This window comes from Micromonospora sp. CPCC 205558, from assembly GCF_036902955.1.
Lineage (GTDB): Bacteria > Actinomycetota > Actinomycetes > Mycobacteriales > Micromonosporaceae > Micromonospora.
In genome coordinates this window covers 1-115,343 of sequence record NZ_JBAKHR010000019.1, presented here as the reverse complement: position 1 = coordinate 115,343, position 115,343 = coordinate 1, and the positions used below count along the sequence as shown (strand labels likewise).

The following is a 115,343-nucleotide window of genomic DNA, read 5'->3' as shown; positions in this document are numbered from 1 at the left end:
CTCCTGCTGGCGGCGCTCGACGACGCGACGGCGGCCGGTTGCTACAAGGTGCAGCTGGTGTCGAACGCGGCGCGTACCGAAGCCCACCGGTTCTACGCCTCCGTCGGGTTCGCGCAGTCGGCTGTCGGTTACCGCAGGTACCTCACCAGCACGACGTGACATGCGCCGGCTCGCCCTCCACAACGCCATGGTGTCGATCGACCGGTCGCGCGACCACCCACCATCATTGATCTTGGCTAGGCTGTGGACATGCCCGCACCCCACCCACACCGTCACATGATCGAGCCGGCCGACTGGTGAGTGACGCACCCGTGCCCGCCCCTCGGGGTGGGCCGTCCACACCACCACGGCACCGCTCAACTTGGATCGACCGTTGCAACCGCCTCGCCCGGTCGCGGCCCTTCGAGATCGCCATCGTGGTGGTCATCCTCGCCAACGGCATCGTGCTCGGCCTGGAGACGTACGACGACCTGAGCCCGGCGGGCACCGCGCTGCACGTGCTGGAGCTGCTCTTCCGGGCCATCTTCGTCGTCGAGATCGCCATCCGGCTGACGGCGTACGGCAAGCGCCCACAGGACTTCTTCCGGCACGGCTGGAACGTCTTCGACTTCGTGGTGATCGCGGCGATCTTCATCCCGGGCCTGCACGGCGACCCGGCGCTGCTGCGGGTCGTACGGGTCGCCCGCATGGTCCGCCTGGTGCGGTTCTCGCCGGGTCTGCGGACCATCGTCTCCGCGCTGTGGCGCAGCCTGCCGGGCGTCACCGGGTTCCTCGCCCTGGCCGTGGTCACGCTCTACGTGTACGGCATGGCCGGCTGGCTGATCTTCGGCAACCGGTATCCCGAGGAGTACGGCGACATCGGCCGATCGCTGCTGACGTTGTTCGTGCTGTTGTCGCTGGAGACGCTGCCCGACCTCATCGAGCAGGGCTTGGCGATCTCACCGTGGACGCTGCTCTACTACGTCAGCTATGTGGTCATCACCGTCAACCTGCTGCTCAACATCCTCATCGCGGTCATCGTGAACTCGATGGAGGAGGCCCGCCGTTTGGAGATGACCGAGCGGCTGGCTCCCGGGTACGACGAGGACGGCGACGGCGTACCGGACGAGGTGGACCGGATCGCGCTGACCCAACGGCTGGACGACCTGCGGGCGGTCATCACCGAACTGGAACGGGAGTTGCGCATCGACCGGGACGACGGGTCCGGTCGACCTCAGCGGGACGACGCCCGCGCCAGACGGTAATCCGACGCTCGCGCTGCGTTCTCCCGTTCGGCTAGTGTCGACGGCGGTCCCATCGGCCCTTCTGAAGGGGTACCGGCATGACGGCCACTGTCGACAATGCCCAGACCACCACCGATTTCACCACCATGCTCGGCTCGGTGATCGACGACGTGATTCGCCCGCAGGCGGCAATCGTCGACCGGGACGGGGCCTTCCCCCGCCCGGGTGTCGACGCCCTCGCGGCAGCGGGCCTGCTCGGCCTGGCCTCCTCGACCGAGGTCGGTGGCGGCGGCCACGGCATGCGGACGGTCGCCGGGGTCATCGAGCGGCTGGCCGCCGAGTGCGGGTCCACCGCGATGGTGGTGCTCATGCACTACGCGGCGACCGCCGTCATCGAGGCGCACGGCCCGCGCGACGTCCGTGCGGCCATCGCCTCCGGCGATCACCTCACCACGTTGGCGTTCTCCGAGTACGGCTCGCGCAGCCACTTCTGGTCGCCGACCGGCACCGCGAGCGCCGACGACGACGACACGGTCCGTCTGGACGCCCGCAAGAGTTGGGTCACCTCGGCCGGCGAGGCCAACAGCTATGTCTGGTCGAGCCTTCCGCTGACCCGCGACGCCGGCCCGATGACACTGTGGCTGGTGCCGGCCGGCAGCCTCGGCCTGAGCGTGGCCGGCGACTTCGACGGCCTGGGCCTGCGCGGCAACGGCTCCCGACCGATGACCGCCGACGGGCTCCGGGTTCCGGCGGCAGCGAGGATGGCCGCCGACGGCGCCGGGCTCGACACCGCACTCGGCGCGGTCCTGCCCTGGTTCCTGGTGCTCAACGCCGCCTTCTGCCTCGGTCTGGCCGACAGTGCGGTGGCCGAGGCCGGTCGACATCTCACCAGCACCACGCTCACACACACCGGTGCGGCCCTGCGCGACGCGCCGGTCACCCGACGCGACCTCGCCCGACTGATGATCCGCACCGACGCGCTGCGCGCCTTCCTGGGCGACACCCTCACCGCGCTGGAGACCGGCCGCGACGACGCAATGCTGCGGGTGCTCCAGGTCAAGGCGCTCGCCGGCGAGACCGTCGCCGAGGTGACCGATGGCGCGATGCAGCTCTGCGGCGGCAGCGCCTTCCGCAAGGAGTTGGGCCTTGAGCGCCGTTTCCGGGACGCACGCGCGGCTCGGGTGATGGCACCCACCACCGACGCGCTGCACGACTTCGTCGGTCGGGTCGCCACCGGGCTGCCGCTGCTCGACGAGGCCAACCGCTGATGCCCGCGCCAACCGTTCTGATGGGCGCGGTTGCGTACGACCCGAAGGTGGTGACCATCTGGGAGGGCTTCCGCGCCTGGTTACGCGGAAGGGGCCTCGATTTCGACTTCGTCCTCTACTCGCACTACGAGCGACAGGTCGAGGACCTCGTCGCCGGGCGGATCGACGCGGCCTGGAACTCTCCCCTGGCCTGGCTGCGGGCCGAGCGCCTGGCGGCGGCCAGTGGCACGGCCGTGCGCGCGCTCACCATGCGCGACACCGACCAGGACCTCACCTCGGTCGTGGTGGTTCGCGCGGACTCGCCGGTGCACCAGATCGCGGACCTCGCCGGACGGGTGGTCGCCGTCGGGGCGATCGACAGTCCACAGGCCACGCTGATTCCGCTGGGCCACCTCGCGGCGACCGGGGTGACTGTCGACGTCCGCCGCTTCGACGTGGGCGTCGGCCTGCACGGCGACCACATCGGCGGCGAGCGTGACGCGGCCCGCGCCCTGGTGGCAGGGGAGGTCGACGCGGCCTGCATGATCGACGCCAACCATCTGGCGTTCGTTCGGGAGGGCACGCTACCGCCAGAGGGCACCCGGATCGTGGCGCAGACCGCACGCTACGACCACTGCAACATGACGGTCCGCGCATCGGAGTCCGACGGGGTGCGGCTCTTCGGCACGCTGCTGCTCGGCATGTCGTACGCCGATCCGCAGGTGCGTCCGCTGCTCGACCTGGAGGGGTTGACGGCCTGGCGGGAGGGTCGCACCACGGGTTATGCCGCCCTCGCCGAGGCGGTCGACGCGGGTGGTTTCTACTCCCCCGACGGGCGGGTGACGGCCACGGACTACCGGCCGTGAGCACGGCACCGGTCGCCGAGGTCCACCTCGGCGACCTGGGTTTCGGCCGGGGCGCGCACCTGCTCGTGCAACGCGCCCTGGCCGGGCTGCCGCCCGGCGGTCGGTTGGCGGTCTCCGGCCGCGATCCGGCGCTGCGCGTACACCTGCCCGCCTGGTGTCGTGGCCGGGGTCATCGGGTCGAATGGCCGGATCGGGGCGAGCGGGGCGACCTGGTGGCGGTGGTGGTCCGGGGGTCCGCGGATGACGACCGCTGGTACGGCGCGGAGCGGGCCGGGTCGGCTCTGCCGTCGGCGCTCAGCAGCCGCCCGCCGGCGCGGTGGGGGCTCGGTGCCCGGGGCGCCCTCCTCGAAGCCGGTGGTCCGGAGGCCCGGTTCGACCTGGACGACCGCGACCTGGTCTGGGCCGACATCGCCCCCCACCTGTACGCCCAGGCGGCCGCCCGACAGTGGGACCCGCAGACCGCGGTGCCGTGGGACGACCCGTTCGCGCTGCCGGCCGACGTCGAAGCCGCGGTGGTGCAGGTGATGACCTACCTGGTCGAGAACGAGCAGGCCGCACTCGTCGTGCCGGCCCGGTTCGTGGGGCGCATCCACCCGCACTTTCGGGAGGTGGTGCAGCTCCTCGCCGTGCAGATGGCCGACGAGGCCCGGCACATGGAGGTCTTCAGCCGGCGGGCACTGCTGCGGGGCGCCGAGTTGGGCACGTCGTCGGCGGGCGGTCGGCAGTCGCTGTTCACGCTCGTCGCGGAGTCGGATTTCGCGTTGGCGTCGTTCCTGCTGTCCGTGCTCGGCGAGGGCAGCTTCGTCGATCTGCTCTCGTTCCTGCATCAGTTCGCCCCGGACCCGGTGACGCGGCGGATTTGTTGGCTCGCCATGCAGGACGAGCGCCGGCACGTGGTGTTCGGCATGGCGCACCTGGAGCATCAGGCGCAGTTGGATCCGCTGCTGCGCGACCGGCTGCGGGGGGCCATCCACCGTCGCCACGACGCGCTGATCGACACCGCAGGCCTCAACGCGGACGTCTTCGACGCCCTGGTGGTGCTCGCGGCGGGTGGTTGGCGGCCGGACGACGTGTCCGCCGGCTTCGACCGGGTGCGGGCTCTGCAGGACGCGATGGATCAGGGCCGTCAGCGCCGCCTCGTCCGCCTGGGCTTCCGGCCCGACGAGGCGGCGGCGCTCTCCGCCCTGCACACCCGCAACTTCATGTAGGGGACCCCCGCGCACGACAGATCGTGCGCGGGGGTCGAGGTCCCGCAGGTCAGTGACAGGTGGTCACTGGCCGAGCAGGGTCCTGATCTTCTGCGCGTAGCCGGCCACCGTGAAGTCCGCGCCGACGGAGTCCACCAGGATCAGGTCGTTGATGGTGTGTGCGGTACGCAGCGACAGGATCGCCTGGTACTCGGGCGAGTTGTACCAGGTCTTCGCCGTCGCCGCGTCCGGGAACTCGATCAGCACGACCGAACCGGGCCAGCTGCCCTCCAGGACCTCCACCTCGGCGTCAATGACGAGCCACTTGGCGCCGTACGCCTCGGTGGTGGCCTGCACCTGCTCCAGGTAGCGCAGGGACTCCTCGGTCGGGACTCCGCCCGGGATGCGCAGGTGATTGATCAGGTACGTGCTCATGGCTTTTCTCCTCGGTGCGGGTCTTGGTGGTCCGATCGCAGGCGTACGACCGGTCGTCTTGGAATGAATACGCGTCGGTACAGCGGGATTGACGCGCATTGTCAGTAACGGATCAGGTGAGGATGCGGGTCGTGGTGATCGCGAAGAACTCCTGGAGAGCGGCCGGGTCACCGGATGCCTTCGCCCGCGCTGCCGCCCCCTCGTAGCTGGAGACGATGAAGCCGGCGAGACTCCTGGCGGGTTCGTTGCCATGCAGCTCACCGGCAGCACGCGCCTGCTCGATGGCGTCGCCGAGCGCGGCGACCCACCGGCCGAAGCCGGCGTCCACGGCGGTTCGCAGGACGTCGCTGTGCGCCGGGATCTCGCTGGCGAAGTTGCCGAGCAGGCAACCACGGTCACCCATGGTGTCTGCGAGGCCGGTGATGTAGCGGAGGTGACCGACGATCCGTTCGCGCGCTGTGCCGCCCTGCTTGTCGTCGAGCATCTCCAACCCCATCGCCTCGGAGTATCTCGCCACCGAGTCGAGGGCGAGATCCTCCTTGCTGGCGAAGTGGTTGTAGAAGGTGCCCTTGGGCGCCCCGGCAGCGGCGACGATGTCCTGCACGCTCGTCCCGTTGTAGCCGCGCAGGTGAAACAGGTCCAACGCGGCGTCGGACAACCGCTGCCTGGTCCCGGCGGAGGCCGGCGACTTCGGTCGTGGCATGTCGTGGCGTTCCTTCCGGTCGGGGTTCGGCTGGCTGACCTCCCAAACAATATGACCAGTCGTCTCGGAATGCCAGGGCATGTGACCGCGGTCATCCCGCAGTACCGTGGAACGGTCATGGACAGCAACGCAAGCCCGACCCGCCATGAGCTGCTGCGGCTGCGCGAGCAGACCGAGGCGCAGGCCACCACGCTGGAGAGCGACCTACGCAGCCTCTTCGAGGCGTCCCGGTCGTCGAACGCCGACGACGAACACGACCCCGAGGGCAGCACCATCGCCTTCGAACGGGCACAGCTCACCGCCGTCCTCGACGCCACCCGCCGACGCCTGGCCGAGCTGGACGTTGCGCTGCAACGGGTGGACGACGGCAGCTACGGCGTGTGCGAAGGGTGCCGTCGCCCCATCCCCGCCGAGCGTCTTGTCGCCCGCCCGTCAGCGCGTACCTGTGTGGCCTGCGCCAGCCGACGGTAGCGGGAGCCGGCTGGTCACCGCCGACGCGTGCCCGCCGAGGCCGCCGCGGTGCCGGCCTCAGCGACGTCCGGCGTAGGTGGCGCGGTCGCCGAGCTCCTCCTCGATGCGAATGAGCTGGTTGTACTTGGCCGTGCGGTCGGAGCGCGACAGCGAGCCGGTCTTGATCTGCCCGCATCCGACGGCCACCGCCAGGTCAGCGATTGTGGTGTCCTCGGTCTCTCCGGACCGGTGCGACATCACCACCCGGTACCCCGCCTTGTGGGCGGCGTCCACAGTCGCCAGGGTCTCGGTGAGCGTGCCGATCTGGTTGACCTTGACCAGGATCGCGTTGGCGTAGCCGCCGTCGATCCCGTCGCGCAGCCGGTCGACGTCGGTGCAGAAGACGTCGTCGCCGACCAGCTGCACGCGCTCCCCCGCCGCCGCCGTCAGCCGCTTCCAGCCGGCGATGTCGTCCTCGGCCATCGGGTCCTCGATCGAGCTGATCGGGTACCGGGAGACAAGGCCGAGCAGGTAGTCGATGTGCTCCTCGACGGCGCGCTGGCGTCCCTCGCCGACGTAGTCGTAGACGCCCCCGCGGAAGAACTCCGAACTGGCCGGGTCGAGGCAGATCAGGACGTCCGACCCGGGCTCGTAGCCGGTGTCCTCGATGGCGCGCAGCACGAACCGCAGTGCCTCGTCCGCGTCGGTGAAGTGCGGCGCGAAGCCGCCCTCGTCGCCGACACCGGTGTGGTGACCGGCCGCGGCCAGGGACGCCTTGAGGGTGTGGAAGACCTCAGCGCCCATCCGGACCGCCTCGGCGAAGGTCTGCGCCCCGACCGGCGCGATCATGAACTCCTGGAAGTCGAGCGGATTGTCAGCGTGCGCGCCGCCGTTGATGATGTTCATCATCGGCACCGGCAGGAGGCGGGCGCCGACGCCACCGACGTAGCGGTAGAGCGGTTGCCGGTGGGCCAGCGCCGCCGCCTTCGCCGCCGCCAGGGAGACCGCCAGGATCGCGTTCGCACCCAGTCGGCCCTTGTTCTTCGAACCGTCGAGAGCGATCATCGTCTCGTCGATCAGGGCCTGGTCCTCCGCATCGAGCCCGAGCACCGCGTCGGCGATCTCGCCGTTGACCGCGGCGACGGCCCTGCTGACCCCCTTGCCGTGAAAACGCGCCCGGTCCCCGTCACGCAGCTCGACCGCCTCGTTCGCCCCCGTCGACGCGCCGGACGGCACGGCCGCCCGGCCGGTCGACCCGTCGGCGAGGACCACGTCGGCCTCCACGGTCGGGTTGCCCCTGCTGTCGAGGATCTGCCGAGCCCGCACCAGACTGATTGCCGTCATCACACACTCCCTGCTCAAGCTGCCTGTTCGCAGCCAGACTGGCAGGAAACGGCAGCCCTGACACCGCGACGATGGACACGTTGACCCGTACCCCGGGGTGCGGGTTTAGGGTCGCGGGATGCGGGTGGGTGAGTTGGCACGCCGGACCGGAACCACGGTCCGGGCACTGCGGTACTACGAGTCGGCCGGGCTGGTCGTACCCCGGCGGCTGAGCAACGGCTACCGCGAGTACGACCCGATCGCGGTGCGGCTGGTGGCTCAGATCCGCGAGCTGATGGCACTCGGCCTCACCGTCGAGGAGACCCGCCCGTTCGTGGAGTCGATCGCCGGTGGTTCCGACGACACCGACGTGTGCGCGGCGGCGGTGGCCACGTACCGCAGCACGATCACCAACCTGCAGGAACGCATCGGCAAACTGACCGCCCAGCGGGACGCGCTGGACGCTCGCCTCGACACGGCCGCGACCCAGGTCGTGCCCGGCGGTCAGCCGGTCGACGCCGACCCCACCGCCCTGGTCGGCACCAGATTGCCGCCCCTGTCCTTCTACGGCACCGACGGCCGCCCGGTCGATCTCGACGCGCTCGGCGCCGGGCGGAGCGTCATCTTCGTCTACCCCCTGACCGGGCGGCCCGGCGTTGACCTGCCCAACGGGCTGCTGGAGGTCCACGGCGCCCGCGGCAGCACCGAGCAGGCCGCCTGGTTCCGCGACCACCACGCGGAGCTGCGCGCGGCCGGCGCCGCACGGGTGTACGGCCTGTCCGCGCAGTCGACCGGCTACCAGCGTGAACTCGCCCACCGGCTACGGCTGCCCTACCCGCTGATCCCCGACCCGAGACTGACCCTGGCCGACGCGCTGAGGCTGCCGACCCGCACCGCGGGCGACATGACGCTCTACGAGCGGTTGACCCTGATCGTCGCCGACGGCGCTGTCGAACACGTCTTCCACCCGATCCCGGACCCGGCGTCGCACCCACTGCACGTGATGCGGTGGCTCACCAAGCGACGCCAGGCCCCCGGATCGGTCGCCGCTTAGAAGTCGTCGTCGAACGCACCGCACTGCTCACCGTCCATCGTTACTTCTGCAACATGATCGATGCGGCGTCCGGCACAACAGCCAACGACCAATCGAGCCGACGGCATTCGCTCTGACTCGTGCACTCGAGGCAGCCGCCTGAACGCCACGGCTGGTCAAGTGCCCGAGTCCAGTGAGCATCAAGCGTCCGCATCGCGGCGAACAGTTCGTCTGCCCGACTTACCGGTTCATCGATCGGCACGGCGGCGCCCTCCCGCGTTCACGACGTTGGCCCCACCTGGGGGCAGCGACCATCTGCCGTGCTCCCCCAGGCCGAGATCCCAGGAGTTTGCCGAAACCGACGAGCCCGAAACGACCCTTCCCCGCGATCTTGCACTTCCTGTCGCGACATAAATGAGCATTGCGCGCATATCGGCGACCGAAGCTGCAAGATCGGCGCGGACGGGGTGTTGCAACGCGTCGGCTGCGGTCGCCGCTGCCTAGAAGTCGTCGTCGAAGGCGACGGTGCCGCTCACCCCGACCTGGTACGCCGACACCCGCCGCTCGAAGAAGTTGGACAGCTCCTGCACGTCCTGCAACTCCATGAAACCGAACGGGTTGCTCGACCCGTAGAGCGGCGCGATGCCGAGCTGGGCGAGGCGGCGGTCGGCGACGTGCTGGAGATACTCCCGCATGTCGGCCAGGGTCAGACCGGGTACGCCCTGGCCCAACAGGTCCTCGGCGAACTGCACCTCACACTCGACGGCCTCGGTGAGCATCCGGCGGACCTGGTCGGCGAGGTCGTCGTCGAACAGGTCCGGCTCCTCGGCGCGAACGGTGTCGACGACGTCGAACGCGAACGCCATGTGCATGGACTCGTCGCGGAACACCCAGTTGGTACCGGAGGCGAGGCCGTGCAGCAGACCACGGGAACGCAGGAAGTAGACGTAGGCGAACGCGCCGTAGAAGAACAACCCCTCGATGCAGGCGGCGAAGCAGATCAGGTTGAGCAGGAACGTCCGCCGGTCCTCCCGGGACCGAAGCTCCCGCAGGTCGTTGAGGGAGTCGATCCAGCGGAAGCAGAACTCGGCCTTACGGCGGATCGAGGGGATGTTCTCGATGGCGGCGAAGGCCTCGAAGCGTTCGGTCTCGTCCGGCACGTACGTGTCGAGCAGGTTGAGATAGAACTGGACGTGCACGGCCTCCTCGAACAGCTGCCGGGACAGGTAGAGGCGGCCCTCGGGGCTGTTGACGTGCTGGTACAGGTTGAGCACCAGGTTGTTGGCGACGATCGTGTCGCCGGTGGCGAAGAACGCCACCAGGCGGCTGACCAGGTGCCGTTCGGCCGGCGACAGTTTGTCCAGGTCGGCGAGGTCGGCGTGCAGGTCGACCTCCTCGACGGTCCAGGTGTTGCGGATCGCGTCGCGGAAGCGGTCGAAGAAGTGCGGGTAACGCATCGGGCGGAGCGTGAGGTCCATCCCGGGGTCGAGCAGCATGTGCGTGGTCCTCGTGTCGTTGGTGGCGGCGTCGGTGGTGTCGGCGGCGGTCACTGGCAGGCCTCGCACGACTCGGGGTTCTCCAGCGAGCAGGCCAGCGCCTCCGCGTCGACGGCGACGGGCGCGAGGGCGATGGGTGCGGCGGCGGCGGGTGCGACGGCACTGACGGTGGCCTGCTGGATCCGCGTGGCGGGGCGTGAGCGCAGGTAGTAGGTGGTCTTCAGCCCGGCCTTCCAGGCGTACAGGTACATCGAGGAGAGCTTGCCGATTGTCGGCGCGGCCAGGAACAGGTTCAGCGACTGGGACTGGTCGATGAACGGGGCGCGGGCGGCGGCCAGGTCGATCAGCGCCCGCTGCGGCAGCTCCCACGCGGTGCGGAACAACTCCCGTACGCCGGCCGGCAGCTCCGCGATGTCCTGCACCGATCCCTCCGCCCGCTTGATCGCCGAGCGGATCCGGTCGGTCCACAGACCGCGGGCCTTCAACTCGCGTACCAGAGCGGTGTTGACCTGGAGGAACTCCCCCGACAGGGTCTCGCGCTTGAACAGGTTGGACACCTGCGGCTCGATGCACTCGTAGCACCCGGCGATCGAGGCGATGGTCGCGGTCGGCGCGACCGCCACCAGCAGCGAGTTGCGCAGCCCGTACGCCTCGACCCACTCCCGCAGCGCGTCCCACCGCGCGGTCTGCGTACCCTCGACGCCCCACAGGTCGGGCTGGAGCTGACCCCGCGCGGCCCGGGTCTGCGGGTACGCCGGGTGCGCGCCGAAGTCGCGAGCCAGGTCGGCGGAGGTCTCCAGCGCGGTCAGGTACAGCTCCTCGCTGATCCGGGTGGACAGCTCCCGCGCGGCCGGCGAGTCGAACGGCAGCCGCAGGGCGAAGAAGACGTCCTGCAGCCCCATCAGCCCGAGCCCGACCGGCCGCCAGCGGGGGTTGCTCGCCGCCGCCTGCGCGGTCGGGTAGTAGTTGATGTCGATGACCCGGTCGAGGAAGGTCACCGCGGTCCGCACGGTGGCGCGCAGCCGCTCCCAGTCGATGCCGCCGTCGGTGAGGTGGGCGGCCAGGTTCACCGAGCCGAGGTTGCACACGGCGGTCTCGGCGTCACTGGACACCTCGACGATCTCGGTGCAGAGGTTGGACAGGTGCACCACGAAGCCCGGCTCGGCGGTCTGGTTGCAGAGTCGGTTGGCGGCGTCCTTGAAGGTCATCCACCCGTTGCCGGTCTGGGCGAGGGTCCGCATCATCTTCCCGTACAGCTCCCGCGCCGGGACCTGCCGCACGTAGCGACCCTGGGCCTCGGCCTGCCGGTACGCGGCGTCGAACCGCTCCCCCCACAGGTCGGGCAGCTCGGGAACCTCGTGCGGGTCGAACAGCGACCACAACTCGTCGGCCTCGACCCGGCGCATGAACTCGTCCGGAATCCAGTTGGCCAGGTTGAGGTTGTGGGTGCGCCGGGCGTCCTCGCCGGTGTTGTCCCGCAGTTGCAGGAACTCCTCGATGTCCGGGTGCCACGGCTCCAGGTAGACGCAGGCCGCGCCCTTGCGCCGGCCGCCCTGGTTGACCGCGGCGACGCTCGCGTCCAGTGTGCGCAGCCACGGCACGATCCCGTTGGACTGCCCGTTCGTGCCCCGGATCAGCGCGCCCCGGGAGCGGACCCGGGAGTACGCGATGCCGATGCCACCGGCGAACTTGGACAGGTTGGCGACCTGGGCGTACCGCTGGTAGATCGAGTCCAGCTCGTCGAGCGGGGAGTCGACCAGGTAGCAGGAGGACATCTGGGTGTGCCGGGTGCCGGAGTTGAACAAGGTCGGTGAGCTGGGCAGGTAGGCGAGGCTGGACATCAACCGGTAGAAGCCGACCGCCTCGTCCGCCGTCCGGGACAGGCCGCAGGCCACCCGCAGCAGCCAGTACTGCGGGGTCTCCAGCACCAGCCGGCTGGTGGGGTGACGCAGCAGGTAGCGGTCGTACACCGTGCGCAGCCCGAAGTACTCGAACCTGCGATCGCCGCCCGGGTCGATGGCGGCATCGAGCGTCGTGGCGTGCGCGGTGACGAATGCGGCGGTGTCGTCACCGATCAGGCCCTCGGCGTGGCCGACCCGAATCGCCGCACTGAACGAGGTGATGCCCTGCCGGCGCACCTCCTTGTCGACGTAGCCGGCCAGCAGCCGGGCGGCGAGGCGGGAGTACTGCGGCTCCTCACCGATCATCTCGGCCGCGGTCTGGATGGACAGCCGGTCCAGTTCGGCAGTGGTCGCGCCGTCGTAGAGGCCACTGATGGTGCGGGTGGCCACCCGCATCGGGTCGACGTCGGTCAGGTCGTCGGCCCACCGCTCGACCGCCCGGACGATCTTGTTCACGTCCACCGGTTCGGTGCCACCGTCGCGCTTGCGGACCTGCATCGGCGTGCGGCGCACTGTCGCGTCGCCGCTGGCCGGGACTATCTCGGTGACTGTCACCACTCGCTCCTCGGAGTTCGAGACCTGGTGGCCCGGAGACGCGAGGAGACAGACACCGACGGACGCCACGCCAGCCCGGCGTGGGTCAGGTGGCGTCAGCCGTCCCACGCGGCCTCGGACCGCCGCCCACCCGGGTGCGGGTACGCGGCGCGCTGGCAGGTCTTCGGACTCGTGGGCACGACCGGCTCGCCGGTCTCCTACTGGCCGTCGCTTCCCAGGCCGTGTGGTGGCCCAGTGCTGATGACGGCGGTCGTTCCCACTCACCGCTGCGGGACAGTCCCGGATTTCCACCGGGTTCCCTGTTGCCTCGACCGCGCCGGATGAGCGGCCGAACCAGCTGCGCTCGACACCATATATAGGGACACAGTCGTTGTCACACCCCACATGTCGTTCTCGGGCGTGTCGGCGGCCGCCGGTGATCATCGTCACCAGCATGGCGGGCGGACGCCGGGCAGCGCGAGAGGCGTCCCCAAAGGTGTCGACAATCGACAAGGATCCGATGCGTCGAGGTGACGTGCGTCTGCCGTCGTCCATCCCGACCGGGTCCGGTGCGCGCAAACATCATATGTCTGGATGCCGGCGGTGATCGACAACGTTGACGTTCCGAGGAAACTCTCCGTATACTCCGAATGATCATCTGATCTTTAGCCTAGTCGGGCGAGGAGCGCATGCCGCAGATCACCGCCGTCACCGTCGAAGACGTCCGCTTCCCCACCTCCCTGACCGCTGACGGGTCAGACGCCATGAACAAGGACGGCGACTACTCGGCGGCCTACGTCGTCCTGCACACCGACGGCGTCGACGGCGCGGGCGCGCCGCTCGCGGGGCACGGCCTGACCTTCACCATCGGTCGTGGCAACGACATCGTGGCGGCGGCGGCAGTCCATCAGGCCCAGCTCCTCGTGGGCATGGACGTGGCGACGATGGCAGCGGACATGGGCGCGGTCTACCGCCTCCTGACCTCCGACTCACAGCTGCGGTGGCTCGGCCCGGAAAAAGGTGTCGTCCACCTGTCCCTCGCCGCCGTGTTGAACGCGTCGTGGGACCTGGTCGCCCGGATCGCCGACAAGCCGCTGTGGCGGCTGCTCGTCGACATGTCCCCCGAGCAGCTCGTCGACATCGCGGACCTGCGCTACCTCTCCGACGCGCTGACCCGGGACGAGGCACTGGCCATCCTGCGCGCCAAGGAGGGCACCAAGGCCGCCCGCCTCGCCGAGCTCGACCGGACCGGCTACCCCGCCTACACCACCTCGGCGGGCTGGCTCGGTTACGGCGACGACAAGCTGCGCCGGCTGTGCCAGGAGGCGGTGGACACCGGCTACGGCTACGTCAAGCTCAAGGTCGGCGCCAACCTCGATGACGACATCCGCCGCTGCGCGATCGCGCGGGAGATCCTCGGGCCGGATCGCAACCTGATGATCGACGCCAACCAGGTGTGGGACGTCGGTCAGGCCATCGAGTGGGTCACGGCCCTCGCCCAGTTCAAGCCCCTCTGGATCGAGGAGCCGACCAGCCCCGACGACATCCTGGGCCACGCTGCCGTCCGCCGTGCCGTCGCACCGATCGGCGTCGCCACCGGCGAACACTGCCACAACCGGGTGATGTTCAAGCAGCTGTTCCAAGCCGAGGCCATCGACTTCTGCCAGCTGGACACCGGCAGGTTGGCCAGCATCAACGAGATCGTCGCCGTGCTGCTGCTCGCCGCGAAGTTCGACATCCCGGTGTGCCCACACGCCGGCGGCGTCGGGCTGTGCGAGATGGTCCAACACGTGTCGGTGCTCGACTACGTCGCGATCTCGGGGGATCTCACCAACCGGGTCACCGAGTTCGTCGACCACCTGCACGAGCACTTCACCGATCCGTGCATCATCCGCGACACCGGCTCGGGCAGCGGTTACGTCCTGCCCAGCGAGCCCGGCTACTCCACCCGGATGCGTCCCGAGTCCGTCACGCTCTACCGGTTTCCCGACGGCCACTACTGGGCCGCGACAGACCCGACTACCGTGTCATCTCCGGAGGCGTACGTGATCGCGGGTGGGAAGGCCACCCCCGCCGGCCGCTAGGGGGATCATGTCTCGCACTGACGAAGTGGTCAACGGCATCAAACGGATGATCCTCGAAGGGCAGTTCAGGCCCGGAGACCGGTTGCCCATCGAGAAGGATCTCGCCGAGTCGCTCGGCGTCTCGCGGGGCTCGTTACGCGAGGGGATGTCGGCGCTGTCGATCCTCGGCATCGTCAACATCCGCCAGGGCGACGGCACCTACGTCACCAACCTCGACGCGCCACAACTGCTGGCCCCGATGGGTTTCGTGGTGGACTTCCAGGGTCAGGGCGACCCACGGCACATCCACACCGTTCGGCGACTGCTGGAGTGCGAGGCCGCCCGGCTGGCGGCGACCAGGATCACCGACGAGGCCCTGGCCCAGGCGGCGGACCTGCTCGACGAGGCGGCCCGGATGGTCGGCCAGTCGCCGCAGGACCATGAGCGGATCATGGAGATCGACATCGCGTTTCACCGGATCATCGCCGTGCACGCCGAGAATCCGGTGCTCGTCGGCCTGATCGAAGCCTTCGCCGGGCGCACCATCCGCGGCCGGCTCTGGCGGAGTCTGCACGAGGAGGGCGCGGACCTGCGTACCCATGACGAACACGTGGCGATCCTCAAGGCCCTCGTGGCGCGCGACCCGGAACGGGCCCGCACCCGGATGGCCAACCACCTGATCGGCGTGGAGGAGTCGTTGCAGGGGTTACCCGACGACGCTGACGCGAGCGTCGAGACGGCCCGATCGTGACCGCCGATCCTCACGACTGCACATCGAGCAGCCCTTCGTCGTACAGGGCCGCCCAGAGCTGATCCGGGACGTCGACGTCGGATCGGCGCAGGGTCTCGGTCACCTGGGCCTCGTCACGCATGCCAACCACCGTCGACACCACGGCCGGGTGACGGCGGACGAACGCCAACGCCGCCTGCGGCAGCGTGACGCCGTACGCCTGGCAGACCCGCGCCACCCGACGGGCGTGGTCGATCACCTCCACCGGCGCCTGCCGATAGTTGTAGACGGCGTCGGTCGGCGGCATCTCCCGGGCGAGCAGCCCGGAGTTGTAGACCCCGGCGACCACCACACCGACGCGGCGAGCCTGCGCGACGGGCAGCAGGTCGGTCAACGCCCCCTGCTCCAGCAGGGTGTACCGGCCGGCGCACATCACCACGTCCACATCGGTCTCCGCCACGAAGCGGGCCAGCATCGCGGACTGGTTCATCCCCGCCCCGACCGCACCGATCACGCCCTGCTCCCGCAGCTCCACCAACGCCGGGATCGCCTCGCGCGAGGCCTGCTCCCAATGCTCGTCCGGATCATGCAGATACACCACATCGATCCGGTCCAGGCCGGTGCGCCGGAGGCTCGCCTCCAACGAACGGCGCACGCCGTCGCGGCTGAAGTCCCAGACCCGGCGGTGATCGGCGGGAACGTCGAACCCCTCCGGATCCCGCCGGTGAGCCGTCTCCGGCGACGGCACGAGCAGCCGACCGACCTTCGTCGACACCACGTACTCGCCGCGCGGGCGGGAGCGCAGGGCGGCACCCAGCCGCCGTTCGGACAGGCCCAACCCGTAATGCGGTGCCGTGTCGAAGTATCGGATGCCACCCGCCCACGCGGTGTCCACCGCGGCCGCGAACTGCTCCTCCGACGTGGCCCGGTAGAGGTTGCCGCCCTGCGAGGCGCCGAAGCCCAGCGGGCTCAGCCGCAGCCGCAGCCGCGACTCGACGGTGTTCACGCTCGCCCGTACCGCCGTCACCGCTCGTCCCGATCCGTGCTGCCGGTCATCGCCGCGACCAGGTCGTCGGTGGTGACCTCGTCGGCGCGTAGTTGCGCGGCTCGTCGGCCGAGGCGCAGCACCTCGACCCGGTCGGCGATGTCGAGCACCTGCGGCATGTTGTGGCTCACCAACACCACCGACATGCCGGCGTTGCGCGCCCGCCGAACCACGTCGAGCACCCGCCCGGTCTGGACCACGCCCAACGCCGCGGTCGGCTCGTCGAGGATGACCACGTTTGTCGCCCAGATGATGGCTCGGGCGACCGCCACGCACTGCCGCTGCCCACCGGAGAGCATCGCGATCGGAGTGGTGACCCGGGAGATCCGTACGCCCAACTCGTCGAGGGCGGCGGCGGCGCCCTGTCGCATGGCCCGCTTGTCCAACAGCCCGAGCCGACCGAGTGGTCCGGAGCGCAGGATCTCCCGGCCGAGATACAGGTTGGCGGCCACGCTGAGGTCGTCGGCGACGGCGAGATCCTGGTAGACGGTCTCCACCCCCGCCCGCCGGGCGTCGACCGGGGTGGAGAACTGGACCGGACGGCCGCCGATCAGGATCTCGCCCTCATCCGGCGGATGCACACCGGACAGGGTCTTGATCAGGGTGCTCTTTCCGGCGCCGTTGTCACCGATCAACGCGACGACCTCACCCCGGCGAACCGTGAAGTCGGCACCACGCAACGCCTCGACGTGCCCGAACCGCTTGACGATGCCGCGGGCTTCGAGGACCGGCGGGTCGCCGTCGACGGGTTGTTGATCGCTGTCGGCGGTGGCCGTGGGGATGCCGCCCATCACTGCACCGGCGGGTTGGCGCAGCTGGGCTCGAGCACCGCCTTGATCTCCGCCGAGTCGATGTTCTCCTTGGTGACGAACGTGACGCCGGTGTCGGCCGAGGCCAGCGGTGCCTTGTCCCGAAGGTGCTTGACCATCTTGTCGACGCCGAAGTAGCCCATCTTGAACGGGTTCTGCACGACCAGCGCCGAGATCTGGCCGCTGCGTACCCCGGCGATCTCGTCCGGGGCTGCGTCCCAGCCGATGATGACCACCTTGCCGGACTTGCCGGCGGCCTGGATGGCCTGCGCGGCACCGAGCACGCTCGGCTCGTTGGCCGCGAAGACGCCAGCAAGGTTGGGGTTGGCGGTGAGGATGTTCTCGGTGACCCGGCGGGCCTCGTTGACGTCGCTCTTGCTCGGCTGCTGGCCGACCAGCTTCAGGTTGGGGTACTGGGCCAGGCCGGCCTTGAAGCCGTCGACCCGCTCAGTGTTGGTCTGCGAGCCGGGCTGGAACTCGACCAGCGCCACCTCGTGGTTGCCGGGGCCGAGTTCGGTGGCGAGCATCTTCGCCGCCTCGGTCGCCGACGCACGGTTGTCGGTGGCGAAGAGGGGCACGTTCGACGGCTGCGGGCTGGTGCCAGAGTCGATCATGGCGACGGGGATGTTGGCGCCGAGCGCCTTGTCGGTCGCCGGCGCCAACGCGCTGGAGTCGGTCGCCGCGTAGACGATGCCGTCGACCTTCTTGGTGACGAAGTTCTGGATCAGGTTGACCTGGCCCTCGACGTCGGTCTCGGTGGTCACCCCGTCCCACTGGACGGTGACGTTGCCCGCGCGCTCCGCGGCGCACTCCGCGCCCGCCTTGACCGTGTTCCAGTAGTCGGCCCCGACCGCCTTGGGTACGACGGCGAGCTTCAACGGACCGCTCGCGTCCTTTGTCGCGCCGTCGCCGCCGTCGCGGACCTCGACCCCGCCACAGGCGCTGAGCAGAGCGGTCGCCGCGACCGCGGCCAGGATCGCCTGCGCGCGCAGGAGTGGTCCTCGCGTCCGCCGGCTGGTGGTGGTGTGTGCCATGGTGTGTGTCCTTCCTCGTTCGGACTCTCGAAATGGCATGTCAACCCCGTGATTCCAGCCGCCGGCGGCGGTACTGGTCGAAGTAGACGGCGGCCCAGATGATCACGCCGACGATCACCTGCTGGTAGTGAATGCTGATGTCGAGCAGGACGGCGCCGTTGCGTACCAGGGCGATCAGGAACGCGCCGATGATGGTGCCGACGATCCGGCCCTGCCCGCCGAACAGGCTGGCTCCGCCGATGACCGCGGCGGCGATGACGTCGAGCTCCAGCGAGATGCCGTAGTTGGGCTGGCCGGAGTTGACCCGGGACGCGGCGATCATGCCGCCCAGCCCGACCAGCACACCGGCCAGCACGTACACCCCGGTCAGGTGCCGCCCCACTCGGATGCCGGAACGGCGGGCCGCCTCCAGGTTGGAGCCCATCGCATAGGTGTGCTGACCGAAACGGGTCTGGGAGAGCAGGAAGGCCACCCCGACGGCGACCAGGATGGTGATCACCACGGCGAACGGAATGCCGAGGATCTCACCGTTGCCGAGCAGTTGAAAGGATCGGGGCAGGCCGTAGACGCCGACCGCCCCGGTGATGATGAAGACGAGGCCGCGGCCCACCGACATCGTCCCCAACGTCGCGATGAACGGCGGGATCCGGGCCACCGTCACCAGCAGCCCGTTCAACAGCCCGGCCAGCGCGCCGACGCCGATCGCGACCGCCGTGGCCGCCCAGATCGAGAAGCCGAGGTCGCGCACGACCATCGCGCCCAACACGCCGGCGAGCGCGGCGACCGACCCCACGGACAGGTCGATGCCCTTCGTGATGATGACCATCGTCTGGGCGGTGGCGATGATGGCGATCACCGCTGTCTGCGCCCCGATGTTGAAGAGGTTGTCCGCTGTCAGGAAGTAGGGACTCGCGAAGGTCAGGGCGATGAACAGGACGACCAGCGCGGTCGCGGCGGTGAACTCGGAGACGGCGTGGGAGATCCGTTCCCGGACCCAGTCGCTGAACTCGCCGCGCTGCGTGCCGGCGGTTGCCTCGACGCTACTCATCGTCGGACCTGACCTTCCCCAAGCGTGGCGCCGGCACCCGACGGGGACCCGCCGACGAGCCGAACGCCTGTGAGCGACCGACCCCGCTCAGCTGTCGATGCGGCCAGGTGCCCGCACAACCTCAAAGATAGGTCGGATGTTTCCCACGATCAGGCGTTACCTTGCCACGCATTCACGTATGTTGCCAAGGTCTTGCCGGCATGTTTTGTCATCGTTACCTGCACCACCGGAGACATAGGTCTGACCACCCGACATTGACCGCCGCCGTAAGCATGTTATCGATAACATGCTATGTCCCCAGTTCGGAACCCGCTGCCGCCTCAGGACGGCGCCAGCCGGTACGCCCGGGCGGCGGTCCGCCGCCAGATCGCCGCCAGATCGTCGTCGGACAGCGGGGCCAACAGGTCGCCGAGGACGGTTACCCAGCGGGTGTACGAGGTGACGAGCAGGCACACCGGCCAGTCCGAGCCGAACATCAGCCGGTCCGGCCCGAACACGTCGAGGGCGTGCTCGACAGCGGGTCGCAGGTCGGCTGCCGTCCAGGACGCACCCTCCACCTCGGTCACCAGGCCGGAGAGCTTCGCCGTCGTGTTGGGCTCCGCCGCGAGCGCCCGTACGTCGCGGCGCCAGTCACCGAGATCGGCTCGCCCGAGTGCGGGCTTGCCGAGGTGGTCGAGGACGAACCGCACCTCGGGCAGGTCACGGACGAGCCGGGTGGCGGCCGGCAGCTGGTGCGGACGCACCAGGAGGTCGAAGGCGAGGCCGGCGGCGCCGACCGCGGCGATGCCCCGCCGCACGTCGGGACGGTCGAGATAGGTCGGTTCGGGCTCGGACTGAACCAGGTGGCGGATGCCTACCAGCCGTTCGCCGCCCCGCGCCCTGCGTAGTCGGTCGAGGCGACGACCGACATCGGCGGCGGTGAGGTCGACCCAGCCGACGACCCCGGCGACGAGGGGGTCGTCGGCCGCGATGCCGAGCAGCTCGGGCGTCTCCGAGCGGACGGCGACGGACTGCACGACCACGGTCTGGGTGACCCCGGCGGCCCGGGTCGCCGGGGCAAGCTCGACCGGCGTGAAGTCGTGGTCGATCGCGGCCATTGTGTGCGGATCGATCCAGGGCTGCGGGTGCCGCGCCCGGACCCAGAGGTGATGATGCGCGTCGATGATGCCGGGTCGTCGCGCGACGTCGCCGGTCGTCACCGGAACCGTCCTGGCGCTTTCACGTCCACCCTGCACCCCGCCCAGCCACTGATCGAACCCCTCCGGGTCGACCCGGAGCCACACAGCCGATCTGGCAGATTGACCATGTTAGCGGTAACAGACTGTTCATGAGTCGCGGACGCGCGCCGCGACCCGCCTCCGGCAGTGTCACCGTTTGGTCTGACGAATCCCCGCCGCATCTGTGGCTGGTCCGACGCCGATCACCGCGCCGCCCGGGACCGCCCGGGGCTCCGGCCCGGTCAGTCCACCCGGGTGCGGACCAGTGCTGCGGCGCGGCCCAGGGCGGACTTCTCGACGACCGACAACGCGGGGTCGACGCGGCGCAGGCCCACCGCCCGCCGCAGCTGGCTGGCCCGGGGCGGCTCGGCCCGCCGCTGAAAGGCCTCAAGGCCGTCCCGGGCACGACCGGCGAGCTGTACGTCCGGGCCGACCGCCACCTCGGCGAGGATGAGGGCGGTCATGGCCACGTCCAGGTCAGCCGGTCCTTCGGCCGCATTGCGCCAATCGATGACCACCGGTCCGCGCGAGGTCACCATGACGTTCTGTGGGTGCAGGTCGAGGTGCAGGATGCTGTCCGTCGGGTCGACGCTGAACCGGGCCGGCAGGGCGTGAAGGCGTTCGTGCAGGCCCACGAGCAGGTCGGCAGCCGCGCCGACCGCGGTACGCCCGGCGAGCATCGCCGCCAGGAGAGTCTCGCCGTCGAGTCGTTCGAGCACCAGGTCGGGCCCTTGGACGTCGTACACCAGGGGCACCGGGTAGCCGGCGGCAGCGACGTACGCCATCAACGCCGCCTCTGGCGCGCTGTCCCCGCCCTGGCGGTAGCGGCGCAGCACCCGCGACTCGTCGAGCGCGAAGACATCAGCGTCGCGCCCCGAAGCGAGCAGCGCGTGATCGGTCACGGCAGACGACGCTAACAGCGGGTGGCGCCCAGCTGGCGTGGGGCGGGCCGAATTCACGGCCCGCCCCACGCGGCACTACGTCCGGCTCGGTGCTAGCCGGTGACGGTGAACGGTCGGGACACCTTCGTCGCCGACGTGGCGCCGTTCAGCGTGACGCTGGTCGCGCCCGCCTTCGCCGCACCCGGAACGCTGACCGTCGCGCCGGAGATGACGCCGTCACCGTTCGCCCGCACGGTGCTGACCGCGAGCCCGTTCCCGAAGGTGACCGTGACCGCCTCGTTCGGAACGAACCCGGAACCGTCGAACATGATCGACGTGCCACGCGGCCCGGAGGTGGTCAGTAGCGCCACCCGTGGCCGGTAGGTCCGCGCCTGCGCCTGCTCGGTCACCTGGACGGTGGCCGTGGCCGGCGTACGCGAGGACACGCCCGTCGCGGTGACGGCGTACCGGCCTGGCTGTGCGTCACCGGAGGTCGGCACCGAGGTGCGAACCGTTCCGGTCGCGGAGGCCGTGACCTTGGTGGTCCGGCCCGGGTCGGTGCCGATGCTGACGGTCACCTGTTCGCCGGCGGCGAAGCCGCTGCCGTCGACGGTGATCGCGCCACCGGTGCTGACCGTGCCGGACGCGGACAACGCGATCGCCGGCTGCGACCGGCCCCGGGCCACAGTCACCGTGAAGGACTCGGCGCTGCTCGACAGCGTGTCCCACGCGGTGACACGCACCGTGTAGGTGCCCTCGCGTGCGTAGGTGTGCTGGCCGCTCATCGCGCCGGACGCGCCGATCGTCACGTCGTCCGGAACCGTGCCGTCACCCCACTGGACGCGGGCCCGGTAGCCCGTCGTACCGGGAACGCCGCCGGTCACCGCACCGAGGTTCGCCGCGAGGGCCTGCCCGGCGGTGGCCGTCTGGTCCTTCCCGGCGACGGTCGCCAGCGCCGGGGCGGGCGTGCCGTCGTTGGCCACGGCGAACACGTGGATCCGACCCGCCGAGCGAGGATCGCCGGTCTGCGTCGGCAGGGTCACCGACACCAGCGTCTTGCCCGCCGGAATCTGGTACGGCGCGGTGGCGAACAGGAACGGCTGCGCGCCGTCCCGGCTCATGCCCTGCAGGCGGTACGCCGTCCGGGCGACGATGACGTTGCCGTAGGACGGGGTGCCGTTGGCGTTGCCGCCCAGCGTCCAGTCGCTGAACTGGATCGGAATGCTGGCCGTGCTGCCGTCGCTGAACGTCGCCGTGCCGGTGGTGCTCTGGTTGCCCTGCGTTCCGGCACCGATGAACGAGATGCTCTTCGCGTCCGCCGGAAGGTTGAGAACGACAGTCGCCCCGTTACCGGTGGCGTTGTCCGGCTGCCCGGCCGGGATCATCGGCAGGGTGTACCGCAGCGCGGTTCCGGGAACCTGCTGCGGCTGGCCCTGGATCGCACCGCCGGCCGCCAGGGCGGCCCGCGAGTACGCCCACGACTTGGCGTCACAGTCTGCCGCGAGGACCCCTTCGTCGCCGACGCAGACGTTGTCGAACGCGGCGGTGAGACCGGAGGACGGGGCGTACGCCACCTCGACGCCGACGGTCGCGGAGCTCTGGCTCTCGCCATCGGTCACCGTGACGTTCGCCTGGTGGTAGCCCGGCGTGGCGTAGGTGTGCGACCCACCGATGCGGTAGACGGCCCGCGAGCTCAACGTCACGACACCGGCGGTGACCGGCGTGCCGTCACCCCAATCGATGGTGGCCTGGTAGCCGCTGGCGTCGCCGCCGGTCACGGTGCCCAGCGGCATCGAGATGGGTCCCCCGGCGTTCGCGTGCACGTCCTCCGCGGCGGTGACGGTGATGTCGCCGCCACCGAGGTCGAGGTCACCCCCGGTGAGCAGCTCCACCTCGGCGAGGTTGGTCTGCGCGGCACCGACGGTCTTCGTCACGGCGAGGCGGAACTGCGCGAACCGTCCCGGCTTGTCGATCGAGTACGGGCGGGTCTGGTTGCGCCACGGGAACACCTGGTCCTTGCGGGAATCCACTGTGGTCCAGGTGAGGCCGTCGTTGGAGCCCTGAAGGCGCCAGTCCGCCGGATCGCCCGCACCGGCCCCGGACGTGACCGTGTAGTACGTCGGCTTCTGCTTGCCGACACGGAGGGCCCAGGTGATCTCCGGGGTCGCCGAGGTGAAGGTCACCTGGGAGGTGGACGAGTCGTCGAAGAGCTTCGACGCGTCCTGACCGCCGGTGGTGGTCGCGGTGCCGAGACCGGGGCCGGTGAGGTCCTGCAACGGCTTCGGAGCCTCGTTGCCCTTGGTCAGCGACGGCGGCGCGTCGTTCTTGCCGCTGCCCCACGACGACGGCTTCGGGCCCATCTGGAAGTCGATGGTGCCGCCCTTGGCGAACGCCGACACATCCAGGGAGAGGCCGCGTTGCTTCTTGCCGTTGACCTTGACGTCCTGCACGTAGACGTTCGCGACGCTGTTGTTCGGCGCGTTGACGACGATGTCGCCGGTGCTGCGGTGCACGGTCATCCTGGTGAACTGCGGAGAACCGATGGTCCACTCGGACGACCCGGCCTGCAGCGGATAGATGCCCAGCGAGCTGAGGATGTACCAGGACGACATCTCGCCGTTGTCCTCGTCGCCCAGGTAGCCCTGGCCGATCTCACTGCCGACGTAGAGGCGGCGCAGGATCTCCCGGACCGCCGCCTGGGTCTTGGCCGGCGCGCCGGCGAAGTTGTACATGTACGGGATGTGGTGCGACGGCTGGTTGCTCATGCCGAGCTGCCCCATCCGCACCGCCCGCGCCTCCACCATCTCGTGGATGATGCCGCGGTACCCACCGGGACGGTCGGCGTTCTCCGGGGTGGAGAAGTAGGTGTCGAGCTTGTCGCGCAGCTCCTTCTGCCCACCGAACAGGTTGGCCAGGCCCTGACCGTCCTGCTGCGCGGTGAAGGCGAAGTTCCACCCGTTCGTCTCGGTGTAGACGCCACCCCAGTCCAGTGGGTCACCGGCGAGGAAGTTGCCGGCGGCGTCGCGGCCCTGCATGAGCTTCGTCTTCGAGTCGAACAGGTGGACGTAGTTGCGGGCGCGCTCCAGGAAGTAGCGCGACTCCTCCTTGAGCCGGGCGCGCTCCGACTTCGGCGTGGCCGGGTCCTTGGCGAGGGCCGCACCCATGTTGCCGATGCCGTAGTCGTTGATGTAGCCCTCCAGCGCCCACGACACCGACTCCTCGGTGGAGGTCGGCGTGTAGCCGAGGAACAGGGAGTTCTCGATGCCCTTGCGGCCGACCTCCGGGCGCCCGGACGCGACGGTCGCGTCCTTGACTGCTGCGTCGTACGCCGCGAGCGGGTCGGGCAGCTTGACCCCGGAGAGGTACGCCTGGGCCAGGGCCACGTTGGCGCTGGTGCCGGTCATCAGGTCCGCGTAGCCGGGCGACGACCAGCGGGCGATCCAGCCGCCGTCACGGTAGTGCTGGACGAAGCCGTCGGAGATCTTGGCGGCGATGTCCGGGTAGAGCAGTGAGTAGGCGGGCCACACGGTGCGGTAGGTGTCCCAGAACCCGTTGTTGACGTAGATCTGGCCGTCGACGATCTTCGCACCGGTGTGGGTGGGGGTCGACGTGCCGGTCGGCGCCGAGACCGGGCTCGCGTACTGCCAGCGCGGCGCGGCGGCGGTGCCGGTGTTCTCCGACTGCGAGTTCGGGTAGAGGTTCAGCCGGTACAGGTTCGAGTACATCGAGACCAGCTGCGCCTCGGTGGCGCCCCGCACCTCGACCCGGCCGAGCCGGTCCTTCCACGCAGCCGTCGCGGCGGTGTGGATCTGGTCGAAGCTCTTGCCGGTGACCTCCAGGTCGAGGTTCTTGCGCGCCTGGTCGACGGAGAGGAACGACGTCGCGAGGCGCATCGTCACCTCCCGGGTCGTGGAGAGGTCGAAGGTGGCCGAGGTCGCGGCGGATGCCGTTGGCGCCCGGTCGAAGGAGCCCGCCACGAACATGCGGCTGCGGCCGGCGGAGAAGCCGCTTCCGTTGTCGACCCAGCCGGTGAACGTGCCGTCCGTGCCGATGGTGAAGGTGCCGGTGTGGAAGACCAGGCTTCCGGTCGACTGCCCGGCCGGGAAGGTGAACCGCATGATCCCGGCGTGGTCGGTGGGCGACATCTCCGCGGTCAGGCCGTTCTGCAGCGTGACCCGGTAGAGGTCCGGCCGTGCCGTCTCGTCGTCGTGGCTGAAGGCGAGCGCGCGGCTGGCGGGGTCACCGGTGAGTGATCCGTCGCCGACGACCGGCATGACCGACATCCGGTTGCGGTCGCCCATCCACGGGCTCGGCTCGTGGGAGATCGCGAGGCCCTGCAGCATGGGCAGGTTGGCCTCGTTGTTCATCCGGTGGTACTCGTACTCCCAGGATTCGGAGTCCGCGTCGGTCACCGGGGTGAAGAAGTTGAAGCCGTTCGGCACCGCGGTGATCGGCAGATTGTTGCCGCGCGAGAAACCGATCGACGAGTTGGTGCCGCGTCGGGTGTCGACGTAGTTGGTGAGCTTCGAGCCGTCGATCGACGCCGGCGTGCCCTCCACCTCGACGTCGTCGAGCCAACCCTGGAACCGGGTGTCCCCGGTGGCCGTGGGGGCGTCGTACGCGAGCAGGATGCGGTCGATCGTCTTGCCACGCGCGATGGTGCCGAGGTCGGCCTGCACCAGGTTCCACTGGTTGGCGAAGAGCACCTTCGAGGCGCCCTGACCGGCGGCGGTGAGCAGGTTGCCGTGCTGGTCGGCCGGCGAGCGTCCACTCAGGTAGCTGCCGTCGGTGAAGTGCAGGTCGAGCGCGGCGTAGGTGGACGGGTACTGGTTGTCCCCTCCGGTGAACTCAGGGAAGATCTTGTACGACAGTCGGGTCTTCGGTCCGACCGGGATGTTGACGTCGAAGAGCTTGTTGGTCCCGTACGAGCGGCCACTGGCCAGGGCGCCGCCGGCGTACCGCAGCGCGGCCAGCCCGGTAAAACCGGCTTCCGGCTTGGTGGTGTACCCGTCGTTCGGACCGGCGGTGACCACGCTGACCATCGGCGTGGCCGGCGGGGCGACGTTCGAGCCGTCGCTGATGTTCCAGTCGCCGAGCTGGACGATCGAGTCACCGGAGTTCGCGGTGACGTTGAGCCGGTAGTAGCCGTAGGCGGTGGTGTTGGTGAAGCTGTACTTGTTGGTCGCGAAGCGACCGCTGAACTTCTCGCCGGTGCGCTTGTCCAGGTCGGTCCAGGCTTTGCCGTCGTTCGACCCCTGGATGACGAAGTCCTTGGGGTCTCGCTCGGGTGCGTCGTTGGCGGCGGTCAGCGAGTAGCGCACCACGGTCGCCGGCTTGGCGAGCTGGTAGGTCACCCATCCGGTGGTGGCGAACACGAGCCACTTGGTCGACGGATCCTCGTCAGTGAGGTTCGCGGCGATCTCTTTCGGCCGGTACTCGTCGCTCGCGGTCACGGCGGCGACCTGGCCGAGCAGGCTGCCGGGCAGCGTGGAGACCTTGCCGCTCAGGTTCGCCTGGATCGGCTTTCCGTTCGCGCCGACCTCAGCGGTGCTGGTGGCGGGCTGCGGGTCGGCGGGCTCGAACGAGGAGGTGAAGTTGCCCGGGGTTGCCGGTTGGGGGGCGGCGTTCGCCAGGGGCGCGGCGACGAGCAGGCCCAGCGGTAGCAGGGCTGCTGTCGTCGCCGCCAGCAGGCGAGGACGCGCAAGGGGGGTATGCGACATGAGGGACGGGGCCTTTCGACTCGAACCGCGTCGAGTACGTCGAACGTCTGGGCAGAGTGGAACTTCTCGGGGGTCGGGCCCTGACATCGTTGTCATTGGTGCTCGCGAGCAACGAGAGCCGGGCGGTGAACTGTCGCTGATAGTTCCGGTCGAACCAGGGCCGTGTCAACGGGTTGATCGCAACGAAACAACCACCGCCCCCACCGGGTCCGGCGGCCGATGTGCCGGGCCCCGACTCCGTCCGACGACGTACGCCGAGGCCCGGCCGCGAATCAGCAGTAGAGGTTGGCTCCGGCGGACACGCCGAGGATGCCGACGAACTGCTGGTACCTGGTGACGCGACTCTGCACCTGGGCGGGGTTTCCGTTGTTGCACTCGATCGAGCCGTTGATGCTGCGGATCGTCTGCCCGAACCCGGCGCCGTTGACCATCGCGTTGTGGGCGGTCATGGTGCCCGGCCCGTTCTGGGTCATCCAGTACCAGATACCGGTCTTCCAGGCCACCGCGGCGTCGGTCTGCACCAGCCACGGGTTGGTCAACAGCGGCAGGTTGAGGGCGTTGCCCGCGGCGTTGTAGTTGAAGTTCCAGCTGAGCTGGATCGGCCCCCGCCCGTAGTAGGCGGCCTGCCCGGCGGGGCAGCCGTACGGCTGGCCGGGGTCACAGTAGTGCGGGTAGTTGGCGGTGTTCTGCTCGACGATGTGCACGAGCCCACCGGTCTCGTGGTACACGTTTGCCAGGAAGGCCGCGGCCTCCTGCCGCTGGACGGTGGCACTGCCGGTGCGGGCGAACGCCGGGTAGGCGCTGAGCGCCGCGACGAGTCCGGAGTACGTGTAGAAGGAGTTGCGACCCGGGAACATCTGGTTGAACTGGGCCTCGGTCACCACGAAGCCGCCCGGGTTGGTGGGTGGCGGGGTGGTCGGGGGTTGGCCGCCACAGGTGTAGGGCTCCCAGTACCAGGTGCTGACGATGGGGTCGTACCCGGGATTGTCGTGCTCGGCGATGTAGTAGAGACCGTTGGTGTACCGCACGATCGCCCCGGTGGCGTACCAGGCTCCGGCAGTCCAGTTCGGGTAGGCGCAGGTCCCCCCGGTGGGCGGCGTGGTGCCTCCTCCGCACGCTCCGAGGTCCTCCCAGACGCCGGTCGTACCCGGCGGCGCTTCGTTCTGGGTCCACCACTTCGCCCGGTAGTTGCGGCCGTTGTGGGAGACCTGGGCGTCTCCCCAGTAGACGGCCGAGGCCTGCCACGATGCCGAGCAGGCCGCCGCCGACGCGGCCGTGGCCGGGATGACCGCAACCAGTCCACCGGCGACGATCAGTGCCGCCAGCGCGACCAGCGCGCGCAGTCTTGTCATGTGCTCACTCCCTCCTGGGACCTCACTGGCCGAAACCCGAGCGGATATCGACCGGGTTGACTGTAACATCTTCTGTTCAGACTCTTTACTATTCCGCGTCGGTCCAACGTGGCGACGAACGGCGGCAGACCCGGCGGTCGACGGTCGGTATTTCCAGCCACTTTCCGGATCACATCACGTTCAACCCCATCGATCGTCATGATCGAGACGGCATGGGAGCTGGGCTACCACCAGGACATGCCTGGCCAAGCCCCGACCGGATCCCTGATCTGTTCCGAGGATGTTCCGGAACTTGTTGACGCGTTGGAATTCTCGCTGTAATACTCCGATCCACTGAGGTCAATGCGATCGACTTCGCTGTGGCTCCGGCTCCACCCACCACTCATCCACACCGTCCGGACTGTGCTGCCCGCACCCAGGGGCGCGTCCGGGTCTGCGCGAAGGGGCACCAGATGAGCAGACTCTTCCCCCGCACGGCGCTGTGGTCCAGGCGGTTGCGCGCGGCGCTCGCCGTCCTCGCCACCGCTGTCGCCATGTGCGGTGTCGTCCTCGCGGCCACCTCGACCCCGTCGAGCGCCGCCACCTGCAACGGTTACGTCGGCCTCACCTTCGACGACGGTCCGACCGGCAACACCAGCGCGCTGCTGAACGTGCTGCGCGCCAACGGCGTACGGGCCACGATGTTCAACGTCGGGCAGAACGTCCAGAACAACCAATCGGCCGCACAGGCACAGGTAGCCGCCGGCATGTGGGTCGCCAACCACAGCTGGAACCACGCCCACATGACCTCGATGAGCCAGTCCCAGATGCAGTCGGACCTGTCCCAGACCAGCTCGGCGATCCAGTCCGCAACCGGCAGCCGACCGACGCTGTTCCGGCCGCCCTACGGCGAGACCAACTCCACCCTGCAGTCCGTCGCCTCGTCACTGGGCATGCGCCAGGTGATCTGGGACGTGGACTCCCAGGACTGGAACGGCGCCAGCGTCAGCCAGATCGTGGCCAACGCGAGCCGGCTCCAGGCCGGTCAGGTCATCCTGATGCACGACGGGATCCAGAACACCCGCGACGCCATCCCGCAGATCATGGCCAACCTGACCAGCCGCAACCTCTGCCCCGGCATGATCTCCCCGTCCACCGGCCGTGCGGTCGCGCCGGACGGCACGACCCCGCCGCCGACCAGCCCGCCGCCGACCACCACCCCGCCGCCCGCCGGTGGCACCTGCACCGCGACCGCCACGACCACGAACGTCTGGGGCGACCGGTACAACACCTCGGTGACGGTCAACGGCGCCAGCACGTGGACGGTGGTCGTGGCCATCACCGCACCCCAGCGGATCTCCACCATCTGGAACGGCACCGCCACCTGGGACAGCAGCGGCAACGTCATGACCATGCGGTCCAACGGCAGCGGCAACACCTTCGGCTTCACCACGATGACCAACGGCAACAGCAACGCCCGCCCACAGATCCGCTCCTGCACCTCGGGTTGACAGCGCCCGACTGAGACGTGCGCGGTGGGTGCGCCCGGCACCCACCGCGCACCTGGGCGACCCGCCGCGCCGGCCAGCCGCCACTAGCCTGCACTGATGCGACACACCCTCGTCCCTGCGGATGACAGCCTGCACGGCCACTTCTCCCCCGACCTGTCGCCGGTGCTCACCATCGACCCCGGCGACACCGTCACCTATCGCACACTGGACTGCTGGTGGTCCGCCGGCCCGTACCCCGGTGGGCCGAACCGGGACCGCCCCCGGGTCGCGCAGCACCGGCCCGACCACGGACACGCGTTGATCGGTCCGGTCGCGGTCCGCGGTGCGCGCGCCGGCCAGACCCTCGCGGTACGCATCGACGCGGTCGTGCCGGCCACCTGGGGAACCACCGTGGCCGGGGGCTGGCCGAGCGGGTTCAACCAGCGCTACGGCGTGCAGGAACAACCGGTGGTGCACGCCTGGACGCTGGACCCGGTGACGATGACCGGCCGCAACCAGCACGGCCACACGGTCGCGCTGCGGCCCTTCATGGGAGTGCTCGGCATGCCACCCGCCGAGCCGGGACGACACTCGACGATCCCGCCACGCCCCTGGGGCGGCAATCTGGACTGCCGGGACCTCACCGCCGGCAGCACCCTCCTGCTGCCGATCCCGGTGGACGGCGCGCTGTTCTCCGTCGGGGACGGGCACGCCGCACAGGGTGACGGCGAGGTCGGCGGCACCGCGATCGAGTGTCCGATGGACGAGGTGACGTTGACCTTCGACGTGCGCGACGACTTCCCGGTCACCGGCCCGGTGGCCCGCACCCCCGACGCGTGGCTGACGCTGGGCGTCGGCGCCTCCCTCGACGACGCCACCTTCACCGCCCTGGAGTCGATGCTGACCCTGATGCAGCGGCTGCACGGCCTCAGCCGCGCGGACGCGGTGGCGCTGGCCAGCATCGCGGTCGACGTTCGGGTGACGCAGATCGTCAACCAGAGCGTCGGCGCTCACGCGGTGCTCCGCGACGACGCGCTGCGCTGGCCGGACGGTGGTTCTGTCGGAGGGCGTCGTTAACGTGTGGTCACTGTCGCCGCGCCGGCCGGATCGCGCCGCTCGCTGACCCCTCGGAGGCCCCCCATGTCCCAGGAGACGACCTACCTCGAACTGTCCGAAGTGGACGGTGCGCACAAGTTCTACGAGGTCATCGTCGACGACGCCACGCTGACGGTGCGCTTCGGCCGGATCGGCGACCACGGGCAGGTCAAGGCGAGCGCCTATCCGGACAACACGCGGGCCCGGGCCGCCGCAGCGAAGAAGATCGGGGAGAAGGTCCGCAAGGGCTATGCGCCGGCGGTCCCCGGCGTCCGCCAGAAGCGCACCGTGTCGCGGCGGCAGATCGTGAGCACCCGCTCCACCGCCCGCACCGCCCCGGTGCTCTGGCGCTACGACTCCGGCGCCCCCGCCTTCGGCATCTTCGTCGACGGGCAACACTGCATGGTCGGCAACGAGCACGGTGTCATCACGACACTCGACCACGACGCCCAGGTGCGCAGCCAGGTCCGCCTTCCCGACGGGGTGAAGTGCATAGTCGCCGACGACGCCTGGATCTACGCCGGCTGCGACGACGGCAACGTCTACGACCTGTCGGGCAAGGTGCCCCGGGTGGCGTACGCGATCGCCCCGGAGATCGACATCTACTGGCTGGACATTCACGACGGCGTCCTCGGCGTCTCCGACGCCGACGGCGGGATCACCGCCGTCGACCACGAGGACGAGTTCCTGTGGCGTCGCCCTGGGCGGGGGCGATCGGCCTGGATGGTGCGCTGCGACGACGACGCCATCTACCACGGCCACTCGCAGGGCGTGACCGGCTACGAGTGGCGGACCGGCGGGGAGCTGTGGCACACCAGGACCGGCTCGGTGCTCTTCGGCTGGCAGGAACACGGCAGTGTGTTCGCCGGGACGGGCACCCGCGAGGTGGTGCGGTTGTCCAAGGCTGGTCGACACGAACGCACCTACCACTGCGACGCCCCGGTCTTCTCCTGCGCCACCGCCGAGGGCGGCCGGTACGTCTTCGCCGGTGACAGCCAGTCCTCGATCTACTGCTTCGACTTGGCGGGCACCCGGCTGTGGAAGCTCGGCACCGGCTGCGGGTCGGCGTACTCCATGCAGTACCACGACGATCGGCTCTACGTCGTCACCACCGGTGGCCATCTGGCCTGCATCGACGCGAGCGAGCCGGCGATCCGCGCGGCGCAGGCCGGAGACGTGCCACAGGTGCGCGACATCAAGGCCCCCCGCCAGGCACCCCAGCCGGTGCAACCGACGATCGTCGAGGTGACCAGCGACTCGGGCGCGGGCGTCGTCGTGCAGTGCCTGGACGACCGGGGGCGGTTGCGGGTTCAGGTGCTGTCCGACGGCTATCGGCGCGACTGGTCCGTGCAGTTCCCCAAGGGAATTCGCGAGCCGGGCGCCCGCTATCTGGTGACCGAGGTGCGCGAGTCCAGCCGGGGTGGTTACTACCGCGCGTACGGCGACATCCGCCGGCTGCGCTGAACGGCGAGCGCACCGGTGCTGCCCGGTCGCGCCCGCACCTGTCGTAGGGTGCCGGCATGGCGCACCCCGTCCGGGCCAACGGCGACGCCGACGGGGCCTGGTGGGCCGGCCCGCCGACGCGGCGGGTGAGTCACCTACCGGGCGTCGACCCGGAGCTGCTGCGGGTGGCGCTCGACCCGTTGCCACTGGCAGCGCCCGCGATCGTGCACTACCGGCCGCCGACGGCGGTGGGCCCCCTCGGTGATCTCGTAGACGCCCTGCTCGACCAACTGGACAGCGCCGCCCTCGCGATGTTCCCCCGCTGGCTGAGCGGGGCCGACCGTTTCGACAGCGCGAGCCCGCTCGGTGTGGCGGCGGTGCGCGCCCTCGCGGCCCGCGCCGCCGCCCGATCCCGGCACTTCGGCCCATTTCTGGCCGACCTCGCCGAGCGTGGGCTGCGCGGTCCGCGCCACCCCGCCGGCCGGTCCCGCTTCGCCCCGGGGGTACGCGCCGCAGGGCTCGCCAGGGTGATCGCCGAGGCGTACGACCGGGAGAGCTGCGTACTCCTGGTGGCCCTGCCCGACCTGGAGGCGGACGCCGAGCGGACGCTGGTGGCCGCCGCCGAGTGGCTCGTGCGACACGGCGGCTTCACGGTGTGGTTGGCCGGCAGGCCCCTGCGCCACGCCGACCGGGTGCGCTCGGTACCGGTGCTGCTGCCCAACCGATTCGCCGGGCTGGCCAGCACGACCGCACAAATTCCGGCCGCCGGCGCCGAGGCGGGCTCGACGGTGTTGGCCTGGCCGCCGATCGCGGGAGTGCCGCGCGGCGACAGCCCCGCCGAGCAGGCGTTGGAACGCGCGCTCGCGCCGCACGACTGGGCGCGGGGCCGGCGGTGGAACCAGACCTACGAGTGGCACGTCCTGGGTGCGGCGTACCGACTGGATCTGTTTTGGCCCACCGAGGGTCTTGCGGTCGAGGTGGACGGCCCGGAGCATCGTGGGCGAATCGCTTTCGCCAACGATCGGCGGAGAGACGTGCAGCTGCAACTCCTCGGGTTGGACGTGCTCCGCTTCACCAACGAGCAGGTGCTGACCGACGCGCCGGCGGTGGTCGACGGGATCCGTCGACTGCTGGCCCGGCGACGTTTGGACGGCACGCACCCCCACGGAGATGAGACATCATGACGAGCCCGGCGGACGTCCCGCACCTGACGCCGAACCAGATCAACGCCCTCGTGGTGCTGATGGTCGAGGCGCGCCGACTCACCAACGTCGAGCTGAAAGAGCTGGCCGGTTTCACCCTGACCGGCAAGGACAACACGAAGCTCGTCGACCTGGGCCTGGTCGACACCGATCGCACGCACCGGCCGTTCGCCCACGAGCTGACCGAGGCTGGCTGGCGGGTGGCACGTCAGCTGCACACCGCCGCGCCGCCGAAGGCGGGTGGCTCGACGACCCGGTCGCTGTTCGTCGTCCTGTCCAACCTGCACCGTTCGCTGGACCGGCTGCGGGTCAGCCACGGCGACTTCTTCAAGCAGACCGGGGCGACGGCCCCGGCGACCAGCGAACCGCGACACGAGGCACCGGCGCCCACGGCGTCAGCGACGACGGCGGCACCGGCGGCGGCACCGGTGTCCGCGGCGGAGGTGGAGGCGCTGGTGCGTTCGGCGTACCGGGAGCTGACCACCGCGCCGGGCGCCTGGGTCGGTCTCGCCGATGTCCGGGACCGACTCGCCGACACCGACCGGGCCGCCCTGGACGCGGCGTTGCGGGCGATGGTCGGTCGGGAGGACGTCCGGATCATCCCGGTGGCGAACACCAAGTCACTGACCGCACGGGACCGGGCCGCGGCCGTCCGCATCGGGAACGAGGACAACCACGCCCTGGCGATCGGCCCGGCATGATCTCGGACGACCAGCGGGCCGCGCTGGAAGCGGTGAGTTTCAACCCGGCGGTCACCCCGGACGACGTCTGGCGACCCAGCCCGCACAACGTGCCGGAGCTGCACGAGAAGGTGGCCGCGGAGATCCTGCGCGGGGTGGCGCGGGCCCGCACCGACGACACGAGCATGCCGCTCGGGGTGGCCATGCAGGGCCGCGCGGGCGCCGGCAAGACGCACCTGCTCGGGGCGGTCCGCGAACGGATCCAGCGCGAGGGCGGCTATTTCTTCCTGGTCGACATGGTCAGTGGCAAGACGTTCTGGGAGAGCGTGGCCCTGGCGCTGGTGGAGGGGATGGGCCGCGCCCACGTCGGCTGGGGCACCCAGCTGAAGACCTTTCTGCGTCGACTCACCCCCCAGCTCGGCCTGCCCGTGGAGGTCCGCGACGCGGTCGCCGGTGCCCGACCGGTGACCCGTGCCCAGCTCGACACCTTCATCTGGGCGCTGCGCGAGCGCGATCGGGAGGTCGGGCGGGACGCCCAGGACACTGCTCGGGCGCTCGTCCTGCACGGTGCCATCGACTTCGAGGCACAGGATGTCGGCTACGCCCACCTGATCTCCGAACCGGGGGACCCGGCGGCGCGGGCACAGTGGGGGTTGAGCGCCGCGATCCGCACCCCGCAGCAGGTCGTCCAGGACATCTCCCGGCTGATGGCGCTGACCCTGGACCCCACGGTCATCGCCGTGGACCAGCTCGACACGCTGTTCGCCCAGACCAGCACGTCACTGCTGAACCATCACCAGGGGCTGGAGGACGGCCAGGCCAAGGTGCTCGGCCCGATCGCCGACGGCCTGCTCAAGCTCCGCGACATCACCCGCCGCACGCTGGTCGTGGTCTCGTGCCTACCAGACACCTGGGTGCTGATGACCCGCAGCGCGCCCACCCCGGTCGGCGACCGCTTCCGTACGGCGACCCTTCCGGACCGGATCCCCACCCCGGAGATCGGGCAGGCGATCGTTGCGAAGCGTCTCGCCGCCGCGTTCGCTGGTCCGCGCTTCGTGCCACCGCACCCCACCTGGCCGATCGCATCCGCCGCCTTCGCCGACGCACCCACCCTGACACCACGCGCCCTGCTGCGCCGGGTGGACCGCCACATCGCCTGGTGCCGTGACCGCGACGAGGTGGTCGAGCTCGACCGGCTCATCGACGGCGCCGACTCGACGCCGACGGTGAGCGCCACCCGTGGCGCTCCCGGTGACCCGACGACGGACGAGCGCCGCCTGCACGAGTTGGACGCGCGGTTCGCCGAGCTGGTCGACGCCGCGGACGTGTCGGGCGCCGTCGACCCGGCGGGCGAGGACGAACACATGCCGCCGCTGCTCGCCGCCGGCCTGGCCGCCTGGATCGCCGAGCAGTCGCCGACCGGCGCCACCTACAAGTACGATCCGCCGCCCGGACGCAAGCCCGCGCTGCACGGCCGGCTGATCGAGGTGCTCGACGAGGCCACCGAGAACGAGGCGCACTGGTGCTTCCGGGCCATCGCGCACCCCAACGCCATCGCCGTCACCGCCCGGGTCAAGGCCGCGTGCACCCTGGCCGGACTGGACCGGGACCTGCCACAACGGCGGTTGATCCTGCTGCGCAACGGTCCGTGGCCGACCGGGAAGCGTACGACCGAGGTGTTGACCGGTTTCGACGCGGCCGGCGGCGTGCGGTGCACCGTGCCGGAGGCGGACCTGCGGGTCTTCGCGGCGCTGCGGGTGATGGCGGCCGAGCCGTCCACGGCCCTGCAGGAGTGGCTGGTGGCTCGTCGTCCGGCCAGCGGCACCGAACTGTTCCGCACGGTCCTTCCCGGGCCGGACGGGACGCGCGGCGGTGCCCCGCCGACGGCGCCCGACGGCGGCGAGCCACCGTCGGACGGCTCCGGTCCCGACCCGACGGACGAGCCGGTCGCCGACGTGGCCGCTGATCCGTCGAGCGGTTCGGCGGCCGTGCCCGCCGATGTGGTCGACCTCGCGGCCGGGGTTGGCGGTCGGGCCGTCGGGCTGGGGTGGACCGTCGACGGGGGTCGCCCGTTCCGGGTGCCCCTGGAGTCGTTGCGCCGGCACGCCGTCGTGTTCGCCGGGTCCGGCTCGGGCAAGACCGTGCTCATCCGTCGCCTGGTCGAGGAGTGCGCCCGCGAGGGTGTCTCCGCGATCGTGCTCGACCCCAACAACGACCTCGCCCGGCTCGGCGACGCGTGGCCCGACCCGCCGGGTGGCTGGGGTCCCGGCGACGCCGAACGGGCCGCCGACTACCTCGCGCACACCGAGGTGGTGGTCTGGACGCCCCGGGTCACCGCCGGTCGGCCGCTGAGCTTCCAGCCGCTGCCCGACTTCACGTCGCTGCGGGACTGGCCGGACGAGTTCGACCAGGCCGTCCGCTCCGCCGTGGAGGCGCTCGCGCCCCGGGCCGGCGTCGACCGTTCAAGCCGGCTCGCCCAGCAGGGCAAGGCCGTCCTCACCGAGGCCCTCCAGGCGTACGCGCGAAGCGGCATGGTGGGCCTGCCCGGCTTCACCGAGTTCCTCACCGACCTGCCCGAGGGGGTCAGTCGGCTGGCCCGCGCCGGGAAGCTCGCCGAGGAGTTGGCCGAGGCGCTCAAGGCGGCGATGGTCACCGATCCGCTCTTCGGTGGGGTCGGGGCGCCGGCCGACCCGGGGCTGTTGCTGACGCCGTCGGCGGGCCGGCGGGCCCGGGTGTCGGTGATCAGCTTCGTCGGCCTCACCTCCGACCAGGAGCGGCAGAGCTTCGTCAACCAGTTGCAGATGGCGCTCTTCGCGTGGATCAAGCGGCATCCCGCCGGTGACCGACCGCTGGGTGGGCTGTTCGTGATGGACGAGGCGCAGACGCTCGCGCCCTCGACCGGCACCACGGCCTGCACCGCCAGCTCGATCGCGCTGGCCTCGCAGGCCCGCAAGTACGGTCTCGGGCTGGTCTTTGCCACCCAGGCGCCCAAGGGTCTGCACAACCAGATCTCCGGCAACGCGACGACGCAGTTCTTCGGGCTGCTCAATTCACCGGCGCAGATCGACGCGGCCCGGCAACTCGCCGAGGCCAAGGGTGGCCGGCTTCCGGACATCGGCCTGCTCAACAGCGGTGAGTTCTACGCCGCCGGGGAGGGATTCTCGTTCGTCAAGGTCCGCACCCCACTGTGCCTGACCCACCACCCGAAGGCGCCGTTGACCCCGGAGGAGGTCGTCGCGCGCGCCCGCCCGGCTGGGTAGCCTGAGGCCATGATCTTCATTACCGCCAAGTTCCGGGTCCTGGCCGAGCACGCCGACCGGTGGCCGCAGATCGCCGCCGAGTTCACCGAGGCGACCCGGGCGGAGCCGGGCTGCCTGTGGTTCGACTGGTCCCGCAGCGTGGACGACCCGACCGAGTACGTGCTGGTCGAGGCGTTCCGCGACGACCAGGCCGGTGCGGCCCACGTGCAGTCCGCCCATTTCCGCGCGGCCCAGGAGACCCTGCCGCCGCACCTGGCCGAAACGCCGCGCATCGTGAACGTCACAGTGCCGCAGGAGGACTGGTCGCGCCTCGGCGAGATGGCCGTCCCCGAGGGCCGCTGAGCGCCGCTGACCCGTGCAGCGCGACCCGCCGTCAGCGCAGCCGGCGGGCGGTGAAACGGGCCGGCGGGTCGGCGATCACGTCCTGCGCCGCGATCAGCTGGATCTCCCGGGTGCCCGCCGCGAGGGTCGCCTCGAGCACGGCGTAGACGGAGGCGATGGTGCGTTCCAACGCGGTCGCGGGTGAGCCGGTCGTCCACAGGTGTGCGAGATACAGCGCCGCTGTGACGTCACCCCCACCGTTCGGGTTGATCGGCAGCAGCGGCGTGGTCACCGCCCAGGCGCCCTCGTCGGAGACGGCCACCACCTCCAGCGAGTCCGGCGGCAGGTCACCGTGCAGCACGCTGGTCACCAGGACGTGCCGGGGCCCGGTGGCGCGCACCACGTCGACCGCGTCGAGCACCTCGGCCAGCGAGTTCGTCGTCCGGCCGGCGAGGAAGTCCAGCTCGAAGTGGTTCGGGGTGATGATGTCCGCACGGGGCACGACGGTGTCCCGGAGGTACTCCGGAATTCCGGGCCGGACGAACATGCCCCGGCCGGCGTCGCCCATCACCGGGTCGCAGCAGTACACGGCGGCCGGGTTGGTCGCCTTCACCGTCGCCACCGCGTCCAGGATCACCGCACCCATGGCCGGGTCGCCCTGGTAGCCGGAGAGCACCGCGTCGGCGCTGCCGAGGACCCCGCGGTCCCCGATTCCGGCGATCACCTCCGCCACGTCCGCCGCAGGGAGCGTCGGACCCCGCCACGCGCCGTACCCGGTGTGGTTGGAGAAGTGCACCGTCAGGACCGGCCAGACCTCGTGCCCGAGGCGTTGCAGCGGAAAGGCCGCCGCCGAGTTGCCGACGTGACCGTAGGCGACCGACGACTGGATGGACAGGATCTTCACCGGTTCATCATCGCCGCTGCGACCGGTGCCGCAGCGACGGCCCGCCGAATCTGTCGGGTGGCCCACTCGCCGCCGCTCCGTCGGGGTCGGGTGGCCCACTCGGCGCCGCTCCCTTGGGACGGCACGAACGGGCGGCCCGGACCGTGCCGTCCGGGCCGCCCGAGTGCGGGTACGGTCAGCCGCCGAGGCTGGCCGCGGCCGAGGCGATCGACGAGGCGAAGTAGCTCACCTGGGTGTAGACGCCCGGGTAGTTGGGCCGGGCGCAGCCGTTGCCCCAGCTGACGATGCCGACCTGGATCCAGGCGTTGTTGGCGTCGCGGCGGAACATCGGGCCACCCGAGTCGCCCTGGCAGGTGTCCGTGCCACCGCTGGCGTAGCCGGCGCAGATCTCCTGGGCGGGGATGAGGTCGCCACCGTAGTTGGCGTTGCAGACGGAGTCGCTGACGAACGGCACCGTCGCCTTGAGCAGGTACCGCTGCTGGCCGCCGCCCTCCCGCGCGGCGCCCCAGCCGGCGACGGTGAAGGTGCCGCTGTCGTACGCGGTGGTGGTGGTGATCGGCAGCGTGCTCAGCCCGGTGACGGGGCTGGCCAGCCGGATCAGCGCCCAGTCGCGGCCGGCGCCGTTGTAGCCGGGAGCCCGGTAGACGTAGTTGGACCGGACGGTGATCCGGCTGGACGACTGGAGGTCGACCGCCCCGAGCGTCGCGGTGATGCTGGTGTTGGTGCCCGTCGAGCCGACGCAGTGTGCCGCGGTGAGCACCAGCCGGGGGCTGTACAGCGCCCCGCCGCAGCCCATCGAGAGACGCACCATGAACGGGAACTCGCCCTGTGCGGCGCGGGTGCCGCCGACGACGTTCGGCGTGATGGGGCTGTCGGCCGCGGCGGCCGGCGCGGTGAGGGTGAGGCTGGCCGCGGTCACCGCGACCAACGTGGTGGCCAGCAGGCCAGTGAGGGTACGCCAGCGAACCATGCATTCCTCCGCATCAGGGTGGCACGCCTCGTGAGCGCACCGCAGTCGAGATAGCGGTCATCATATTGAGGGTGATGGATCTAGCGGGTCATCCTCTCTGGGTCGTACCACCGGGGCTATGGATCTCGCCCGGCGTGCGGGCCTCCGGTCGTCAGCCGCCCGGGGTGCCGGTGCTCTCGCGGCGGACGAGCCGGAACGGGGTCTGCACGGTCAGCGACCCCGCGACCTCCGCGCCCTCGATGCGAGCGACGAGACGGCGTACCGCGAGACGGCCGATCTCCCTCTTGTCCGGGGCGATCGTGGTGAGGGTCGGGGCACTGAACCGCCCCTCCTCGATGTCGTCGATCCCGACCACCGCGACGTCCTCGGGCACCCGGTGGCCGGCCTCGGCCAGCGCCCGCAGCGCGCCGATGGCGACCAGGTCGTTGTAACCGAACACCGCGTCCGGCCGGTCACCGCGGGCGAGCAGGTCACGCATGGCCCGCTTGCCGTCGAGCCGACCGAACGCGTCAGTGCGGGCGACCAACCGCGGCCGGTACGGCAGGCCGGCGGCCGCGAGCGCCTCCCGGTACCCCTGGACCCGCAGGTGGGCCGACTGCCGGTCACCGCCCTGGGTGGCGCCGATGAACGCTATCCGGCGACGGCCGATCGCCACGAGATGCCGGATCGCCGTGTGGCTGGCGGCGACGTTGTCGATGGCGATGTGGTCGTGCGGCACGTCGTAGACGCCTTCGCCGATCAGCACGAGTGGACTGTCGACGGTGCGGGCCAGCACCTCCTCCCGGCCGATGCGCACCGGGCTGAGGATCAGGCCGTCGATGACGCGCTGCCGGGAGCCGTCGAGGAGCGCCAGCTCCGCTTCCCGGTCCGCTGCGGTGTTCTCCATGACGAGGGTGTAGCCGAGCCCGGCCGCCTCGGAGATGGCGATCTCGGCGAGCTCGGCGAAGTAGGGGTTGGTCAGCTCCGGGACGGCCAGGGCGATCAGGCCGGTACGGCCTCGGCGCAGGTGCCGGGCGCCGAGGTTGGGGCTGTAGCCGAGTTCGTCGATCGCCTGCTGCACCCGCTGTCGGGTCCGCTCCCCCACCGGCCGGTATCCGTTGACCACGTTCGAGACCGTGGCCAGCGAGACACCGGCGCGCTGGGCGATGTCCTTCAGGCTGACGCCCATCCACCAACCTTTCGCGGAGTCGACCGGCCGACCGACGGGGCATCGATGGACAAGCATTGACGGGACACCCAGCGCGCCTCTATAACGTTATAGAGGCGATGACAGATGTCAATATGCCGATCACCGTTGGCGGGGTGGAGATCCCACCCGACATCCGTCGTTGACGCCCGTCCCCCGTCAATGACCACCCGATGCCCACCACCCACGCGCTTCGGGCCTGGCTGCACCGCCCGCGGCGACTCGCCCCTCGGAGACGGCATGACACGTCACGTCCCCATCCGCCCCGCCCTGGCACTGCTGTTCGTTCTCGCCCTGCTGGCCGGCGTTCTCACCGCGCCTTCCTCATCGGCGTACGCCGCGCCGGCCAAGACGCCGCCACTGACCACCCCCTGGACCAGCCAGGCCCTCGCCGGCACACCGCTGCCCGAGTATCCGCGACCCCAGATGACGCGGCCGGACTGGCTCAACCTCAACGGCGAGTGGCAGCTACGCCAGTCGACGACCGACGACGCCCCGCAGTTCGGCACCAACCTGCCCGAGCGGGTCAACGTGCCCTTCCCGGTGGAGAGCGCCCTGTCCGGCATCCAACGGGCCGCCAACGACAACCGCAACTACCTGTTCTACCGACGCACCGTCACCATCCCCGCCACCTGGTCGGGTCGGCGGACCCTGCTGCACTTCGGCGCCGTCGACTGGCAGAGCACCGTCTGGGTCAACGGTGTCCGGGTCGGCGCGCACACCGGCGGCTACGACGCCTTCACCTTCGACGTGACTCCCCAGCTCACCGCCGGGGCGAACGAGATCGTCGTCAAGGTCTGGGATCCCACCGACACCCGGCAGAACGGCAGCCTGCCCGCCATCGGCAAGCAGACCAAGACACCCAGTGGGATCTTCTACACCCCCAGCTCCGGCATCTGGCAGACGGTGTGGATGGAGCCGGTGCCCGCCGCCTCGATCAGCAGCGTGGACGTCTACCCGAACCTGAGCAACAACACGGTGAGGGTCCGGGTCTTCACCCGGGGCAACGTGAGCGGCCACAGCGTGCTCGCCGAGGCGCTGAACGGCGCCACCGTGGTCGGCTCGGCAACCGGCGGCTTCACCGACTTCAGCGTGCCGGTGCCCAACGCGCGTCGCTGGTCACCCGACGACCCGTTCCTCTACAACCTCCGGGTGACCCTGCGCAACGCCGCCGGCGCGACGGCGGACCGGACCACGCACTACTTCGGCATGCGGGAGATCACCACCGGCCTCGTCAACGGAGTGCTGCGCCCCAAACTCAACGGCCAGTTCGTGTTCCAGGTCGGCACCCTCGACCAGGGCTTCTGGCCGGACGGGCTCTACACCGCTCCGACCGACGCCGCGCTCGCCTTCGACCTGCAGAAACACAAGGATCTGGGCTTCAACATGGTGCGCAAGCACATCAAGGTCGAACCGCAGCGCTGGTTCTACCACGCCGACCGGCTCGGCCTGCTGGTCTGGCAGGACATCCCCTCGCTGACCGCGCAGGAGATCGACCCCAGCGACGCGCAGCAGGCGCAGTTCGAGGCCGAGGCGCGCGAGATCGTCGACGAGCACCGCAGCTCACCCGCCGTGATCGCGTACACGCCCTACAACGAGGGCTGGGGCGAGCGGTCCCTCGCCGACACCCGGCGGGTCGCGCAGAACATCAAGAACCAGGACCCGACCCGTCTGGTCAACCCGCACAGCGGCCACAACTGTTGCCAGTCCCTCGGCAACCCCGGCAACGGCGACATCGACGACTGGCACGTCTACCTTGGTCCGGACTCCCCCGTACCGTCGAGCAGCCGGATCGCGGTGCTCGGTGAATTCGGCGGCCTGGGCCTGCACACGCCGGGCCACGAGTACAGCCCGAACGGCCAATTCTTCGCCTACGAATGGCAGCCCAACGCGACCGTACTCACGGACCGCTACGTGGGGCTGGTGCAGGGCACCCAGAACCTGATGATCGGCAAGGGGCTCAGTGCCTCGATCTACACCGAGATCACCGACCTGGAAGGTGAGCTGAACGGCTTCCTCACCTACGACCGCCAGGTGATCAAGATGGACCAGGCACGGGTACGCGCCGCCAACACCGCACTGATCAACGCCTCGAAGAGCATCGGCAGTTCGGCGCCCGTCGCCCTGCCGCTCAACACCCGCCGATCGCTGCAGGTGACCACGCCCGGCTACACCAACCGTTACCTACGCCACCAGGACAGCCTGGCCTACACCGAGGTGGTCGACGCCGCGAGCCCCAGCCTGCTCAAGGCCGACGCCACGTACACCATCCGGCCCGGTCTGGCCGGCACGGGTTGCTACTCGTTCGAGTCGGTCAACTTTCCCGGGCAGTACCTGCGCCACCAGAACTCCCGCGTCCGCAACTCACCCGACGACGGCTCCGCGTTGCTGCGCGCCGACGCCACCTGGTGCGCCCGTACCGGGCTGACCGGCACCGGCGTGTCGCTGGAGTCGTACAACTTCCGAGGTAAGTACCTGCGGCACTACAACGCGGAGGTCTGGCTCAGCAACGGCACCGGCGGCGACGCGTACAACACGCCGACGTTGTGGACCGCCGACAGCACCTGGGGGATCGCCGCTCCGTGGGCGCCCTGACCCGGGCGCGCTGACCGGGTCGGCACGACAGGACGCGCGGGGGGTTCCGGCCGGGGCTGGAACCCCCCACGATGTGTGGGCTCCTCGGGGGCCAACTCCTCCCGTCGGCGCCGGCCCCCCTGCGCCGGAGTCGTCGGCTCCGTCCGCCGGAGTCGATGACCGGACTGCGGCGTCACTCGTCGTCTCGGGGGTCGTTTCCCCGGTCATGAGGGAAATCGGCGAGTCGATTGCACCGTCCGGCCGGGTCGGCCTTTCAGGGGCAAGGACCGTGCCGCAACTTGCATCCGGCCAAGTTCTCTCAGCCGTTGCAACGCGCAATTACGCCTATCATTAAATAGACGAAGGCCAATCTTGACTTGTACGGCCAGCCAGCGCACCGTAAAGAGCCAGAGGCAGGTGCGCGCCATTATCGGCCCAGTCCAAGTGGATCGCCAAATGGAGGCGCTGCCAGTTTCGCGCCGCGTGCGTCAGGAGGCTTTCCATGCGGTTTAATCCGTTCAGCAGGGTCTATCTCACTGACCCGGCAAGCATGTGGCGGCGTATTCTCGACGATCCCGACGGGGTGCACTACGCCGAGGATCTGGGCCTGTGGTTGATCAGCAGGCACGCACACGTCCGACGGGCCCTCGCCGACGCCGCGACATTCGCCAACGCCCTCACCCTCGCCCCGGTCTACGAGGTGTGCCCCTCGGCGCTGAGCGTGATCATGCAGATCGACGCGCCACCCACGACGGCCGCCGCGGACCCGCCGACGCACCCGCGCACCCGCCGAGCCCTGCGGGCGACCTTCGCGAACACCGCCGAGCGGGTCGAGGCCGAGTACGGAGAGATCGTCCGGCGCCGGGTCGACCAACTGGTGTCCCGTCTCGCCGCCCGCCAGGGCGACCAGGTCGACCTGATCCCGGAATTCGCGACCGAGCTTCCCCTGCTGGTGGTCCTGGACATTCTCGGGGTGCCGGACGCGGACATCGGGCGGATCCGGAGTTGGGCGGACGGCCAGATCGCCCTCATCTGGGGGCAGCCGGACCCGGCCGAGCAGGTACGCCTGGCGCAGGGCCTGCTGGAGTTCTGGCACTACTGCGAAGAGTTGGTCCGCCAGCGGATGGAGAGCGGCCACCGGGGCGACGACTTCATCAGCCGCGCCCTGACCTACCGGGACGACGACGACAGCGTGCTGACGGTGCCCGAGGTGGCGAGCCTTGCCTTCAATCTCCTGGTCGCGGGCCACGAGACCACCGCCGGGTTGCTCGCGCACGCTCTCGACCAGGCCCTGTCCACTCCCCAGCGTTGGTCGGCGATCGCCGCGGACCCGGGGCTCGTCCCCGCCTTCGTGGGCGAGACGCTCCGGTTCGCGCCCGCCATCGACGGCTGGCTCCGGGTGACCACCCGGGAGGTCACAGTGGGAGCGGTGACGATCCCCGCCGGGGCGCGTTGCCTGCTGTTGATCGGGGCGGCGAACCGGGACCCCGGGGCATTCCACGACCCGGACCGGTTCGACCCACACCGGCCCGATGTGGGCAATCACCTGTCGTTCGGCCACGGTCCACATTTCTGCATCGGTGCGGGATTGGCGCGACTTGAGGCCGGGATCGCCCTCAGCCGACTCGCCGAAGCCATTCCCGGCCTACGGCTGTCACCGGAGCAACATCGCTCATACAAGCCCAATATCGCTTTCCGTGCGCACCACAGACTGCTCGCGACAATCGATATCCCGGCGTCTGCGGACGCGCCGACGGCACGGGGTGGCGCGACGGCCGAAGTGCACGCCGTCTGAGCGCCGGGAGCGCCAGCGGTGCTGACCTGCGCACGGGTCGAGGGGCGGGATGTGTGGCGTTGCCCGTCCCACCCGGCGCACCTCGGTGCCCGGCGCCGGGTCCGGCGCGCACCGGTCGCGCATTGCCCGACGATCCATACCGGCGAACGTCTTCACACCCATCGCATCCTGGGTTAAGAATTGCCCTCTGTGAATGTTTGGGTCATTAGACAATCTCGATCTGGTACCCGCTGCTGAACGTCCGTTCCACGAAGGTGAGCGCATGGAGCACACGTCCCCGTCGAGCTCGGCTCACTCCGCGGCCAGTCAGCGCTTCCGATGGGAGTTGCGCAACTGTCGCGTCCAACGGGGCCTGACCCAACGAGCCCTGGCGGATCTGGTGCGGTTCAGCCGGGAGACGGTCGCGGCGGTCGAGTCGGGTCGCCGGTTCGGCAGTCACGAGTTCGCGTTGCGCTGTGACGACGTGCTCGGCACCGGCGGCCGACTGGCGGCGCTGTGGCCGCAGGTCGCAGCCGAGCAGTTGGCCGCCGACGGTCGCCGGGGCCCACGCGCGCCGGAACCGGTTCGGCTGGATCGGCGGGTGCCGCGTCAGCGTGGGCGGCGTGACGCGCGCGACCCGGGCGCCGTCGTGGACGCGATCGACGAGTTGCGTGAACTGATCGGCCAGGTGCTCAACGGCCAACCCGAACCGGATGACCCGCAGCGGCGGCAGCCGCCGGCCGGGCCCCTCGACAACCAGCGCTGACCCGACCGATCCGGCACGACCGCGCGGCGTCACCGGTCGCTGACGTTGGGTACAGATGCTGGTACGGGCAGTTTGTACCACGGCCAGGTCTGGTCTACGAGCGCGGCTTCCGGCCGAATGGGACTTGCATTCGGCAACGTGCGGATAGACCGTCATCGACGAGTCGTGGGAGTCAATCTTGGCGTCGAGCACCAGGTCCCACGCGGCCAGACCCTACCCGACGCGCCGACGCGGTTGGAAGATAGCCGGTCGGATGCGCCTCATCGTCGCAGCCCCGCTCGTCGCCGTGATCGGCTTCGCCGGTCTCGCCCTGACCGAGAGCGCACGCCAGACGGCCCGTGCCAGCGACCTACGGCTCCTGGCACAGGTCGGTGCCGAGGCCGGCGACCTGGCGTACCGGCTGCAACGCGAACGCATCGCCGCCGCCGACCTGCTCACCTACGCGCAGCCGGAGCAGCAGGACGCCTTCGGCGCGGAGATGGCCGCCACCGACGCAGCCGTCGGCCGCTACCGCAGGCAGCGTGAACGACTGTCCACCGACAACGACGCCAACCCGGCGCTGATGCGGCGCATCGACGCGGCGCTGGACGGCCTCGCCCCGCTGCGCACCCAGGTACGCACCGCCACGCACGCGTCGGTGTCGGCGATGACCTTCAGCTACCGCATCGCGATCGCCGACCTCATCAACCTCCGGGAGAACGTCTCCCACGGCGTGGTGAACGCCCAACTCGCCGACGGGATCCGGGCCTCCGCGGCGCTGTCGAAGACGGCCGAAGCCATCGGTCAGCAGCAGGTGGCCGTGCTGCGCGCCGTCGCGGGCGGCGAGCTGACCCCGGCCATGCAACAGGACATCACCGCCGCCCGCACCAGCTACACCGAGTCGAGCCTGTCGTTTCTGGCCCTGGCCCCACCCGAGTGGAGCCTCTGGTGGGAGCAGGCCGGCACCGGCAAGGAAGCACTCGCCCTGCAACGGATGCAGGACGAAGTGTCCCGGGCCCAGCCGGGATCGCAGCTGAAACTGGAGACCGACGCCTGGGTGTCCACCACCCAGACGCGCGCCGCCCGCCTCGCCGACCTGCGCGCCCGGGTCGACGCCGCCGTCCGCGACGACGTTCGGGCCGCGCACGGCGACCAGCGTCGCCGGGCCGTGGCCGAGGCGGCCAGCGTCATCCTGGCCCTGATCCTGACCGCGTTGGTGACCTGGGCCGTCGCCCGGCAGATCACCCGCCGGCTGCGCCGCCTACGGGACGCGGCCAACGCCGTGGCGTTCGAACAGCTCCCCGCCGTGGTGGCCCAACTCCAACAACCCGGCAGCGCCACCGTCGACCCGCAGAAACTGGCCCACGAGCAGTCCAGCACCGCCCTCGAACCGTCCAGCGACGACGAGATCGGCGAACTGGGTCAGGCGTTCAACGCCGTGCACCAGGCCGCCGTGCGGACCGCGGCCGAACAGGCCGTCATGCGCGCCAACACCGCCGACATCTTCATCCACCTGAGTCGCCGCGAACAACGACTCGTCGACGCCGTCCTGGCCCAGGTCGACCTGGTCGAGCGAGACGAAACCGACCCCGACCGGCTCGACCAGCTGTACACGCTGGACAACCTGGCGACCCGGATGGGCCGGATCAACGCCAGCCTGCTGGTGCTCGGCGGCGTCGGCGTGGGTCGCGTACGCCAGCGGGACGTCCCTCTGCAACAGGTGCTCCAGGCGGCGCTGTCCCAGATCGAGCACTACGCGCGGGTCCGGCTCGGCATGATCGACGGGGATGTCGCCGTGGCCGCCAAGACCGTCGACGAGGTCGTTCACCTGCTCGCCGAACTCATGGACAACGCCACGACGTACTCGCCGCCGGGCAGCGAGACCTGGGTGAGCGGCCGGAGCCTGGGCGACCGCGTCATCGTCCAGATCAGCGACGAGGGCGTCGGGCTGTCGGCGCAGCGGATGCAGCAGCTGAACGAGCTGTTGGCCCGGCCACCGGCCATCGACGTGGCGGCCGTGCGCGCGATGGGTCTGGTCGTGGTGGGCCAGCTCGCGGCTCGGCTGGGCGCCACAGTGCAACTGCGACGTGGCCCCCGACGCGGCATCCTCGCCGAGGCGACACTGCCCGCGGCGATCATCCGGTCCCTGCCACCGGAGGAGTACCTGCTCGCACCCGGCCGGCTGTCGCGACGGGCGGCGCGGACGCCAAGCCCTCCGCCGCCGTACCAGCCGCGTCCCGAACCCACCGCCGGACGCCCGGCGGCGGCGCGGACCCTGCCGGCGGCGCCGGTCTTCCGGCCCGCTCCCCCACCCCCGGACCGGGGTGACGCGCCCACCGAGGAGCTCCTCATCTTCGAACAGGTCAACCACTGGTTCCAGAACGACGTCGCCGACGGCCAGAACGGCCAGCAGTGGTCCAGCCCCGCCGACGACGCCTGGCGGACGGCCGCCCAGGCGCACACCCCCGAGGTCGCCACGACGACCAACTCCGGCCTGCCCAAACGCCAGCCGCAACGGCACCTCGTGCCCGGCGGAGTGACAGTGCCCCAGCAGCAGCAACGGTCCGAGTACCGCGATCCGGCGCAGGTGGCGACCGCGATGGCCGCGTACGCGCGCGGTGTGGCGAACCGACGGCGCACCCCGATCAACCTCGGCAACAAATGATGCGACAGGAGAGCACGTGACCGACCAACAGGATCTCGGCTGGCTGCTGGACAACTTCGCCGCGCGCGCGACCGAGGTCAGCCACGCGATCGCCATCTCCAGCGACGGCCTGATGGTGGCCGCCACCCGCGACCTGCCGCCGGACCGGGCCGACCAGTTGGCCGCCACGGGAAGCGGGCTGGTCAGCCTGCTGCGGGGGGCTGCGGCCTTCTTCGACGCCGGCGCGGTGATCTCCAATGTCACGCAGCTCGAGGGCGGTTTCATGTTCTCGATGGCCTTCAACGACGGCGCCTCGCTGCTGGTGCTCGCCGCCCCCGAGTGCGACGTGGGCAAGGTTTCCTACGAGATGACCGAGCTGGCCAACCGCATCGGGGACGCGCTGACCCCCGCTGCCCGAGCGGCGCTCGCCCGCAGCCGCTGACCACCCCGGCGCCCCCACGCCGGAGACCCCTTCCCCTTCCTCTGGAGTTAGACATGCCTCTCACCAAGCCTTGGCGCAGCCGTGCCCTCACCGCCGCGCTGCTCGCGACCGTGCTGACCACCGGCACGGCCTGCGGTGACGACGCGCCGGGCACGAGCGCCGGCGGCTCGATAAAGATCGGCCTGCTCGCGTCGCTGTCCGGGACGTACCAGGCGGTCGGCACGGAGATCCGCGACGGCTTCCAGCTCTACCTGGACACCCACGACGGCAAGCTCGGCGGTCGGCAGGTCGACCTCGTCGTCGCCGACGAGGGCAACGGCGCCCAGACCGCGGTCCCGGCGGCGACCAAACTGCTCAAGCAGGACCGGGTGTCCGCGCTCACCGGCATCGTCGGAGGCGGTTCGGTCGCCGGAGTCACCCCACTGCTCAACGAGACCAAGGTGCCACTGGTCGGCTCCAACGGCCGGCCGGAGCTCAAGGACGTCTCCCGGGTCTGGCACACCTCGTACCTCTCCGACGAGCCCGGGGCGGCGATCGCGCAGCACGTCCGCGACAACGTGAAGGGCTCCGTGTACGCGATCGGCCCGGACTACCAGGGCGGTTGGGACGAGCTGCGCGGTTTCACCGACGCGTTCGGGAAGATCGGCGGGAAGCTCGCGAACGCCGACGGCAAGACGACCTTCACGCCGTTCCCGGCCACCACCAACTTCCTCCCCTACTTCGCCCGCATCAAGGCCTCGGGCGCGGCGGCCGTCTACACCTTCTACGCCGGCAGCGCCGCCGTCGACTTCGTCAAGCAGTACGCGCAGTCCGAGATCAAGGACATTCCGCTGTACGCGGCCGGGTTCCTCACCGAGGGCGGCGTGCTCAACGCGCAGGGCGAGGCCGCCCGGGACATCTACTCGGTGCTCAACTACTCCCCCGACCTCGACAACGCGGAGAACCGCGCCTTCGTGGCCGCGTGGAAGGCGAAGCACGACGGTTCACCGACGACCTACGCGCTCGCCTCGTACGACGCGGCAGCGGTGCTGGACCGGGCGATCGGCGCTGCCGGAAGCGACCCGACCCCCGAGGCCATCAACACGGCCATCGGTCAACTCGGTCAGATCGCCAGCCCGCGCGGCACCTGGCAGTTCTCCACCACCACGCACTCCCCGGTGCAGAAGTGGTACCTGCGGCAGGTCCGCCAGGACGGCCGGGCGCTGTCCAACACCGTCGTGGGTGACCTCGCGACCGTCGGCCGGTGATAGCGGTGGCGGCCGGCCCGAACCGGATCGACCCGTACCTGATCCCGGCGTTGGACGGAGTCGCCTACGGGCTGCTGGTGTTCGTCGCCGCGTCGGGTCTGGTCTTCTGTTTCGGCGTCGCCAACATCCTCAACCTGGCGCACGGCCTGCTCTACGCGATCGGCGGGTACACCGCCGCGGCGCTGCTCGACGGCGGCTGGGCGAGCCTGGCGTTGGCGCTGGGGGTCGGCGTGCTGGCCGCCGCCGCGGCTGGGGTGCTCCTGGCCGGCCTGCTCACACCGGTCGCCACCGGCAGTCACCTGAGTCAGGCGCTGCTGACGTTCGGGGTGGCGTTGGCCGGCGGCAGCCTGCTCGTCGCCGGCTTCGGGCCCGACGACCCGCAGGTCCAGGTGCCCGCCGCCCTGGAGGGGTCGGTGGTCGTCGCCGGCCACCGCTACGCCGCGTACCGGTTGGTGTTCATCGTCGTCGCCGCGGTGCTCGCCGCCGCGCTCTACCTGGTGGTACGACGCACCAGGGCCGGGATGCTGGTCCGGGCGGCTGTCGACGACCCGGAGATGGTCGCCTGCCTGGGGGTGAGCCCGGCGAGGATCCGAGCCGGTGTGCTCGCCGCCGCCGGCGCGCTGGCCGGCGCGGCCGGGGTCCTCGGCGCGCCCATCATCGGCCCGGGCACGGACACGGCCGACACCGTATTGCTGCTCTCCCTGGTGGTCGTCGTCCTCGGTGGTCTCGGGTCGATGGCGGGCACCCTGCTGGCGGCGCTCGCGATCGGCGAGATCCAGACGCTGGGGGTGGCGCTGTTGCCGTCCGCCGCGCCGTTTCTGCTGTTCGCCGCCATGGCGGCGGTGCTGGCCGTGCGGGCGCGCGGCCTGGCCGGCAGGTGGCGGGCGGCATGAGGGGCGAGGTGATCCGGCGCGCCCGGGGTGCCATCGCGGCGCTGGTTTTGGCCGGCCTGGTCGTGGCGCCCTGGGTGGTCGACGACTACACCACGGCGATCCTCGCCCGGACGCTGGCGCTGGCCCTGGTCGGGGTGAGCGTGGCCCTGCTCACCGGCGTCGCGGGCATGCCCACCCTCGGTCAGACCGCGCCGTACGCGGCGGGCGCCTACGCCTGCGCCGTGGTCGGCAGCCGAGTCTCCGACGTCGGTGTCGTGCAGCTCGTCGTCGCGGCGGGCGCCGGGGCGTTGCTGGCCGCGCTCACCGTGCCGCTCGTCGTGCACGCCCGAGGGGTGATCGTCCTGATGATCACTCTGGCCATCGGTGAACTCGTCGTCACCGTCCTCGGACGCTGGCGGTCGGTGACCGGTGGCACGGACGGGTTGGCCGGCATCCCCGCGGTCCGCCCGTTCTGGGGGCTCCCGGCCCTGGCCAACGATCAGGCCCGTTACCTGTACGCCCTGGTCGTCGTGGCCACGCTGGTCGGCGCGGTGCTGGTGCTGTTGCGTACCCGGGCCGGGCTGGTGCTGCGGGCCGGGCGCGACGACGAGACGCGGTTGCGGGCCAGCGGACACCGGGTGGCGCTGCACCTGTCCGGCGCGCACATCGCCGCCGGAGCGATCGCCGGTGCCGCCGGCTCGCTCCTGGTCGTCGCCCAGCAGTACATCTCCCCCGCCGACTTCGGCTTCGACACGTCCGCGCTGCTGCTGCTCGGTGTCGTCATCGGTGGCACCGCCTCGGTGGGCGGCGCGCTGGTGGGTGCGGCGTTGGTGATCGCCGTCCGGGACTGGTTGTTCGGGGTGCTGCCCGGCCACGCGCCGCTGGTGCTCGGCGCGCTGTTCGTGGCGACGGTCTACCTGCTGCCCACCGGCGTCACCCGGGCCCGGGGTCGGCTGCGTCCGCCGCCGGCCCCGGCACACCAGCCCGCCGCCGCTGCGCAGGCCACGGTCCCGGAGCTGCGCCGATGACCTTGCTCAACGCCCAGGAGATCACCGTGCGGTACGGCTCGCTCGCCGCCCTCGACGGCGTGGACCTGTGCATCCACGACGGCCAGCGGCACGCGTTGATCGGCCCGAACGGGGCCGGCAAGACGACCCTGCTGAACGTGCTCGGCGGGTCCACCAGGCCGCAACGCGGCACCGTGCGGTTCGACGGACGGGACGTCGGTCGGCTCGGGCCGGCGGCCCGGGCGCGGCGGGGCATCAACCGCATCCACCAACGCCCCGCTGTCTTTCCGACGCTCACCGCGACGGAGAACGTCGTGGTGGCCGCGCTGCCACGGGTCATCGCGCGCCGCCGGTGGTGGCCGGGTGGACGCCGACACGCCGCACAGGGCCTGGCCGGCCCGCTGCTGGAGCAGATGGGGCTCACCGCCGTCGCGGCGATGCCCGCCGGGCACCTCGCGCACGGGCAACGACGCCAGTTGGAGATCGCGATGGCCCTGGCCGGTCGCCCCCGCCTGCTGCTCCTCGACGAACCGGCGGCCGGGTTGTCCGCCATCGAGGTCGGCCGGCTGGTCGAGTTGCTCCAGGCGCTACCCCGGGCGGTCGCCGTGTTGCTTGTCGAACACCGACTGGACCTGGTGTACGCCCTCTCCGACACGGTCACGGTGCTGCGCGACGGTCAGACGTTGGCCGCCGGCACACCGGACGAGATCCGTACCTCGCCGCTGGTGCGGCAGGCCTACGCCGACGGGGTGGCCTGATGCTCACTGTGGATCGTCTCTGCGCCGGCTACGCCGGTGGCATCGTCCTGCACGAGGTCAGCCTGCGGGTGCGCCCGGGCAGCATCCAGGCCGTGGTGGGCCGCAACGGGGCGGGCAAGAGCACGCTCGTGCACACCATCGCCGGGCTGGTTCGCGCGTCCAGCGGTCGCATCGAGATCGGCGGCGTGCACGTCGCCGGCCGGCAACCGCACCGCGTCGCCCAGTCCGGCGTCGGTCTCGTCCCGCAGGGCCGACGGGTCTTCTCCCGATTGACAGTGGCCGAGCACCTGCACCTGGCGGCCGCCCCGTGGCGGGCCCCCACCTCCGGCAGCGAAGGCTGGACGGTCGCCCGGACCCTGGAACTGCTGCCGAGGCTGGCGGTGCGGCTGCGACACCGCGGCTGCGAACTCTCCGGCGGCGAGCAGCAGATGCTGGCGATAGCCCGGGCGCTGCTCGGCCAACCCCGGGTGCTGCTGCTCGACGAACCATGTGAGGGCCTCTCGCCCGATCTGGCGGCACGGGTCCGCGAACTCGTCAACGGTCTCGCCGCCGACGGCCTGACCGTGCTGCTGGTGGAGCAGCAACTCCAGCACGCCATCGAGATCGCCGACCGGGTGGCGGTGCTGGAGTACGGCCGGGTGGTCTACGACCGGCCGACAGCGGAAGCCCGCCGCGATCCGGCCCCATTGGCGGCGATGTTGAGCGTCTCCTCCGTTGCGCCACCCCCGGCCAATCGACCGACCCCTCGGCTCTGGGCCGACACCCCGTAGTCAACCCGACCCTTCTCGAGTCACCCGACCCTTCTCGAGTCACCCGACCCTTCTCGGAGAGGTAGACACCGATGACAACCGCTAAGAGCGACGACACGTACACGTTCGACAACGGCGCACCGGACGCCGTCCCCCAGATGCACGCGCTGGAGTCCTTCCTGGACCCGATCACGACGCGTCGGCTGGCCGGCCCGGTGCTGCGACCGGGCGCGACCTGCTGGGAGGTCGGGGCGGGTGGCGGCTCGTTGGCCCGGCGGATCGCCCGCGCGGTCGGTGACGACGGTCACGTGCTGGCCACCGACATCGACCCCACGCACCTCGTGGCCGAGGGCAACCTGCAGGTACGCCAGCACGACGTGCGCACCGAACCGCCGCCCGGTGACGCGTTCGACCTGATCCACGCCCGGCTGGTGCTGCTGCACCTCCCCGATCGACGACGGGTCCTGCGCACCCTCACCGGCGCGCTGGCGCCCGGCGGATGGCTGGTGGTCGAGGAGTTCGACTGCACCGCGCCGCAGCGGGTGCTGACCGCCCCCACCGACGACGCCGCGAAGCTCTTCGCGCAGGTCATGGACGCCATGATGGGTGTCCTGGAGGACCACGGCGCCGACCTGGGCTGGGCCCAGGACGTACACACCGAGATGGCCCTCGCCGGTCTGACCGACCTGGACACCATCACCCACTCGCAGAGCTGGGCCGGCGGGTCGACCGGAACATCGCTCTACGAGACGAACTCCCGCCAGTTGGAACCGGACCTGCTGGCGGCGGGGTTGTCGCCCAATCAACTGAACGCCTTCCGGCGGCTGCTCCGTGACCCCGGGTTCGCCGTCATGTCGTACCACTTCGTCTCCACGCGGGGCCGCCTACCGAGCTGAGCAGGTGGACCATCGCGCGGAGCGCGGTCGCGCCGTGCGAACTGTCCCGCCGCAGCACGCCCCCCGCCGCGGGCCGGACAGCTCTTCGACGGCCTCGACCGCACCGGCCGGGCTCCCGCGCCCGCGCCCTCGCCCACACCCCCGCCCCGCGCCCCGCGCCCCGCGCCCCGCGCCCCGCGCCCCGCGCCCGCCGATCTTGCAGTTTCGGTTGTCGATACGCGTGGAATGGCCCCTATGTCGGGACAGAAAGTGCAAGATCGCGGCACGAGGGCGGGTCGCCCTGGGGGATCATGGAGTTGTGGTGCCTGAGTTATTGCTATTCAGGGCTTTTGTTAAGCACCACAACTCCATGATCGACGAGGTGGGGCGGGGTTGACGCCCTTGTGTTGCTGTCAGACTGCCCGGGTGTTCGTCAGACTTGGCAAAGAGCGGGACTTCAACGGCTTCCTTGGCCTGGCGGCCCAGGTCGAGTGCTGGTTCGGCCCGATGGTCGAGGATCGTGGCTTCCATGACGCGGTGCGCAAGCACATTCGTCGGTCCACAGCGATCGTTGCTGTCTCCTCCGGGTCCGATCTCCTGGGTGGGTTGTTGTTCACGGCGAAGGCTCCGACCCACCACGTCCACTGGCTTGTCGTTACCGAGCAGTCACGGGGGAAGGGTGTTGGTCGTGCCCTGATGACAGCGGCGATGCGCAGGTTTGTGCCGGGTTCGGGCTCCGTCGAAGTGGTCACCTTTGGCGCCGATCACCCGGGCGCCTGCGTCAGCGGTGCGCGTGCCTTCTACGAACGCCTTGGTTTCACCCCTGCCGAGGTCGTCGATCCCGGTCCGGACGGCGGTTCCAGGCAGGTCTTCCGTCTGGCCGTCGCCTGATCCATCCGACGCTGGTCCAGACGACGAAGCGGTTCAGGAGGATCTGACCGGGCACGGCGGCGGGGAGAATGCGGGCGTCACCCTGCCGGGCCGCGGCTCAGCGCGGAGTGCTCTCCTGGTCGGCCAGGACAATCAGGTCGTCGGGGCGGGCCGACAGCGGCGCCGTCGCCCCGTCGAGCCACACGAGATAGCCCACCGGCGGACCTGACCGATCCCACCGGGCGCCGATGATCGTGGCCGACTTCGCCTGGTGCGGCTGCGTGAGCAGACGTACCCGGGTGCCCGGCGCGTGTCCGTCGTCGGCGACGATGAGCAGCGCGTCGAGGATCTGCCGGACACCGGCGACGGGCAACCCCGGAACCCACGGCTCGCCCGCATATCCCAGGTGCGGCGTCATCATGGTGCTCAACAGCGCGGTCTGCCGGATCGCCTCCTGGCGGACCTGCCCGTCGACGCTGCGTTCGGCAACGGTCAGCGCCTGCTGGATGCCCGACCAGAGGTGCAGTGGCTCCTGGTCGAGCAGGCGACGGGCCTCTCGGTCGACGTCGGCGCAGGCCGTGTCGAGCGCCGTCTCCTCGCCGAGTTCCGCGATCCAGGCGAGGTCCCCCACCTCGGGCAACAACCCTGGCGACTCGGCCAGGATCACCACGTACAGCATCGCGAGCAGTTCCTCGCGGCCCTCGCCGTGATAGAGCGAGCCCACCCCGCTGCCGGTACGCCCACGGCTGGGCGGGAACCGCTCGACGAGGTGCTGCGCGCGACCATGAGGCAGGAGCGCGGCCCGCCTGGTGTCCGACACGCGTTCCTCGAACGACCGCCGCTCGCGGCGTTCGACGAGCAGTTGGCGATGCGGGTCGAACCCGATCGGATAGATCGTCCGCCCGTACCTGGAAAGGGTTTCGCCGGGTCGAAGGCCGGCCGACTCGAGTTGCCGGGCTGCCTCCGAGTAGGCAACGCCAGCCCGCGCCGCATGCTCCCGGATGGCGCGCTTGCGGGCGCGTCCCGGGGCCGGGGTCCGCCGGGGGATGGAATCAGACATGACGCCTCCGGTGCAGCCCCACGCACTCCACCGAACAGGCGGCGTGGCCAGCACGCCGAGAGTCGACACGTCGGCGCGGAGTCGGAGACTCTTGGCCCCAGGCATGCGGTCGGGCGTGGGCCACCACATCGGGCGCTGGCAGGCGCTCTGCCGTGGCCAGCATATCGCGCCGTCGACCGTCGGTGTGGACGTGCGCACCCGGCCGCCCTCCCGCGTGCGGTCCCGATGTCAGCCCGTGTCAGCCGGTGTCGGCGGCGTGTCGGGGCGGTGTCAGCGGGCCTGCGCAGACTGGGCGCATGACAGCTGACCTGGTGATCGAGGCCGAGGGCCTCGTGAAGACGTTCGGGAAGACGAGGGCGCTACAGGGCGTGGACCTCGCCGTCCCCCGCGGCACGGTGCTCGGGGTGCTCGGCCCCAACGGCGCGGGCAAGACCACCGCCGTGCGGATCCTCTCCACCCTGCTCACCCCGGACAGCGGGACCGCCCGGATCGGCGGTTTCGACGTGGTACGGGACGCCGAGCGGGTTCGGCAGAGCATCGGGCTCACCGGCCAGTACGCCTCGGTCGACGAGGATCTGACCGGGCGGCAGAACCTGGAGCTGTTCGGCACGCTGCTGGAGCTGGGGCGACGTGGCGCCCGGCGACGGGCCGCCGAGCTGCTCGACTGGTTCGACCTGACCGAGGCCGCGAACCGGCCGGCCAAGACCTACTCCGGCGGCATGCGGCGACGGCTGGACCTGGCCGCCAGCCTGGTCGGCTCCCCCGAGGTGATCTTCCTGGACGAGCCGACGACCGGGCTCGACCCGGCCAAGCGCGAGGACATGTGGGACGTGGTCCGCTCGCTGGTCGACAACGGCTCGACGGTGCTGCTCACCACCCAGTACCTGGAGGAGGCCGACGCGCTCGCCGACACCATCACGGTCATCGACCACGGCCGGGTCATCGCGCACGACTCCCCCGAAGGGCTCAAGCGGGTGGTCGGCGGGCAGACCCTGGAGGTCCGGCCGTCCGACCCGGCGCAGCTGCCCCGAACCGCCGAGATCCTGACCCAGGTCGGCTCCGGCGCGCAGGCCGACGAGATCCGCAAGGGCGTCCTCGCGGTGCCGGTCGCCGACGACGCGGCCCTGACCGAGAGCGTCGCGCGGTTCGCCACGGCCGGCATCGCGGTCACCGAACTCTCCCTGCACCTGCCGAGCCTCGACGAGGTGTTCTTCACCCTCACCGGGCGTACGGCATCAGAAGACGACACCACCCGCCCCACGGAGGTCGCGGCATGAGCACCCTGATCGACACAGCGCCCACGAGAGGCCGCACGCTCGCGAACCCCGTGCCGAACCCACGGCCGTTCCGGCTGGTCCGGCACTCGTTGGCGCTCGCCAAGCGCAGCCTCATCAAGACCTGGCGTACGCCGGAGGCGCTGATCGACGTCACAGTGCAACCGGTGCTGTTCCTGATCATCTTCGTGTACATCTTCGGCGGCGCGGTGGCCGGATCGACCCACGACTACCTGCAGTTCCTGCTGCCCGGCATCCTGGCGCAGACCATCGCGACCGGTTCCATCGCGATCGGCATCAATCTCAACGCCGACATCGCCAAGGGCATCTTCGACCGGTTCCGGTCGTTGCCGATCCCCCGCTCCGCACCGCTGGTCGGCGCGGTCCTCGGCGACGTCGTCCGGTATGTCATCGTCACGGTGTCGACCCTCGCGATCGGCTACGTGATGGGTTTCCGGATCGACACCGACCCGTTCCGGGCGGTCGCCGGGTGTCTGCTCGCGGTGCTGTTCGCGCTCTGCCTGAGCTGGCTGCCGGTGCTCGTGTCGATGAAGGTACGGACACCGGGCGCCGTGCAGGGCCTGATGTTCGCGCTGATCATGCCGCTGAGCTTCGCGTCCAACGTGTTCGTCGACGCCGACACCCTGCCGGGCTGGATGCAGGCGTTCGTGGACGTCAACCCGATGACGCACCTGGTGGCGTCGGTACGCGGACTGTTCCTCGGCACCCCACTCGGCAACCACGTGTGGTGGACCCTCGCCTGGTGCGCCGGTTTCGTGGCGCTGTTCATGCCGCTGGCGCTGCGCATGTACCGCAAGAAGATCTAGCTCACGCCAGCAGGTCGTCCATCAGCTCGCGGATTCGGGCCGCTGCGGCGGCGACCGGCCACTCACGCCACCTGGCCAGTAACGACTCGCGCTGCTCCTCGTCACCGAGGGCGGCGTCGAGTCGTTCGGCGTCTCCGGGTGGAAAGAACATCCCGACGTGGGTGCCGATGCGGGCGCCGAGCGTGAACAGCTCCCGTGCGGTCGCGTCGTCGCCCCGGTACGCCGCGAGTTCGGCGCCGCCCTGGGCCCACGCCCCGATGATCGGCAGGTCCTTCGAGGAGAGCGCGTCTTCCCGGGCGAGGGTCAGCAGGGCGACCACGTGGCCGTCGACGCTCTCCCCCGGCACGACCCGTGCCTGCGTCACCCGCAGGTCCAGCACCGCCACCGCGACCCGGAGCATGGCGCGCGGCTGCGGCTGAGGGGTCGTCCAGCCGGCCAGGATCCGGAGAACCCGGGCAGCGTACGCGCGGGTCTCGTCGTACTGCTGGCGCTGCCAGGCCAGGTGGGCCAGCCCCAGGCACGCGACCGCGGCGTCCACCGCCTCGCCCTCGCCCGGCGCGGCCGTCTCCACGAGTCGTCGTTCGGCTTCCGCGTCGCCAGTCAGGGCGAGCTGCACGTCCAGCCGGACCCGGATCGAGCGGGCATCCTGCGTGGCACCGATCATCTCCATGTGTCGGACGCTGCGCGCCAGCCAGTCGGCCGACCCGGTGTCTCCGCTCGGATTCAGGAACTGCCCGACAGCCCCCGCCGCCATCGCCATGCCCCAGTGGTCACCGACGATCGCGAAACGATGGTAGGCCTGCTCGGCGTCGGCGACCGAGGCCTCGGGCATGCCGCTGTTCTCCCGCACCGCGGCGCGGGCGAAGAGACCCAGCGCCTGCACGTACGGGTCGGGGTGCCCGATCATCTCGCCGGAGGCCTTCATGCTCTTCTCCGGGTCGGACACGTCGAACGCGAACAGCGCCGACGCGAGCGCGGTGAACCGGGACGACACCTCGTCGGACCGCTCGGCGAGCAGCACCCGAATTGCCCGCCGGGTGAGCGCCACGAGTCGAAACTCACCGCTGATGCCGGAGTTGACGCCGATCAACAGCGCCAGCCAGGCGAGCCGGTCGGCGTCGGGCAGTGGTCTCCCCACGCCGCGGCCGTGCAGGATCGCGGAGCGGCGGCGGCGGTCCGGATCGTCGACTCCCAGGAGCCCGCGCGCCCACCCGAGAACCTCCAGGTGCAGACCGCGCACCGTCCAGAGGTGGAACAGCGCCGTCGCGACGTCGATCGCGGCCGGCTCGTCGTCCTGCTCCAGTGCCCAGCGCAGCGCCGCGAGCAGGTTGTCCTGCTCGGCGGCGCAGCGGGCGAGGGCATCGACCTGTTCCGGGCCGACGAACCGTTCGGCGAGCATGACAGCCTGCTCCCGGGCCCACCGGACCAGACCGGTCATGGCTGCCGCACGGGCACCCACCGCGTCGAGGCGGGCTTCGCCGTACTCACGGACCGTTTCGAGCATCCGGTAGCGCGGCGGACCGTCCCCCTCGACCAGCGTCAACAGGGACTGTTCGACGAGTGTCGCCAGGCCCCGACGCACGTCCGGGGCATTCGCGACGGCGGCGGCGAGGTCCGCGGTGAACGGCGCGGGGATGACCGCGACCCGCTGGAGCAACTCGCGGTCGTCGTCGGCGAGCAGGTCCCTGCTCCAGTCGACCATCGCCCACAGGCTCGCGTGGCGCTCCGGCAGGCCACGCAGCGCGTCGTCGAGCAGCGCGAACCGGTCGCTCAGCCTGGCGAGGACGTCGTCGATCGGCATGTGCCGCAGTCGCGCGGCGGCCAGTTCGAGGGCCAGCGGCAGGTTGTCGAGACGGTGGCACAACGCGAGCACCCGGGCGGTGTCCCAGGTCGACACGGCGCCGCCGGCCCTCGCCCGGGACTCGACCAGCGCGAGCGCGTCGGCGTCCGGCAACGCGGTGAGCCGGTGCACCAACTCGCCGGCGAGGCCCAGTGGGGCGCGGCTCGTCGTGAGCACCGCGACCTCCGGCGAGGCCACCGCGATCAGGTCCGCGACGACCACCGCCACCGCGTCGAGCACGTGCTCGCAGTTGTCCAGCACCACCAGCCCGTCCAGGTCCGGTGCCACGGCGCGCAACCGCGCCTCGGGGCTGAGGACCCGCCGTTCCAGACCAAGGTTGCCGCCGGTCGCCGCGGTGTCCGCACCGCCGAGCGCGGCGAGCACCGTGGGCAACACCTCGTCGGGCGAGCGCAGACCGGCGAGTTCGATCACGCGTACCGACTGCCCGGCCGCCGCCGTCCGGCGGGTCACCTCGGCGGCGAGCCGGGTCTTGCCCGCGCCACCGGTCGCCACGATCGTCACCAGGGGTGTCTCGGCGAGAGCGGCGGCGACGGACTCGACGTCGCGTTCCCGCCCGACGAGCGCGGTCAGGGGACGGCGCCACGCGGTGGGCAGCGTGATCCGCGCCGGTTTCCGGGGCGGCGCCGCGACCGGCGGGGAGGTGAGTTCACCACGCAGCAACGCCAGGTGAACTGTCGTGATCACGGGCGACGGGTCGGTGCCGTACCGGTCGGCCAGCTCGGCCCGGAGTCGTTCGACCACCTCCAGCGCCTCCGCCTCCCGCCCCTGCGCGGCGAGCACCCGGACGAGCAGGGCGGCGGACGGCTCGTCCGGCGGCGTACGCGCGACGAGCCGGCTCAGGTCGACCTCGTCGAACGGGCCCGCGCCGGCGAGTGCCGCCTGCGCGCGCAGCGCGGCGACCTCGGCGAACAGGCGGGCGTCCTCGGCGGTGGCCAACTCCGGAACCTCGGAGAACAGCGCACGTGCCTGGTCGGCCACGCTGCGGGCGGCACGCGCGTCACCGCACTGGAGCACGGCGCGCGCCTGATCGAGGAGCGCCCGCGCCTCGACCGCGTCGACGGTGATCTCCTCGGCGGGCAGCCGGTATCCGCCCGGCACCGCGACCACGGGCAGCCCGAGACGGCGCACTCTGGACACCAGCGCCTGGACGGCGCCGGTCGCGTCGTCGGGTGGCGCGCCGTCCCAGACGGCGTCCACGAGCAGGCTCACGGAGACCGCCCGCCCGCGCGCGTCGACGAGCGCGCGGAGCACCGCCGCGAGCCGTTCACCCCGAACGGGCTGGCCGTCGACGGCGAGTGGGCCGAGGGTCGCGATGTGCACGGACCCAGCATCCCCCACGCGCGCCCGGGCCCGACGACCACCGGCCACCAGGGCTGATCACGGCCGCGCGACCGGGTTGACAGGCCGCCAGTTGATTAGGTTAGCCTAACCTCACGCAGTCCAGCGGTCCCGCGCCGTGGCGAGCACCACCCGGTCGACGCCAGCCCGAGTCCAGAGAGGCACCATGACCGAGACCCTGCCCATCGCCCCGTGGCGCGTGTTCACCGCCACCGTCCACGCGGTACGCCGACTGAGCCCGTCCTTCACCCGGGTGACCTTCACCGGGGCGGACCTGGACCGCTTCGCCGACAACGGTTACGACCAGCGGATCAAGTTGGCGCTTCCGCTGCCCGGCCAGCGCGGGGCGACCCTGCCCGACGGAGCGGACTGGTACGCGCAGTGGCGGGCCCTGCCGGAGCACCTGCGCAACCCGATCCGGACGTACACGGTGCGGGCGGTCCGACCGCACCTGGCCGAGGTCGACATCGACCTGGTGTTGCACGGCGACGGTGGCCCGGCGACGCGCTGGGCTCGGCGGGCCAGTGTCGGCGACGAGATCGCCCTGGTCGGGCCGGACGCCGGCTTCGACGGCAACCACGGCGGGGTCGAGTTCCGACCGTCGGCCGGGAGTTGCCTGCTGCTGGCCGGGGACGAGACGGCAGTGCCGGCGATCGCCAGCATCTGCGAGCGGCTCCCGCTCGACGCCCGGGGCACGGTCCTGCTGGAGGTGCCTGTCGCCGACGACGTGTTGCCACTGGCCGCGCCCCCCGGAATCGAGGTTCACTGGCTGCCCCGGGGCCTCGACGGACACGGCAGCCGACTGGCGCCCGCGGTCGCCGACGCAGCCGGGAAACTCCTGGCCCCCGGCACCCCGCAGGCCGCCCAGCCCGTGCCGGACGTGGACGTGGACACGGAGATCCTGTGGGAGGTGCCGGAGGAGGTGGCCCCGGCGCCGCTCTACGCGTGGCTGGCCGGGGAGGCCGGCGTCATCCGTAACCTGCGCCGGCACCTGGTTGCCGAGCGGGGTCTGGACCGGCGGGCGGTGGCCTTCATGGGGTACTGGCGGCTCGGCCAGGCCGACGTCGCCTGACAGCGCCGCGCCGCGCCGGGCAGCGCCGCGCCGGGCAGCGCCGGGCAGCGCCGCGCCGGACGGCCGCGAGGTGCGTCGGAGGCCGAGGGGCGCGTACCGTTTCGGGTCGGACTTGGGACGGGCCGGCTGGAGCCGGCACGGGATACGGGACGAGACAACGACGCATGACGGTGGACAACATTACCGAAAACGGTCAAGAGGGTATTGACCGAAGCCGGCTGGAGGCCTGCCTCAGCGTCTTCGAGGCGTTGGAGGCGCTCCCCTCCGACCACCCCGACGTGGTGCGGGTGCAGCGGGCCACCGCCCGGCTCTACAAGGTGATCAAGCAGCGGCGGCGGGAAGAGCGGCGGGAGGCCATCCTCGCCGCCGACCGCGCGGTGACGGAGGCCACCGCCACCGGCGCTCCGGGGCGGATCGACGACGAGACGCAGGGCATTCCGCTCGCGTCCTCCGTGGCGGGCGAGACTGCCGGCTTCCTGCACAACCCACGCGGCTGCTACGTCTGCAAGCAGCGCTACCGCGAGGTGGACGCCTTCTACCACCAGCTCTGCCCGTCCTGCGCCGCGCTCAACCGGGAGCGCCGCGACGCGCGTACCGACCTGACCGGCCGGCGCGCGCTGCTCACCGGCGGCCGGGCCAAGATCGGCATGTACATCGCGCTGCGGCTGCTGCGCGACGGCGCCCACACGACGGTGACGACCCGGTTCCCGCACGACGCGGTCCGCCGCTTCACCGCGATGCCCGACAGCGGGGACTGGCTGCACCGGCTGCGCATCGTCGGGATCGACCTGCGCGACCCCGCCCAGGTGATCGCTCTCGCCGACTCGGTGAGCAGCCAGGGCCCCCTCGACATTCTGATCAACAACGCGGCGCAGACCGTCCGCCGGTCCCCCGGGGCGTACGCGCAGCTCATCGCCGCGGAGGCCGCGGCCCTGCCGGACGGTCCGCTGCCGGAGCTGCTCACGTTCGCCAAGCCGGACGGCGCGGGCGGCCCGGTCGGCAGCCTGACCGCCGGGCCACAGTCGACCGCGCTCACCCCGCACGCGCTCACCGCGCTAGCGCTGACCAGCGGCTCGGCCTCACCGGACCGGATCGCGACGGCCACGGCCATCGACGCCGGGGGTCTCGTGCCCGACCTCGACTCGGTCAACAGCTGGGTCCAGCGCGTGCAGGAGGTGGACCCGGTCGAGCTGCTGGAAGTGCAGCTGTGCAACGTCACCGCGCCGTTCGTGCTGGTCAGCCGGCTGCGTCCGGCGATGGCCGCCGCGTCGGCCCGCCGCAAGTACGTGGTGAACGTGTCGGCCATGGAGGGCCAGTTCGGCCGCGGTTACAAGGGGCCGGGGCACCCGCACACCAACATGGCCAAGGCCGCGCTGAACATGCTGACCCGCACCAGCGCCGAGGAGATGTTGACCGACGGCATCCTGATGACCAGCGTCGACACCGGCTGGATCACCGACGAGCGCCCGCACCCGACGAAGATGCGGCTGGCCGACGAGGGCTTCCACGCCCCACTTGACCTGGTCGACGGCGCGGCCCGGGTCTACGACCCGATCGTCCGCGGCGAGCAGGGCGAGGACCTGTACGGCTGTTTCCTGAAGGACTACGCGCCCTGCGCCTGGTGACCGCCCCGCACGACCCTGGGTGATCGCCTCGCACGACCCGGTGTGATCGCCCCGCACGATGAGGAGATGAAAATTGTCAGCTGACCGTGAATCGTGGCCGACACTGGACGAGCTGCTGCGCGAGGAGAGCGAGCTGGAGCTCGCGGGCCTGTCCGAGACCGACGCGTACGAGCTGGGGATGCTCGCCGTCGCCGCCGCCACCGAGCAGCGGCTGCCGGTCTCGGTGGGTGTGTGGCGGGCCGGACGGCAGCTCTTCCACTGTGGCCTGCCGGGGTCGACGGCGGACAACGACGCGTGGCTGCGCCGCAAGGGGCGGGTCGTGATGCGCTTCGAGCACTCCTCGCTCTACATGGCTCGACTGTGTCAGGACAAGCAGGTGACGCTGGCCGAGAGGTTCGGCCTGCCGGCCTCGCGGTACGCGGCGGCCGGAGGCGCCCTGCCACTGCGGGTGCGCGGCACCGGCGTGGTGGGCTGGGTCGGCGTCTCCGGGCTGCCGCAGCTGGACGACCACCGCTTCGTGGTCGACATCCTCCGCAAGCTCCCCCGCTAGGGGGTTGTCCCGGCGGCCTCGCATGGAGGCCGCCGGGTCGCCAGCTCAGCGTGCGCGCCGGTTGGCCCGCAGTGCGTCCAGGAGCACACCGGGCCGGGCCAGGGAGCGCGGGTGCTCGCGCATGGAGACGACGTCGTTGAACCGTCGCGCGGTCGTCACGTCCGTGACGGTCGCGGCGATGACCTGCCTGCTGGCCCAGCTGGAGAGCCGGTAGCCGCGCGGATAGGGCCCGTCGACGTGGGGCAGCGCCAGGTCCGCCGATGTGGAGAGCGACCAGGCGGCGTCGACAACGACCTTCTGTAGCGCGAGATAGTGGCGCGCGGGCGCCCGCAGATCCGGGCCGGACCGGAGGTACGTCGACAGGCAGGCCGCGTGCAGGGCCGCCGCCGTCATGCCCTGCCCGTACACCGGGTTGAACGACGCGACGGCGTCGCCGACGCTGATCAGGCCGGCGGGGAACCGCTTGAGCGCGTGGAAGTCCCGTCGCCGACTGTCGGCATGGTGGTAGGTCTGGACATCACCGATCATCTCCTGGTCGGCCACCTCACCGAACTCCGGTGGGAACTGCTCGCGCAGGCGACGGACGAAGTCCTCGGCGGTGCGCCCCGGCCGGTCGTCGCCGTAACCGGCCATCATGGCCATCCACCGACCGTCCTCGATGGCGAAGAACGCGGCTCCGGCCACGTCGCGCGCCATTCCCGGCGTGTTCAGGGCCAGCACGACCGTCGAGGCCGGGGTGGGCTCCGGGCGGCGGAACAGGGCGGTCGCGTAGTTGAGATGTACGGTCATCCGTCGGGTGACCGGCCGGTCCCAGCCGGCCCGTTCCAGCCAGTCCGACAGTTTGCTGGACCGCCCCATGGCGTCCACCACGAGATCCGCCCGCTCGACACCGGGCACGCCACCGACCTCGCAGCGGACCCCGGTGACCGCGGTGCCGTCGAAGGTGAGGCCGGTGGCACGGGCGGTGATCGTCTTGACGTTGGGCAGTCGAAGCACCTGCTGGCGGATCAGGCCCTCCAGCAGCGGCCGACTGCCCGCCAGACTGTCGGCGTCGTCGGGGACGACGACCTTCAGCTGATCGTCGAGGTAGTTGCGCCGGGCCGTGGGCGGCGCCTCGACCGCTCCGCGCGCCAGTGCCTCGTCGCGGAATCCGGGAAACAGCCGCTCCAGCTGGAACAGGCCGCCGGGCAGCAGCGCGTGCAGCTGCGTCCCCTGGGGTACGCCGGGCCGCGCGCCGGTCGCCTGCGGGTCGTCCCGGTCGATGATGACGACGGTGTCGGCGTGATCGGACAGCACCCGGGCTGCGAGCAGGCCGGCGACGCTGCCACCGACCACAACGGCCGTTCCCATCGTCGGGGACGGCTGATCAGGGGGTCGAGTCGCGTTCAGCTCTGCGAAGACCCGGGACGGGGAGAGGGACATCGTGCTCTCCAAAGGGGGTAACGAGGTGTGCCCTCCCCCGTGCACTGTCCGCGACCGTGCGCGGGCAGACCGGTGGACGGTCGTTCGACATGATGCTGCGCCGATAGTCGCACAACCATCCGAACATTTACTGGCTGTGTCTGTCAGATGACGCTGTGTTGATCGTCGGACGCGGCGGGGCCGGCTGGAGGCAGGGTCGGCTGGCGCGGTGACCGGGGGCGCCCACCACAGAGGTCGGTCGACCGTCAGGTGTGGACCATCGCGCCGCACCCTGACACGATACCTGCGCTAGCAGTGCAAATACTTCGTCCGTCCAGGTGGAGGATCGATGCACACATCTCGCCGCAGACTGCTCTCCGCGTTGGTCGGGGTCGCCCTCGCCGCCAGCCTGTCCGCCGTCGCCGTCCCCCGCGCCGCCGCAGCCACCGCCACACCGACCCACCGCCCGGTGATCTTCATCCACGGCAGCGCGGGATCGGCGGCCCAGTTCGAGTCCCAGGCCAAACGGCTGGCCAGCAACGGCTACCCGATCGACATCATCGAAGCCCACGAGTACGACTCCCCGAACATCGCGACGATCCTGCCCCAGGTGTACGCGGGGCTCGACGCACGGATCTCCCGCCTGTTGGCGGCCACCGGCGCGGACCGGGTCGACCTGCTCGCGCACTCGCTGGGCACCTTCGTCACGCAGGGCTACCTCACCAGCTCCCCGGAGCGCGCCGCCCGGGTCGCGCACTACGTCAACCTGGACGGGCGCACCGCGGCCTCCCCGCCGGGTGGCGTGCCCACCCTCGCGATCTGGGGCGAAGGCGACCCGGCCCGCGCCATCGTCGGCGCGACCAACGTGCACCTGCCGGATCAGTCCCACACCCAGACCGTGTCGTCGGTGGAGTCGTTCACCGAGATCTTCCGGTTCCTCCGGGGCCGCGCGCCGCAGACGACGCGGATCGTGCCCCAACTCTTCGGCACCGCCCGGGTCTCCGGCCGGGCCGTGCTCTTCCCGAGCAACGTCGGCGTCACCGGTGCGACTCTCGAGGTCTACCCGGTCAGCCCGCTGACCGGCGGCCGACTGTCACACCGGCCCGCGCATCGGCTGTCGCTCAGTGGCGACGGCTCGTTCGGCCCCCTTCCGGTGCTCGCCACGGCGCGCTACGAGTTCGCCATCGTGCGCCCCGGCGCGGCGACGCACCACTTCTACTTCCAGCCGTTCCTTCGCTCGGATTCGTTCGTACGCCTCGCGACCAGCGTGCCGGGTGAGGGTCTCAGCGCTCTGGTCGACACCAGCGACCGGCACACGGCGCTCACGATCCAACGCCAGAAGGAGTGGTGGGGCGACCAGGGCGACGCCGGCGACCACCTCTGGATCAACGGCAGGGATGTCCTGAACTCGGCGAACACACCGCGCGCCAAGCGGACGATCGGCATCTTCGCCTTCGACGACGGCAGCGATGGCGTCACGGACCTGACGGCCCCGCTGCCGGAGTTCTTCAGTCAGACCTTCATCACCGGCATGGACGTCTTCATCCCGGCGACACCGGCCCGCCTCGGCCTCGTGCAGATCACCGTGGGCCAACGCGGCGGCGGCCACGAGGTGATCAACGTACCGAACTGGCGATCGAGCACCGACCGGGTGACGGTGAACGTGGACGACTTCTGACCGCACCGGGCCGGTCCCGGCCACCTCGGGTCGAGACGGTGGCCGGGGCCGGCCCGCGCAGTCAGACGCTGGCCGACCGGCCCGCGCGGTCAGACGCTGGCCGGGACGCGCTCGCGCAGCCGTCGCCCGACGGCGAAGCTGACCAGTCCCAGGATCAACCCGACGACGGCCAGAACGACGCCCACCCGGGCCGGCGCGAGGTAACCGAGGCCGGCGGCGATGGCGACGCTGCCCAGTGCGGCGCCGAGGCTGTTCGCGATGTTCATGGCCGACTGGTTGAGCGCCGCGCCCATCAGTTGCGCGCCCGGGGCGACGGTGATCAGACGCGCCTGTAGGACCGGACCGAGATAGAGGCTGGTAGCGCCGACCAGGAACGCGCCCACGAACAGGCCGACGTGGGTCGACGCCACGAGGCTGAACACGGCGATGCTCACGATCATCGCCACGAAACCGAAGACCATGCTCCGCTGGAGGTCGCGGTCCGCCAGCCAACCGCCCAGCGCGTTGCCGACGGTCATCCCGAGACCCACCGCGACCAACGCCCACGGCACCGTCGCGGCGGAGAGGCCGGTGACGTCGGTAGTGACCGGCGCGATGTAGGTGTTCACCGCGAAGAACCCCGCGAAACCGACCGCGCCGGTCGCGGCGACCAGCCAGACCTGCGAGGTCCGCAGCGCCCGCAACTCGGCGGCCGGCGAGCCGTCGACCGCCGCGGCGACCTCCGGAACGACAGCCAGCACGGCCAGCAGGGTGAGCAGGAAGAAGCCGGCGATGACCAGGTACGCGACCCGCCAGCCGGCCGCCTGCCCGAGCCGCGTGATGAGGGGTACGCCGACCAGGTTGCTCACGGTCAGACCGCCGAGCACGGTGGCGAAACCACGCGCCTCGTTACCGGGGCCCATCAGGGTCGCCGCGAGCAGACCGGCCGCACCGAAGTACGCGCCGTGCGGCAGCGCCGCCGCGAACCGGGCCAGCAGCACCAGGTCGAAGGTGGGGGCGATGGCGGATGCGACAGTACCGACGGCGAACAGCACGAGCAGCCCGAGGACGAGCTTCTTGCGGGGCAGGCGCGCGCTCAACGCGGCGATCAGCGGGGCGCCGACGACCACGCCGAGCGCGTACGCGGTGATCATCCAACCTGCGCGGGCGACCGCGTCCGACGACGACTGCGCGTACTCGTGCGGGAGTAGACCTCGGGCGATGTCCGGCAGCAGCCCCATCGCCACGAACTCGGTCAGGCCGACCGCGACGCCGCCCAGTGCCAGAGCGGCCAGCGCCGCCAACCGTCGACCTCTACTCAACTCGATCACCGAAAAAATTTAGCAACAGCGTTGCGTAATAGGGTGGTGAGATGACTCGCGTCACTGCCGACGTCACCTTCCTGCGCGGCTACAATCAGGCACTGGTCATGGCGGTGGGGCGTACCGCTCGCACGTTCGAGCGGGCGACCGTCGTCGACGCCACCGGTTTGACACCACAGGCGGTTTCCAAGGTCATCGCCCGGCTGACCGCCGACGGTCTGATCCGCCCCGCCGGCGTCCGACGTCCCGGCATCGGCAAGCCCGCGGTCGTCTACGAACTCGTCCCGGACAGCCGGTACGCGATCGGCGCGCACGTGGCCCGGCGCACGCTGCGGCTCGTCCTGGTGGACCTGGCCGGCACCGTGCACCACTCGGCGGTCAGCCCGCTGCCCCGCGACTTCACTCCGGAGCAGCTCCTCGACGCCCTGGCCGCTGGCATCGACACGATGGTCGGGGTCGGCGACCTGCGGGGCCGGCTCACCGGGCTGGGCATCGGCATGATCGGCCCACTCGACCACGCCAACGGCCTGGTCCGGGACGCCCACGGGCTGCGGCACTGGCGCGACGTGGCGCTGCGCGAGATCGCCGAGAAACGCCTGGGTCTCCCCGTCCACCTGGACAAGGACGTCACCGCGGGGATCACGGCGGAGGCCTGGCGGCACGGCGCGACGTTCGGCGACGCGGCGCTCATCATGGTCGAGTCCGGCATCGGTGGAGGCTTCTGGCTGGGCGGCGCGGCCCACCGTGGGGCGCACACCAACGCCGGCGAGTTCGGTCACACGGTCGTCGACCTGACCGGGCCCCGCTGCGTCTGCGGCCGTCACGGGTGCCTGGAGATCGTGCACCAGCACGCCGCCGAGGCCGGCGACATCGCACACGCCGCCCGAGTGCTGGCCGTGGGAGTGGTCAACCTGCTCCAGACCCTCGACCTAGCCCACGTGTTGCTGGCGGGCGCGGACCTCCTCCGGCACCCGCAGACCTACCTCTCCGCGGTCACCGAGGCGGTGCAGGCCGACGCGCGGCGCGCGGACTGGCTCAGCACGAGGGTGGCCCTGTCCGGTCTCGGCGCGGACGTGATCGCAGCGGGCGCCGCGATGCAGATCCTCGACCAGCACTACGGCATCCCGGAGTTGGCATGATCTAACCCGCCACGGCCGCCTGAGCGTCGGTGCCCGTATGAGTGCATCCGTTGGCTGGGCTCTCGCTGTCCGCGATGACCTCGTCGAGCCGCTTGCGCGCTTGCCGGAGTTGGGTGATCTGCCGATCGATGCGGTCGCGTTCGGCGCGGAGCAGGGCCCGCGACTGCGGTGTGTTGACCTTCGCGTCGACGCAGGGCAGCAGGTCCAGGATGGTTCGGCTGGACAGGCCGGCGGCGTACAGCATCTGGATCAAGCGCACCCGGTCGATCGCGTTGTCGGGGTAGTGGCGCTGCCCGCCACTGCTTCGGGCGGCAGCCAGCAGGCCCTGCTCCTCGTAGTAGCGCAGGGCTCGTACCGACACCCCGGTCTTCGTGGCGACTTCCCCGATCCGCATGGACCCCTCCCCCGGCTGGTGACGCCAGTCACACAACGTCGTCCCTCACGTGCGCGTCAGGTTTTACCGTAGCTCGCGTACGGCGTCCCAAACCTGCCAGGAGGCTGTCACCGGGTGACTCACCGGCAGACGCGCCACTCGCCGTCCTCCTTGACCAGCGCCAACGCCTGGCTGAACTGCGCGCCGGTGGTCTCCTGGACCGCCTCCACGGTGGCGGTAGCGGTGAGCCGCCCGTTGTAGTTTTTGACGTCCACGTTGGTGATCTCGTAACTGCTGATCTTCAACTGGGCGGCCTGGGCCCGGGCGAAATCCTCCTGCGTCATGGTGTCGCGCACCCGGTCGCACAGCCGCCCGTACGCGCCCGGGTGGTTGCCGGTCTGCACGTCGTCGAGGAACGCCGTCGCGGCCGCCCGGGCCGGTTCGACCGAGTCCTTGACCGAGCGGTAGAGCCAGAGGCCGACGCAGGCGCCAACCACGCAGCACACCGCCAGCAGGGCGCCGACGACGATCAGGACGGTACGAAGCGCCTGGTTGGGTCTCGGGCCGGGAACCATTATCGGCTCGTACGTCATGGCCCGGAGCGTAGGGCCGCCGGACAAGCGGTGAGCGCCCGCCGAGCGTCAGGTGGTTCAGCCGACAGCGGCGGACGGCCCCGGCGTCGGTCCGCCGTCCGCGACCTTGCGGGCCGGGGGCGCCGACGCCGGGGCCGGTCGAAGATCCGCGGGTACGGGCAGTGCGCTGCCCCTGACGAACTGACTCCAACTGGTGTTCCAGGGCGTCCAGCCGTTGCCCGACTCGAGCCGGACCTCGGTGCCGGTGACGGTGACCAGGTCACCGATCTGGGTGACGCCCATCAGCCAGTCGGCGTTGGCCGCCGAGATGTTCGTGCAGCCGTGCGAGACGTTGCGGTGTCCCTGATCCGACACCGACCAGGGTGCCCCGTGGATGAACTCGCCGCCCCAGGTGAGCCGTTGTGCGTCCTTGACGTTCACCACGTACCCGCCGTTCGGCTCGCCGCGCGTGTCGAACGTGGTCTGCTGGTGCTTCTCCATGATCACCATTTTGCCGCTGGACGTGGGGGTGCTGCGCTTGCCAAGGCTGACCGGGATCTTGCGGATCAGCTTGCCGTCACGCAGCACACGCATCTGTTTGGTGGCGTTGTCGACCACGAGCGCCACCTGCCGTCCGATCCTGGAGGTCGCGGTGCGGTCGGCGTCACCGATGTGCTCCCGGCCGATCGGCAGGCCCTCCAGGCCGGCCCGGACACTGATGGTGGTGCCCGGCCGCCAGAAATCGGGAGCCCGGTAGTAGACCTGACTGCCGTCGTCCACCCAGGACCAGACACCCGGCTGGGGTGGGTTCGTCGCGACGAACAACCGACGCTGCACGTCGGCGCGGGCCGCCCGGTCGATGGGCGGATCGAAGCCGATGGTCACCGGCATGGCCGTGCCGTAGGTCTGCTTGTCGGCGAAGAAAAGGGTGCTGGTCACCTGCGGCTTCGCCGACGTCGCCGACGTGGTGAAGGTGGTGGTGCGGGTGGTGGTCAGCCCGGAGTCGGCGGCTGCGGTCACGGTCGCGGTGTAGGTGTGCTGCGGCCGCAACGGGGCGGTCGGCACCCAGGCCGAACCGTCCTCCCGTGGCTCCAGACCGACCAGCGTGCCCGTGTCGTCCACGAGGCGCACGGCGGTGATCTTCCCGCCGGCGACGAGCGGCACGACCTCGGCGCTGAGCGGCACGTTGCGGGACAGGTCGGCGGGCGTGAGGGTCAGTTCGGCGGGCGTGAGGGTCGGTTTGGGCGACGGCACCACCCGCTCGACGGGGCGCTGGGCGGACCTCCGCTCGGTGGTACACCCACCGAGGACCAGGGGCGTCGCCGCGACGGTCACTGCCATGAGCGCCATTCGCCTTCGTAACCCCATCGACCGTCCCCCGGCTTCCGTTTTCTCCGTGGCCGCAATTCTCGCCGCGTCGGCGGCACCCCGCGCTGTTTCTCGACAATCACGCCGCGAAGGGGGGAACGGGCGGCGCGACACGCGTCGGTGGCACCCCGCTTTCGCGATCCTCGGGGCATCGAAGCGTGATGCCGACGTGGCATGCTGCCGACGGGAGGTGTCGAGGTGGACTTCACCCTCGCGGACCTGTCCCGGATCGGCGCGGGCAAGAGGGGTGGAGACCGGGCGGGAAGCAGAGTGTCACCGCGGTCGCCGATTACAGTTTTTTGCGAGAATGCAAAGAATTGAGATTCAAATGTCATCGCGCCGGCTCCGCAAAGCTGACCAGGCAATCGCTGAGCGCAATTTAAGACAGAATTAATCGTCTCAGCGAGAAAGGATCAGGGGGTCGACTCGTACTCTTTCTTCTCGGAAGAAAGGTGCTCCCCCGTTGATAGATTTCCGATCCACCCCTCGACGCCGTCGTTCCGTCACGGCCCTGCTGCTGGTGAGCATGGCGCTCGCCGGCGGATGCAAGGAGGCGCCGGGCACACCGGGCGCGTCCGGCCCGTCCAGCGACACCGGCATCGGCTCGTCCGCCCCGGACGCGCCGACAGCCACCACCCCGGGCGACCCGTCGGCCACGCCGAGCGCCCCGGGCACGTCGGCCACCCCGTCCGCACCGGGCACGTCGGCGACCCCGGCCACCCCGGCGACCAGCGCCGCCCCGCCCACCGTCTCCGGTGGCTGGATCACCATCGACGCCGCCGCGCAGGCCGCCGCGACGAGGGCGTTCTTCGCGCGCAAGCCCAAGCCGGTGACCGGCAACCCGGTGAAGGTGCCCGAATTCAACGTCGGCTGTAAGACCAGCCACCACAACAGCGACGACCCGATCGTGCTGCCCAAGCTGGTGGGCGGCTCACACAACCACACGTTCTGGGGCAACAAGTCGACCGACGCCAACTCGACCGCCGAGTCGCTGCGGGCGGCGAAGGCGACCACCTGCAACTCGCCGGACGACCAGTCCGCCTACTGGGTGCCGACGATGTACCAGAACGGCAAGGTCGTGGACCCGAAGGAGGTGACCGTCTACTACGGTTCCCGGCTGAAGGACCCGAGCAGGACCCAGCCCTTCCCGTTCGGCCTGCGCATGATCACCGGTAACGCCAAGAACCAGGTCGACACCCCGGACAAGCAGGGCAACCACTTCTGGTGCGCCGGCATCGGCGGCGAGATCGGCCGCAGCGCCGACAAGACGTTCCCGGTCTGCGCCAAGACCGCGAACATCGTCCGGCAGGTCACCTTCCCGGACTGCTGGGACGGCAAGCACCTGGACAGCCCGGACCACAAGGCGCACATGGCCAACGGTGACCACACCGGGGCGTGCCCGAAGAGCCACCCGGTGCCCGTCCCGTCGGTCTCCTTCGTGATCTCGTACCCGTTGAGCGCGAACACGGACGGCATCACCCTCGCGTCCGGCACGTCGTTCTCCATGCACGCGGACTTCTTCAACGCGTGGAAGGACGAGGCGCTCGCCGCACGGGTGCGCAACTGCCTCGACCAGGGCGTGAAGTGCAACTCGGCAGGCAACTTCTGAGCTGACCTGGCCCGGCCGACCGTCGCGGGTCGGCGATCGGCGAGGTCTCCGGTGGACGGTTCAGCGATCATGCCGAACCGGACACCGGAGACCTCCCGCCAGCCGGGTCAGAAGGTGGCGATCGGGTTGACCGGGCTGCCGGACGTGCCGGCGAAACGGACCGGCGCGACCGCCAGCTGGAAGTCCCACTGGCCGAGTTCGGTGGCCGTGGCCGCGCACGCCTCCAGGTCGCAGTTGTCGAGCAGCCACAGGCCCATCGCCACCAGGCCCACGGCGTGGACCGGCATCAACACGGCGTCGTACCCCGACGGCTGAACGTCCTGAGGGGTGTCGGCGCCGATCAGCGCGACGCCGCGTTCGTGCAGCCACGGCAGGCAGGACGCGTGCCAGCCCGCCTGGGTGAAACCGCTGGCCGCACCGTTCTCGTGCCGGAAGCGGCCGTGGCCGGTGCGCAGAAGCACCGCGTCGCCGGGTCGCACCCGCACGCCCTGGCGACGCTCGGCCTCGTCGAGATCGTCGGGAAACACCCCCTGCCCCGGCGTCAGCCACGGCACATCGCGGGCCGCCGCCACGTCCAGCAGGACACCTCGGGTGACGATCCCGTTCGCCGCCGCCGTGACGGCCGCCCACGCCGAACCCGTCGCGGCGTCGACAGACGAGTGCGGTCGTCCGTTGTACAGGGCGCCGTCCCAGAAGATGTGGCACGGCGAGTCGAGGTGGGTGAGGGTGTTGCCGTGGAACGTGATGCCGAGCCGCTCGGACGAGAAACCCCAGTGCCGGTCGGCGTGGAAGTGCGCCGGCATGTTCTCGGCGCCCGGCATGTCGGCGGCGCACGGGCAGACCGTCGTCGACCGGTCCATGTCGCCCGGTACGGCGACTTCCCACGCGCAGGACACGCTTCTGCCGTGGCGTACGGCCCGCGCCGCCGCCAGCCGGACGTCGTCGGTGATGTGGTTCAGCGTTCCGCGTTCGTCGTCGTCGCCCCACCGTCCCCAGTTCGACAGCGTGTCGAAGTATCCGAGCACGTCGTCCTGTGTCGGGATCGGTCGCCCAGCCGTCATCCCAGCATCGACTCCTCCGGTCACCCGATTCGGGACACCACGGGTCAGGTTATCCCGCCACCGGGTCACCTCAGCCTCGACGACCTACTTGCGCAGCAGGTTGAGGAAGTCGGCAGCCGCCGGGAACGGTCGATCCTGCGCGAACTCTCCGAGGTAGACGACTGCCTCCTCGTCCTGGCCGTAGGAGTAGCCGTCCAGGGCAGGGCCGACCACGAGGATGGTGCCGCCGCGTCGCCAGGCGGCGTATCGCCAGGAGTAACTGCCGATGGCGAGGTATCTGCCCTCGGTCCGGACGTCACACTCCGGTGGGCCGAGCCGTTCGGCGAACCGGTCGATGGCCGCGTCGAGGCACGCCTCGAAGTCCTCGCGACCGGCGCCCAGCTGGCTCGACCAACCGGGCTGCGAGCCCCAGAAGTCTTCTGGCCACAGCTCTCCGCCCACCAGGTAGTAGTGGACGAACGGTAGGTAGAGGCCGTAGTCGGTGTAGACGGCGTGGCCGGCCGCGGTGACGAAGCGCGCCTCGTCGGTCGGCGTCCCGGCGGTGGACCAGCCGAGGCTCCGCATCGCCCGGCTGGTGACATCCCGATCGTGCCAGGGCAGGTCGGACAGCCCGATGAGCTGACCGGCCAACTCCGCGTCGATCGGGCATTCGGCGACGCAGCTTTCGATGTCCGTCTCGTCCTCGCCGTATTCCGGCTGATGATCTTCCGACACGACCGGGGATTCTCCCAATGCCGGCACCGCCACACAAGCACAGGCCAGGTGGCGGCCACACAGACCGTCGGTCGACTAGGGCTCGGCTCGGGCAGACCGGCACTGTTGCTGTACTGCTGGATTCGGCAGGTCGGCATCCCTGGTCCAGCCGAGGAACCGGCGGTGCAGCACCCCGGCCGGTGTCCACGGCATGTCCTCGGTCGCCTGCACGAGGTAGGACCCGAGGTAGAGGGCCAGCGACACTGGCGCATCCGCGTACTCCGCGCGCAGCTCGCGCTTGCGGGTCCGGCAGGGCCAGGGCAGGCCGCAGCCACCGCAGCTCCAGATCGGCATGACCGGGCCGTGCACGGTCACCGCACACCCGCCAGGAAGCGATCCGTGATCGCCCGTGCCTGCCGGTTGGTCGCCCAGTCCACCTGCCAGCACGGGTACGGCGTGAGCCGTGCCCACCATGCCCGGCAACCGACACACATGCCGTCGAGCCCCCGGACGTGCACCGCGAGGATCGGCTGCTCCTGGCCGCTGTTCACTGCTCGCCCACCTGCGGCCAGTGACCCCGACTGATCGGAATCCGGTGCCGGCCACGACAGGGCAGGTCGGCTCCGCAGCGGCAGATACGCCGCCAGAGCTGCCACGACCACACCGGCCGATGCCGCCGGGCAAAAGTCAACGCGGTGGCCGAGAGGTACTCGTCGTACGAGACGCGCCGGTTGCCCACCGTTGACCGGCCGGATGAACTGACCACGCGTCGGGTCACCGGAGGCCCTCCGGTCGGCGTGCTCTGCGCTGGTCCGCCGATTCGTGATGGCCCTGGCGCAGCCGCAGTTCCCTCGCGTGGTCGAGTAGACGCTGCTGCGCTGCCGCCTGCTCAACGTCCTGGTACCGCTGCCCAGTCCCGGGCGGTGGCGGTGGCTGAGGCCGCCGAAACAGCCACCGCATCAACGCGCACAGCTCAGACCAGATCGCCACAGACCCGCCCCCTCGATCGCGCAACAGGGGGCGGCGACGAGGCTCTGTCCGGCTCTATCGGGTGTCAAGCGGGCACAGGCTCGCCGCCGCCAGTGGCGGGAACGCTACGAGTGGTCACCGGCTGCGGTGGGGAGGGTTTGTACCTCAGGGAGGGTTACCCGATCATGCCGATGGCGAGGGCCAACTCCCGGGCGTCCTCACCGACCGTGCCCGGCCGGTTCGACAGCTCCAGGGCGACAGTGCGGGCGTACGGGTTGTGTCGTACCGTGTCGACGCTCTCCCGCAGTGCCCGGCCGAGCAGGTGCACCGCCGCCACCTCCCCCCGGTCCAGCATGTGCGCCAGAGCGGCATCGATCAGCGCGGCGGCCCGGCGGGTCTGCGAGGGCAACGCCCGATAGTCGGTGGTGTCGGCCCGCCGCACCGCCTCACCCGTGCGGCACAGGTCCGTCTCGATGGAGACCGCGTACGCCGCACACGCCGCCGATCCGAACATCAGCCACGGATGGACGTAGCCGTCACCGAGCCGGCGCGCGGCCGAGTCGGCGGCATCCCACGCCCGCCACGCCCGACCGGCCCGGCCAGCCTTGCTGTGGCCCAACGCGATACCGAGCTGCACCTGACCCCACCGCGCCAACTGCTCGCCACCCGCCGCCGGGTCAACCAGACCCGCCGCCTCGACCAGCACCTGCTCGGCGGCGTCCACCTGATTCGCGCCCCGATAGACGTGCGCGTAGTACCAGGCAGCCACCGCCATCGCCGCCGGGTCGTCCGCGTCCTTGGCCGCCGACATCGCCCGGTCGGCGGCCAGCCACACCAGCTCCGGCAACGGCTGGTGCGCCAGATACAACTGCACCAGGTGATACACCCGCGCCAACTCCACCAACGCCAGGCGACGGTCCCCGCCGTCAAGCATCCGGGCACTCCGCTGCGCGTCCGTCAGCAACCCGGGAAGCACCGCCGCCACCGCCGTACGCTCGGTCGTCGACCGATGCCACAGCCCCCACGCCTGATCCACCAGATCGCGCATCACGGCAACCGGCGTCACCGCGCCCACCGGCACCGACGCTCGCTGCATCACCGCAGCCACCTTGCCGACCTCGGAATGCCCCGCCCTGGTCACCGACGCCACCGGCAACGACTGATCACCGGTCAGCTGCGCAAGATCCGGGATGTCGAGCACCTCGGCCAGCCGTAGCAGCATGGGCAGGCGGGGCGGCAGTAGCCGGCCATTCTCCAACGCCTTGACCCACTCCGCGCTACGCCCGACCAGCCCGCCAAGAACCGGCCGAGTCTTTCCCGCACGCTCGCGATACATCCGCAGGCGCGCACCAAAGGTCGCGGAGTCGCTCATCATCGCCTCCCAGGTAGCGGTCTGGGCAGCGGACCACCAGCCGTTACGCCTACGGACCACCACAGTCGACGGTACTCCCGCCTACTCGGAATCGATGGAACACGCGGCAACGTCAGCCCCAAATGAACCCGCGCGACTTCGGCAGGCTCGCGATGTTCGCTTGAGCGTTGCGCGTGTAGGGATGTTCCGGCCCAAGGACACGGGTGTAGTCCGACACGACGGCGCTGAGGATCACACGGGCCCGCCGACGCCGCCCGGTGATTGCCAGGGCCAGGCCGAGGTTGCGCCGGGCGTTGAGTGACGACGGGTGATCGATGCCGAGGACGCGCTCCCGGTCCACGACCGTTCGCTCGAACAGCGCTAGTGCCTCGGTGTGACGTCGACCGGCGAGCAGCGCCCGTGCCAGGAACAAGCGGAGTCGGATCGCCCGCGGGTTGTCATGCGGTAGAACATCGTCCATATGCTGCACGAGAGCACGGAGCTGGTCGATCGCCTCATCGTGCCGACCAGCGGCGGAGTACGCGGCCGCGCGGTACTGCGGCCACCAACTGAGGCGGATGTCGGCCCGTTGCTCGTCGGTCTCGAGTGTCGCGTTCTCCTCATGCAGTCGGACGCCTTCGTCGGCCCGTCCCGTTCGCACATAGCTGCGTGCCAGCTCACCACGAGCGTTGATCGTCGATCCATGGTTAGGGCCATAGACCCTCAGGTTCTCCGCGAGGTTCTCTTCGAACAACGGGACGGCTTTGACGAAGTCACCCATCGAGCGGTAGGTGCTGGCGAGATTGATCCTCGCTCCCATGGTGGACGGCGCGTCCTCGCCGCAGACACGAATGCTCTCGACGAGGTTGTACCGATGGATGGTCAAGGCGCGGTCCAGTTGACCCCCGGATTCACAGCAGTACCCCAGGCGGTTGCGGGCACTTACCGTACTCTGATGGTCGAGGCCGACCAGGCGTATCCGGTCCGCCAGGGCCTGCTCAGCGTAAGGAATGGCCTCACTGTGACGGTCGGCGGCCACATAGGCGTTCATCAGTTCCTGTCGGGCCAGGGCGATGGATTCGTCGTCAGACGGCGCGAGCGCCCGGTGCTCGGTGAACACCGTGAGGCCCATGGCCACCGCACGGCTGAACTCCCCCATGCCGGTCAGCCGTTCGACGCTCCACCGCCGCAGCCGTAACAGCTCAACGCACATTTCATCGTCCGCGCCGTCGCTCATCAGAACCGTTTGCGTCTCGGCCCAAACCTCGGCGATGTGGTCCACCAGGTCGACGCCGGACGCGGGCTGCGCTTCCGTGGCACGGGTCAACAGCGTCAGCGCGTCCCGGACCACGTCGCGGATCCGGCCCTCCGCTCGGGCCCGCGCCAGTACCACCTGGCGGGTGAGCCGATGCATCGCCACCCGTGTGCCGGTGACGTCGAAACCAACAACGGAGGCGTTCGCCAGCCCGCCCAAGGCCTCATCGACGCTCGCCGGCTCGGTGTGCAGGTTGCGTAGTAGGTCACGACGAACTCCCGCCTCCGACAGCACGGCCATGAGATCGATCAGACGGCGGACCAGCCCGTTCGGATCGCTGTCCTCAACCTCGTTGACCGACAGCAGCGTGGCTTCTTCCAGAGTGCGTGGATAGTCGTCACCGGGCACACGGGGAAGTAGCGACCTCAGTGGCATCGATCGGAAACCGGCCAGGTACTCGGCGAACGACCACCGGTGGCGGCGGATCACGGCACCCGCCTGCGCTAGTGCGAGCGGCAGTTGACCCAGCTCTCGCGCGACCAGCGCGGCGGCCCCCGGGTCGTCGAGGCCCGCCCGCGAGCACAAGAAGGTCACCGCTTGCACGGGCGTGAAGACCTCGACGTGCACCGTGACGCCGAAGACAGCGAACTCCTCATTCGTTGTCGTGATGAGCGCGTGGACATTTCCGCGCTGCGGCATCCATCGAGCGATCGCGTCGGCACCGAGCGCATTGTCGAACACGATCACGGACCGTTCCGGTTCGTTCTCAAGCCAGCGGAGTGCGGTGCGCGCGGCCGGCTCGGTGTCGACAACCTCGCCCACCACTCCCGCCTGCCGCGCGAAGTCAGCAAGCGACGTGACCACGGCAGCGACGTCATCCGCGACGACCCAGACCACCCGGGGGACGTTCGCGCGCAATTGGTCGCGCACGTGGGTGGCCGCGAGATGCGTCTTCCCGACCCCACGCCCTCCCATCAGTACGCACACCCTGCTGGTCGCCAGGACCGTCGCGACCTCGGCCAACAACTCCTCGCGACGCATGTGTGACACCGGCTCACGCGGGACGTCACCGACGACGAGCGGACCGCGTGAAGCCCGATTGCCCGTCACCCCCGCAGCGGGCGGGGTCGCCACAGACGAGGCGGGCGCCCGTCGCAATTGCAGGAAAGCGGCAACGGTCCCCAGAACGGCGAGGGCCGCGCTCAACGCGCCGAGGGCTACCTCCGCATCCACGGCATCTACGGAACCACAACCGGTAGCGACTCGGGTACATCCGATCGATCACCGTCGTGGTGGTTGACGCGGCACTGCTCATGCTTCCCGACGCCCGACCCTCGGCTTGCCGCTGGGCCGGACGCCTGGATGGCGTCCGGCCCAGCGTGCGGGGTGGAGCTACTAGAGCCGGGCGGCGCCCGCCTCGGTGGCCTCCTGCACCGCCGAGGTACGGCGTACCTCGGCCGCTGGTCGCCGACCTCGCGGCGACCAGGCGACTGCCGCACCGCCCGCCGCATCCCGTGAGGGCGACGTTACGTACCGTCGCAGTGCGGAACGGGTAAGGTTCCTACCCCCTGGATCACGAGACCAGGCCAACCTTCACCGCGAGGTCACGGGCATCATCGCGGGAGGACCGCGGACCGTCGAGCAGGTCCAGGGTGATCTGTCGGGCGTACCCGTTGAAGCGGATCGTCTCCGGGGCCGACTCGTACGCCTGACGGAGGGTTGCCACGGCCGTTTCCGTGTCGTCCTTGCCGTAGTGCGCCCGCGCGACCTCGATGAGATGCCGTGCCCGGCGCGGCCTCGACGGAATCGCCGCCGAATCGTGGCGGCGTGCCTGCCGAACCGCCTCACCCGACTTCTGCAACTCCACCGCCACTGTCACCGCGTGAGCGCCCATGATGACCTGCGAGAACGACGTCTGCGGCTGGTAGAAACCCTGCGGCAGGCGCTGCGCCACCCGGTCCGCGCGATCCCAGTACCGCCAGGCCCGACCCTCCTCACCGGCGCGGGCGGCCGTGTAGGCAGCCTCGAAGTTCAACGCACCCCAGAGTGCCAACAGGTTCGTGTTCCCGTCGGCCGTCCGCGACTCCAGCACCGACAGAAGGTCCAGGGTCACCGCCATCGCGGTGTCCCAGTCCCCGGCGTCCCGATGCACCTGGCACAGGAACCACCCCGCGCACGCCAGCGCCTCCGGATCGCCGGACTCCTGCGCCGCCACCATCGCCCGGTCCGCGACCCGCCACAACAACTCCGCAGCGGGTTGGTAGGCAAGAAACATCTGCGTCAACCCGAACGCCTCCGCCAACAGGGCCTGAGCCTGTCGACGCTCATCACCCTCGTACGCCAACGCGGCGCGCTGCACGTCGCGCAACAGCCCCGGCAACAACCCGCCCAGCACCGTCCGGTGATCCGACGCCTGATGACGCGCCCGCCACGCCATCGCAAGCCGACCTCTCAGGCTCGTCAACGATTCCGGAGAAGCCTCATCGGAAACTGCGAAACGGTTCACCGCATCCCGGACCGACGCCAGCGCCGGATGCTCCGGCCCGTTGACCACAGCAGACCGGGCGCCCAACTCCCCGGCCAGGGCAGACACCTCGACCTTGAGAGCACGCGCGATGCGATCCAGCATGTGAATGCGCGGCGGCAAAATGCGATCGGTCTCCACTGCCTTGACCCACTCAGCGCTGCGCCCCACCAACCCACCGAGCACCGCACGGGTCTTCCCCGACCGCTCCCGGTAGACCTTCAACCGCTGCCCGAAGGTCAACTCCGGCAAGGAATCCATCACGGGCCTCCTCGTAGCGCAGGACAGACCATCGGCGGCCAGGCCGCCGTCACCAAACACTAGCGGGCTGTCCGCCGCCTGATAGCCCGACACAACCCGCGCGCTGCCAACACCACCCTCCATGCCGATATCCAAGCCTCTGAAACACCACGCAAGCGCAGCTCGCGACGGTCCTGCCCGATACGACGGCGGTGGCCGGTCACCCCCGATTCCGGGTGACCGGCCACCGTCGCGTCGATGAGCTAGAGCCGGGCAGCGCCCGCCTCGGTGGCTTCCTGCACCGCCGAGGTACGGCGTACCTCGGCCCGCTGGTCGCCGGCCTCCTCGCGGTCCGGGGCGGCCACCCGGGCCGCCCGGTTGGCGGTGGCCGCGGCCTGCTCACCGGTCACGCCGCCACGGATCCGGTTGTTCGCGGCGACCTGGGCTGCCGGGTCGTTGGACGTCACCGTCAACTGGCCGTTGATGATGTTGTCGTCGACCGTGACGCCACCGGTCGTGCTGGTGATGCTCACGTCCGCGCCCCAGTAACCGCCGGAGGCGCAGCTGTCGAGGGCGCCGTTCGGGCCGAGCTGCACACCACCGAGGTTGCCGGCGAAGGTGGCCCGGCCCTGCACCGCACTGCCGCAGACCACGCTGCCGGTGGCGCTGTTGAGCACCGACAGCGTGCCGTCGACGAACGAGTCGTGCACGTCGGTGTAGTAGGTGCCGGTGCTGCTGAGGTTGCGCTGCACCTGGGTGCCCCGGTCGAGCCGGACCTCCCCGGCGCTGACGTTGACGTGACCGGTGACCGTCGACGCCTCGGCGAAGAGGAAGCTGTCGATGGTCGTGGAGCCCTTCGGGCGCACGGTGAGGGTGCCGGTGCGGGCGTCCTTCAGGAAGATCCCGTATCCCCCGGCCGCGAGCACCACCGGGCCGTCGATTGTCGTCTCGGTGGCGTCGAGGTAGCCGTTCCCGGCGACCCGTACCTCACCGCTGACCCGGCCACCGGTCACCACCAGGTTGCCGCCGGCCGCGACGGTGACGTTGCCGGTGATCGTGGTGCCGGTCAGCGCGCAGGACTCGCCGGCGGGCACGAGCAGGTCGTTGGGCACGGTCACCGCGCCGCCGGTGCCGATGCAGTGGGTGACCAGGTCGGCGTGTGCGGTGGGCGCCACGGCCAGCACCGAGGCCGCGATGACGGCGCTCACGGTGGCCAGCTTGACGACGGTACGTCCGGGCATCGTGGTACTCCCTGTCGATGAGGTTCGAGGACTCATGCGCCGACGTCCGATCGGGCCGCGGCCCGGACGATGGCGCCCTGCTGCCGCCGGTCGAGCGTGCCGCCGGTGACGAGTGCGGCGGTGACCGCCTCGACGTGCCGGACGAACTCGGCGTGGCCGGGGTAGGTGGCGTGTTCGTCGATCAGATCGTTGATGGTGCAGCCGTCGCCGGTGTCCACGTTGCGCACACCGGTGTCGTCGCCGTCGATGATCACTGTGGCTCGGGTGTCCGAGTCGGGGCAGCGGTCGGTGCCGTCGGTCACCACGGTGAACGTGGTCGACTGCTCGGTGGTGGAGTTGCCCGCCGTGTCCGTCGCCCGGTACCGCACTGTGTGCGCTCCGGGCGTGCGAACGGCGACCGGGGCGGCGTACGCCGTCCAACCGCCGGCGTCGAGCGCGTACTCGATCTTCGCCACGCCCGACTCCGCGTCGGTGGCGGTGACGGTGACGGTCGCGCCGCCGACGTACGCGCCATCGTCGTCGCGGTCACCGGCGACCGTGGCGGTGACCGTGGGTGGGGTGGTGTCCTCGGCCTGCGGTTCGACGACTGTGAAGTGTTCCATCTGCTCGGCCGACGTGTTGCCGGCGACGTCGGTCGCCCGGTAGTGCAGCATGTGCATCCCGACCGCGTTCACCACGATCGGGTTCGTGTACGCGGTGAAGGCGGCACCGTCCAACGCGTACTCGATGGTGGCGACACCGGATTCGGCGTCGGTGGCGGTCAGCGTGGCGGTGGCCGTACCGAGGTAGTTGCCGTCGCCGTCACGGTCGCCGGTCAGTGCGGCCGTGACCACCGGCGCGGTGGTGTCCTCCTCTCCAGGCTCGACGATCCGGAACGACACCGAGCCGACGGCGCTGGTGTTGCCGGCCTGGTCGGTGGCGCGGAACTGCACCGCGTGGTCGCCGATCGCGGTCACCCGCACCGGCTCGGTGTACGGGTGGAAGCTGGTGTCGTCGACCTGGTACTCGACGGTCTGGATTCCGGAGTCGGCGTCGGTGGCCGTCACGGTGACCGTGGCCGCACCGAGGTAGTTGCCATCCTGATCCTGGTCGCCCGAGACCGCGCCGGTCACGGTCGGCGCGGTGGTGTCGCCGCCGCCACCGCCGTCGGTGACCACCAACTCACCGACCATGGAGCTGTGGCCGGGGATGGAGCAGAAGTACCGGTACCGGCCCGGGGTCAGCGTCACGGTCGCCTGGTGGCGGCCGTCGTTGGCGTCGAACGGGCTGGCCAGGATGTTGACTGTGACGTCGTGGTTGTAGCCCTCGGTGCTGGTGTCGAAGGTCAGGGTGTGCGGCATCCCGGTGGTGTTGCCGGTGGCCGCGCTGTTCTCCCAGATGATCGTGGTGGCCCCGGCCACGGCCGTGGTGGGCGCGGACTTGTAGCGGGTGATGCTGTCGTCGGCGGTCCAGGTCAACACCTGGTCGGCGGCGACGCGCGGGGCGGCGGAGGCGGGCACTGCGGCCAACGGGATCACCGTGAGCAGGAGCGCCGCCAGCGCTGCTTTCAGTCGTCGGGTCATCGTCACTCCTAGAGTTCCCGCACGCGGATGTTGCGGAACTCGGTCAGGTCGTTGTCACCGTGGTTCTGCAGGCCGATGAAGCCGCGCAGGAACTGCCGCAGGTCGGTCGGCGGGTCGCCGGCGCGCGACGACTGCTTGCCGGGCGTGTTGTCGAACTCGTTGATCACCACGCCGTTGCGGATCATCGTGTAGTGCTGCCCGACGACGCGGATCTCGTAGTCGTTCCACACGTTCTTCGGGGTCACCCCGGCCTGGGCCAGCGGCACCGGGTCGAAGTTGTAGACCGAGCCGGTCTTCTGCGGCTCACCGGTGTCACCGTCGTAGATCTGGATCTCGTGTCCGCAGTAGATGGCCATCCAGGCCGCCGAGGTCCGCGCCGACCCGACCGTGCCGCAGCTGTCCGGTGGGCGCTGGTCGAGGGGCGTTCGCAGGTCCGGGAACCGGATGAAGACGCCGGTGTTGGCCCGGCCGGTGCCCGGCGCGATGTCCCGGAACTGCACCTTCAGCGAGAAGTCGCCCAGTTCCTTGGTGTGCCAGAGCATGCCCAGGCCGCCGCTGGAGCGCAGTGCCCCGTCCGACTGGATGCCGAACTCCCCCGCCGGCGCCTGCTGCCAACCGCGCAGCGATTCGGCGGTGCCGTCGAAGAGCGGCTCGTACCCGGTGTGGCCGTCCCGGCCGATCTCCGATGCGGCGGCCAGTCGGGTGAGCGTGCCCGACTCGCGGGTGCTGAGCAGGTCGTCGTCCTGCAACGCGCGGGCCACGGCGGTCACGTGCCGGACGAAACCGTTGTGGTCGGCCCAGGTGCTCTCGTCGTCGATCAGGTCGTTGGCCGTGCAGCCCTGCCCGACCGTGCGACTGGGCACCCCGGTGTCCGTGTCGCCGAGCCACACCGTCGGCCGGTCGTCGGGCACCGCACAGCCCACCGTCACAGTGGTCTGCACCGTCGTCTTCTGACCGTCGGCGTACGTGACGGTGAGCTTCGCGGTGTAGGTGCCGACCGTGGCGTACGTGTGCCGGGGGTCCGCCTCGGTCGACGTGGCGCCGTCGCCGAACTCCCAGCGGTGGCTGACGCCGCCGGAACGGGAGCCGGTGAAGGCCATGGTCAGGGGCTTGTTCTGCACGGCGACCGAGGTCGCCGCCGGCACCGGGGTGGGCGCCCCGCCGGTGTAGGTGATCCGGATCAGCTTCTGGTTGGCGTGCAGGCTGAAGAACCCGCCGCCGTAGTCGAGCAGGTAGAGCGCGCCGTCCGGGCCGAACTTGGCGTCCATCCAGCTCTGCAACCTGGTGTCGCCGTTGCCGCCGGGGATGATGGCCCGCAGCGACTCGGCGTACACCGGTGGTGCGGCCTGCGGCACGCCGGCCGGGTCGACGGTGACCGCGACCCGGTTGGCGGCGTTCGACTGGTCGCCGATGAACCACTTGCCGTCCCAGTGCTCCGGCCACGCCACGCCGCTGGTGGTGTCGACGAGGCTCCGGTGGTACGTCGGGCCGGACATGATGGCCTGCCCGCCGCCGCGCAGGTAGGGCTGGGTGTAGGTGGCGTCGGCCGCGACGTAGGTCGGCAGGCCACTGCCGTCGGTCCGCTTCGGGAACACCGGGCCGCCGCCGTCCGGCGAGTACCAGATCATGTTGTCCCGGGCCGAGGGGATGTCCACCAGTCCGGTGTTGCGCGGCGAGGTGTTCTTCAGGTTGTCGCAGTCGTACCAGCCGGTCAGCTCTGTCGCGTCGGTGTTGCTGCGGTCGCGGTACGGCTGCCGGTTGCCCATGCAGTACGGCCAGCCCTGGTTGCCGGCGGAGGTGATGATGGTGGCCGTCTCGTACTTCGCCGGGCCGAGGGTGGGGCTGGGCGACGAGGCGTCCGGGCCGACCCAGCCGGCGGTCAGCCACTGGTGCACCGGGTCGATCTGCAGGCGGGCGATGTTGCGCACGCCCATCACGTAAATCTCCGGCCGGGTCTTCTCGGTGCCCGGTGGGAAGAGGTTGCCCTCCGGGATGGTGTACGTGCCGTCCGGCTCCGGGTGGATCCGGATGATCTTGCCGGCGAGGTCGTTGGTGTTACCCGAGGTGCGGCGGGCGTCCTGGAACGAGATGCCCTGGTACTCCTGGGTCCAGTTGTTGCCGGCGTAGCCCTGCGACCCCTCGGAGGAGTTGTTGTCGCCGGAGCCGACGTAGAGGTTGCCCTTGGCGTCGAACGCCATGCCACCGCCGGCGTGGCAGCAGCTGTGGATCTGCACGGGGAACTGCAACAGGTCCTTGCGGGTGGCCTGGTCGATGGTCTGCGCCTGACGGTCGTAGGTGAACCGCGAGACGGTCCGCTGACCGACCCGCTTCACCCGGTCGACCGAGTCGTGCGGCATCCAGTAGACGTAGAGCCAGCCGTTCTCGGCGAACGCGGGGTCGGGCACGATGCCGAGCAGACCCTCCTCGTTCTTCACCAGCTCGGAGCCGCTGCCCCGGTTGCCCATCACCTCCAGGGTGGTGAGCAGCTTGACCTGCTTGGTCCGTGGGTCCCAGGAGTGGATGGTGCCGCAGCCCAGGCCGACCTTCGGGTCGTTCCAGTCCGCAATCGGGCCGCTCGGGCAGGCCGCCTTGCCGACGTAGAAGACAGTGCCGTCCGGGGCGATCGTCAGCCCGTGCGGCTCGCCCATCTGGTCCAGCTGCCCGGTCTGGTTCGCGGCGGTGAGTCGCTCCACCTTGTAGTTCGACGCGATCGTGGCCTGGCAGTCGCCGCGGACCCGACCGGTGGTCCAGTTGAGGGCCCCGGCGAGGTGCGCGCGGAACGCCTCCTCACCGTAGCTGCCCTCGGTGTGACCCATGCCGGTGTAGAACGACCTACCGCCGTCGTAGTCCCGGCACCAGGACACCGGGTGGAAGGCGCCGTTGGCGGCCGCCCCCGCGTTGTAGTGCCGCTCCTCGACCTGGGCGAGCGTGTGCACCGTACCGATCGGGTTCGGGTCCCAGTTCTCCCAGCGGTCGGACCGGCTGATGGTCAGCGGCAGCGACGCCGTGGCCGGGTGCTTGCGGTCCAGGATGTTCACCACCGCGCGGTTCACCGCGGGCGGCTCCGGAGCGGTGGTGCTGCCGGTGAACAGGCGCAGGTCGGCGAGTTGGACCAGCGGTTCGCCGCTGTTCGCGGTGACGTTCAGCCGGTAGCGCGAGAACTCCTGCGGGTTGGCGATGTCGAACCGGCGGGTCTGGAACCGGTCCGGGAAGGTCTGCGCGGTGCGGCGGTCCAGATCGGTCCAGCTCTGCCCGTCCGTGGAGCCCTGCAGGGTCCAGTCCTTCGGGTCCCGGCCGGCCGAGTCGTTGGCCGACGTGAGCGCGTACCCGGTGATCCGCTTCGGCGCGCTCAACTCGTACGCCACCCAGCCGGTCGGCGTGCGGACGAGCCACTTCGTGTTGGCGTCGCCGTCGGTCAGCTTCTCCTTGGTCTCGTTGGGCGGGTTCTCGCCGCTGGCGGTCACCCGCGCCACCGGCTCGGCCACCGGGATGGCGCCGGCCGGTCGGGTGCCGATCAGCCCGGTGAACCAGGTGGAGTCGACCTGGGCGCGGGCGGCGTCGGCGATGCCGACGAAACCGCCGCCGGCCTTCATGTAGCTCTGGAGCGCCGACTCCTGGTCGCGGTTGAGCGCCGCGCCCGTCGCGGAGAGAAAGACCACGCTGCGGTACGCGGACAGCCCGGCCGCGGTGAAGGCGCCCGGGTCCGTGGTGGCCGTGACATCGATGTCATGACCGGCAGCGAGCTGTTTGATGGTGTCCACCGCGCGCGAAACCGGGTCCTGTTGTTCGGCAACCGGGCCGTGGAACACCAGGACAGCGGTCTTCTGCGGTTGCGCCGCCTGCGGAGCGGCGGGCGTTCGCGGCGCGGCCGCAGCCGCCGTCGTCGCCGGGATCAGTGTCGCGATGGCCGCTACCGCGGCAAGGGTTCGTCGTAGTTTTCTGGTCATGCCCGTCCCCACTTTCGGTTCGGTCAGCTTTCGTGCGTGTGGGTGTGGCCCTGGAACCGGTGGATCGCCTCCTCGGCGCCCGGCGGCATGCTGCCGTCGGCGTTGCGCACCAGGAAGATCCCGGCCATGCCGCCGTCGGAGTGCGTCTGCACGTGGCAGTGGTACATCCACGCGCCGGGTCCGACGCCCTCCCCGGCCAGCACCTGGAAACCGAACGAGCTGCCGGGGTTGAGGTCCTTGTTGTCGATCACCAGGCTCGGGTCGCTCGGCCCCTCCAACATCCCGGTGCGGTTGTCCGCCCAGCGATGCGCGTGCAGGTGGAAGGTGTGGAACAGGTTGCCGTGGCCGATGGCGATCCACTCGACGCGCTCGCCCAGGTTCGCCTCGAACATCGGGGTCGCCGGTGCCATCTTGTTGTTGATCATCATGTCGTGGAACACGGCCGTGAACTGCTTCGCCGGCAGGATGTCGCCGCGCCGTCGGACGATCAGCGCCCCGTACAGTCCCTTCGCGACACCGCCGGTGCCGTGGTCGGTGCCCATCGCGTGATCGTGGTAGTGCCAGTAGCCGGCACTGCCCGGCATGTAGCGCCGACCCGCCGCGGCGACCATCTCGTGGGAGCGCCAGACGTACGTCCGCGTCTCACCGGGGTTGTTGAACGAGGCATTGAACGGGCTGCCGTCGGATTCGGTGCTGTAATCCACCCCGTGCGGATGGATGGACAGCCGCTGGCTGGTGGTGTTGACCAGGGTGATCTCCAGGGTGTCACCCTCGTACATCTCCAGGATCGGTCCCGGAACGGTGGCCTGACCGGGTGCCAGGCCGTATCCGTACAGGTTGCCGGGTAGCTGCTCGGCGTAGATGGTGATCTTTTTGGTGACACCGGCGGCAGCCCGGGCGGGGGTGCCTCCGAGTGCCGCGCCGATCGTTGGGGCGGACGCGCCCAACGCCCCGGCGGCGAGCGCGCCGGTGGCGATCAGCGATCTACGGGACAGGTGGCGGTGAGGACCACCAGCGTGATCGTCCATGGGTCTCCGTTCCCGACCGGGCGAAGACGCGACGAGGACAGGGTGCATCGACCGCCGAGCACGGGGCGGTGGCACGACTGAGGGTGAGGCTCGTCGCGTACTTTGCTCGGAAGACTCAAAGCTTTCGATGGATAACAGCAACTTATGTAATCCATCGACGAAAGTACAGCTCTGATTGCAAAAAGATTACCTTGACATCACGACGTCCGTCGATTGACATGAAGCTGACACGCAAGCAGACGCCGGGCTGCCGTCAATGCGGCAACCCGGCGTCAGGCGTACGGAAGATGTGGGTCAGAGCTGGTGGCGGTCGTCCGCAGGCAGGCTCGGGGCCTGCGGTGGCTCGGGCGGCTGGTCGGGCTGCCCGAGCTGGGCGACGTGGGTCGGGTCGAGGACCCGGGAGAGGAACGCGCGGGTCCGTTCGTGCTTCGGCGCACCGAGCACCTCCTGCGGCGACCCCTGCTCGACCACCACCCCACCGTCCATGAACACGACCCGGTCGGCGACGTCGCGGGCGAACGCCATCTCGTGGGTGACCACCATCATCGTCATGCCGTCCTCGGCCAGCTTGCGCATGACGGTGAGCACGTCGCCGACGAGTTCCGGGTCGAGTGCGGAGGTCGGCTCGTCGAAGAGCATCAGCTTCGGCTCCATCGACAGCGACCGGGCGATCGCCGCCCGCTGCTGCTGCCCGCCGGAGAGCTGCGCCGGGAAGGCGTCGGCCTTGTCGGTCAGCCCGACGCGCTCCAGGTTTGCCCGCGCGATCCGCTCGGCCTCGGCCCGCCCCCGCCGGAGCACCCGGCGCTGGGCGATGGTGAGGTTGTTCAGGACGGTCAGGTGCGGAAACAGGTTGAACGACTGGAAGACCATGCCGATGCCGCGGCGGACCGCGTCGATCTCGACGTCCGGGTCGGTCATCTCGACCCCGTTCACCCAGATCTTGCCGGCCGTCGGCTGCTCCAGCAGGTCGACGCAGCGCAACAGGGTCGACTTGCCGGAGCCGGACGGCCCGATCACGCAGACCACCTCGCCCTGACCGACCTCGAAGTCGATGCCCTTGAGCACCTCGAGCGGCCCGAAGGACTTGTGCAGGTCGCGGATCTCCACGGCGGGGCGGGATGGGCTGGTCGTCATGGGGGTCACCGAGCCTTGGCGTAGCGGAGTTCGAGGCGTCGTACCACCTGTGACAGTGGCAGGGTGATCACCAGGTAGGCCAGGCCCGCCACCAGCAGCGGGGTCGCGTTCACCCGGTCGTTGAGCATGTCCCGACCGAACTTGGTGATCTCGATGGTCTGCGCCGTCACCCCGAGCACGTAGGCCAGCGACGAATCCTTGGTGAGCAGGATGAGCTCGTTCGTCAGCGGCGGGATCACGATCCGGAACGCCTGCGGGATGACGATCGTGCGCATGGCGGTGAAGTGCGACATGCCGAGGGTCCGCGCCGCCTCCATCTGCCCCTTCGGCACGGCCTGGATGCCGGCCCGGATCGTCTCCGCCATGTACGCCGCGGCGGTCAACCCGAGGCCGATCGCGATCGAGCCGAACACCCCACCCGGAATCTCGCGCTCCGGGAAGGCGATCGGGATGCCGTACCCGACGAGGAAGAGCACCAGCAGCGCGGGCAGACCCCGGAACAGCTCGATGTACGCCGTCGCCACCCAGCGGTAGGGCGCCACCCGGGACAGTCGCATCAGCGCCAGGATGGTGCCGAACACGAGGCCGAAGGCGAACGCGCCCAACGTGTAGAGAATGGTGTTGCGCAGCGCGACGGTGATGATCGTCGGGAACATCGACTTGATGATGTCGACGCGGAAGAACGCGTCGGCCAGCCTGTCCCAGTCCGCGGCGAAGAGCACCGCGGCGATGATGGCGATGAACACCAGGTACTGGAGCCCGAGGGACAACCGCTCCCGCTGGCGGCGTCGCAGCTTCACGTTCGCTCGTTGCCTTCCCGGATGTTGGTGACCCGGAGGGCGCGCGGGACGCGAGCCCTCCGGTACTGCGCGGTGCTCAGGCGCTGGGCTGCTTGCCGATCCACTTCTCGTAGATCGTGTTGTACGTGCCGTCCTGCTTGGCCTTGGCCAGCACCTCGTTGATCTTCTTGAGCAACTCCGGGTTGGCGTCCTTCTTCACCGGGAAGCCGTACTGCTCGCCGGTGTCGAACTCGGCGGCCACCTCGAACCCGCCCGGGTTCTTCTTCAGGTACTCGGTCCAGACCGGCAGGTCGTTGATGGCAGCCTCGACCTGACCGTTGGAAACGGCCTGCTGAAGGGCGGCGAGGTCCTCGAACTCGACGAGCTTCAGGCCCTTCTCCGCTTCGAGCTTCTTGGCGTAGTCACGACCCGTGGTCGCAGCCTGGACGCCGAGCTTCTTGCCCCTGAGGTCATCCAGCGACTTGTACGTCTTGCCGGTCTTCACCAGCATCGCCTGGGTGGCGTCGAAGTAGGGGTCGGAGAAGTCGAGCACCTTCCGCCGCTCGTCGGTGATCGTCATGCCGGCGGCAGCCGCGTCGCACTTACCCGTGTTGAGGTCCTGGCCGGACTTGATGCCCTCGAACGGGGTGTCGACGATCGTCTGCTCGACACCCAGTTCCTTGGCGACCAGGTCCATGATCTCGACGTCGAAGCCGGTCACCTTGCCGCTGGCGTCCTTGGACTGGAACGGCGCGTACGGCAGGTGGGTGCAGACGGTCAGCTTGCCCGCCGCGACCAGCTTGACGCCGCTCGCCTGAACCTCACTGTCGTCCTTCTTCGCGCAACCCGCGGTCAGTGCGAGGGCGGCGACGGCCACGACGAGGCCGGCCTGACGGACGGCGCTTGGAAACCTCACGGCTGTGTCCCTCCGATTCGGCTCCAGACGTACAGAAGCCAATCTGGTTCATAAGACTTTGCGATTAGCGACCGTACCCGATCTGGCCCGACGCCCCTAGATCACGATGCGACCGCTCGGCCGCTACGGCACGCCGACCCCGGCCGGCAAATCGGACACTTGCCCAGCAACGTGCCTCAGCCACCGGTTCCCTCGGCCGCCCCGTCCGGGGTGAGCGCCCCCGCGTCGGGGTCTGTGTCCAGAAACACGTGCTGGTGGCCCTGGCCGGCGTCGACGCTGATCTGGTCGAGCTGGGTCGCCGCGACCGACCAGATCGTCGCGGCCTCGGCCGCCTGCCGCGCGGTGACATCCAGCAGGGCCGCACGCTGCGCGGCCGGAACGGCAGCGGCCAGAGCGTAGGCGTCGACGGCCAGCGACGCCTGCTGGACCGCTCCGCGCAACCCTCCGCGCGCCACGTTGGTGGCGGTGGTCCCCGACGGCGGGTCGGCGAACGGCTCGGCCGCCTGGCGCATGACCTCCTGCCACTGGCGTGCCTTCGCCGCGTCCGGCGCGCGTCCGCCGGTCGTCTCCGTCCTGATGGCGGCCAGGACCGGGGCGACCTGGTCGCGGACGCGGCGGGCCGTCCCGATCAACTCCGCGATCTGCTGGGCGTCCCGCTTCGCGTCGGCCTGCTTGATGCTCGCGATGGCCGCCTCGGTGGCGTCCGGACGGCCCACCTGGTAGCCGACCAACCCACCCAGCAACGCGGTGACCAGTGCGATGACGCCCGCGACGGCCGCGTACCCCGCGCTGCGGCGACGACGCACAGCGGCCTTGTCCAACTCGTAGGAAGGTCGGCCGGTTCGGCGTGCCATCGCATCTCCTCACATCGATGGGGTGGGGCCAAAGATTAGCCGCCCCACCTGAGTCCGTCGATAGATCGCGGATGGGCGCGACGCCACGCTCGCGTCGGCGGAAACCGCTAGACCGGGTAGCCCCACTCGGCCAACGGCTTCTCCAGCACCCGTTCGATCGCGCCGACCTGCGCCGAGCTGAGTTCGTCCCGGTACGCCTCCGCCCGGCCCACCGTGAAGTCGTACCGGGAGAAGCCTTTCTCGAAGGCCGCCGACCAGGTCAGGCCGAGGAATTCGAGCATCCGGCCGACCTGCTCACGCGGCTGCTCGACCAGGTCCTCGTAGCGCACGTCCAGCCACTGATCGGCCGGGTGACGCATCCGAGCCTGCGCGAAGGCCTCCATCAGCATCTTCCAGCCCAGCGCGGCGAGCACCTGAAAGGAACGGCCGGACTCGATCCACTCCTCCCGCAGGTCGGACGGAAGCGGGCCGTAGATCCAGTTGTCCGGCCCACGCCACCCGTCCCACCAGCCCATCTGGAGCCACGAGTTGGCCACCGCCCGGCCGTCGCGCACCACGTTGACCACCCGTAGGTCCGGGTACGCGGCGTGCAGCAGACCGGTGCGCGGCCACCCGGTGACGTGCTGCACCAGTTGCTGGCAGCCCTGCCGCGCGATCCGCTCGTCGAAGAAGGCCCGCAGCCGCCGGGCCACGAACGGTGTCAGGTCCTCGGCCACCAGGTCCCGGCACGGTCGGGAGAAGCCGGCAAGCACCTGCCGGTCGAGCAGGTGGTACGCCTCCGACGGCGCCACCCGGAGCCGGCCCCGCTCCAGCAACCGTCGACTGTGTCGCAGCGAGGTCATCCCCGCCGGGCGTGGCACCGACCGCCGGTAGAGCGGGCCGTTGAACCTGCCCTTGGGGTTGAGCCGGGCCAGTTTGTCGTCCAGGCCGGAGACGAAGCCGACCGCGGGATGCCGGGACAGCAGTTCCTGGACCAGGGTCGAGCCGCAGCGACCAGTGCCCACCACCAGTGAGAGCATCGTTCAGCCTTCCTGCCGGGTGGCGGGTGACGGGGAGACGACCGGGTCCGCGGCGCAGCGGACGGCGGGGAAGGTGGCCGCCGGGCGGCGCAACGGGTAGCCGAACCGGGTCAGGGCCACGGTGGTCAGCCCGGTCACCACGGCGTACGCGCGGGTGGGAAGCCCGGTCAGCCACTCGGTGTCGGCGACCACGTCGACCAGCCCGGTGCGGTGCCGCGAGGGGTTGCCGGCCACCGAGTGGGTGGGCCTGAGCCGCACCGTGGCCGGTGTCGGGAACGGAAGCTCGTCGGGGGTCGCGCCGACGAAGCCGGCGATCCGGGCAGTGGTGCCCGCCGGGTCGGCCACGAAGTCCTCGTACCGCACCCGCAGGTAGCGGCCCGGCGCACGGCGGCGACCACCCCACAGTCGTACGGTCGCGGTGTTCCAGACCAACCAGAGCAGCGCGGCCTTCGCGACGGGTGGTCGGCTCATCAGCTGGTCGTCGCTCGGCCCGTCCAGGGGGCGTCGGCGACGCCAGGAGTACGCGGCCGCGCGCGGGTCGCGCACCACGTGCAGGACGTACAGGTCGATGCCGGGCAGACTGCCGAGCAGGGCGCCGTACGGCGGCAGCTTGGAGGAGTCGACGACGACCCCGTCCGACCGGCCATCCAGGGCGTGTTCGGCGATCGAGGCGTAGAGCCGGGCCAACTGCGTGTCGTCGGGGTGGCCCGGGACCGGCGGCTGCCCCCGACGCTGGCGGCGCAGCAGCGCGGGCAGCCGCCGCAGCCGCAGCCGCTGGCCCAACCGGGCGGCGATCCCGGCCGGGTCGGCGTCGGTCAGGTCGGCGCGCACCCGCGCCCAGAGCGGGCAGTCGGCCACCGGGGAACCGCAACCGCAGGGCCGGTTCTCCAGGATGCCGCGCCGCCACAGGTACCGCAGCTCGCCGGCCGCGAAGAAACCAGGCAACTGTCCCAGGACCGTGGTCACCAGCGTGCTGCCACTGCGACCACTGCCGGCGAGGTAGAGCACCCGTACCCGGCTCACCGGGCCGCTCCCCCACCGGCTGCGGCCCGCCGCCGCGCCGGCAGCGCCCCGGCGGCCTCCGTGTACAGCCCACGAATCCGGTCCAGGTGCCGGTCCGGCGTGAACTGGGCGGCGATCTTCGCCCGGCCGGCCCGGCCCATCCGGTGCGCCCGCTCGGGGTCGGCCAGGATGTCGTTCAGCGCGTCGCGCAGGGCGGTGGGCGCATCGGCGGCGACGATGCGGCCGTCCACCTCGGGCTCGACCAGCTCGGGCAGCCCACCCAGGTCGGTGGCGACCACCGGGACCCCGCAGGCGAACGCCTCCAGCACCGCCATCGGTTGGTTCTCGTGCCACCGGGACGGGACGGCGACCACCGCCGCCGACCGGATCAGATCGTGCAGGCGCGGCTTGTCGAGACGGCCGTGGAACCGGACCCGGCCGGGCGCCCGCCGCGCGGCCAGCGCCTCCAACTCCGGGCGGGCGGGGCCGTCTCCAGCGACATCCACGCTGACCCCGTCCGGCAGCGCGGCGGCCGCCTCGATCAGCACGTCGACGCCCTTCTCCGGCGCCAGCCGGCCGGCGAAGACGACACCGCCGCCGGGCGTCTGCTTGGCCGCGACGCCGGTCAGGTCGACGAAGTGGTTGACCACCCGCAACCGGTCCGGGTAGACGCCCGCGCGGCGCATCACGTCGGCCAGGAACCCGCTCGGGCTGACGAAGAGCTGCACCGGGTCGTAGGCGTCGAGTTGCCGGTGCAACCAGGACTCGACCGCGAGCAGCCCACTGCGCGACAGCGAGCCGTCCTTGCAGCGACGGCGGATCGCCTGCAACGGGCCACCGGTGACACACGCCTGGCAGGGTTGGCCCCGGTCCAGCAGTTGGTAGCTCGGGCAGGCGAGCTTGTAGTCGTGCATGGTCAGCACACACGGCACACCGGCGGCGCGGGCCGCGGCGAGCACCGACGGGGAGAGCTGGTGGTAGATGTTGTGCAGGTGCAGCACGTCCGGCCGGAAGTCGTCGATCACCCGGGCCAGACCCCGGCGGCTCGTCGGTGACCACAGCATCCGCCCGGCGGCCACCGCGCGCGGCCGCATCCCGCTCGGCGCCGGCTCCAACTCCACTTGGGAGGGGAACCGCGCGGCGTATGGCAACGGCGACTCGTTCTCCGGGTGGCTCATGCCGAAGTAGGCGACCGTGTCGCCCGCAGCCCGTTGCAGGTCGGCGAGATCGAGCAAGTACCCCTCGGCACCGCCACGGCGGTAGAGGAACTTGTTCACATGTAGCACGCGCATCGACTCGGCCTGCTCACGTCGATCGGGCGAACCGGGCCCGGAGGTGATGACCGAGGTCTGCCTGCCCCGGCCAGGGCCCACGGTATGCAGACCGGGTCGGTGAGTCCAGTTCACGTTGGGCATGTGGCTGAACGGGTGATCTTCGTCTGCCCGTGCGGTCCGCAGCCTGGCCTCCCGCCATGATCTCCCGATAGCCTGGCTGCCGCCGGCCGCACCCGCTCTCCGTTCGGGCCGGCCGGTGCCCGACAAGGAGGACCCGTGGCAGCCGACGACGAGGTCTCCGCGCTCGCGTACACCGCCCGGAGAATCCGGCGGCATCTGCGCTGGGCACGTACCGAGGGGATCGGGCGGCTGATCGAGGAGGACCGCCTCAACCCGGTCGACCGGATCAGCACGGCAGTGGCGAAACGACACTGGCGGCGGCGGGCCGGCCGAACGCCCGGCTCGGCGATGCCGGTCTACCTGGTCGGACTGCAACGCTCCGGCACGAACATGCTGGTCCGCGGCCTGGACGCCGCACCCGAGGTCGAGGTCCGCAACGAGAACGACAGCGCCCTCTTCCACCGCTTCCAACTCCGCCCGGACCCGGTGCTCACCAGCGTCATCCAGCGCAGCCGTCACGCGTACGTGCTGATCAAGCCGCTCTGCGAGAGCCACCGCGTGGACGAGTTGCTGGCCCTGCCGGGGCTGACGCCCGGGCGCGCGCTCTGGGTCTACCGCGACGTCGACGACCGGGCCCGCTCCGAGGTCGCCAAGTTCGGTGACGCCAACCTGCGGGCCCTGCGGGCGATCGCCGACGGCAGCATCGGGCGACGGTGGCAGGGGCAGCGCCTCGACGCCGACGCCGTCGAGCTGATCCGGGCCCACGACCCGCAACGGTTGGACCCGCACAGCGGTGCGGCGCTGTTCTGGTACGTCCGCAACTCGCTCGTCTTCCAACTCGGCCTGGACCAGCGGAGCGACGTGTTGCTCTGCCGCTACGACAGCCTGGTCGCGGACCCCGCCGCGCAACTCCGGCGGCTCTGCGCGTTCCTCGACTTCCCGTACGACCCGCGGCTGCACGCGCACATCGGCCCCCGCGAGTCGCACGGCGCGACGGGCCACCGGCGGCTACCGATCGACAGGCGCGTGCGGGCTCGCTGCGACGAGCTGACCGACCGGCTCGACCGCGCCGCGGCCGACGCCCGATCCGAGACGACGAAGGCGGTCGACCGTGGCTGAGACCGGAACCCGTACCGCGCCGATCTTCCTGGTCGGATGCCAGCGGTCGGGCACCACGATGGTGCGCCTCGTCCTGGACTCGCACTCGCGGATCAGCTGCGGCCCGGAGACCCGGTTCCTGCCCGACCTGGAACGGATCGTCGGCCGGGACTGGGAACGGCTGGCCCGCTTCGGTTTTCCGCGCGAGGACTGGCTGCGCCGGATCCGGGACTTCTTCGGCGGTGTGCACGCCGACTACGCGGCCGCACGCGGCAAGACCCGGTGGGCCGACAAGACCCCGCTGTACGCGATGTCGCTCGACTTCGTCACCGAGGTCTTCCCGGACGCCCAGATCGTGCACCTCATCCGGGACGGACGCGACGTGGTGGTCTCGCACCGCAAACGGTTCGGCTACTGGTCCGCCGTGAAGTGCGTGGTGAAGTGGCCGCGCTACATCCGGGCCGCGCGGGCGGTTGGCGCGACCCTGCCGGCGGACCGCTACTACGAGCTGCGGTACGAGCAGGCGGTCAGCGAGCCGGAGAAGACGATGCGGGCCCTCTTCGAGTTCCTCGACGAGCCGTGGGAGGACGGCATCCTCGACTACGACAGCAAGCAGCACGACGTGGCCCAGAAGTACACGACCGAGGCGGAGCGACGACGGGCGGCGGCGAGCGTCACCGCGCCGATCTACGGCTCCCGGGTGGGCACCTACCGCCGCGAGCTCGACCCGTTCCTCCGGCTCCTGGTCTGGGTCTTCTCCGGTCCGACCCTGCGCTCCCTGGGCTACCGGTGACCCGCCCGGGCCGGCTGCGCGCGATCACCACCGCCGCCATCGCCGCCACGCTCCTGCTCACCGCCGGCTGCACCGCCGGCGGCGACGATCCGCCGCCGGCCGCCACCTCCTCCGCGACGACGACACCCGGACCCGGCACGCCGGGGCGCACCACCGAGAAGGTGAGCAACCCGTTCGGCGCGCACTGGGACTGGTCGCGCTACCAGCAGTTCGCGCCGTACCTGCGGCGGATCGGCGGCTCGGCGACGTACGAGGAGATCTCCTGGTGCGAGATCGAACGGACCTCGGGGCAGGTGGACTGGGCCGGGTTGGACGAGATCGCCACGCGCAGCCGGGACCTGGGCATCACACTGCACCTGAAGATCCGCACCGGCGTGTGCTGGGCGACCGGGGGCGCCGCACGCTACACCCGGGGCGCGGCCAACAAGACCGAGTCGGCGATGCCCACCGACCTCGGCGCGTACCAGCGGTTCGTCCGCTCCGTGGTGCAGCGCTACGGCCCGTACGGGGTGCGGGAGTACGCCATCGAGAACGAGGTCAACGCGCCGAGCTACTGGGCCGGCAGCCCCGAGGACTACGCACGGCTGGTCCGGGCCGCCGCCGAGACGATCCGCGCGACCGACCCGAACGCGCGGGTGGTCGACTCCGGCATCAGCAGCGTCGCGTACGGCATGGGTGTCGCCGACCGGTTGGTACGCGCCGGTCAGGTGCCCGAGGCGATCGCCGCCTACCAGGCGTACTTCCAGCGCCGGGTCGGCACCCGCGGGCAGCAGATCCCGGCGGTGACCGGGGAGGCGCAGCTGCGCAGGGCGCTCGGCACCGAGACCAACAGCCGTAGCCTGCGCTTCCTGGCGGTGACCGAGTCGCTGCTGACCGACCGCACCGTCGACATCCGGCAGGTGCACTTCTACGAGCACTTCAGCGGGGTGACGCCGTTGCTGGACTACCTCCGCGCGACCACACCGCCGGGCACGCCGATCCAGGCGTGGGAGGTCGGGCAGTTCTGGCGCGACGGCGACGGCGACCCGGCCAGCCGGGCGGCGGAGATGGTCAAGACGGTCACGTTGTTGGCCGCCGGCGGGATCGGCGAGATCAGTTGGTTGCCGTTGGCGTACAACCCGAACAACGCGGCGGGCAGCGAGGTCCGTTACGGCCTGCTCGACCCGGACGGCACCGAACGGGAGGCCGGTCGGATGTTGGCGGCCCTGGCCGACGCGGCCCGGGACGCCGCCGTCACGCCGCTACCCGCATCGGTGGCCGGCCGGCTGAACGGGGTCGCGTTCGTCCGGGGCGGGTCGAGCACACTGGTGCTCTGGTCGGCGTCGAACACCCCGGTGACCGTACCGGCGGCACCGGGCGGGCGGGCCGGGGCGGTGGGTGCTCCGCTGGGCGCGGTCGCTGGCGGCACCACAGTGACCAACGTGCCGGTGCTGCTTCGCGCCGACCAGCCGGTGGACCGGATCCTCGCCGCCGTCGGCTAACCGGTCGGCCAGGGTTCGGGCCAGTCGAGCAGGGCGGCCAGGCGGGCGTTGTGCGGCGCGAAGTGCTCGCCCAGCCGGTCCCGCAGGGCCGGGGTCAGCTCGGAGACGCCCGGGTCGACGCGGCGGGTGTGCCGGGTGAACGCCTCGGGGGTGAAGGCCGGCAGGTCGAGGAAGCGCAGGATGTCGGCGTACGTGCCAGCCGGGTCGGCGTGCAGGTCTTCGGTGCGGGCGACGTGGATCCGCTCCCGTGGGATGTGCGCGAACCACCGGTCCAACTGCTCGGCGTAGCGACCCCGGGCGGCGTACGAGTGGTTACGTAACGCCCGGTGGGCGGCCCGGGTGTCCGGGCCGCCGCTCGTCGCCCGGGCCAGCCGCTCCTCCTCGGCGTCGAGGGCGTCGGCGAAGGAGAGCGGCTCGGCGCCGTACGAGCGGGTGTGCAGGTAGTGCGAGTAGGCCCGTTGCACCGGATCGCGCAGCAGGACGACGAAGCGGGCCTCCGGCAGGGTCGCCGCGACCCGGGACGGCACGCTCGGATGGAACAGGTAGTAGGGGCTCGCCTCGAACGTGCGCTCGCCCGGGGTGAGGCGCGGAAAGTGCCCCCGGTACCACCGCACCCCCCGAGCGTGGTGGACGCTGAAGTACTGCAACTCCTTGCCGCTGGCCACCCGGACCCGGGGGTGCGCCGCCAGGTGGTGGTACAGCGAGGTGGTGCCGCAGCGCTGCCCACCGATCACCAGGAAGTCGGGCAGCGGCCCAGGTTCTCCCGGTCGCGCCGCCCGCCCCCAGGCCCGGGCGGCGCGTACCCCCCGGCGCAGCCGGTCGGTGACCTGACGCCTCGCGACGCCGGTCACGAACGGACTCCGGTGTGGCCGGTGCCCACACCCACACCGTCAGCGGGGCCGGTCGGTGCGGCGGGATCAGCGGCGCGGCGACCACCTCGGCGGGTCACCGAACGCAGCACCATGACATCCTCCCGACTGAGACCGAGGGCGAGCACCGCGGCGAGGTACACCGCCACGATCACGGCCAGGCCGATCGCGACCTGCGCGGTCGCGCCCTCGACCAACCAGCGCACACCGAACCCGACGCCCATCGCTACCAGCGCGGCGACCAGGCCCTTGACCATGCCCGCCGTCACCGGCACGGTGTGCACCTGCGCGCGTACCTGCCAGACCCGGGCGATGTTCACCGCCGCCAGCGAGACCGCCCAGGCCACCGCCGCGCCGAGAATGCCGTACGCCGGGATGAGCCAGAGGTTGAGCAGGACGTTGAGCAGTAGGGCGGCGAGGTTGTCCATCATGTTGACCGAGACCCGCCCGGACATGTTCAGCAGCGTCCCGCAGGGCCCGGTCGCGGCGTTGACGAGCTGACCGAGCGCCAGCACGACCGTCACCGCCGCACCGCCGGCCAGGCCCGGCCCGCCGACCAGCCGCAGCAACTGCTCCGGGAAGACCAGCAACGCCACGAATGCCGGCAGCGACAGCCGGAGCACCCAACCGGTGGCGACCCGGTAGATGCGGCGCACCTCGTCCAGTCGACCCTGGTGGTAGAGGTGCGCCAGGTGCGGACCGAACGAGGCGTTGACCGGTGCCAGCACGAACACCGCGATGGTGACCAGCCGGGTCGCCACGTGGTAGACGCCGATGGCGTCGGGGCCGTAGTCGAAGAAGCCGAGCAGCAACGCGTCCACCCAGATCAGCCCGGTGGACGACAGCGAGGAGACCCAGCTGACCGTGGAGAACCGGAACAGCTCGCCCGGCCGGTACGCGGGCCGCGCGGCGGGCACCCGGCGCAGCATCCGGGCGAGCGCCACGAGAGCCAACCCGGCGGCGCTCCAACTCGCCACCACCAGCGCCCAGAAAGCGCCGGTCAGGCCCGCCCCGAGGGCCAGCGCCAGCGCGGTGAGCACCAGCCGGGCGGCCGGCTCGTAGACCTGGCCGATCAGCGCGTAGGCCCGTTGCGTGCGCCACCCCCGGGTGGCCGCGAGCGCGGCCTCGCACACCGTGGCGGCGGGTAGGCACAGCGCCACCAACCGCAGCCCGGTGGTGAGCTGCGGGTCGTGCAGGGCGTCGGCGAGCCACGGAGCGCCGACCGCCAGACCGAGAGCGATCACCGTGGACGCCACCGCCGAGATGCCGACCCCGAGCCGGATCGCGCCCCGCAGGGCGGCCGGCTCGTCGTCGGCGAGATGCACCGCCACGAACCGGGTCAACCCGGCCCGGAAACCGGAGAGCGAGAGCAACCCCAGCAGCGACAGCACCGCGTAGACCTGGGCGTACCGGCCGAGCTCGCGTACACCCAGGGCGCGGGCCAGCAACAGCATGACCAGGAAGAGCGCCACCTGGCTGAGCACGGCGCTGCCCAGGTTCAGCACACCGCCGCGGGCCATGCCGCGTACCTGCTGGTCGCCGGCCTCCGGCGCGGCCGGCGGCCGGCCGGTCACCTCGCGCACCCGGCCGCCCGTTCTCCGACGGTCACGGCCGTGCCGCGGTCACGGTCTCCGCCGGCGCCGAGGGGGCCGCGGTGCGCGCCACCGGGCGGGTGGCGACCCGGCCCCGGGAGAGCAGTTCGAGTACGCCCACCAGCAGCACTCCGAGCAGCAGGCCCGCACCGCCCACCGGCAGGGCCGTGCGCACCAGCTCCGCCATCCGGCTCACCTCGTGCGCCTCGCCGATGCTGGTCACCTGCTTCGGGTCGGCGGCCTGGGCCTGCGCCCGCGCCGCCTGCAACCCCTCCCGCGCCTGGGACAGGGCGTTGGTCGCCGCGTCCCGCTGGGCGAGCAGGGCCTGGTAGTCGGGGAGCTTCGGCCCCAACTCGTCCAGCTTCTTCTGGGCGGTGGTGATCGCGGCGGCCGCCGCGTCGGCGCCTCGGCCGTTGCCGACCGCCTGCATGGAGAGCTGCTGCTGGCGCAGGCTGGTCAGCTCGCCCAGCGTCGCCTGGTAGATCCGGTCCGGTTGGGAGACCTTGTTCGCCTTCTCCCACTCGCCGATCGCCCTGGTCGCCGCGGTGACGTCGGCGTTGGCCGCCTCGACCTCGCTGGTGGCGATGCCGACCTGGGAGGAGAAGAGGAACGCCAGCGCCCGCGTGGTGGTCGCGGTCAGCACCGGGGCGACAGTCGCCCGGTCACCGGCGGTGTACGTCACCTCCAACTGGCTGCTCGCGCCGACCTGGCTGATGGCGAGCCCATCGCGCAACCGCTCCGGCGGCACCCCGGTGTCACCGGCCACGTCGGCGAGGACCCGGGGTGAGGTGACCGCCGCACCGAACGCCGCGACGAACTGGCTCGCCGCCTGCGTGCCGCTGTACTGCGTCCCGGCCGCGCCGCCCACCAGCGCCGGCGCGGCCACGTACGCGGTCCCGCTGAACTGCTGTGGCGCGAACAGGACGATGGCTGCTGCGGCGCCGGTGGCGAGCACCGGCACCCCCACGAGTACCCAGAGGCGCCGCCGGGCGACCCGCAGGTAGTCGACGATCTCCACTTTTTCCCCAATGCTTTCAGTCAGACCGGGACGGACGTGCGTCGTGGCTGCTCGCCGGTCAGGTGCGGAGCCGGTTGGCGGGCGACCACACTGGCAGCCGCGGCGAACGCGACGAAATACCAGAGGGTGACCACGTTGGAAATGACGTTGGAGGCGGCGCTGACCGCCACGAAGGCGGCGGCGCAGCCGGTGAACCCGACCGCGACGCCGCGCTCGAAGCTGCCCGGAGGCGCCCGCCGCAGCGCCGTCCGGGCGGTGTACAGAAAGGCGAACAGCATCAGCAGGTACGCCCCGAGACCCAGCAACCCGGTCTCCACGTACGCCCGCAGGAAGTCGTTGTGCGGCTTCTTCGCCTCGTCGGTCTCGCGCTGGGTCATGTTCGGCCCGATGCCGGTCACCGGGTTGCGGTCGGCGAGCGTGACGATCTCGGTCCAGTAGTCGATCCGCCACGCGAGGGTGTTCCCGGTCGGGTCTCCGCCGACCGCGCGCGACGTACCGAGTTGGGCGAACCGCTCGCCGACGGCGGGCACCAGGGCCACGCCCGCGACCGCCACCACGCAGAGGGTGACCAGCATCCGCTTGCTGCGATGCAGGGCCGCGACCACCACCAGGCCGATCGCCGCGCCGAGCAGGGCGCTGCGGGTGTTGGTGAGCAGCAGGAACAGCAGCGAGAGCGCGAGCAGCACCCCGAGTGACACCCGCAGTCGACGACCCAGGAAGCGGTACACCGCGAACCCGAAGATCACCATGAACATCAGGTAGCGGCCGAACGTCGTCGACTGGCTGAACGTGCCGCTGATCCGGGTGAAGTCGCCCTTCACCTCGGCCGGCGGGTTGCCGAGCAGCGACAGGACGACTGTGTAGCCCAGCGCCAGCACCAGCGAGGCGTAGCAGGCGAGCAGGACCCGACGGATCGCCGCGGTGTCCGGCATGAGCTGTTCCAGCACCACGAACATCACCACCACGGTGAGGATCCGCAACGCCTCCAGCAGGCTGTTCGCCGGCCGACTGGCGCCGAGGGCGCTGACCACGCTGCTGGCGCCCACGAGCAGCATGGCCCAGCTGAGCGGCGAGCCGCGCAGCCGCCCGTGCCGGCTGAGCTGTGCGGCCAGCCAGAGCCCGGCGGCGAGGAGGAACAGCACCGCGAGCAGTGTGGAGGGGTCCATCGCTCGGGCCGTTCCGGCGGAGCCGGCCTGGCCGGCGCTCGGCCCGGTCAGCTTGAACAGGTCGACGCAGGAGCGCACCGCGAGCATCAGCAGTACGTACCCGGCGAACCGGGTCAGCGCGAGGACGGCCACCGCGATCCCCGCGACCACCGCGAGTGGCAGGACCATGCCTTTACGGTCACCAGCCGCCATCGAGACACCCGCGACCACCGCCACGACCGCGGCGGCCAGCGCCGCGCCGCCGGTGAGGAGGCGGGTCGGGTCGAGCCGCCTGGTCATGAGCGGAGTGACCTGCTGCGTGTGTTGTTCCACTGATCCCACTGAACTGAATCGGCGCTGCCCGGCCGCTGCCGGGCGCGGCCAACCGATGTCCTCCCGGCACAAGATCGGTTCAATCTAGCCTGGTCACCTCGACGACAGAAGGGGCCGTTGCACCGACTGCCGCGTCCACCGGGAAGCTGATCCGACGCTCCCCCGGTGAAACGCCGCACGGTCAGTCGGCGACCCCCGCTGGTCGTGCCCTGGCCCGTCGTCCCGGCTCCGGGGCCAGGCGGAGATAAAGCCGCTCCAACTCCCGGGCAGCGGTGTCCCAGCTGTATCTCGCGGTGACCCGCTCACCCAGCGCCACGGCGCCGGCCCGTTCGCCCGGCAGGTCGGCGAGCAGTGACGTCAACACCCGGACCAGGTCGTCCTCGTCGCCGTCCCGGAACAACCGCCCTCCGGGGGCGTCGGACTTCAGCACCTCGACGTGCGGCGCGATGTCGCTGGCGACCACCGGCAGCCCGTACGCGGACGCCTCCAGCAACGTCAACGGCAGCCCCTCCAACCGGGACGGTTGAACGAAGCCGGCGGCGTTGGCGTACAGCTCGGCGAGCAGGTCGCCGTAGGCGAACCCGGTGAAGACGATCCGGTCGTCCGTCCCGGCTTCGCGGCGCAGCCGGTCCACGAAGGCGTCGGTGAACGACGACCCGCCGACGATCGCCAGGCGCATCGGGGTCTCGGTGCGGCGGAACGCCCGGATCAGCAGGTCGGCCGCCTTCTCCGGAACCAGCCGACCGACCAGCAGCAGGTAACCGCCGGGGGTCAGCCCGAACCGGTCCTGGATCTGACGGGTCCGCACGGGTCGGGCCGGGTTCACGCCGTTCGGAATGTAGGTCGTCGGGCGAGCGAACCGGGTGTCGTAGTGGGCGGCGAGCCCCTGGGAGACCGCCACCCGCTGGTGCGGGACGTAACCGCTGAACCAGTGGGCGCTGCCCAGCACCGCCCGCGCGGCGAGCCCCCACTTGCCCCGCTTGTTGTCCAGTCCGTGCACGGTCAGCACCACGCGCGCCCGGGACAGGGCGCGCGGGAGCGGGGCGACCAGGGCCGGCCCGAGCCCGTGGTAGTGCACGATGTCCGGCCGCGCGGTCATCGCCGCCATGGTCGAGGTCGCCGCGTGCACGATGGCGTCGAGGTGTTTGCTCGCGATCGTGTGGGTCTGGCGCAGCCGTACGCCCCGATAGCCGTCGGCGGGTGTCTCGCCGTAGCTGCGGCGGCAGTAGACGGTGACCTCGTGCCCGTAGCTGGCGAGCCGGCTGGCCATCTCCTCCACGTGCCGTTCGATCCCACCGTAGGTCGCCGGCATCCCCTTCTGGCCGATCATCGCGATCCGCAGCGGACGCCAGGCGGTGCCGGTGCTGGTGCTGGTGCCGGTGTTGGTGTTGGTGACGCCCGCGCCGGCCGGGCGGCTGGTGGCCGCCCGCTGCCGGGGAATCGCAAGGCTTCCGGCGGAATGGTCCACTTCCTCGGCCTGTAGGTCGGGATGGGCCACGTTGACTCCCTGCGTGACTAGGTTCGCGCCCGCCGCCCGGGCAGGTCAACACCTTGCCATGGATGGGCCGGACCGCCAGCTGATCTTTGAGACAAAAAAATCATCCATGGGATTCGCCCCGAAAGGAATGTCACTGGGATGACGGCGCGATGGACGGTGCCGGTTGTCACGGTGAACGGTGCGCAAAGGGCGACGAGCCCCGGCCGATCACCAGTGGATCGGCCGGGGCTCGTCGGTGACACCTGTCAGGCGATATCGAACCGGTCGAGCTCCATGACCTTGGTCCAGGCGGCCACGAAGTCGGCCACGAACTTGTCGCGGGCGTCCTGGCTGGCGTAGACCTCCGCGAGGGCACGCAGCTGCGAGTTGGACCCGAAGATGAGGTCGACCGCGCTGGCGGTCCACTTCAGCTCATCGGTGGCCAGGTCGCGGATCTCGTACACGTGCTCGTCGGACTTCGACGCGCTCCACCGGGTGCCCGGGGAGAGCAGGTTGGCGAAGAAGTCGTTGGTGAGCACGCCCGGCCGGTCGGTGAGGACACCGTGCTTGCTGCCGCCGACGTTGGCGCCGAGGGAGCGCAGGCCGCCGATGAGGACGGTCATCTCGGGCGCGGTGAGGTTGAGCATGTAGGCCCGGTCGATGAGCAGCACCTCCGGCTGGGTCTTCTCGCCGGCGCGCAGGTAGTTGCGGAAACCGTCGGCGCGCGGCTCCAGGACCCGGAAGGACTCGGTGTCGGTCTGCTCCTGGGTGGCGTCGGTGCGGCCCGGCCGGAACGGCACGGTCACCTCGACGCCGGCGTCACGCGCCGCCTTCTCGACGGCGGCCGAACCGGCCAACACGATCAGGTCGGCGAGCGAGATCTTCGCCCCGCCGGCCGAGTTGAACTCCTGCTGGATGCCTTCGAGGGCGGTCAGGACGGTCGCCAGCTGCTCGGGCTGGTTGACCTCCCAGCTGCGCTGCGGCTCAAGGCGAATGCGGGCCCCGTTGGCGCCACCGCGCTTGTCGGTGTGCCGGAAGCTCGCGGCAGAGGCCCAGGCGGTGGAGACCAGCTGGTCGGTCGTGAGACCGGACTCCAGCACCTTCGCCTTGAGGGCGGCGATGTCGGCGTCGCCCACCAGCTCGTGGTCGACGGCCGGCACCGGGTCCTGCCACAGCTGCGGCTCGGCCACCCACGGCCCGAGGAAGCGCTCGATCGGGCCCATGTCGCGGTGCAGCAGCTTGTACCACGCCTTGGCGAAGGCCAGCGCGAACTGGTCGGGGTTCTCCAGGAAGCGGCGGGAGATCTTCTCGTACGCCGGGTCGACGCGCAGCGACAGGTCGGTCGTGAGCATCGTCGGCTTGTGCTTCTTCGCCGGGTCGAAGGCGTCCGGGATGATCGCCTCGGCGTCCTTGGCGACCCACTGCTTCGCACCGCCGGGGCTGGTGGTCAGCTCCCACTCGTAGCCGAACAGAATCTCGAAGAAGCGGTTGCTCCACTGCGTCGGCACGTCGGTCCAGGTCACCTCCAGACCACTGGTGATCGTGTCGCCGCCCTTGCCGCTGCCGTGGGTGCTCAGCCAGCCGAGACCCTGTGCCTCCAGCGGGGCACCCTCGGGCTCCGGGCCCACGTGGTTGTCGGCGCCGGCGGCACCGTGGGTCTTACCGAAGGTGTGACCACCGGCGATGAGGGCGACGGTCTCCTCGTCGTTCATCGCCATCCGGCCGAAGGTCTCGCGGATGAAGTGCGCCGCCGCGGCCGGGTCCGCGTTACCGCGCGGGCCCTCCGGGTTGACGTAGATGAGGCCCATCTCGGTCGACCCGACGCCGGCCGCCATCTCCTTCTCGGAGGTGTAGCGCTCGTCGCCCAGCCAGGTGTCCTCCGGACCCCAGAAGATCTCCTCGGGCTCCCAGACGTCCTCACGACCGAAGCCGAAGCCGAAGGTCTTGAAGCCCATCGACTCCAGGGCCACGTTGCCGGCGAGCACCAGCAGGTCGGCCCAGGAGATCTGCTGGCCGTACTTCTGCTTGACCGGCCAGAGCAGCCGGCGGGCCTTGTCGAGGTTGGCGTTGTCCGGCCAGCTGTTCAGCGGGGCGAACCGCTGACCACCGTCGCCAGCGCCACCGCGGCCGTCCTCGATCCGGTACGTGCCGGCGGCGTGCCAGCTCATCCGGATCATCAGGCCGCCGTAGTGGCCGAAGTCGGCCGGCCACCAGTCCTGCGAGGTGGTGAGCGCCTCGACGATGTCGCGCTTGAGTGCCTCGACGTCGAGCTTGGCGAACTCCTTGGCGTAGCTGAAGTTCTCCCCCAGCGGGTTGCCCTTGGACGAGTGGGCGTGCAACACCGAGAGGTCGAGCTGGTTGGGCCACCAGTCCCGGTTGTTGCGCGGACGACCGCCGGTCTTCGGGGTCGGCGAGTCGATCGCCGGGTTCTCACTCTCGCTGCCGTGCGCGGTCACCGAGTCGTGCGCGACCGGGCAGCCGGCGGCTGCCTTCTGGTCCACGCCCTGCGCACTGATGGGGCCGTTGTCCTGGGTGTCGCTCATGAACTTCCTTCCGAGCTTGTGGATCTCTGGGGCGTGCGGTTGGTCGCGCAGTCGGGGCAGGTGCCCCAGTACACGACCTCCGCCTCGTCGACCACGAACCCGTGGTCGTCGGAGGCGGTGAGACAGGGAGCGTGGCCGACGGCGCAGTCGACGTCGGCGATGGCGCCGCAGGAGCGACACACGACGTGGTGGTGGTTGTCCGCGACCCGGGACTCGTAGCGGGCGGTCGCGCCGGCGGGCTGGATGCGCCGCACCAGGCCGGCGTCGGTGAGCACGCGCAGCACGTCGTACACCGCCTGGTGGGAGACCGCGGGATGATCCGCGCGGACCAGCGCGATCACCGCGTCGGTGCCGATGTGCGGGTGGTCGCGCAGCGCCGCGAGCACCGCCAACCGAGGCCGGGTCACGCGCAACGAGACAGCCCGCAGCTGTGCCTCGAAGTCGGACATCACGGGTACGAACACTAGCTCACTATTTTGGAACGAATCAAGTTTTGGGCCATCCGAGCCACCCCAACACCGGACGATTCACCCGAGGTTAACCTGCGGGGGGAGAAAAAGGGCCGCTCCACACCTGCCGCCCCGCCGCCGCACGTGATCCGGAAAGTCTCCGGAAATTTCGGCTACCCCCACCCGGGCCCTGATCCGCCGCCGAGACGCCGCGATGACCACCCCGAAACCTGATCGACTACTGACCTGGACGAATGCTGCTCGGTGACGACAGCGTTGTTGCCATCCTGTTTCCGAAAATTGTTGACAAGCCGGCGGCCAGGTTAATACGGTCGCCATCGACGGCGCTCAATTGTCGTCAGCACCAGCCACCACGACCCACTTCTCCGGTCGTCGTGCAGGACGACCAGCCCCACCACACCACCCGGTACGACGCCATGGCCGCTACCCGACCACCGGCAGCCTGCCGAGGCGTACCGCGCCGCTGGCCCCCGCCAGCCGTCACAAGGAGGCAACAGTTCCATGACCGACACCAGCCACACCAGACCGAGAGGGCGCGGCCGCATGCGGTTGCTCCTCGGCGCCGCATGCGCCGCCGTCCTGGCCGTCGCCGGCACGATGACGGCCACCAACGCGTACGCCGAGGCCGACCGGACCCTCTCGTCGAACCTCACCGGCACGCACAACGGGTACTTCTTCTCGTTCTGGAAGGACAGCGGCAACGCCAGCATGACGCTGCGTGCCGACGGCCGTTACTCCAGCAGTTGGGACAGGAGCACCAACAACTGGGTCGGCGGCAAGGGTTGGGCCACCGGCAGCCGACGGACGGTCACCTACTCGGGCAGCTACAACCCGGGCAACAACAACACCTACCTGGCCCTGTACGGATGGACGCGCAACCCGCTCATCGAGTACTACGTGGTGGAGAACTTCGGCACCTACAACCCGAGCAGCGGCGCCCAGCGGTTGGGCACGGTCACCACTGACGGCGGCACCTACGACATCCTCCGCAGCCAGCGGGTCAACGCCCCGTCGATCGACGGCAACCAGACGTTCTACCAGTACTGGAGCGTCCGCCAGCAGAAGCGCTCGAGCGGCACCATCACCACCGCCAACCACTTCGACGCCTGGGCCCGCGCCGGCCTGAACCTCGGCAACCACAGCTACCAGATCATGGCCACCGAGGGTTACCAGAGCAGCGGAAGCTCCGACATCACCGTCCGGGAAGGCAGCGGCGGCGGCAACCCGACCTCCGGGCCCACCACCGGCAACCCCGGGACCGGCAGCTGCAACGCCACCATCTCCGCCGGTCAGCAGTGGGGTGACCGGTTCAACCTCAATGTCGCGGTCAGCGGCACCAACAACTGGGTCGTGAGCCTCGGCCTCGGTGGCGGCCAGAGCATCCAGAACAGCTGGAACGCCGCCGTCAACGGCAACAGCGGCACGGTCACCGCGACGCCGAACGGCAACGGCAACAACTTCGGCATAACGGTCATGGCCAACGGCAACTGGACCTGGCCGACGATCAGCTGCCGTACCAGTTGACCCTGGTCAGCTTCTGACACCACCTCTGGCGTGGCGGCTCCGGCCGCCACGCCAGACTGTGTGCGACGGTCAACTCCCCCGGCCCACCTCGGCGTTCCGGACGGCCTCACCCGCCCGTGGCCGTCGCGTCGTCCGCCAGGCCGGCGGCGACCTCTCCGGTCGCCGCCTCCTGCGCCGACGAATCCTCGGTGTCGTCCGACGGTTCCGCCTCGGTCGGCGCCACAGTCGGTGACGCCGTTGTTCCGCCCGTCGGGGCCGCCGTCGGTCCCGCAGGAGGGCTTTCGGACGTGCTGGATTCGGGCGCATCCACGGTGCTCGCACTGGACGGTGTCGACTGGCCCGCCCCCTCGCCCGTCGAACGGCTGGCCGCCGGAGATCCGGGCGCTCGCACCCCCGCGGAACCGCGGGTGGCCGGCTCACCGCCGCCGACACCGAGGCCGGGTTCCTGCCGCGAGGGCGCCGTCGGTGACACCGAGGGTGGTGCCCCGGGAGGCGTCGACGGTCGCCCGGTCGGGCCCGGCATCATCCCGATGGGATCGGCGAACACCAGGACGGCAGCCGCGGCGGCCAACGATCCAAGAAGCACCGCGAGCGCCTGCGGCCCCGGAGTGACCGCCCGACGTACCGCACCGCCGACCGCCGACCGCCGGGCAGTCATCTGCTCGGTCCGCACGCCGGTCGAGGTCGCTGCGGGGGCCGCCCGTAGCACCCGGTCGGACGGGTCGGCGAGTGTCTGTGCCGCCACGGCCATTGCCGCCGCCGTCGGGAAGCGGCGGGCGGGCTCCTTGGCCATCGCGGTGGCGACCAACCGCCGGACCGCGGCGGGTACGTCGACGGGCAGTGGCTGCGGTTCATCTTCGAGATGCCGCAGCGCCACCGCGAGGGCGTTCTCCCCCTGGTGCGGCGGGCCTCCGGCGAGACAGTGATAGACGACAGCGCCGAGTGCGTAGATGTCGATCGCCGGGGTGGTCTCGTTCTTGGCAACCTGCTCGGGCGCCATGTACAGGGCGGTGCCGACGACCTGGTTCGCCGCGGTCAGGCTCGCCGCCTCCTGCGTCGTCGCCACGCCGAAATCAACGAGTACGACGTGCCCGTCCGGCTCGATGATCAGGTTGCTGGGTTTGACGTCGCGATGGACGATGCCGGCGTCATGCGCGGCCTGCAGGGCACGAGCGGTCTGCGCGGCGATCGACATCGTCTCGGCGACGCCCAGCCGGCCGACCTCGGCGAGCCGCTCCGACAGGGGCTGCCCCTGCACACATTCCATGACGATGTAGGCGAGGACCGGCGCGCCGGAGCGGAACACCTCACCGTAGTCGTAGACCTGGGCCACGCCGGGGTGACGCAGGGCCGCCATGGCCCGCGCCTCGCGGCGGAATCGCTCGCCGAAGCCGGCGTCGGTGACCAGCCGAGGCTGCAGCATCTTGACCGCCACGCAGCGGTTCAAGGTGTCGTCGACCGCCAGCCACACGTCACCCATGCCACCGCTGGCGATGCTCTCGACCAGACGGTAACGGTCTCCGATGACTTGCCCCACTGTCGGCATAGCTTTCGGTACCCCGTGCCCCACGATCTCAAGCACCCCGATATCGCCCGGGCCTTGTTGGCGCATGGCCTGGGGGTGCCGCGCCGTACGGCCGGCGGCACCCGCGCGAGCCGGCCCCGCCGCTGCCGACGGGGCCGATCGCGAGCCTGATCAGCTGTTCAGTCTGGCCAGCAGGGCGGTGGCCATGCCCTGCTCACCTCGGGCGTTGGGGTGGAAAGGCGCGGCCGAGTTCTGCGGCACCAGACCCTCGACCCATCGGGTGCCGCTGCCCTTGCACGCGTCACGGCCGATCGACGGGGTGTAGACATCGGCGTAGGTGGCCCCGTTGGCGCTCGCGGCGCTGGCCAGCATCGCGTTGAGCGACTTCTCGATGCCACGCAGGTACGGCACGTCCTGGTAGGCGATCGGGACGACCGGCCAGCAGCCGTAGCCGGTGTCCGGCAGGATCGCCGGGTACCCGAGTACCACGACCCGGGCGCCCGGAGCAGCGCGCCGGACCGCCTGCAACACGGCGGTCACCTTCGGCGTGGCGGTGACGATCCGCGCCTGCAACTGGTCCACACCTCCGGCGGTGTACCGGTTCTTGCACGGAGATCCGAGCGGGCTGCTGAGGCTCGCCTCCGCACAGTCGCCGATGATGCCGGAGAAGCCGATGTCGTTGCCGCCGATCTGCACCGTCACCAGCGACGTGTTCGACGTGACCGCGTTGAGCTGCGGCGGCAGCGTGCTGCCCAGTGCGCCGCTACCGCCGTAGAGGATGTCGTCAGTGGTGGCGCCGGAGCAGCTCACGTCGGCGAACGACGATGAGCCGGCGGACGCCGCCACCAGCGACGGGTAGTTGCGGTTGGACCGCAGGCAGTTGAGGTCGACCTGGGTGGGGATCAGCGGGCCTGCGGTGTACGAGTCGCCCAGCGCGACGTAGCGGCCGGTGGGCACGGCCGCGCTGGCGGGTGTGGCGACGGTGAGCAGCACGCCGGCGGTGGCGAGGGCGAGTGCGGCCAACCGGGTGGCTGCCCGCAGGAGGGGCAGGCGGGGACGGGTCATGGCGCCTCCCAGGAGGGATCAGGGGTGGTGGTGCCCGAGATCCTGTCGCCGCCGACCGCAACCGTCAATATCGATGACCCTCACTAAATGCTCGTCCGAAGTGTGGGATGAATCGGTAGCCGTCAATCAAGCGGCGCGGCCGACCCGGAAACGCCCTAGTTGCCGGCCGGCACCTGGTCCTTGACCTCGTCGTAGCCGACCGGCGTCGGCGTCGTGCCCGGCGCGTAGATCACGCGAAGGACGCCAGTCGGGAACGCCTCCGAAGCCACCAGTCGCAGGTGGTACGCCGCGTCGCCCTCGTCGAACAACTTGCGGCCCTTACGTGCGGCCACCGGGTGCACCAGCAGGCGCAGCTCGTCGACCAGACCCGCGGCGAGCAGCTGCTGCACCACCGAGATCGACCCCGGGATGAGGATGCCCCGGACGCCGGCATCGGCCTTGAGCGCGCTGACTGCGTCGAGGAGATCCCCGTTGATCAGCTCCGAGTTGCGCCAGGAGAATTCCAACGGCTGACGCGAGACGACGACCTTGCGCATGTCGCCGAGTTGCTTGGCGAACGGTGCGTCGTCGCCACCGGCGGCCTCCCGGCCGGGCCAGGCCCCGGCGAAACTGTCGTACGTCTCGCGGCCGATGAGCAGCACGTCGGCGGCGTCGTAGTCCTCGGTGACGGCGCGGCCCATGTTTTCGTCGAAGTACGGGAAGTGCCAGTCAGGGTCGATCTCGGCCACACCGTCGGCCGAGATGAACAGCGTGGAGATGACCTTTGCCATCGCGGGGGATCCCTTCGAGTCGGGTGATGTCGACCGGCGCATCGTCCCAAACTCGTCGGCCACCGACAGCCCCGATGATGCGTGTCGTATCCCGTCTTTTGTCAGCAGACGTCACGGGAGCCATCCAGTGCCGAAGATCAACCGCATTCGGCGTGGTGCGGGCGGGCTCGGCGTGTTGCCGAGCCCGCCCGTTTCGTCGAGCGTGATCACCTCATGTCAGCGCTGCAGAGTCAGCAGAC

General features: G+C 70.6%; 92 protein-coding genes and 1 riboswitch (1 of these 93 running past the window's edge). Of the genes, 41 read left to right on the top strand and 51 right to left on the bottom strand.

The annotated features are described in order from the left end of the window. The 5 genes from V6U86_RS21790 to V6U86_RS21770 all read left to right on the top strand — a co-directional run. Nucleotides 1–159: the final stretch of a GNAT family N-acetyltransferase gene (locus V6U86_RS21790; protein ID WP_334505819.1), read on the top strand. It extends 303 nt beyond the left edge of the window; 159 of the gene's 462 nt are visible here — the last part of the coding sequence; its start codon lies beyond the left edge, outside the window; it ends in the stop codon at nucleotides 157–159. 137 nt (nucleotides 160–296) lie between these two features. Then, on the top strand, nucleotides 297–1,244 hold the full coding sequence (locus tag V6U86_RS21785) for an ion transporter (RefSeq protein WP_334505817.1): 948 nt from the start codon (nucleotides 297–299) through the stop codon (nucleotides 1,242–1,244). A 77-nt stretch (nucleotides 1,245–1,321) separates the two neighbouring features. Then, nucleotides 1,322–2,491: an acyl-CoA dehydrogenase family protein gene (locus V6U86_RS21780; protein WP_334505815.1), complete on the top strand. Its 1,170-nt coding sequence runs from the start codon at nucleotides 1,322–1,324 to the stop codon at nucleotides 2,489–2,491. Continuing rightward, entirely contained in the window at nucleotides 2,491–3,336 is an 846-nt protein-coding gene (locus V6U86_RS21775) for a phosphate/phosphite/phosphonate ABC transporter substrate-binding protein (RefSeq protein WP_334505813.1), read from the top strand. The genes V6U86_RS21780 and V6U86_RS21775 overlap by 1 nt, the downstream gene beginning before the upstream one ends. Continuing rightward, nucleotides 3,333–4,544 carry a ferritin-like domain-containing protein gene (locus tag V6U86_RS21770; protein ID WP_334505811.1) on the top strand — a complete coding sequence of 404 codons (1,212 nt, stop codon included), beginning with the start codon at nucleotides 3,333–3,335 and terminating at the stop codon, nucleotides 4,542–4,544. Before V6U86_RS21775 ends, V6U86_RS21770 begins: the two co-directional genes overlap by 4 nt. Nucleotides 4,545–4,607: 63 nt before the next feature. Here V6U86_RS21770 and V6U86_RS21765 read toward each other — a convergent pair whose 3' ends face one another. Then, the gene (locus V6U86_RS21765; protein ID WP_334505809.1) at nucleotides 4,608–4,958 is read right to left on the bottom strand and encodes a DUF1330 domain-containing protein; all 351 of its coding nucleotides are present in this window, start codon (nucleotides 4,956–4,958) and stop codon (nucleotides 4,608–4,610) included. Nucleotides 4,959–5,070: 112 nt separating this feature from the next. Then, nucleotides 5,071–5,661 carry a TetR/AcrR family transcriptional regulator gene (locus V6U86_RS21760; RefSeq protein WP_334505807.1) on the bottom strand — a complete coding sequence of 197 codons (591 nt, stop codon included), beginning with the start codon at nucleotides 5,659–5,661 and terminating at the stop codon, nucleotides 5,071–5,073. A gap of 117 nt (nucleotides 5,662–5,778) precedes the next feature. On the opposite strand from V6U86_RS21760, the gene V6U86_RS21755 reads away from it, so the two are divergent. After that, complete coding sequence (locus tag V6U86_RS21755) at nucleotides 5,779–6,132, top strand: TraR/DksA family transcriptional regulator (RefSeq protein ID WP_334505805.1); 354 nt, start codon at nucleotides 5,779–5,781, stop codon at nucleotides 6,130–6,132. A 57-nt stretch (nucleotides 6,133–6,189) separates the two neighbouring features. Here the strand turns inward: V6U86_RS21755 and eno are convergent, their stop codons facing one another. After that, nucleotides 6,190–7,455: a phosphopyruvate hydratase gene (gene eno, locus V6U86_RS21750; RefSeq protein WP_334505803.1), complete on the bottom strand. Its 1,266-nt coding sequence runs from the start codon at nucleotides 7,453–7,455 to the stop codon at nucleotides 6,190–6,192. A gap of 118 nt (nucleotides 7,456–7,573) precedes the next feature. On the opposite strand from eno, the gene V6U86_RS21745 reads away from it, so the two are divergent. Beyond that, nucleotides 7,574–8,488: a MerR family transcriptional regulator gene (locus V6U86_RS21745; protein WP_334505801.1), complete on the top strand. Its 915-nt coding sequence runs from the start codon at nucleotides 7,574–7,576 to the stop codon at nucleotides 8,486–8,488. A 479-nt stretch (nucleotides 8,489–8,967) separates the two neighbouring features. Here the strand turns inward: V6U86_RS21745 and V6U86_RS21740 are convergent, their stop codons facing one another. Both V6U86_RS21740 and V6U86_RS21735 read right to left on the bottom strand, forming a co-directional pair. Then, complete coding sequence (locus V6U86_RS21740) at nucleotides 8,968–9,963, bottom strand: ribonucleotide-diphosphate reductase subunit beta (RefSeq protein ID WP_334505912.1); 996 nt, start codon at nucleotides 9,961–9,963, stop codon at nucleotides 8,968–8,970. A 50-nt stretch (nucleotides 9,964–10,013) separates the two neighbouring features. Next, on the bottom strand, nucleotides 10,014–12,362 hold the full coding sequence (locus V6U86_RS21735; protein ID WP_334505910.1) for a ribonucleoside-diphosphate reductase subunit alpha: 2,349 nt from the start codon (nucleotides 12,360–12,362) through the stop codon (nucleotides 10,014–10,016). 194 nt (nucleotides 12,363–12,556) lie between these two features. Continuing rightward, nucleotides 12,557–12,772: riboswitch (cobalamin riboswitch) on the bottom strand. 315 nt (nucleotides 12,773–13,087) lie between these two features. Between V6U86_RS21735 and V6U86_RS21730 the strand changes: the two genes are divergently transcribed. Continuing rightward, on the top strand, nucleotides 13,088–14,482 hold the full coding sequence (locus V6U86_RS21730; protein ID WP_334505799.1) for an enolase C-terminal domain-like protein: 1,395 nt from the start codon (nucleotides 13,088–13,090) through the stop codon (nucleotides 14,480–14,482). Nucleotides 14,483–14,489: 7 nt separating this feature from the next. Further along, nucleotides 14,490–15,212: a FadR/GntR family transcriptional regulator gene (locus V6U86_RS21725; RefSeq protein WP_334505797.1), complete on the top strand. Its 723-nt coding sequence runs from the start codon at nucleotides 14,490–14,492 to the stop codon at nucleotides 15,210–15,212. A gap of 10 nt (nucleotides 15,213–15,222) precedes the next feature. On the opposite strand, the gene V6U86_RS21720 is transcribed toward V6U86_RS21725, so the two are convergent. The 8 genes from V6U86_RS21720 to V6U86_RS21685 all read right to left on the bottom strand — a co-directional run bounded on the left by V6U86_RS21720 (nucleotide 15,223) and on the right by V6U86_RS21685 (nucleotide 28,297). Continuing rightward, a complete protein-coding gene (locus V6U86_RS21720; RefSeq protein WP_334505795.1) occupies nucleotides 15,223–16,218 on the bottom strand; it encodes an aldo/keto reductase in 996 nt (331 codons plus the stop codon). After that, nucleotides 16,215–17,027 (bottom strand): ATP-binding cassette domain-containing protein, encoded by an 813-nt coding sequence (locus V6U86_RS21715; RefSeq protein ID WP_334505793.1) that lies wholly within the window; start codon nucleotides 17,025–17,027, stop codon nucleotides 16,215–16,217. The genes V6U86_RS21720 and V6U86_RS21715 overlap by 4 nt, the downstream gene beginning before the upstream one ends. After that, a complete protein-coding gene (locus V6U86_RS21710) occupies nucleotides 17,027–18,079 on the bottom strand; it encodes an ABC transporter substrate-binding protein (protein ID WP_334505791.1) in 1,053 nt (350 codons plus the stop codon). The genes V6U86_RS21715 and V6U86_RS21710 overlap by 1 nt, the downstream gene beginning before the upstream one ends. A 40-nt stretch (nucleotides 18,080–18,119) precedes the next feature. Further along, a complete protein-coding gene (locus V6U86_RS21705) occupies nucleotides 18,120–19,127 on the bottom strand; it encodes an ABC transporter permease (RefSeq protein ID WP_334505789.1) in 1,008 nt (335 codons plus the stop codon). A gap of 320 nt (nucleotides 19,128–19,447) precedes the next feature. Continuing rightward, nucleotides 19,448–20,326: an amidohydrolase family protein gene (locus V6U86_RS21700; protein WP_334505787.1), complete on the bottom strand. Its 879-nt coding sequence runs from the start codon at nucleotides 20,324–20,326 to the stop codon at nucleotides 19,448–19,450. A 260-nt stretch (nucleotides 20,327–20,586) separates the two neighbouring features. Then, the gene (locus tag V6U86_RS21695) at nucleotides 20,587–21,246 is read right to left on the bottom strand and encodes a phosphotransferase (RefSeq protein ID WP_334505785.1); all 660 of its coding nucleotides are present in this window, start codon (nucleotides 21,244–21,246) and stop codon (nucleotides 20,587–20,589) included. A 92-nt stretch (nucleotides 21,247–21,338) separates the two neighbouring features. After that, nucleotides 21,339–26,945 carry a GH92 family glycosyl hydrolase gene (locus V6U86_RS21690; protein ID WP_334505783.1) on the bottom strand — a complete coding sequence of 1,869 codons (5,607 nt, stop codon included), beginning with the start codon at nucleotides 26,943–26,945 and terminating at the stop codon, nucleotides 21,339–21,341. Nucleotides 26,946–27,217: 272 nt separating this feature from the next. Beyond that, complete coding sequence (locus V6U86_RS21685; protein WP_334505781.1) at nucleotides 27,218–28,297, bottom strand: glycoside hydrolase family 19 protein; 1,080 nt, start codon at nucleotides 28,295–28,297, stop codon at nucleotides 27,218–27,220. A gap of 452 nt (nucleotides 28,298–28,749) precedes the next feature. On the opposite strand from V6U86_RS21685, the gene V6U86_RS21680 reads away from it, so the two are divergent. The 7 genes from V6U86_RS21680 (at nucleotide 28,750) to V6U86_RS21650 (ending at nucleotide 37,788) form a co-directional block, all read left to right on the top strand. Beyond that, nucleotides 28,750–29,787, top strand: coding sequence for a polysaccharide deacetylase family protein (locus V6U86_RS21680; protein WP_334505779.1), 1,038 nt, complete (start codon nucleotides 28,750–28,752; stop codon nucleotides 29,785–29,787). A 96-nt stretch (nucleotides 29,788–29,883) separates the two neighbouring features. Next, nucleotides 29,884–30,843 carry an acetamidase/formamidase family protein gene (locus tag V6U86_RS21675; RefSeq protein WP_334505777.1) on the top strand — a complete coding sequence of 320 codons (960 nt, stop codon included), beginning with the start codon at nucleotides 29,884–29,886 and terminating at the stop codon, nucleotides 30,841–30,843. 63 nt (nucleotides 30,844–30,906) lie between these two features. Then, nucleotides 30,907–32,325, top strand: a complete 1,419-nt coding sequence (locus V6U86_RS21670; RefSeq protein WP_334505775.1) for a WGR domain-containing protein — start codon at nucleotides 30,907–30,909, stop codon at nucleotides 32,323–32,325. A gap of 56 nt (nucleotides 32,326–32,381) precedes the next feature. Beyond that, nucleotides 32,382–33,488: an endonuclease domain-containing protein gene (locus V6U86_RS21665; protein WP_334505773.1), complete on the top strand. Its 1,107-nt coding sequence runs from the start codon at nucleotides 32,382–32,384 to the stop codon at nucleotides 33,486–33,488. Next, entirely contained in the window at nucleotides 33,485–34,207 is a 723-nt protein-coding gene (locus V6U86_RS21660; RefSeq protein WP_334505771.1) for a hypothetical protein, read from the top strand. Before V6U86_RS21665 ends, V6U86_RS21660 begins: the two co-directional genes overlap by 4 nt. Further along, a complete protein-coding gene (locus V6U86_RS21655) occupies nucleotides 34,204–37,446 on the top strand; it encodes an ATP-binding protein (RefSeq protein WP_334505769.1) in 3,243 nt (1,080 codons plus the stop codon). Before V6U86_RS21660 ends, V6U86_RS21655 begins: the two co-directional genes overlap by 4 nt. 9 nt (nucleotides 37,447–37,455) lie before the next feature. Further along, a complete protein-coding gene (locus V6U86_RS21650) occupies nucleotides 37,456–37,788 on the top strand; it encodes a putative quinol monooxygenase (protein WP_334505767.1) in 333 nt (110 codons plus the stop codon). Nucleotides 37,789–37,819: 31 nt separating this feature from the next. Here V6U86_RS21650 and pdxY read toward each other — a convergent pair whose 3' ends face one another. The 3 genes from pdxY to V6U86_RS21635 form a co-directional block, all read right to left on the bottom strand. Further along, nucleotides 37,820–38,671, bottom strand: coding sequence for a pyridoxal kinase PdxY (gene pdxY, locus V6U86_RS21645; RefSeq protein ID WP_334505765.1), 852 nt, complete (start codon nucleotides 38,669–38,671; stop codon nucleotides 37,820–37,822). 175 nt (nucleotides 38,672–38,846) lie between these two features. Further along, nucleotides 38,847–39,641: a S1 family peptidase gene (locus tag V6U86_RS21640; RefSeq protein ID WP_334505764.1), complete on the bottom strand. Its 795-nt coding sequence runs from the start codon at nucleotides 39,639–39,641 to the stop codon at nucleotides 38,847–38,849. 151 nt (nucleotides 39,642–39,792) lie between these two features. Further along, nucleotides 39,793–40,809 (bottom strand): LacI family DNA-binding transcriptional regulator, encoded by a 1,017-nt coding sequence (locus V6U86_RS21635; RefSeq protein ID WP_334505762.1) that lies wholly within the window; start codon nucleotides 40,807–40,809, stop codon nucleotides 39,793–39,795. Between the two features lie 258 nt (nucleotides 40,810–41,067). Between V6U86_RS21635 and V6U86_RS21630 the strand changes: the two genes are divergently transcribed. From V6U86_RS21630 to V6U86_RS21575, 12 genes are all read left to right on the top strand, one after another. Further along, the gene (locus V6U86_RS21630) at nucleotides 41,068–43,422 is read left to right on the top strand and encodes an AbfB domain-containing protein (RefSeq protein WP_334505760.1); all 2,355 of its coding nucleotides are present in this window, start codon (nucleotides 41,068–41,070) and stop codon (nucleotides 43,420–43,422) included. Nucleotides 43,423–43,903: 481 nt separating this feature from the next. Beyond that, nucleotides 43,904–45,196 (top strand): cytochrome P450, encoded by a 1,293-nt coding sequence (locus V6U86_RS21625; protein WP_334505758.1) that lies wholly within the window; start codon nucleotides 43,904–43,906, stop codon nucleotides 45,194–45,196. Nucleotides 45,197–45,458: 262 nt separating this feature from the next. After that, nucleotides 45,459–45,941 carry a helix-turn-helix transcriptional regulator gene (locus V6U86_RS21620; RefSeq protein ID WP_334505756.1) on the top strand — a complete coding sequence of 161 codons (483 nt, stop codon included), beginning with the start codon at nucleotides 45,459–45,461 and terminating at the stop codon, nucleotides 45,939–45,941. 253 nt (nucleotides 45,942–46,194) lie between these two features. Further along, nucleotides 46,195–48,585, top strand: coding sequence for a sensor histidine kinase (locus tag V6U86_RS21615; RefSeq protein WP_334505754.1), 2,391 nt, complete (start codon nucleotides 46,195–46,197; stop codon nucleotides 48,583–48,585). Nucleotides 48,586–48,601: 16 nt separating this feature from the next. Next, on the top strand, nucleotides 48,602–49,006 hold the full coding sequence (locus V6U86_RS21610) for a roadblock/LC7 domain-containing protein (protein WP_030490280.1): 405 nt from the start codon (nucleotides 48,602–48,604) through the stop codon (nucleotides 49,004–49,006). Between the two features lie 53 nt (nucleotides 49,007–49,059). After that, a complete protein-coding gene (locus V6U86_RS21605; protein ID WP_334505743.1) occupies nucleotides 49,060–50,253 on the top strand; it encodes an ABC transporter substrate-binding protein in 1,194 nt (397 codons plus the stop codon). Further along, nucleotides 50,250–51,146, top strand: a complete 897-nt coding sequence (locus tag V6U86_RS21600) for a branched-chain amino acid ABC transporter permease (RefSeq protein ID WP_334505741.1) — start codon at nucleotides 50,250–50,252, stop codon at nucleotides 51,144–51,146. The genes V6U86_RS21605 and V6U86_RS21600 overlap by 4 nt, the downstream gene beginning before the upstream one ends. Continuing rightward, entirely contained in the window at nucleotides 51,143–52,153 is a 1,011-nt protein-coding gene (locus V6U86_RS21595) for a branched-chain amino acid ABC transporter permease (RefSeq protein ID WP_334505739.1), read from the top strand. The genes V6U86_RS21600 and V6U86_RS21595 overlap by 4 nt, the downstream gene beginning before the upstream one ends. Beyond that, nucleotides 52,150–52,890: an ABC transporter ATP-binding protein gene (locus V6U86_RS21590; RefSeq protein ID WP_334505737.1), complete on the top strand. Its 741-nt coding sequence runs from the start codon at nucleotides 52,150–52,152 to the stop codon at nucleotides 52,888–52,890. The genes V6U86_RS21595 and V6U86_RS21590 overlap by 4 nt, the downstream gene beginning before the upstream one ends. Beyond that, the gene (locus V6U86_RS21585; protein WP_334505735.1) at nucleotides 52,890–53,660 is read left to right on the top strand and encodes an ABC transporter ATP-binding protein; all 771 of its coding nucleotides are present in this window, start codon (nucleotides 52,890–52,892) and stop codon (nucleotides 53,658–53,660) included. The genes V6U86_RS21590 and V6U86_RS21585 overlap by 1 nt, the downstream gene beginning before the upstream one ends. A 71-nt stretch (nucleotides 53,661–53,731) precedes the next feature. Beyond that, entirely contained in the window at nucleotides 53,732–54,535 is an 804-nt protein-coding gene (locus V6U86_RS21580) for a methyltransferase domain-containing protein (protein WP_334505733.1), read from the top strand. Between the two features lie 405 nt (nucleotides 54,536–54,940). Then, the gene (locus V6U86_RS21575) at nucleotides 54,941–55,405 is read left to right on the top strand and encodes a GNAT family N-acetyltransferase (protein ID WP_334505731.1); all 465 of its coding nucleotides are present in this window, start codon (nucleotides 54,941–54,943) and stop codon (nucleotides 55,403–55,405) included. A gap of 97 nt (nucleotides 55,406–55,502) precedes the next feature. Here V6U86_RS21575 and V6U86_RS21570 read toward each other — a convergent pair whose 3' ends face one another. Further along, the gene (locus tag V6U86_RS21570; RefSeq protein WP_334505729.1) at nucleotides 55,503–56,444 is read right to left on the bottom strand and encodes a hypothetical protein; all 942 of its coding nucleotides are present in this window, start codon (nucleotides 56,442–56,444) and stop codon (nucleotides 55,503–55,505) included. A gap of 296 nt (nucleotides 56,445–56,740) precedes the next feature. On the opposite strand from V6U86_RS21570, the gene V6U86_RS21565 reads away from it, so the two are divergent. Together V6U86_RS21565 and V6U86_RS21560 are read left to right on the top strand one after the other, a co-directional pair. Then, nucleotides 56,741–57,721, top strand: a complete 981-nt coding sequence (locus V6U86_RS21565) for an ATP-binding cassette domain-containing protein (RefSeq protein ID WP_334505727.1) — start codon at nucleotides 56,741–56,743, stop codon at nucleotides 57,719–57,721. Next, a complete protein-coding gene (locus V6U86_RS21560; RefSeq protein ID WP_334505725.1) occupies nucleotides 57,718–58,545 on the top strand; it encodes an ABC transporter permease in 828 nt (275 codons plus the stop codon). Before V6U86_RS21565 ends, V6U86_RS21560 begins: the two co-directional genes overlap by 4 nt. A gap of 1 nt (nucleotide 58,546) precedes the next feature. Here the strand turns inward: V6U86_RS21560 and V6U86_RS21555 are convergent, their stop codons facing one another. Continuing rightward, nucleotides 58,547–61,726, bottom strand: coding sequence for a BTAD domain-containing putative transcriptional regulator (locus V6U86_RS21555; protein WP_334505723.1), 3,180 nt, complete (start codon nucleotides 61,724–61,726; stop codon nucleotides 58,547–58,549). A gap of 184 nt (nucleotides 61,727–61,910) precedes the next feature. On the opposite strand from V6U86_RS21555, the gene V6U86_RS21550 reads away from it, so the two are divergent. The 3 genes from V6U86_RS21550 (at nucleotide 61,911) to V6U86_RS21540 (ending at nucleotide 64,991) form a co-directional block, all read left to right on the top strand. Further along, entirely contained in the window at nucleotides 61,911–62,816 is a 906-nt protein-coding gene (locus V6U86_RS21550) for a siderophore-interacting protein (protein WP_334505721.1), read from the top strand. Between the two features lie 164 nt (nucleotides 62,817–62,980). Next, on the top strand, nucleotides 62,981–64,441 hold the full coding sequence (locus tag V6U86_RS21545; RefSeq protein WP_334505719.1) for an SDR family NAD(P)-dependent oxidoreductase: 1,461 nt from the start codon (nucleotides 62,981–62,983) through the stop codon (nucleotides 64,439–64,441). A 73-nt stretch (nucleotides 64,442–64,514) separates the two neighbouring features. Further along, nucleotides 64,515–64,991 carry a heme-degrading domain-containing protein gene (locus V6U86_RS21540; RefSeq protein WP_334505716.1) on the top strand — a complete coding sequence of 159 codons (477 nt, stop codon included), beginning with the start codon at nucleotides 64,515–64,517 and terminating at the stop codon, nucleotides 64,989–64,991. A gap of 45 nt (nucleotides 64,992–65,036) precedes the next feature. Here V6U86_RS21540 and V6U86_RS21535 read toward each other — a convergent pair whose 3' ends face one another. After that, nucleotides 65,037–66,413 (bottom strand): FAD-dependent oxidoreductase, encoded by a 1,377-nt coding sequence (locus V6U86_RS21535; RefSeq protein ID WP_334505714.1) that lies wholly within the window; start codon nucleotides 66,411–66,413, stop codon nucleotides 65,037–65,039. Between the two features lie 328 nt (nucleotides 66,414–66,741). Between V6U86_RS21535 and V6U86_RS21530 the strand changes: the two genes are divergently transcribed. Then, complete coding sequence (locus tag V6U86_RS21530; RefSeq protein ID WP_334505712.1) at nucleotides 66,742–68,070, top strand: alpha/beta fold hydrolase; 1,329 nt, start codon at nucleotides 66,742–66,744, stop codon at nucleotides 68,068–68,070. Between the two features lie 89 nt (nucleotides 68,071–68,159). Here the strand turns inward: V6U86_RS21530 and V6U86_RS21525 are convergent, their stop codons facing one another. Further along, nucleotides 68,160–69,380 carry an MFS transporter gene (locus V6U86_RS21525; protein WP_334505710.1) on the bottom strand — a complete coding sequence of 407 codons (1,221 nt, stop codon included), beginning with the start codon at nucleotides 69,378–69,380 and terminating at the stop codon, nucleotides 68,160–68,162. A 41-nt stretch (nucleotides 69,381–69,421) separates the two neighbouring features. Between V6U86_RS21525 and V6U86_RS21520 the strand changes: the two genes are divergently transcribed. Further along, nucleotides 69,422–70,510: an ROK family protein gene (locus V6U86_RS21520; RefSeq protein ID WP_334505708.1), complete on the top strand. Its 1,089-nt coding sequence runs from the start codon at nucleotides 69,422–69,424 to the stop codon at nucleotides 70,508–70,510. A 1-nt stretch (nucleotide 70,511) separates the two neighbouring features. Here V6U86_RS21520 and V6U86_RS21515 read toward each other — a convergent pair whose 3' ends face one another. The 3 genes from V6U86_RS21515 to V6U86_RS21505 all read right to left on the bottom strand — a co-directional run bounded on the left by V6U86_RS21515 (nucleotide 70,512) and on the right by V6U86_RS21505 (nucleotide 72,805). Further along, nucleotides 70,512–70,904, bottom strand: coding sequence for a MerR family transcriptional regulator (locus tag V6U86_RS21515; RefSeq protein WP_334505706.1), 393 nt, complete (start codon nucleotides 70,902–70,904; stop codon nucleotides 70,512–70,514). A 119-nt stretch (nucleotides 70,905–71,023) separates the two neighbouring features. Beyond that, entirely contained in the window at nucleotides 71,024–71,476 is a 453-nt protein-coding gene (locus tag V6U86_RS21510; RefSeq protein WP_334505703.1) for an Rv0361 family membrane protein, read from the bottom strand. A 57-nt stretch (nucleotides 71,477–71,533) separates the two neighbouring features. After that, on the bottom strand, nucleotides 71,534–72,805 hold the full coding sequence (locus V6U86_RS21505; RefSeq protein ID WP_334505701.1) for a L,D-transpeptidase: 1,272 nt from the start codon (nucleotides 72,803–72,805) through the stop codon (nucleotides 71,534–71,536). Nucleotides 72,806–73,286: 481 nt separating this feature from the next. Between V6U86_RS21505 and V6U86_RS21500 the strand changes: the two genes are divergently transcribed. Beyond that, nucleotides 73,287–74,432 (top strand): DUF1996 domain-containing protein, encoded by a 1,146-nt coding sequence (locus tag V6U86_RS21500; RefSeq protein ID WP_334505699.1) that lies wholly within the window; start codon nucleotides 73,287–73,289, stop codon nucleotides 74,430–74,432. A 107-nt stretch (nucleotides 74,433–74,539) separates the two neighbouring features. Here V6U86_RS21500 and V6U86_RS21495 read toward each other — a convergent pair whose 3' ends face one another. From V6U86_RS21495 to V6U86_RS21410, 18 genes are all read right to left on the bottom strand, one after another. Continuing rightward, nucleotides 74,540–75,493 carry a cyclase family protein gene (locus V6U86_RS21495; protein WP_334505697.1) on the bottom strand — a complete coding sequence of 318 codons (954 nt, stop codon included), beginning with the start codon at nucleotides 75,491–75,493 and terminating at the stop codon, nucleotides 74,540–74,542. A gap of 84 nt (nucleotides 75,494–75,577) precedes the next feature. Beyond that, on the bottom strand, nucleotides 75,578–76,207 hold the full coding sequence (locus V6U86_RS21490) for a hypothetical protein (protein WP_334505695.1): 630 nt from the start codon (nucleotides 76,205–76,207) through the stop codon (nucleotides 75,578–75,580). 75 nt (nucleotides 76,208–76,282) lie between these two features. Continuing rightward, nucleotides 76,283–76,561, bottom strand: coding sequence for a hypothetical protein (locus tag V6U86_RS21485; protein ID WP_030337657.1), 279 nt, complete (start codon nucleotides 76,559–76,561; stop codon nucleotides 76,283–76,285). Next, nucleotides 76,558–76,941, bottom strand: a complete 384-nt coding sequence (locus tag V6U86_RS21480) for a hypothetical protein (RefSeq protein ID WP_334505908.1) — start codon at nucleotides 76,939–76,941, stop codon at nucleotides 76,558–76,560. Before V6U86_RS21480 ends, V6U86_RS21485 begins: the two co-directional genes overlap by 4 nt. Before the next feature lie 389 nt (nucleotides 76,942–77,330). Then, the gene (locus tag V6U86_RS21475) at nucleotides 77,331–78,530 is read right to left on the bottom strand and encodes a helix-turn-helix domain-containing protein (RefSeq protein WP_334505906.1); all 1,200 of its coding nucleotides are present in this window, start codon (nucleotides 78,528–78,530) and stop codon (nucleotides 77,331–77,333) included. Between the two features lie 109 nt (nucleotides 78,531–78,639). Further along, nucleotides 78,640–80,802 (bottom strand): FxSxx-COOH system tetratricopeptide repeat protein, encoded by a 2,163-nt coding sequence (gene fxsT, locus V6U86_RS21470; RefSeq protein WP_334505692.1) that lies wholly within the window; start codon nucleotides 80,800–80,802, stop codon nucleotides 78,640–78,642. A gap of 532 nt (nucleotides 80,803–81,334) precedes the next feature. After that, nucleotides 81,335–82,546, bottom strand: coding sequence for a helix-turn-helix transcriptional regulator (locus V6U86_RS21465; protein WP_334505690.1), 1,212 nt, complete (start codon nucleotides 82,544–82,546; stop codon nucleotides 81,335–81,337). Nucleotides 82,547–82,788: 242 nt separating this feature from the next. Further along, nucleotides 82,789–83,766: a hypothetical protein gene (locus tag V6U86_RS21460; protein ID WP_334505688.1), complete on the bottom strand. Its 978-nt coding sequence runs from the start codon at nucleotides 83,764–83,766 to the stop codon at nucleotides 82,789–82,791. 32 nt (nucleotides 83,767–83,798) lie between these two features. After that, nucleotides 83,799–85,328 carry an OmpL47-type beta-barrel domain-containing protein gene (locus tag V6U86_RS21455; RefSeq protein ID WP_334505686.1) on the bottom strand — a complete coding sequence of 510 codons (1,530 nt, stop codon included), beginning with the start codon at nucleotides 85,326–85,328 and terminating at the stop codon, nucleotides 83,799–83,801. Between the two features lie 8 nt (nucleotides 85,329–85,336). Further along, on the bottom strand, nucleotides 85,337–89,275 hold the full coding sequence (locus V6U86_RS21450; RefSeq protein ID WP_334505684.1) for a ThuA domain-containing protein: 3,939 nt from the start codon (nucleotides 89,273–89,275) through the stop codon (nucleotides 85,337–85,339). Nucleotides 89,276–89,298: 23 nt separating this feature from the next. Further along, complete coding sequence (locus V6U86_RS21445; protein ID WP_334505682.1) at nucleotides 89,299–90,303, bottom strand: multicopper oxidase domain-containing protein; 1,005 nt, start codon at nucleotides 90,301–90,303, stop codon at nucleotides 89,299–89,301. A gap of 294 nt (nucleotides 90,304–90,597) precedes the next feature. Next, on the bottom strand, nucleotides 90,598–91,437 hold the full coding sequence (locus V6U86_RS21440) for an amino acid ABC transporter ATP-binding protein (RefSeq protein WP_334505681.1): 840 nt from the start codon (nucleotides 91,435–91,437) through the stop codon (nucleotides 90,598–90,600). A gap of 5 nt (nucleotides 91,438–91,442) precedes the next feature. Further along, nucleotides 91,443–92,237 carry an amino acid ABC transporter permease gene (locus V6U86_RS21435; protein ID WP_334505680.1) on the bottom strand — a complete coding sequence of 265 codons (795 nt, stop codon included), beginning with the start codon at nucleotides 92,235–92,237 and terminating at the stop codon, nucleotides 91,443–91,445. A gap of 76 nt (nucleotides 92,238–92,313) precedes the next feature. After that, nucleotides 92,314–93,132, bottom strand: a complete 819-nt coding sequence (locus V6U86_RS21430; RefSeq protein WP_334505678.1) for a basic amino acid ABC transporter substrate-binding protein — start codon at nucleotides 93,130–93,132, stop codon at nucleotides 92,314–92,316. Between the two features lie 176 nt (nucleotides 93,133–93,308). After that, nucleotides 93,309–93,986, bottom strand: coding sequence for a hypothetical protein (locus V6U86_RS21425; RefSeq protein WP_334505676.1), 678 nt, complete (start codon nucleotides 93,984–93,986; stop codon nucleotides 93,309–93,311). Nucleotides 93,987–94,093: 107 nt separating this feature from the next. Further along, nucleotides 94,094–95,005 carry a sulfotransferase family protein gene (locus V6U86_RS21420; RefSeq protein WP_334505674.1) on the bottom strand — a complete coding sequence of 304 codons (912 nt, stop codon included), beginning with the start codon at nucleotides 95,003–95,005 and terminating at the stop codon, nucleotides 94,094–94,096. A 3-nt stretch (nucleotides 95,006–95,008) separates the two neighbouring features. Further along, on the bottom strand, nucleotides 95,009–96,028 hold the full coding sequence (locus V6U86_RS21415; protein ID WP_334505672.1) for a sulfotransferase: 1,020 nt from the start codon (nucleotides 96,026–96,028) through the stop codon (nucleotides 95,009–95,011). Beyond that, nucleotides 96,025–97,299 (bottom strand): glycosyltransferase family 4 protein, encoded by a 1,275-nt coding sequence (locus V6U86_RS21410; protein ID WP_334505670.1) that lies wholly within the window; start codon nucleotides 97,297–97,299, stop codon nucleotides 96,025–96,027. Before V6U86_RS21410 ends, V6U86_RS21415 begins: the two co-directional genes overlap by 4 nt. Nucleotides 97,300–97,557: 258 nt before the next feature. Between V6U86_RS21410 and V6U86_RS21405 the strand changes: the two genes are divergently transcribed. Genes V6U86_RS21405 through V6U86_RS21395 form a run of 3 tightly spaced genes read left to right on the top strand, consistent with a single transcriptional unit; the run spans nucleotide 97,558 to nucleotide 100,773 of the window. After that, nucleotides 97,558–98,520 carry a hypothetical protein gene (locus tag V6U86_RS21405; RefSeq protein ID WP_334505668.1) on the top strand — a complete coding sequence of 321 codons (963 nt, stop codon included), beginning with the start codon at nucleotides 97,558–97,560 and terminating at the stop codon, nucleotides 98,518–98,520. Beyond that, entirely contained in the window at nucleotides 98,513–99,292 is a 780-nt protein-coding gene (locus tag V6U86_RS21400) for a sulfotransferase family protein (protein WP_334505666.1), read from the top strand. The genes V6U86_RS21405 and V6U86_RS21400 overlap by 8 nt, the downstream gene beginning before the upstream one ends. Next, nucleotides 99,289–100,773, top strand: coding sequence for a hypothetical protein (locus V6U86_RS21395; protein WP_334505664.1), 1,485 nt, complete (start codon nucleotides 99,289–99,291; stop codon nucleotides 100,771–100,773). The genes V6U86_RS21400 and V6U86_RS21395 overlap by 4 nt, the downstream gene beginning before the upstream one ends. On the opposite strand, the gene V6U86_RS21390 is transcribed toward V6U86_RS21395, so the two are convergent. The 7 genes from V6U86_RS21390 to V6U86_RS21360 form a co-directional block, all read right to left on the bottom strand. After that, a complete protein-coding gene (locus V6U86_RS21390; RefSeq protein WP_334505662.1) occupies nucleotides 100,770–101,624 on the bottom strand; it encodes a sulfotransferase family protein in 855 nt (284 codons plus the stop codon). The genes V6U86_RS21395 and V6U86_RS21390 overlap by 4 nt on opposite strands. Further along, nucleotides 101,621–103,225 (bottom strand): oligosaccharide flippase family protein, encoded by a 1,605-nt coding sequence (locus V6U86_RS21385; protein WP_334505660.1) that lies wholly within the window; start codon nucleotides 103,223–103,225, stop codon nucleotides 101,621–101,623. The genes V6U86_RS21390 and V6U86_RS21385 overlap by 4 nt, the downstream gene beginning before the upstream one ends. Before the next feature lie 22 nt (nucleotides 103,226–103,247). Continuing rightward, entirely contained in the window at nucleotides 103,248–104,252 is a 1,005-nt protein-coding gene (locus tag V6U86_RS21380) for a Wzz/FepE/Etk N-terminal domain-containing protein (RefSeq protein WP_334505658.1), read from the bottom strand. A 20-nt stretch (nucleotides 104,253–104,272) separates the two neighbouring features. Then, nucleotides 104,273–105,730, bottom strand: a complete 1,458-nt coding sequence (locus V6U86_RS21375) for an O-antigen ligase family protein (RefSeq protein ID WP_334505656.1) — start codon at nucleotides 105,728–105,730, stop codon at nucleotides 104,273–104,275. Nucleotides 105,731–105,911: 181 nt separating this feature from the next. Beyond that, nucleotides 105,912–107,228 (bottom strand): glycosyltransferase family 4 protein, encoded by a 1,317-nt coding sequence (locus tag V6U86_RS21370; RefSeq protein ID WP_334505654.1) that lies wholly within the window; start codon nucleotides 107,226–107,228, stop codon nucleotides 105,912–105,914. 245 nt (nucleotides 107,229–107,473) lie between these two features. Continuing rightward, nucleotides 107,474–109,750, bottom strand: a complete 2,277-nt coding sequence (gene katG / locus V6U86_RS21365; RefSeq protein WP_334505652.1) for a catalase/peroxidase HPI — start codon at nucleotides 109,748–109,750, stop codon at nucleotides 107,474–107,476. Continuing rightward, on the bottom strand, nucleotides 109,747–110,202 hold the full coding sequence (locus V6U86_RS21360) for a Fur family transcriptional regulator (protein ID WP_334505904.1): 456 nt from the start codon (nucleotides 110,200–110,202) through the stop codon (nucleotides 109,747–109,749). Before V6U86_RS21360 ends, katG begins: the two co-directional genes overlap by 4 nt. 519 nt (nucleotides 110,203–110,721) lie before the next feature. Here V6U86_RS21360 and V6U86_RS21355 point away from each other — a divergent pair. Continuing rightward, on the top strand, nucleotides 110,722–111,744 hold the full coding sequence (locus V6U86_RS21355; protein WP_334505650.1) for a glycoside hydrolase family 11 protein: 1,023 nt from the start codon (nucleotides 110,722–110,724) through the stop codon (nucleotides 111,742–111,744). Nucleotides 111,745–111,850: 106 nt separating this feature from the next. Here the strand turns inward: V6U86_RS21355 and V6U86_RS21350 are convergent, their stop codons facing one another. From V6U86_RS21350 to V6U86_RS21340, 3 genes are all read right to left on the bottom strand, one after another. Beyond that, nucleotides 111,851–113,281, bottom strand: coding sequence for a serine/threonine-protein kinase (locus V6U86_RS21350; protein ID WP_334505648.1), 1,431 nt, complete (start codon nucleotides 113,279–113,281; stop codon nucleotides 111,851–111,853). 159 nt (nucleotides 113,282–113,440) lie between these two features. Then, the gene (locus V6U86_RS21345) at nucleotides 113,441–114,334 is read right to left on the bottom strand and encodes an SGNH/GDSL hydrolase family protein (protein ID WP_334505646.1); all 894 of its coding nucleotides are present in this window, start codon (nucleotides 114,332–114,334) and stop codon (nucleotides 113,441–113,443) included. Between the two features lie 155 nt (nucleotides 114,335–114,489). Beyond that, nucleotides 114,490–115,104: a dihydrofolate reductase family protein gene (locus tag V6U86_RS21340; protein WP_334505644.1), complete on the bottom strand. Its 615-nt coding sequence runs from the start codon at nucleotides 115,102–115,104 to the stop codon at nucleotides 114,490–114,492. Here V6U86_RS21340 and V6U86_RS21335 point away from each other — a divergent pair. After that, nucleotides 115,076–115,343, top strand: a 268-nt coding sequence (locus tag V6U86_RS21335) for a hypothetical protein (RefSeq protein WP_334505642.1), incomplete at its 3' end; no start/stop codon positions are given. The two genes, V6U86_RS21340 and V6U86_RS21335, sit on opposite strands and share 29 nt — an antisense overlap.

Bases quoted from the DNA above. Each gene is read 5' to 3' on its own strand.
- V6U86_RS21725 (WP_334505797.1), top strand. From the start codon at position 14,490: ATGTCTCGCACTGACGAAGTGGTCAACGGCATCAAACGGATGATCCTC.
- V6U86_RS21735 (WP_334505910.1), bottom strand. From the start codon at position 12,362: ATGCAGGTCCGCAAGCGCGACGGTGGCACCGAACCGGTGGACGTGAAC.
- V6U86_RS21530 (WP_334505712.1), top strand. From the start codon at position 66,742: ATGCACACATCTCGCCGCAGACTGCTCTCCGCGTTGGTCGGGGTCGCC.
- V6U86_RS21640 (WP_334505764.1), bottom strand. From the start codon at position 39,641: ATGGTTCGCTGGCGTACCCTCACTGGCCTGCTGGCCACCACGTTGGTC.
- V6U86_RS21630 (WP_334505760.1), top strand. From the start codon at position 41,068: ATGACACGTCACGTCCCCATCCGCCCCGCCCTGGCACTGCTGTTCGTT.
- V6U86_RS21775 (WP_334505813.1), top strand. From the start codon at position 2,491: ATGCCCGCGCCAACCGTTCTGATGGGCGCGGTTGCGTACGACCCGAAG.
- V6U86_RS21685 (WP_334505781.1), bottom strand. From the start codon at position 28,297: ATGACAAGACTGCGCGCGCTGGTCGCGCTGGCGGCACTGATCGTCGCC.
- V6U86_RS21760 (WP_334505807.1), bottom strand. From the start codon at position 5,661: ATGCCACGACCGAAGTCGCCGGCCTCCGCCGGGACCAGGCAGCGGTTG.
- V6U86_RS21340 (WP_334505644.1), bottom strand. From the start codon at position 115,104: ATGGCAAAGGTCATCTCCACGCTGTTCATCTCGGCCGACGGTGTGGCC.
- V6U86_RS21615 (WP_334505754.1), top strand. From the start codon at position 46,195: ATGCGCCTCATCGTCGCAGCCCCGCTCGTCGCCGTGATCGGCTTCGCC.
- V6U86_RS21755 (WP_334505805.1), top strand. From the start codon at position 5,779: ATGGACAGCAACGCAAGCCCGACCCGCCATGAGCTGCTGCGGCTGCGC.
- V6U86_RS21605 (WP_334505743.1), top strand. From the start codon at position 49,060: ATGCCTCTCACCAAGCCTTGGCGCAGCCGTGCCCTCACCGCCGCGCTG.
- V6U86_RS21355 (WP_334505650.1), top strand. From the start codon at position 110,722: ATGACCGACACCAGCCACACCAGACCGAGAGGGCGCGGCCGCATGCGG.
- V6U86_RS21550 (WP_334505721.1), top strand. From the start codon at position 61,911: ATGACCGAGACCCTGCCCATCGCCCCGTGGCGCGTGTTCACCGCCACC.
- V6U86_RS21510 (WP_334505703.1), bottom strand. From the start codon at position 71,476: ATGACGTACGAGCCGATAATGGTTCCCGGCCCGAGACCCAACCAGGCG.
- V6U86_RS21585 (WP_334505735.1), top strand. From the start codon at position 52,890: ATGCTCACTGTGGATCGTCTCTGCGCCGGCTACGCCGGTGGCATCGTC.
- V6U86_RS21710 (WP_334505791.1), bottom strand. From the start codon at position 18,079: ATGGCACACACCACCACCAGCCGGCGGACGCGAGGACCACTCCTGCGC.
- V6U86_RS21425 (WP_334505676.1), bottom strand. From the start codon at position 93,986: ATGGCACGCCGAACCGGCCGACCTTCCTACGAGTTGGACAAGGCCGCT.
- V6U86_RS21635 (WP_334505762.1), bottom strand. From the start codon at position 40,809: ATGGGCGTCAGCCTGAAGGACATCGCCCAGCGCGCCGGTGTCTCGCTG.
- V6U86_RS21410 (WP_334505670.1), bottom strand. From the start codon at position 97,299: ATGCGCGTGCTACATGTGAACAAGTTCCTCTACCGCCGTGGCGGTGCC.
- V6U86_RS21715 (WP_334505793.1), bottom strand. From the start codon at position 17,027: ATGGGCGGCATCCCCACGGCCACCGCCGACAGCGATCAACAACCCGTC.
- katG (WP_334505652.1), bottom strand. From the start codon at position 109,750: ATGAGCGACACCCAGGACAACGGCCCCATCAGTGCGCAGGGCGTGGAC.
- V6U86_RS21520 (WP_334505708.1), top strand. From the start codon at position 69,422: ATGACTCGCGTCACTGCCGACGTCACCTTCCTGCGCGGCTACAATCAG.
- V6U86_RS21505 (WP_334505701.1), bottom strand. From the start codon at position 72,805: ATGGCGCTCATGGCAGTGACCGTCGCGGCGACGCCCCTGGTCCTCGGT.
- V6U86_RS21620 (WP_334505756.1), top strand. From the start codon at position 45,459: ATGGAGCACACGTCCCCGTCGAGCTCGGCTCACTCCGCGGCCAGTCAG.
- V6U86_RS21445 (WP_334505682.1), bottom strand. From the start codon at position 90,303: ATGGACGATCACGCTGGTGGTCCTCACCGCCACCTGTCCCGTAGATCG.
- fxsT (WP_334505692.1), bottom strand. From the start codon at position 80,802: ATGCGTCGCGAGGAGTTGTTGGCCGAGGTCGCGACGGTCCTGGCGACC.
- V6U86_RS21590 (WP_334505737.1), top strand. From the start codon at position 52,150: ATGACCTTGCTCAACGCCCAGGAGATCACCGTGCGGTACGGCTCGCTC.
- V6U86_RS21475 (WP_334505906.1), bottom strand. From the start codon at position 78,530: ATGATGAGCGACTCCGCGACCTTTGGTGCGCGCCTGCGGATGTATCGC.
- V6U86_RS21545 (WP_334505719.1), top strand. From the start codon at position 62,981: ATGACGGTGGACAACATTACCGAAAACGGTCAAGAGGGTATTGACCGA.
- V6U86_RS21460 (WP_334505688.1), bottom strand. From the start codon at position 83,766: ATGCCCGGACGTACCGTCGTCAAGCTGGCCACCGTGAGCGCCGTCATC.
- V6U86_RS21660 (WP_334505771.1), top strand. From the start codon at position 33,485: ATGACGAGCCCGGCGGACGTCCCGCACCTGACGCCGAACCAGATCAAC.
- V6U86_RS21780 (WP_334505815.1), top strand. From the start codon at position 1,322: ATGACGGCCACTGTCGACAATGCCCAGACCACCACCGATTTCACCACC.
- V6U86_RS21595 (WP_334505739.1), top strand. From the start codon at position 51,143: ATGAGGGGCGAGGTGATCCGGCGCGCCCGGGGTGCCATCGCGGCGCTG.
- V6U86_RS21625 (WP_334505758.1), top strand. From the start codon at position 43,904: ATGCGGTTTAATCCGTTCAGCAGGGTCTATCTCACTGACCCGGCAAGC.
- V6U86_RS21680 (WP_334505779.1), top strand. From the start codon at position 28,750: ATGAGCAGACTCTTCCCCCGCACGGCGCTGTGGTCCAGGCGGTTGCGC.
- V6U86_RS21745 (WP_334505801.1), top strand. From the start codon at position 7,574: ATGCGGGTGGGTGAGTTGGCACGCCGGACCGGAACCACGGTCCGGGCA.
- V6U86_RS21580 (WP_334505733.1), top strand. From the start codon at position 53,732: ATGACAACCGCTAAGAGCGACGACACGTACACGTTCGACAACGGCGCA.
- V6U86_RS21515 (WP_334505706.1), bottom strand. From the start codon at position 70,904: ATGCGGATCGGGGAAGTCGCCACGAAGACCGGGGTGTCGGTACGAGCC.
- V6U86_RS21655 (WP_334505769.1), top strand. From the start codon at position 34,204: ATGATCTCGGACGACCAGCGGGCCGCGCTGGAAGCGGTGAGTTTCAAC.
- V6U86_RS21345 (WP_334505646.1), bottom strand. From the start codon at position 114,334: ATGACCCGTCCCCGCCTGCCCCTCCTGCGGGCAGCCACCCGGTTGGCC.
- V6U86_RS21440 (WP_334505681.1), bottom strand. From the start codon at position 91,437: ATGACGACCAGCCCATCCCGCCCCGCCGTGGAGATCCGCGACCTGCAC.
- V6U86_RS21675 (WP_334505777.1), top strand. From the start codon at position 29,884: ATGCGACACACCCTCGTCCCTGCGGATGACAGCCTGCACGGCCACTTC.
- V6U86_RS21570 (WP_334505729.1), bottom strand. From the start codon at position 56,444: ATGTCTGATTCCATCCCCCGGCGGACCCCGGCCCCGGGACGCGCCCGC.
- V6U86_RS21705 (WP_334505789.1), bottom strand. From the start codon at position 19,127: ATGAGTAGCGTCGAGGCAACCGCCGGCACGCAGCGCGGCGAGTTCAGC.
- V6U86_RS21465 (WP_334505690.1), bottom strand. From the start codon at position 82,546: ATGGATTCCTTGCCGGAGTTGACCTTCGGGCAGCGGTTGAAGGTCTAC.
- V6U86_RS21535 (WP_334505714.1), bottom strand. From the start codon at position 66,413: ATGTCCCTCTCCCCGTCCCGGGTCTTCGCAGAGCTGAACGCGACTCGA.
- V6U86_RS21420 (WP_334505674.1), bottom strand. From the start codon at position 95,005: ATGCTCTCACTGGTGGTGGGCACTGGTCGCTGCGGCTCGACCCTGGTC.
- V6U86_RS21765 (WP_334505809.1), bottom strand. From the start codon at position 4,958: ATGAGCACGTACCTGATCAATCACCTGCGCATCCCGGGCGGAGTCCCG.
- V6U86_RS21730 (WP_334505799.1), top strand. From the start codon at position 13,088: ATGCCGCAGATCACCGCCGTCACCGTCGAAGACGTCCGCTTCCCCACC.
- V6U86_RS21670 (WP_334505775.1), top strand. From the start codon at position 30,907: ATGTCCCAGGAGACGACCTACCTCGAACTGTCCGAAGTGGACGGTGCG.
- eno (WP_334505803.1), bottom strand. From the start codon at position 7,455: ATGACGGCAATCAGTCTGGTGCGGGCTCGGCAGATCCTCGACAGCAGG.
- V6U86_RS21450 (WP_334505684.1), bottom strand. From the start codon at position 89,275: ATGACCAGAAAACTACGACGAACCCTTGCCGCGGTAGCGGCCATCGCG.
- V6U86_RS21665 (WP_334505773.1), top strand. From the start codon at position 32,382: ATGGCGCACCCCGTCCGGGCCAACGGCGACGCCGACGGGGCCTGGTGG.
- V6U86_RS21650 (WP_334505767.1), top strand. From the start codon at position 37,456: ATGATCTTCATTACCGCCAAGTTCCGGGTCCTGGCCGAGCACGCCGAC.
- V6U86_RS21560 (WP_334505725.1), top strand. From the start codon at position 57,718: ATGAGCACCCTGATCGACACAGCGCCCACGAGAGGCCGCACGCTCGCG.
- V6U86_RS21740 (WP_334505912.1), bottom strand. From the start codon at position 9,963: ATGCTGCTCGACCCCGGGATGGACCTCACGCTCCGCCCGATGCGTTAC.
- V6U86_RS21495 (WP_334505697.1), bottom strand. From the start codon at position 75,493: ATGACGGCTGGGCGACCGATCCCGACACAGGACGACGTGCTCGGATAC.
- V6U86_RS21690 (WP_334505783.1), bottom strand. From the start codon at position 26,945: ATGTCGCATACCCCCCTTGCGCGTCCTCGCCTGCTGGCGGCGACGACA.
- V6U86_RS21455 (WP_334505686.1), bottom strand. From the start codon at position 85,328: ATGACCCGACGACTGAAAGCAGCGCTGGCGGCGCTCCTGCTCACGGTG.
- V6U86_RS21565 (WP_334505727.1), top strand. From the start codon at position 56,741: ATGACAGCTGACCTGGTGATCGAGGCCGAGGGCCTCGTGAAGACGTTC.